The 115,343-nt window shown below is 66.2% G+C and carries 102 protein-coding genes and 4 pseudogenes (2 of these 106 cut by a window edge); 64 read left to right on the forward strand and 42 right to left on the reverse strand.

Features of this window, described 5'->3' with window-relative positions; translation table 11 throughout:
* Positions 1-571: the end of a betaine-aldehyde dehydrogenase gene (betB, locus tag WS54_RS10320; protein ID WP_034204246.1), read on the forward strand. 899 nt of this gene lie to the left of the window's left edge; 571 of the gene's 1,470 nt are visible here — the last part of the coding sequence; the start codon falls outside the window, past its left edge; its stop codon occupies positions 569-571.
* Between the two features lie 14 nt (positions 572-585).
* A complete protein-coding gene (betA, locus tag WS54_RS10325; protein WP_059780828.1) occupies positions 586-2,286 on the forward strand; it encodes a choline dehydrogenase in 1,701 nt (566 codons plus the stop codon).
* 189 nt (positions 2,287-2,475) lie between these two features.
* Here the strand turns inward: betA and WS54_RS34230 are convergent.
* Positions 2,476-2,655, reverse strand: a pseudogene (locus WS54_RS34230) (transposase); the annotation flags it as partial.
* Positions 2,656-3,194: 539 nt separating this feature from the next.
* Between WS54_RS34230 and WS54_RS10335 the strand changes: the two are divergent.
* From WS54_RS10335 to WS54_RS10360, 6 genes are all read left to right on the forward strand, one after another.
* On the forward strand, positions 3,195-3,770 hold the full coding sequence (locus WS54_RS10335) for a fimbrial protein (RefSeq protein ID WP_034204244.1): 576 nt from the start codon (positions 3,195-3,197) through the stop codon (positions 3,768-3,770).
* A 79-nt stretch (positions 3,771-3,849) separates the two neighbouring features.
* Positions 3,850-4,596 carry a fimbria/pilus periplasmic chaperone gene (locus WS54_RS10340; RefSeq protein WP_063890154.1) on the forward strand — a complete coding sequence of 249 codons (747 nt, stop codon included), beginning with the start codon at positions 3,850-3,852 and terminating at the stop codon, positions 4,594-4,596.
* Between the two features lie 162 nt (positions 4,597-4,758).
* Positions 4,759-7,320: a fimbria/pilus outer membrane usher protein gene (locus tag WS54_RS10345; RefSeq protein WP_159086664.1), complete on the forward strand. Its 2,562-nt coding sequence runs from the start codon at positions 4,759-4,761 to the stop codon at positions 7,318-7,320.
* A gap of 85 nt (positions 7,321-7,405) precedes the next feature.
* The gene (locus WS54_RS10350) at positions 7,406-8,455 is read left to right on the forward strand and encodes a fimbrial protein (protein ID WP_082720338.1); all 1,050 of its coding nucleotides are present in this window, start codon (positions 7,406-7,408) and stop codon (positions 8,453-8,455) included.
* Positions 8,456-8,511: 56 nt separating this feature from the next.
* The gene (locus WS54_RS10355; protein ID WP_059780825.1) at positions 8,512-9,063 is read left to right on the forward strand and encodes a fimbrial protein; all 552 of its coding nucleotides are present in this window, start codon (positions 8,512-8,514) and stop codon (positions 9,061-9,063) included.
* A gap of 106 nt (positions 9,064-9,169) precedes the next feature.
* The gene (locus tag WS54_RS10360) at positions 9,170-9,436 is read left to right on the forward strand and encodes a hypothetical protein (RefSeq protein ID WP_159086665.1); all 267 of its coding nucleotides are present in this window, start codon (positions 9,170-9,172) and stop codon (positions 9,434-9,436) included.
* A gap of 303 nt (positions 9,437-9,739) precedes the next feature.
* On the opposite strand, the gene WS54_RS10365 is transcribed toward WS54_RS10360, so the two are convergent.
* The 3 genes from WS54_RS10365 to WS54_RS10375 all read right to left on the reverse strand — a co-directional run bounded on the left by WS54_RS10365 (position 9,740) and on the right by WS54_RS10375 (position 12,696).
* Positions 9,740-10,513 (reverse strand): SDR family oxidoreductase, encoded by a 774-nt coding sequence (locus WS54_RS10365; protein ID WP_059780833.1) that lies wholly within the window; start codon positions 10,511-10,513, stop codon positions 9,740-9,742.
* Between the two features lie 123 nt (positions 10,514-10,636).
* Positions 10,637-12,028, reverse strand: coding sequence for a heavy metal sensor histidine kinase (locus WS54_RS10370; RefSeq protein ID WP_059780823.1), 1,392 nt, complete (start codon positions 12,026-12,028; stop codon positions 10,637-10,639).
* A complete protein-coding gene (locus WS54_RS10375; protein ID WP_059780822.1) occupies positions 12,025-12,696 on the reverse strand; it encodes a heavy metal response regulator transcription factor in 672 nt (223 codons plus the stop codon). Before WS54_RS10375 ends, WS54_RS10370 begins: the two co-directional genes overlap by 4 nt.
* Positions 12,697-12,936: 240 nt before the next feature.
* Here WS54_RS10375 and WS54_RS34440 point away from each other — a divergent pair, with 240 nt between their 5' ends.
* From WS54_RS34440 to WS54_RS10395, 5 genes and pseudogenes are all read left to right on the forward strand, one after another.
* Positions 12,937-13,437: a multicopper oxidase domain-containing protein gene (locus WS54_RS34440; protein ID WP_082725064.1), complete on the forward strand. Its 501-nt coding sequence runs from the start codon at positions 12,937-12,939 to the stop codon at positions 13,435-13,437.
* 223 nt (positions 13,438-13,660) lie between these two features.
* On the forward strand, positions 13,661-13,954 hold the full coding sequence (locus WS54_RS10385) for an H-NS histone family protein (RefSeq protein ID WP_034204239.1): 294 nt from the start codon (positions 13,661-13,663) through the stop codon (positions 13,952-13,954).
* Positions 13,955-14,150: 196 nt separating this feature from the next.
* Positions 14,151-14,243: pseudogene (locus WS54_RS34515) on the forward strand (ESPR domain-containing protein); the annotation flags it as partial.
* Positions 14,244-14,657: 414 nt separating this feature from the next.
* Positions 14,658-18,767, forward strand: a pseudogene (locus WS54_RS34520) (YadA family autotransporter adhesin); the annotation flags it as partial.
* A 787-nt stretch (positions 18,768-19,554) separates the two neighbouring features.
* A complete protein-coding gene (locus tag WS54_RS10395) occupies positions 19,555-19,857 on the forward strand; it encodes an H-NS histone family protein (protein WP_082720335.1) in 303 nt (100 codons plus the stop codon).
* Between the two features lie 293 nt (positions 19,858-20,150).
* Here WS54_RS10395 and WS54_RS10400 read toward each other — a convergent pair whose 3' ends face one another.
* The 6 genes from WS54_RS10400 to WS54_RS10425 all read right to left on the reverse strand — a co-directional run bounded on the left by WS54_RS10400 (position 20,151) and on the right by WS54_RS10425 (position 26,870).
* Positions 20,151-21,242 (reverse strand): hypothetical protein, encoded by a 1,092-nt coding sequence (locus tag WS54_RS10400; protein WP_059781198.1) that lies wholly within the window; start codon positions 21,240-21,242, stop codon positions 20,151-20,153.
* Between the two features lie 241 nt (positions 21,243-21,483).
* Entirely contained in the window at positions 21,484-21,987 is a 504-nt protein-coding gene (locus tag WS54_RS10405; RefSeq protein WP_034204236.1) for a hypothetical protein, read from the reverse strand.
* A gap of 121 nt (positions 21,988-22,108) precedes the next feature.
* The gene (locus WS54_RS10410) at positions 22,109-22,933 is read right to left on the reverse strand and encodes an OmpW/AlkL family protein (RefSeq protein WP_059781197.1); all 825 of its coding nucleotides are present in this window, start codon (positions 22,931-22,933) and stop codon (positions 22,109-22,111) included.
* A gap of 73 nt (positions 22,934-23,006) precedes the next feature.
* Positions 23,007-24,260 (reverse strand): DUF2957 domain-containing protein, encoded by a 1,254-nt coding sequence (locus WS54_RS10415; protein WP_059781195.1) that lies wholly within the window; start codon positions 24,258-24,260, stop codon positions 23,007-23,009.
* 71 nt (positions 24,261-24,331) lie between these two features.
* Complete coding sequence (locus WS54_RS10420) at positions 24,332-25,945, reverse strand: DUF2957 domain-containing protein (protein WP_059781192.1); 1,614 nt, start codon at positions 25,943-25,945, stop codon at positions 24,332-24,334.
* Between the two features lie 628 nt (positions 25,946-26,573).
* Complete coding sequence (locus WS54_RS10425) at positions 26,574-26,870, reverse strand: cupin domain-containing protein (protein WP_059781189.1); 297 nt, start codon at positions 26,868-26,870, stop codon at positions 26,574-26,576.
* A gap of 421 nt (positions 26,871-27,291) precedes the next feature.
* Between WS54_RS10425 and WS54_RS10435 the strand changes: the two genes are divergently transcribed.
* From WS54_RS10435 to WS54_RS10445, 3 genes are all read left to right on the forward strand, one after another.
* Positions 27,292-28,236 carry an ABC transporter ATP-binding protein gene (locus WS54_RS10435; protein WP_034204231.1) on the forward strand — a complete coding sequence of 315 codons (945 nt, stop codon included), beginning with the start codon at positions 27,292-27,294 and terminating at the stop codon, positions 28,234-28,236.
* Between the two features lie 5 nt (positions 28,237-28,241).
* On the forward strand, positions 28,242-29,012 hold the full coding sequence (locus WS54_RS10440; RefSeq protein ID WP_034204230.1) for an ABC transporter permease: 771 nt from the start codon (positions 28,242-28,244) through the stop codon (positions 29,010-29,012).
* A gap of 161 nt (positions 29,013-29,173) precedes the next feature.
* Positions 29,174-30,598, forward strand: a complete 1,425-nt coding sequence (locus tag WS54_RS10445) for an MFS transporter (RefSeq protein ID WP_059781187.1) — start codon at positions 29,174-29,176, stop codon at positions 30,596-30,598.
* A 162-nt stretch (positions 30,599-30,760) separates the two neighbouring features.
* Here the strand turns inward: WS54_RS10445 and WS54_RS10450 are convergent, their stop codons facing one another.
* Positions 30,761-30,991, reverse strand: a complete 231-nt coding sequence (locus WS54_RS10450) for a hypothetical protein (protein WP_034204228.1) — start codon at positions 30,989-30,991, stop codon at positions 30,761-30,763.
* Positions 30,992-31,219: 228 nt separating this feature from the next.
* Between WS54_RS10450 and WS54_RS10455 the strand changes: the two genes are divergently transcribed.
* The 4 genes from WS54_RS10455 (at position 31,220) to WS54_RS10470 (ending at position 34,204) form a co-directional block, all read left to right on the forward strand.
* Positions 31,220-31,609, forward strand: coding sequence for a YciI family protein (locus tag WS54_RS10455; RefSeq protein WP_059781184.1), 390 nt, complete (start codon positions 31,220-31,222; stop codon positions 31,607-31,609).
* A 76-nt stretch (positions 31,610-31,685) separates the two neighbouring features.
* Positions 31,686-32,492, forward strand: a complete 807-nt coding sequence (locus WS54_RS10460) for a DinB family protein (RefSeq protein WP_059781182.1) — start codon at positions 31,686-31,688, stop codon at positions 32,490-32,492.
* Entirely contained in the window at positions 32,489-33,229 is a 741-nt protein-coding gene (locus tag WS54_RS10465) for an alpha/beta fold hydrolase (protein WP_059781180.1), read from the forward strand. Before WS54_RS10460 ends, WS54_RS10465 begins: the two co-directional genes overlap by 4 nt.
* 108 nt (positions 33,230-33,337) lie before the next feature.
* The gene (locus WS54_RS10470) at positions 33,338-34,204 is read left to right on the forward strand and encodes an alpha/beta hydrolase (RefSeq protein WP_179950178.1); all 867 of its coding nucleotides are present in this window, start codon (positions 33,338-33,340) and stop codon (positions 34,202-34,204) included.
* Between the two features lie 153 nt (positions 34,205-34,357).
* Here WS54_RS10470 and WS54_RS10475 read toward each other — a convergent pair whose 3' ends face one another.
* Both WS54_RS10475 and WS54_RS10480 read right to left on the reverse strand, forming a co-directional pair.
* Entirely contained in the window at positions 34,358-34,588 is a 231-nt protein-coding gene (locus WS54_RS10475) for a hypothetical protein (RefSeq protein ID WP_034204224.1), read from the reverse strand.
* 207 nt (positions 34,589-34,795) lie between these two features.
* The gene (locus WS54_RS10480; RefSeq protein ID WP_034204223.1) at positions 34,796-35,695 is read right to left on the reverse strand and encodes a hypothetical protein; all 900 of its coding nucleotides are present in this window, start codon (positions 35,693-35,695) and stop codon (positions 34,796-34,798) included.
* Between the two features lie 78 nt (positions 35,696-35,773).
* Between WS54_RS10480 and WS54_RS10485 the strand changes: the two genes are divergently transcribed.
* A complete protein-coding gene (locus WS54_RS10485; protein ID WP_034204222.1) occupies positions 35,774-36,112 on the forward strand; it encodes a helix-turn-helix domain-containing protein in 339 nt (112 codons plus the stop codon).
* Between the two features lie 18 nt (positions 36,113-36,130).
* On the opposite strand, the gene WS54_RS10490 is transcribed toward WS54_RS10485, so the two are convergent.
* The 7 genes from WS54_RS10490 to WS54_RS10525 all read right to left on the reverse strand — a co-directional run bounded on the left by WS54_RS10490 (position 36,131) and on the right by WS54_RS10525 (position 41,995).
* Positions 36,131-36,337 carry an energy transducer TonB gene (locus tag WS54_RS10490; RefSeq protein ID WP_257792057.1) on the reverse strand — a complete coding sequence of 69 codons (207 nt, stop codon included), beginning with the start codon at positions 36,335-36,337 and terminating at the stop codon, positions 36,131-36,133.
* Between the two features lie 111 nt (positions 36,338-36,448).
* Positions 36,449-37,588, reverse strand: coding sequence for a pyrroloquinoline quinone biosynthesis protein PqqE (pqqE, locus tag WS54_RS10495; protein ID WP_059781178.1), 1,140 nt, complete (start codon positions 37,586-37,588; stop codon positions 36,449-36,451).
* A gap of 1 nt (position 37,589) precedes the next feature.
* A complete protein-coding gene (gene pqqD, locus WS54_RS10500) occupies positions 37,590-37,871 on the reverse strand; it encodes a pyrroloquinoline quinone biosynthesis peptide chaperone PqqD (protein WP_006480620.1) in 282 nt (93 codons plus the stop codon).
* The gene (gene pqqC / locus WS54_RS10505) at positions 37,868-38,587 is read right to left on the reverse strand and encodes a pyrroloquinoline-quinone synthase PqqC (RefSeq protein WP_034204220.1); all 720 of its coding nucleotides are present in this window, start codon (positions 38,585-38,587) and stop codon (positions 37,868-37,870) included. Before pqqC ends, pqqD begins: the two co-directional genes overlap by 4 nt.
* A gap of 2 nt (positions 38,588-38,589) precedes the next feature.
* Entirely contained in the window at positions 38,590-39,513 is a 924-nt protein-coding gene (gene pqqB, locus WS54_RS10510; protein ID WP_034204219.1) for a pyrroloquinoline quinone biosynthesis protein PqqB, read from the reverse strand.
* Positions 39,514-39,574: 61 nt separating this feature from the next.
* A complete protein-coding gene (gene pqqA, locus WS54_RS10515; protein ID WP_006485436.1) occupies positions 39,575-39,649 on the reverse strand; it encodes a pyrroloquinoline quinone precursor peptide PqqA in 75 nt (24 codons plus the stop codon).
* A gap of 315 nt (positions 39,650-39,964) precedes the next feature.
* On the reverse strand, positions 39,965-41,995 hold the full coding sequence (locus WS54_RS10525; RefSeq protein WP_059781177.1) for a sigma-54-dependent Fis family transcriptional regulator: 2,031 nt from the start codon (positions 41,993-41,995) through the stop codon (positions 39,965-39,967).
* 310 nt (positions 41,996-42,305) lie between these two features.
* Here WS54_RS10525 and WS54_RS10530 point away from each other — a divergent pair, with 310 nt between their 5' ends.
* Positions 42,306-43,331, forward strand: a complete 1,026-nt coding sequence (locus WS54_RS10530) for an alpha/beta fold hydrolase (RefSeq protein WP_059781175.1) — start codon at positions 42,306-42,308, stop codon at positions 43,329-43,331.
* A 54-nt stretch (positions 43,332-43,385) separates the two neighbouring features.
* Here WS54_RS10530 and WS54_RS10535 read toward each other — a convergent pair whose 3' ends face one another.
* Positions 43,386-45,716: a TonB-dependent receptor gene (locus WS54_RS10535; protein ID WP_059781213.1), complete on the reverse strand. Its 2,331-nt coding sequence runs from the start codon at positions 45,714-45,716 to the stop codon at positions 43,386-43,388.
* A 430-nt stretch (positions 45,717-46,146) separates the two neighbouring features.
* On the opposite strand from WS54_RS10535, the gene WS54_RS10540 reads away from it, so the two are divergent.
* The 6 genes from WS54_RS10540 to WS54_RS10570 all read left to right on the forward strand — a co-directional run bounded on the left by WS54_RS10540 (position 46,147) and on the right by WS54_RS10570 (position 53,981).
* Positions 46,147-47,868, forward strand: a complete 1,722-nt coding sequence (locus WS54_RS10540; RefSeq protein ID WP_034204215.1) for a methanol/ethanol family PQQ-dependent dehydrogenase — start codon at positions 46,147-46,149, stop codon at positions 47,866-47,868.
* Between the two features lie 91 nt (positions 47,869-47,959).
* Entirely contained in the window at positions 47,960-49,165 is a 1,206-nt protein-coding gene (locus WS54_RS10545) for a c-type cytochrome (protein ID WP_059781173.1), read from the forward strand.
* Between the two features lie 97 nt (positions 49,166-49,262).
* A complete protein-coding gene (locus WS54_RS10550; RefSeq protein WP_034204213.1) occupies positions 49,263-49,577 on the forward strand; it encodes a high-potential iron-sulfur protein in 315 nt (104 codons plus the stop codon).
* Positions 49,578-49,708: 131 nt separating this feature from the next.
* Positions 49,709-50,779, forward strand: a complete 1,071-nt coding sequence (locus WS54_RS10555; RefSeq protein ID WP_059781171.1) for a porin — start codon at positions 49,709-49,711, stop codon at positions 50,777-50,779.
* Positions 50,780-51,016: 237 nt separating this feature from the next.
* On the forward strand, positions 51,017-52,423 hold the full coding sequence (locus WS54_RS10560; protein ID WP_059781169.1) for a methyl-accepting chemotaxis protein: 1,407 nt from the start codon (positions 51,017-51,019) through the stop codon (positions 52,421-52,423).
* 385 nt (positions 52,424-52,808) lie between these two features.
* The gene (locus tag WS54_RS10570) at positions 52,809-53,981 is read left to right on the forward strand and encodes an ABC transporter permease (RefSeq protein WP_082725072.1); all 1,173 of its coding nucleotides are present in this window, start codon (positions 52,809-52,811) and stop codon (positions 53,979-53,981) included.
* 17 nt (positions 53,982-53,998) lie between these two features.
* Here the strand turns inward: WS54_RS10570 and WS54_RS10575 are convergent, their stop codons facing one another.
* Positions 53,999-54,811 carry a hypothetical protein gene (locus WS54_RS10575; protein WP_059781167.1) on the reverse strand — a complete coding sequence of 271 codons (813 nt, stop codon included), beginning with the start codon at positions 54,809-54,811 and terminating at the stop codon, positions 53,999-54,001.
* 561 nt (positions 54,812-55,372) lie between these two features.
* Between WS54_RS10575 and WS54_RS10580 the strand changes: the two genes are divergently transcribed.
* The 3 genes from WS54_RS10580 (at position 55,373) to WS54_RS10590 (ending at position 59,941) form a co-directional block, all read left to right on the forward strand.
* Entirely contained in the window at positions 55,373-57,337 is a 1,965-nt protein-coding gene (locus WS54_RS10580; RefSeq protein ID WP_059781166.1) for a Xaa-Pro dipeptidyl-peptidase, read from the forward strand.
* A 492-nt stretch (positions 57,338-57,829) separates the two neighbouring features.
* Positions 57,830-58,792: an SAM-dependent methyltransferase gene (locus tag WS54_RS10585; protein WP_059781164.1), complete on the forward strand. Its 963-nt coding sequence runs from the start codon at positions 57,830-57,832 to the stop codon at positions 58,790-58,792.
* Between the two features lie 45 nt (positions 58,793-58,837).
* Positions 58,838-59,941: a terpene synthase family protein gene (locus tag WS54_RS10590; protein WP_059781162.1), complete on the forward strand. Its 1,104-nt coding sequence runs from the start codon at positions 58,838-58,840 to the stop codon at positions 59,939-59,941.
* Positions 59,942-59,978: 37 nt separating this feature from the next.
* Here WS54_RS10590 and WS54_RS10595 read toward each other — a convergent pair whose 3' ends face one another.
* Positions 59,979-60,908: a 2-hydroxyacid dehydrogenase gene (locus tag WS54_RS10595; protein WP_059781160.1), complete on the reverse strand. Its 930-nt coding sequence runs from the start codon at positions 60,906-60,908 to the stop codon at positions 59,979-59,981.
* A 167-nt stretch (positions 60,909-61,075) separates the two neighbouring features.
* Between WS54_RS10595 and osmF the strand changes: the two genes are divergently transcribed.
* From osmF to WS54_RS10630, 7 genes are all read left to right on the forward strand, one after another.
* Positions 61,076-61,999: a glycine betaine ABC transporter substrate-binding protein OsmF gene (gene osmF / locus WS54_RS10600; protein ID WP_034204206.1), complete on the forward strand. Its 924-nt coding sequence runs from the start codon at positions 61,076-61,078 to the stop codon at positions 61,997-61,999.
* The gene (locus WS54_RS10605; RefSeq protein WP_059781158.1) at positions 61,996-63,174 is read left to right on the forward strand and encodes an ABC transporter permease; all 1,179 of its coding nucleotides are present in this window, start codon (positions 61,996-61,998) and stop codon (positions 63,172-63,174) included. Before osmF ends, WS54_RS10605 begins: the two co-directional genes overlap by 4 nt.
* A complete protein-coding gene (locus WS54_RS10610; RefSeq protein ID WP_059781156.1) occupies positions 63,171-64,118 on the forward strand; it encodes an ABC transporter ATP-binding protein in 948 nt (315 codons plus the stop codon). Before WS54_RS10605 ends, WS54_RS10610 begins: the two co-directional genes overlap by 4 nt.
* Positions 64,115-64,882: an ABC transporter permease gene (locus tag WS54_RS10615; protein WP_034204203.1), complete on the forward strand. Its 768-nt coding sequence runs from the start codon at positions 64,115-64,117 to the stop codon at positions 64,880-64,882. The genes WS54_RS10610 and WS54_RS10615 overlap by 4 nt, the downstream gene beginning before the upstream one ends.
* 32 nt (positions 64,883-64,914) lie before the next feature.
* Positions 64,915-65,310, forward strand: a complete 396-nt coding sequence (gene arr / locus WS54_RS10620; protein WP_034204202.1) for an NAD(+)--rifampin ADP-ribosyltransferase — start codon at positions 64,915-64,917, stop codon at positions 65,308-65,310.
* A gap of 157 nt (positions 65,311-65,467) precedes the next feature.
* A complete protein-coding gene (locus WS54_RS10625; protein ID WP_059781154.1) occupies positions 65,468-66,154 on the forward strand; it encodes a lytic transglycosylase domain-containing protein in 687 nt (228 codons plus the stop codon).
* Between the two features lie 3 nt (positions 66,155-66,157).
* Positions 66,158-66,574, forward strand: a complete 417-nt coding sequence (locus tag WS54_RS10630; RefSeq protein ID WP_082725071.1) for a lysozyme inhibitor LprI family protein — start codon at positions 66,158-66,160, stop codon at positions 66,572-66,574.
* An 85-nt stretch (positions 66,575-66,659) separates the two neighbouring features.
* On the opposite strand, the gene WS54_RS10635 is transcribed toward WS54_RS10630, so the two are convergent.
* The 8 genes from WS54_RS10635 to WS54_RS10670 form a co-directional block, all read right to left on the reverse strand.
* Complete coding sequence (locus WS54_RS10635) at positions 66,660-68,006, reverse strand: HipA domain-containing protein (RefSeq protein WP_059781150.1); 1,347 nt, start codon at positions 68,004-68,006, stop codon at positions 66,660-66,662.
* Positions 68,006-68,341 carry a helix-turn-helix domain-containing protein gene (locus WS54_RS10640; protein WP_059781148.1) on the reverse strand — a complete coding sequence of 112 codons (336 nt, stop codon included), beginning with the start codon at positions 68,339-68,341 and terminating at the stop codon, positions 68,006-68,008. The genes WS54_RS10635 and WS54_RS10640 overlap by 1 nt, the downstream gene beginning before the upstream one ends.
* 254 nt (positions 68,342-68,595) lie before the next feature.
* Positions 68,596-69,036, reverse strand: coding sequence for a dihydroneopterin aldolase (locus WS54_RS10645; RefSeq protein ID WP_059643814.1), 441 nt, complete (start codon positions 69,034-69,036; stop codon positions 68,596-68,598).
* Entirely contained in the window at positions 69,033-69,665 is a 633-nt protein-coding gene (locus WS54_RS10650) for a sarcosine oxidase subunit gamma (RefSeq protein WP_034204198.1), read from the reverse strand. Before WS54_RS10650 ends, WS54_RS10645 begins: the two co-directional genes overlap by 4 nt.
* Positions 69,655-72,666 (reverse strand): sarcosine oxidase subunit alpha family protein, encoded by a 3,012-nt coding sequence (locus tag WS54_RS10655; protein WP_059781147.1) that lies wholly within the window; start codon positions 72,664-72,666, stop codon positions 69,655-69,657. Before WS54_RS10655 ends, WS54_RS10650 begins: the two co-directional genes overlap by 11 nt.
* Positions 72,663-72,974 carry a sarcosine oxidase subunit delta gene (locus tag WS54_RS10660; protein ID WP_034204197.1) on the reverse strand — a complete coding sequence of 104 codons (312 nt, stop codon included), beginning with the start codon at positions 72,972-72,974 and terminating at the stop codon, positions 72,663-72,665. The genes WS54_RS10655 and WS54_RS10660 overlap by 4 nt, the downstream gene beginning before the upstream one ends.
* 25 nt (positions 72,975-72,999) lie before the next feature.
* Complete coding sequence (locus WS54_RS10665) at positions 73,000-74,244, reverse strand: sarcosine oxidase subunit beta family protein (protein WP_034204196.1); 1,245 nt, start codon at positions 74,242-74,244, stop codon at positions 73,000-73,002.
* A 14-nt stretch (positions 74,245-74,258) separates the two neighbouring features.
* Entirely contained in the window at positions 74,259-75,644 is a 1,386-nt protein-coding gene (locus tag WS54_RS10670; RefSeq protein WP_034204195.1) for an L-serine ammonia-lyase, read from the reverse strand.
* Positions 75,645-75,931: 287 nt separating this feature from the next.
* Here WS54_RS10670 and WS54_RS10675 point away from each other — a divergent pair, with 287 nt between their 5' ends.
* The 8 genes from WS54_RS10675 to denD all read left to right on the forward strand — a co-directional run bounded on the left by WS54_RS10675 (position 75,932) and on the right by denD (position 84,109).
* Positions 75,932-77,005, forward strand: coding sequence for a GlxA family transcriptional regulator (locus tag WS54_RS10675; protein WP_034206111.1), 1,074 nt, complete (start codon positions 75,932-75,934; stop codon positions 77,003-77,005).
* A gap of 194 nt (positions 77,006-77,199) precedes the next feature.
* A complete protein-coding gene (locus WS54_RS10680) occupies positions 77,200-77,904 on the forward strand; it encodes a FadR/GntR family transcriptional regulator (protein WP_034204194.1) in 705 nt (234 codons plus the stop codon).
* Between the two features lie 52 nt (positions 77,905-77,956).
* Positions 77,957-78,853, forward strand: coding sequence for an L-threonate dehydrogenase (ltnD, locus tag WS54_RS10685; RefSeq protein ID WP_335671011.1), 897 nt, complete (start codon positions 77,957-77,959; stop codon positions 78,851-78,853).
* Between the two features lie 19 nt (positions 78,854-78,872).
* Positions 78,873-80,174, forward strand: coding sequence for a 3-oxo-tetronate kinase (otnK, locus tag WS54_RS10690; protein ID WP_059781145.1), 1,302 nt, complete (start codon positions 78,873-78,875; stop codon positions 80,172-80,174).
* Positions 80,171-80,809, forward strand: coding sequence for a 3-oxo-tetronate 4-phosphate decarboxylase (gene otnC, locus WS54_RS10695; RefSeq protein ID WP_059781143.1), 639 nt, complete (start codon positions 80,171-80,173; stop codon positions 80,807-80,809). Before otnK ends, otnC begins: the two co-directional genes overlap by 4 nt.
* A gap of 121 nt (positions 80,810-80,930) precedes the next feature.
* Positions 80,931-82,256 (forward strand): MFS transporter, encoded by a 1,326-nt coding sequence (locus WS54_RS10700; RefSeq protein WP_059781141.1) that lies wholly within the window; start codon positions 80,931-80,933, stop codon positions 82,254-82,256.
* Between the two features lie 75 nt (positions 82,257-82,331).
* Positions 82,332-83,108: a 2-oxo-tetronate isomerase gene (gene otnI, locus WS54_RS10705; protein WP_059781139.1), complete on the forward strand. Its 777-nt coding sequence runs from the start codon at positions 82,332-82,334 to the stop codon at positions 83,106-83,108.
* 29 nt (positions 83,109-83,137) lie between these two features.
* Entirely contained in the window at positions 83,138-84,109 is a 972-nt protein-coding gene (denD, locus tag WS54_RS10710) for a D-erythronate dehydrogenase (RefSeq protein ID WP_059781209.1), read from the forward strand.
* 26 nt (positions 84,110-84,135) lie between these two features.
* On the opposite strand, the gene WS54_RS10715 is transcribed toward denD, so the two are convergent.
* The 3 genes from WS54_RS10715 to WS54_RS10725 form a co-directional block, all read right to left on the reverse strand.
* Positions 84,136-85,224 carry a lysylphosphatidylglycerol synthase domain-containing protein gene (locus WS54_RS10715; protein WP_059781137.1) on the reverse strand — a complete coding sequence of 363 codons (1,089 nt, stop codon included), beginning with the start codon at positions 85,222-85,224 and terminating at the stop codon, positions 84,136-84,138.
* On the reverse strand, positions 85,221-86,390 hold the full coding sequence (gene hpnI / locus WS54_RS10720; protein WP_059781135.1) for a bacteriohopanetetrol glucosamine biosynthesis glycosyltransferase HpnI: 1,170 nt from the start codon (positions 86,388-86,390) through the stop codon (positions 85,221-85,223). Before hpnI ends, WS54_RS10715 begins: the two co-directional genes overlap by 4 nt.
* A 62-nt stretch (positions 86,391-86,452) precedes the next feature.
* The gene (locus tag WS54_RS10725) at positions 86,453-86,803 is read right to left on the reverse strand and encodes a hypothetical protein (RefSeq protein ID WP_059781134.1); all 351 of its coding nucleotides are present in this window, start codon (positions 86,801-86,803) and stop codon (positions 86,453-86,455) included.
* A gap of 294 nt (positions 86,804-87,097) precedes the next feature.
* On the opposite strand from WS54_RS10725, the gene WS54_RS10730 reads away from it, so the two are divergent.
* The 3 genes from WS54_RS10730 (at position 87,098) to WS54_RS10740 (ending at position 89,764) form a co-directional block, all read left to right on the forward strand.
* Positions 87,098-87,757, forward strand: coding sequence for a response regulator (locus WS54_RS10730; protein ID WP_059781130.1), 660 nt, complete (start codon positions 87,098-87,100; stop codon positions 87,755-87,757).
* Positions 87,754-89,169, forward strand: a complete 1,416-nt coding sequence (locus WS54_RS10735) for an ATP-binding protein (protein ID WP_059781128.1) — start codon at positions 87,754-87,756, stop codon at positions 89,167-89,169. The genes WS54_RS10730 and WS54_RS10735 overlap by 4 nt, the downstream gene beginning before the upstream one ends.
* A 67-nt stretch (positions 89,170-89,236) precedes the next feature.
* Positions 89,237-89,764, forward strand: coding sequence for a cytochrome b (locus WS54_RS10740; RefSeq protein ID WP_059781127.1), 528 nt, complete (start codon positions 89,237-89,239; stop codon positions 89,762-89,764).
* Positions 89,765-89,941: 177 nt separating this feature from the next.
* Here the strand turns inward: WS54_RS10740 and WS54_RS10745 are convergent, their stop codons facing one another.
* Positions 89,942-90,217, reverse strand: coding sequence for a DUF4148 domain-containing protein (locus WS54_RS10745; RefSeq protein WP_059781206.1), 276 nt, complete (start codon positions 90,215-90,217; stop codon positions 89,942-89,944).
* A 71-nt stretch (positions 90,218-90,288) separates the two neighbouring features.
* Positions 90,289-90,633, reverse strand: a complete 345-nt coding sequence (locus WS54_RS10750; RefSeq protein ID WP_059781204.1) for a DUF4148 domain-containing protein — start codon at positions 90,631-90,633, stop codon at positions 90,289-90,291.
* Positions 90,634-90,844: 211 nt separating this feature from the next.
* Between WS54_RS10750 and WS54_RS10755 the strand changes: the two genes are divergently transcribed.
* From WS54_RS10755 to WS54_RS10765, 3 genes are all read left to right on the forward strand, one after another.
* Positions 90,845-91,534, forward strand: a complete 690-nt coding sequence (locus WS54_RS10755) for an aspartyl/asparaginyl beta-hydroxylase domain-containing protein (RefSeq protein ID WP_059781125.1) — start codon at positions 90,845-90,847, stop codon at positions 91,532-91,534.
* A 97-nt stretch (positions 91,535-91,631) separates the two neighbouring features.
* The gene (locus WS54_RS10760) at positions 91,632-91,901 is read left to right on the forward strand and encodes a MoaD/ThiS family protein (RefSeq protein ID WP_034204180.1); all 270 of its coding nucleotides are present in this window, start codon (positions 91,632-91,634) and stop codon (positions 91,899-91,901) included.
* 73 nt (positions 91,902-91,974) lie between these two features.
* Positions 91,975-93,123: a WD40/YVTN/BNR-like repeat-containing protein gene (locus WS54_RS10765; RefSeq protein WP_059781123.1), complete on the forward strand. Its 1,149-nt coding sequence runs from the start codon at positions 91,975-91,977 to the stop codon at positions 93,121-93,123.
* Here WS54_RS10765 and WS54_RS10770 read toward each other — a convergent pair.
* Positions 93,110-94,054: a LysR substrate-binding domain-containing protein gene (locus tag WS54_RS10770; protein WP_034204178.1), complete on the reverse strand. Its 945-nt coding sequence runs from the start codon at positions 94,052-94,054 to the stop codon at positions 93,110-93,112. The two genes, WS54_RS10765 and WS54_RS10770, sit on opposite strands and share 14 nt — an antisense overlap.
* A 138-nt stretch (positions 94,055-94,192) precedes the next feature.
* Between WS54_RS10770 and WS54_RS10775 the strand changes: the two genes are divergently transcribed.
* On the forward strand, positions 94,193-94,618 hold the full coding sequence (locus WS54_RS10775; protein ID WP_034206108.1) for a PACE efflux transporter: 426 nt from the start codon (positions 94,193-94,195) through the stop codon (positions 94,616-94,618).
* Between the two features lie 47 nt (positions 94,619-94,665).
* Here the strand turns inward: WS54_RS10775 and WS54_RS10780 are convergent, their stop codons facing one another.
* From WS54_RS10780 to WS54_RS10800, 5 genes are all read right to left on the reverse strand, one after another.
* Positions 94,666-95,292: a trimeric intracellular cation channel family protein gene (locus WS54_RS10780; protein WP_059781121.1), complete on the reverse strand. Its 627-nt coding sequence runs from the start codon at positions 95,290-95,292 to the stop codon at positions 94,666-94,668.
* Positions 95,293-95,591: 299 nt separating this feature from the next.
* The gene (locus WS54_RS10785) at positions 95,592-96,539 is read right to left on the reverse strand and encodes a choline ABC transporter substrate-binding protein (RefSeq protein ID WP_034204176.1); all 948 of its coding nucleotides are present in this window, start codon (positions 96,537-96,539) and stop codon (positions 95,592-95,594) included.
* Between the two features lie 103 nt (positions 96,540-96,642).
* Positions 96,643-97,641: a GlxA family transcriptional regulator gene (locus tag WS54_RS10790; RefSeq protein ID WP_034204175.1), complete on the reverse strand. Its 999-nt coding sequence runs from the start codon at positions 97,639-97,641 to the stop codon at positions 96,643-96,645.
* A 105-nt stretch (positions 97,642-97,746) separates the two neighbouring features.
* On the reverse strand, positions 97,747-98,643 hold the full coding sequence (choW, locus tag WS54_RS10795) for a choline ABC transporter permease subunit (protein ID WP_059781119.1): 897 nt from the start codon (positions 98,641-98,643) through the stop codon (positions 97,747-97,749).
* Entirely contained in the window at positions 98,636-99,805 is a 1,170-nt protein-coding gene (locus WS54_RS10800; protein ID WP_059781117.1) for a quaternary amine ABC transporter ATP-binding protein, read from the reverse strand. Before WS54_RS10800 ends, choW begins: the two co-directional genes overlap by 8 nt.
* A 100-nt stretch (positions 99,806-99,905) precedes the next feature.
* On the opposite strand from WS54_RS10800, the gene WS54_RS33630 reads away from it, so the two are divergent.
* The 11 genes and pseudogenes from WS54_RS33630 to WS54_RS10855 all read left to right on the forward strand — a co-directional run.
* On the forward strand, positions 99,906-100,148 hold the full coding sequence (locus tag WS54_RS33630; protein ID WP_159086667.1) for a hypothetical protein: 243 nt from the start codon (positions 99,906-99,908) through the stop codon (positions 100,146-100,148).
* 263 nt (positions 100,149-100,411) lie between these two features.
* Complete coding sequence (locus WS54_RS10810) at positions 100,412-103,369, forward strand: DUF2339 domain-containing protein (protein ID WP_059781115.1); 2,958 nt, start codon at positions 100,412-100,414, stop codon at positions 103,367-103,369.
* Positions 103,366-104,724 carry a DUF3999 domain-containing protein gene (locus WS54_RS10815; RefSeq protein ID WP_059781113.1) on the forward strand — a complete coding sequence of 453 codons (1,359 nt, stop codon included), beginning with the start codon at positions 103,366-103,368 and terminating at the stop codon, positions 104,722-104,724. Before WS54_RS10810 ends, WS54_RS10815 begins: the two co-directional genes overlap by 4 nt.
* A gap of 202 nt (positions 104,725-104,926) precedes the next feature.
* The gene (locus WS54_RS10820; RefSeq protein WP_059781110.1) at positions 104,927-105,232 is read left to right on the forward strand and encodes an NIPSNAP family protein; all 306 of its coding nucleotides are present in this window, start codon (positions 104,927-104,929) and stop codon (positions 105,230-105,232) included.
* 310 nt (positions 105,233-105,542) lie between these two features.
* Positions 105,543-106,193, forward strand: coding sequence for an NADPH-dependent FMN reductase (locus WS54_RS10825; protein WP_059502143.1), 651 nt, complete (start codon positions 105,543-105,545; stop codon positions 106,191-106,193).
* A gap of 239 nt (positions 106,194-106,432) precedes the next feature.
* Positions 106,433-106,651 (forward strand): hypothetical protein, encoded by a 219-nt coding sequence (locus tag WS54_RS10830; protein WP_006480563.1) that lies wholly within the window; start codon positions 106,433-106,435, stop codon positions 106,649-106,651.
* Between the two features lie 101 nt (positions 106,652-106,752).
* A complete protein-coding gene (locus tag WS54_RS10835) occupies positions 106,753-107,655 on the forward strand; it encodes a hypothetical protein (RefSeq protein ID WP_059781107.1) in 903 nt (300 codons plus the stop codon).
* 911 nt (positions 107,656-108,566) lie between these two features.
* Positions 108,567-109,169: pseudogene (locus WS54_RS10840) on the forward strand (NADPH-dependent FMN reductase); the annotation flags it as partial.
* 239 nt (positions 109,170-109,408) lie between these two features.
* The gene (locus WS54_RS10845; RefSeq protein WP_006480563.1) at positions 109,409-109,627 is read left to right on the forward strand and encodes a hypothetical protein; all 219 of its coding nucleotides are present in this window, start codon (positions 109,409-109,411) and stop codon (positions 109,625-109,627) included.
* A gap of 101 nt (positions 109,628-109,728) precedes the next feature.
* Entirely contained in the window at positions 109,729-110,631 is a 903-nt protein-coding gene (locus WS54_RS10850) for a hypothetical protein (RefSeq protein ID WP_059781107.1), read from the forward strand.
* Between the two features lie 965 nt (positions 110,632-111,596).
* On the forward strand, positions 111,597-115,343 hold the start of the coding sequence (locus WS54_RS10855) for an ESPR-type extended signal peptide-containing protein (protein WP_108041874.1). The gene runs 4,260 nt beyond the window's last position; only the first 3,747 of its 8,007 coding nucleotides appear in the window; the start codon lies at positions 111,597-111,599; its stop codon lies beyond the right edge, outside the window.

The raw sequence follows: 115,343 nt of genomic DNA on the forward strand, positions 1-115,343 counted from the left end.
GTTCACGACGAAGGTGCTCGAACGCGTGAAGCGCATCCGCGTCGGCAAGCCGACCGATGCCGACACCAACTTCGGCCCGCTCGTGTCGGCCGCGCAGCTCGACAAGGTGCTCGGCTTCATCGAAAGCGGCAAGGCCGAAGGCGCGAAGCTGCTCGCGGGCGGCACGCGCCTGACCGACGGCCACTTCGGCAGCGGCCAGTACGTCGCGCCAACCGTGTTCGGCGATTGCCGCGACGACATGAAGATCGTGCGCGAGGAAATCTTCGGGCCGGTGATGAGCATCCTCGATTTCGAATCGGAGGACGAAGTGATCGCGCGCGCGAACGACACGCACTACGGCCTCGCGGCCGGCGTCGTGACCGAGAACCTGTCGCGCGCGCACCGTACGATCCATCGCCTCGAAGCCGGCATCTGCTGGATCAATACCTGGGGCGAATCGCCGGCCGAAATGCCGGTTGGCGGATACAAGCAATCCGGTGTCGGACGCGAGAACGGCATCACGACGCTCGAGCACTACACTCGAATCAAGTCGGTGCAGGTCGAGCTCGGCCGCTACAACCCGGTGTTCTGAAAAGGAGATCCGTCATGACGACACGCGAATACGACTACATCATCTGCGGCGCGGGTTCCGCGGGCAACGTGCTCGCCACGCGCCTGACGGAAGATCCGGACGTCACGGTGCTGCTGCTCGAAGCGGGCGGCCCCGACTACCGCTTCGACTTCCGCACGCAGATGCCGGCGGCGCTCGCCTACCCGCTGCAGGGCCGCCGCTACAACTGGGCGTACGAGACCGACCCCGAGCCGCACATGGACAACCGCCGGATGGAGTGCGGCCGCGGCAAGGGGCTCGGCGGCTCGTCGCTGATCAACGGGATGTGCTACATCCGCGGCAACGCGCTCGACTACGACAACTGGTCGACGCACAAGGGCCTCGAGAACTGGACGTATCTCGACTGCCTGCCGTACTTCAAGAAAGCCGAGACGCGCGACATCGGTCCGAACGACTATCACGGCGGCAGCGGCCCCGTGTCGGTCACGACCAGCAAGCCAGGCGTGAACCCGCTGTTCGAGGCGATGGTCGACGCGGGCGTGCAGGCCGGCTATCCGCGCACCGACGACCTGAACGGGTATCAGCAGGAAGGCTTCGGCCCGATGGACCGCACCGTCACGCCGAAGGGCCGCCGCGCGAGCACCGCGCGCGGCTACCTCGATCAGGCGAAGGTGCGGCCGAATCTCGAGATCGTCACGCACGCGCTCGCCGACCGCATCCTGTTCGACGGCAAGCGCGCGTCGGGCGTCACGTACCTGCGCGGCAGCGAACGCGCGACCGCGCACGCCCGCCGCGAAGTGCTCGTGTGCAGCGGCGCGATCGCGTCGCCGCAACTGCTGCAACGCTCGGGCGTCGGCCCCGGCGCATGGCTGAAGGAACTCGACATTCCCGTCGTGCTCGACCTGCCCGGCGTCGGCCAGAATCTGCAGGACCACCTGGAGATGTACATCCAGTACGAGTGCAAGGAGCCGGTGTCGCTGTATCCGGCGCTCAAGTGGTGGAACCAGCCGAAGATCGGCCTCGAATGGATGCTGAACGGCACGGGCCTCGGCGCGAGCAACCACTTCGAGGCCGGCGGCTTCATCCGCACGCGCGACGACGATCTGTGGCCGAACATCCAGTATCACTTCCTGCCGGTGGCGATCAACTACAACGGCTCGAACGCGATCGAGATGCACGGCTTCCAGGCGCACGTCGGCTCGATGCGCTCGCCGAGCCGCGGCCGCGTGAAGCTGCGCTCGCGCGATCCGAACGATCATCCGAGCATCCTGTTCAACTACATGGCCGAAGCGCTCGACTGGCGCGAGTTCCGCGATGCGATTCGCGCGACGCGCGAGATCATGCGGCAGCCGGCGCTCGATCGCTATCGCGGCCGCGAACTGAATCCGGGCGCCGACTGCAAGACCGACAAGGAGCTCGACGCATTCGTGCGCGCTCGCGCGGAAACCGCGTTCCATCCGTCGTGCTCGTGCAAGATGGGTTACGACGACATGGCGGTAGTCGACGAAGAAGGCCGCGTGCACGGGCTCGACGGGCTGCGCGTGGTCGATGCGTCGATCATGCCGATCATCACGACCGGCAACCTGAACGCGCCGACGATCATGATCGCCGAGAAGATCGCCGACAAGATCCGCCGCCGCACGCCGCTCGCCCGTGTCGACGTGCCGTACTTCGTCGCGAACGGCGCACCGGCGCGCAATGTCGCGAAGGCCGTGCGGCAACCGGAAACGGTCTGACGCAAGCGGGTATTCTGCGCGGTCTTTGCGCTCCTCGTGTAACGCTGCTGACGGTTGCCTTCAGCAGCGTTTTTCGTTTCCGGATTTGGCGATTGTCGATATCCGACCCCAAACGCTCGGCGTTCGACTCTGAACCAGATTCGGTCCCGGTCGGAAGCAAAATTTCCGGCTGGGTTGAGTAGCGCCCGCCGTCTGTCCCAGCCCTCCGAATTTCTTCTTCCAGTCGTCGAAAGTCGCGTCGCTTGTTCCGAGCTTGCGGCAGATCTCCTCGATCGTCGTACCCAACTCGGCTAGCGTCAGTGCGAATGCGATCTGCTCTTCCGTAGACTTGCTCCTCTTCGTGGCATGGCCTTCGTCCCGCCTGGACACATCGCGCCGGATTTCTCCACTTTTGAACCCGGCTATTTCTCGGATCAGGGCCAGGGTATCGTCACCGCTATAACTCGAGCCGGCGTCGATTTGCGTGGCCTGCGGAATACGGGAAGCGCCCTGGTTAATATTTTTTAAATACCCATATTAGCCAGTTAATCGATAAATCATAAATAACTCTGTCAATCTTTGTCACGAGAAGTATTCGCAAAAATCAGACTGGATAGAATGCTGGTGCGTTGTCACCGATCAGCTTTCTTCCAAAAAACAATCTGCTTCCGACGAAGCAAATTGAGCAGCTGACGTGACTCTGCGAGATCCGAGCCTGTTCACGCCAATAGCGACCGAACGGGACCATTGAATCCAGCAAACGGGGAATCGGCACGGAAGATTTCCTGGCCGTATGCGTGGTCGCCCGAAATCACCTCGTACTCGACGAGGCAACTCCACTTATCCGGCATATTCGACTCGTTATTGGCGTGGGCAGGCTCGGCATACTAATCAGAGGCGCAGTGCCTCAACCAGCGAAGGAGTTCCAGATGAGCAAAAAAATCCTTGGACCGTTATCGGTGAGTGCGGTGGCATTGGCCATCGCCATGCCGGGCATTTCGCATGCGGCGGACGGCACGGTCAATTTCAACGGCGAAGTCGTCTCGCAGACCTGCACGATCAATGGCAACAACACCGGCAAGAGCGACTTCACCGTCACGCTCAAATCGGTGCCGACGTCGGCGCTCAAGAAGGATGGCGATACCGCCGAGCGTACGCCGTGGACCATTGCGCTGACCAATTGCACGCCCGCATCGGGCAACGTGACGGTCTACTTCGAACCCGGCCCGCAGGTCGACTTCAACACCGGTCGGCTCAAGAACAATACCGGCACGGCTACCAACGGCAAAGCGTATGCCACCAACGTCGAAGTGGGCTTGCTGAACAGCGGGTTCCAGCCGATCACGTTGGGTAATGATCCTAGCACTCAGGGTGCCGACGTCGTGGCGATCGGCGCGGACGGGACGGCCACGCTGAAGTTCTACGCACAGTATGTGGCAACGGGCGGAGCGGCAACGCCCGGCCCGGTGCAAGCCCAAGTCATGTACACGCTGAACTTCAGCTGATCGAAACACATCGGCATGAACCCCGCCCCCTTGTCAGTGGGCCTTCGCATTCCTAATCATCAGAATCGGATTCTCAGACATGTTCCCATGGAAGACAGCAGCGCGTTCCGCCGTCGCGGTGTTGCTGACGTGCGTTTCGACGGCGTACGGCAGTGTCGTGATCATGGGCACACGGGTGATCTACCCCGCCGGAGAGCGCGAGGTCTCCATCAAGCTCAGCAACGAAGGATCGTCGCCCGCACTGGTGCAGACGTGGCTCGATAAAGGCGATCCCAAAGCGCAACCTGGGGCCGTCCAGCTGCCGTTCACGTTGATGCCGCCGCTGTTCCGCATGGAACCCAGGAAAGGTCAGACGCTCCGCCTCATTTACACCGGAGAGCCGCTGCCGCAGGACAAGGAGTCCGTCTTCTGGCTGAACGTACTCGAAGTTCCACCCAAGGCGCAGGTGTCGACGGAAAACGAGAACCTGATGCAATTGGCATTCCGCTACCGCATCAAGATATTTTTCAGGCCAAAGGCGCTGCCGGATAACCCCGACGCAGCCGCCACTCAGCTGACATGGACGCCCGTGCCGGAAGGCGGCGAAATGAAAGTGCGGGTCGACAATCCCTCTGCCTATCACGTGACGATCGTGAACATCGACGCCGGAATCGACGGCAAGTCGTATTCGGACAGCGTGGGCGGCATGGTCGACCCAGGAGGGAACACGACGTTCCTCCTGAAGAAGTCCGCCGTCACGCCCGCCGCCGGGCCGTTCGAAGTCAAGTATCGCTATATCAACGACTACGGCGCGGAAATCAACGCGACATTCCCAAAGAGCAAGTAGCGACGCGCGTCGTGCCCTCCGTCGCTCGCTGCTCGAGCGACGACGCATGCGGCGCCCCAAGCCGCTCTCCCGATCATGTTCGCGGGTCATTCAAGTTCTCCCATCATCATGTATTCGTATTCGCTCGACTCCGGAAGCAAACGCATCGTCACGAGACCGTTGGTGGCGTTGCTCACGCTATGCGCAGCCAGCGTGATGCAGCCGGTTCGTGCGAATGGCGACACGACGACGAAGGACGTCCAGTTCGACAGCCAGTTCCTGCTGGGGCCGGACGGACGCTCGATCGACGTGAGCCGGTTCGAGAAAGGCAATCCGGTGGTCCCCGGTCAATATGTGGTCGACGTGATCGTGAACGGGAACTGGGTGGGCCGTCAGGCGGTGAAGTTCGGTGCTCGCAATGGCGCGAACGCCGCACTGTGCTTCGACCGCAAGCTCGGCGAGCGCATCGGCCTGAATTTCGACGTGCTGTCGCCGGAGAACCGCACGCGATTCGCCTCCGCGAACGTCGACGAATGCCTGGACCTGAGATCCATGGTGGGCGACGCCAGCGTCGATTTCGACCCATCCGACCTGAGGCTGGATCTCACCGTTCCGCAAATCGCGGTGAAGCAGAACCCGCACGGCTACGTGAGTCCGGAGCTTTGGGATGCCGGCGTGCCGTCGGCGACACTGGCCTACAACTTCACGGGTTCGCGTTCGACAGGAGGCGAGTCGCCCGACTCCCAGGGCTACCTCGGACTGAACGCGGGAATCAACATCGGCAGCTGGCACGTCAGGCACAACGGCTCGATGTCGTGGTCGACGGGGCGAACGCGCGAGTATCAAAGCATCGTCACGTACCTGCAGCACGACGTGCCGTCCCTGCGGAGCCAGGTGAAGATCGGCGACACGTATACCGACGGGCAGTTCTTCGACAGTTTCGGTGTGCGCGGCATTCAACTGGCCACCGACGATCAGATGCTGCCGGAATCGATGCGCGGCTATGCGCCGATCATTCGCGGCGTCGCGAACTCCAATGCCCGTGTGACCGTCACGCAGAACGGCATCAAGCTTTACGAAACGATCGTGACGCCCGGTACGTTCGAGATCAAGGATCTCTATGCGACGGGATACGGCGGCAATCTGCTGGTGACGATCACCGAGGCGGACGGAAGCCAGCGAAGTTTCGCCGTGCCGTACGCGTCGGTCGTGCAGTTGCTGCGTCCGGGAATCTATCGCGTCACGGCCTCCGCGGGCGAGTTGCGCGACCAGCAAATCACATCGAAGGTGAAGGTGCTGCAGTCGACCGTCCAGCGCGGGTTCACCAATCTGCTGACGGGATATACGGGCGCGATTGTCGCGCAGAATTATTACTCGGCGCTCGTGGGCGTGGCCGTCAACACGGATTTCGGCGCGGTCGCCTTCGACGTCACCCATGCACACGCCGAGATCGGCCCGGCAAACAACAGCAGCGGACAAAGTTTCCGCGTGAGTTTCAGCAAGTCCGTGCCGGTCACTCAAACGCTCGTCAACGCATCCGCATCTCGATACTCGTCCAGCGGATTCTGGACGTTCCGCGACGCGATGCTTGCGCGACAGGCGATCGAACGCGGCAACGACATACAGTGGGCCGGTCGGCCTCGTTCGCGGTTGCAGGTATCGCTGTCGCAATCGTTCGGACAACGCTGGGGGACCGTCTTCATGTCGGGCAACCGCGTGGATTATTGGGGGCGTGGCGGCAACGATACGTTCTACAACGCCGGCTATAGCAATTCGTTCCGCAGCATCGGCTACTCCGTGTCGGTATCGCGGCAGCGGGTGGGCACGACGTCGGCCATGAGCAACCAGATTTTCGCGAGCATTTCCGTGCCGCTCGGCGGTAACGGGCATACGTCGACCCTCACCACGACCTTCACGCGCGACGATGACGCGGGCTCGACGCTGCAGGCCATGTACAACGGCAGCGCGGGCGACTACAACGAGTTCAGCTACGGGCTGACCGCGACGCGCGCCCGCCCCGGATCGAGCGCCGACGCGAATGCGCAATATGCGAGCCCGTACACGACGATCGGCGGCAGCATCAGCCGCGGCAACGGGTATAGCCGGGCAACGGCGACCCTGTCCGGCGCCGTGGTGGCGCACCCGGGCGGTGTGACGCTGGCGCCGAGCATGGGCGACACCGTAGGCGTGGTCGACGCGCCGGATGCCGCCGGCGCGCGCGTCGAGAATGCGCCCGGCGTGGCGGTCGACGGGCACGGATACGCAATCGTGCCTTTCCTCACGCCGTACAGCCTGAATACCGTTTCACTCGATCCACGCGGCTTGCCGCTGGACGTCCAGCTGGATACGACCGCTCAACAGATCGCGCCGAGAGCGAACTCGGTCGTGATGCTGCACTTCAAGACGGTGAGCGGCCGCACGGCGTTGGTCACGGTCCACCTGCCGAATGGGAAGTCGCCGCCGTTCGGTGCGGCGGTACAGGACGAAAAAGGCAGCGACATCGGAATCATCGGCCAAGGCGGAAAGTTCTTCTTGCAAGGTGCGACCGACAACGGCCGGCTCACCGTGAAGTGGGGCAACGCGCCGGACGAGACATGCGAATTTTCCTACAGCCTGCCGCCGCGAGACCGCAAGCAGTTGGTCTACACGTCGCTCGACTCGATTTGCACGGCGAAAGCATCCAGGACGGAACACGTGACCGAGGCGGCGCATATCGTCGGTTCACCCGACGCTTCCAACAAATAGCACGTTACGCAACGTGCGCGTCCAGTCACGAAGAACACACCAGAGACCGAAATATATTTCATGAACACGGATGGCGAGGTAAGCAATGAAGCGTTTGATCAATTATTTTTGTTTGATACCTCTGGTAGCGGTACTGTGGTCGCCATCCATCGCAAACGCAGCATTCTGCTGGGGTCTGCCCGGATTCAGTACGAATGTAATAAATTTCCCGGGGAAGACGATCAACCCGGATCGTAACGCCACTGTCGGCACCGTTCTCGACACGATCACGGTCTTTCTTCCGACGAGATGGTCGAACGTCGTTCAATGCAGTGCACCTCAAGTACCGATGACCGTCAACCACAGCGGAAATCTCACGAGCCTTGGCAACTATATTTATCAGACAAATGCCCCCGGAATCGGCATCAGAATCAAAACAGTCGTCGACGGCCCGGCATGGGCAAATGGAAATTCCCGTGGGCAAACGTATTACGAGGATTTGGATAAAGGCGCCACGCTAACGTCTGATCCGTGGAATTTTCTTGGACCATTTACATGGATCGCCTACGGTGGAACATTCACGCTGGAAATTATCAAAACGGGCGAAATTCAGCCTGGAACAGTTTTCAGTGCTCAAATTGGAGAGGTTGCTGCCGGCGGGGTCGTATTCAGGCGATTCAATCTTTCCGGCAACATCGTCGTTCAATATGCGTCGTGCAAAGTCATGTCATCGTCGATTCGAGTACCGTTGGGCAGCGTGCCGCAGCGGAAATTCAAAGGCCCCGGCACGACGAGCGATCCGGTGAATTTCTCGATTCCCATCGATTGCACCGGCGTCACGCGCAATGTCTACATGACGTTTACCGACAACGCGAATCCCGCCAACACCGGCAACACCCTGCCGCTCACCCGCGATTCGACCGCGCGCGGCATCGGAATCCAGATCCTGCCCGACAGCGCAACCGGGATCTCCTCCCCGATCGCATTCGGCCCGGAATCCGGCGCGATCAATCAGCAACTCGTCGCAAGTCTTGGGCGCCAATCGGATATCGGACGGGTCGACGTCAAATTGCGCGCACGCTACGTTCAGACCGAAGCTAGGGTCGTTCCGGGGACCGCGAACGGAATCTTGACTTATACGTTGTCCTATCAATGATCATGAACATCCGTCGCTGCCGCAGAGTCATTCGATTTCATATGGGGAGAATATCGATGCGTCGCTTGCTGTTCGTCGTGCCGTTCGCGGTCGCCATCCCCACCGCTTTCCACTTGCTGCCCGCAGCGCGCGCGGAAGATGGACTGGTGAACTTTCAAGGGCAGGTTGAAGGAGCGACTTGCAAGATCAATGGCGCGGAAGCCGAAAATTCCTCCTTCGACGTCAAGGTGGGGACGCTCCCGGTTGCATCATTTCGCTATGTCGGCGATCCGCCCACCATGACGCGCCCGTACAAGATCACGTTGAGCGATTGCACGCCGCCGTCCGGACGCGTATCGGTCTATTTCGAACCGGGTCCGACCGTCGATCAGAACACGGGTCAGCTCATCAACATGGGAACGGCGAAGAATGTCCAGCTGTCGATCATGAACAGCGATTTCTCGAAGATCAATCTTGCAGGCGCCCGCGGTGCGCAAAACTCGCAGTCGTTCAACATCGTGGACGGCTCCGCTACCCTCGTATACTTTGCCGGATATGTTGCTACGTCGCTTCCGGTAGTTGCGGGGACCTTCAATACCTCGGTGACATATATCCTGAATTTTGAGTGATTCCCTTCCCGCGCTGCCGGAGCGGCGATCGTCAGGTTCGTCCCAGGAAGAGCAGAGGCGGACGCAGCCGTCTCGTCAGATCCGGATAACCGCGCCCGCCCGCAACATGAGCGTCGTGCCGCCTCGTACCGCCTCTGCGGAAATCGTCTCGATCTGGCGGGTCGTGACGCCCACCATCGCCTATACGATCGAGGCACGCTCGGATCGGACCTGGCTACCGTACTCGATCGACTCGTACCGGCGTCATCATTCGTGGACGATGTGTCCGCTCACGCCGCAGCCGGCCACGGACGACGTGAAAACGGCGATCCTGGCATGGGCCAATACGCTCGACGAAGCATATAAGCTGTACTGCATATGGCGCGCGAATTGACGTTTGTCGAATACGGCGTTGTTCCGATGTAGCCCGTCCATCGAGCCAGCAACGCCCCACCAGCCAACCTTCCTTCTCGCGAGCCGCCAGCAGCGGAGTGTTCGCTCAATGCGCGGCGCCTCATTTCGATTCGATGTATCGTGATTGCTCTGTTATGCGAAACATCTGACGTGCTGCGATTCCGGTAAAGCGCATCCCGCAGCGGCAATGCCGATCCAGCCGTGGCTTGGCAATTCCGCTTTGACCACGCCACGGTCGCCGCCAGCTGTGGGAAATGGATATGAATCGCCTTTCCGACGTGCGCTACTTCGTCGTATAACCACCGTTGATCAGAATCGTCTGACCGGTAATCCACCAGCCGTCGGTCACGAGATGACGGATGAACGGCACGACATCCTCGATGTCGGTGAGGCCCGTCCTGCTGAACGGCGACAGCGCGGCGGCAGTCTTGTGATAGGCGACCGCGTCGGCCCCTTCGGCCGGATAGAAGAATGGTGTGTCCATCGGGCCCGGCCCGACCGCCGTCACGGAGATGCCGCGCGCGCCGAACTCCTTCGCCGCCGCACGCGTGAAGTGCTCGACTGGCGCCTTGGTTCCCGCGTAGGCCGCGTAGAACGGCGTGAACGCGCCGAGCAGAGAAGTGACCAGCGTGACGATCTTGCCATTGTCGTTGACGTGTCTGCCCGCCTCGCGCAGGAAAAAGAACGCGGACTTCGAGTTCACTGCGGCCATTTCGTCATACTCGGCCTCGCTGATCTCCGTGAACGGCTTTTTCAACACCTTGCCGACCGTATTGATCGCGACGTCCGGACGCCCGAACGTCGCGATCGTGTCCAGAAACAGCGCTTCCATCGCACCCGCGCTCGTCAGATTCGCGTGGAAAGCGGCTGCTTCGCACCCTGCCGCCTCGATAGCCGCGACCGTCGCGTCGGCTTCCGCCTTCGAACTCGCGCTGTTGTAGTGAATCGCTATCGCCTTCGCGCCATGGCTCGCCAGGTCTCGCGCGATCAGACCGCCGAGATTCTTTGCGCCGCCTGCGATCAGGACGACCTTGCCCTTGATGTCGTGATTGCCCACCGCTCCTCCGATATGAATGACCTTTCCGACCATCGAACCGAGCATCGACATTAGTGCAAAAATCGCCTCCGCGTGGCGGTGCCAACCAAATTTAACAGTCGCGAACACGCGAACTTAATAGCTTCAATTCGGCGTCGGGAATGTGAGCGTGAAGACGGTCTCTCCGTCGGCGCTGACGACACCGACCGTGCCACGATGCAGTTCCATGATCGATTTGACGATGGCCAGACCGAGACCGGAATTCTTCGACGAGCCGTAGCGCGACGGATCGGCTCGATAGAAGCGCTCGAACAGGCGGGCCGCATGTTCGGCCGGTATATCCTCTCCCTCGTTTCGGACACCGATCGACGTCGATCCTCCCTGCCGGGCAATGGCGATACGAACGATCGTACCGGGCCGCGCGTGCTCGACCGCATTCGACAGCAAGTTCGCGACCGCACGCTGGAACAACATTTCATCCGCGACGACGGTACCGGCGCCATCGAAAGCGATCCGGATATTCCGGTCGCTCGCGATCTCGTTGTAGTACATGACGATCTTCGCGAGCGCCTCGCCGACATCGAAGCGTTCGAGCGTGACATGCTGCGTCGCATGATCGGAGCGCGCGAGAAACAGCATGTTGTCGAGCATTCTCTTGAGCCGTTTGCACTCCTCCAGATTGGATTCGATCAGCGTTTCGTATTCGGCACGTTCCCGTTCGCGTGACAAAATCACTTGCGATGCGCCGATGATGTTCGCGAGCGGCGTGCGCATGTCATGCGCGACATCCGACGAGAAACGCGACAATTGATCGAATGCAAGCTGCAGGCGATCCAGCATTCGGTTGATCGATCGGGTAATTTCGGCGAGCTCCTCCGGGGCATGGTCCATGCTCAGCCGTTCGTCGAGTCGGCTCGCCTCGATGCGCGTCGCGTGCCGGCCGATTTCGCGGACCGGATGCAGCCCGCTGCGCATGATCGCATAACCGAGCGCGGCGATCGACAGCGCACCGACTGCGGCCGCAACCACGACATGGATCAAATAGGCATGCATGAGTGAGGTCCGGTCGCCCGCGCTTCGCACGATCGCGACCGTCACGGTATTGCCGTCCGCCAGCAGCACCGGGCCATGCATGCATTCGGCCGGACCGATGCCGGGCGGCGCACACGCGTACGCCCGGTTGGGTTCATGCTCGCTGGCGATGCGCGCGTCCAGCGCGACGCCCGCCGCCTCCGAATGCTGGATGACCGACTCGCCGTTGACGCCGAACACGGCGACGAACAAGCCCGAATGCGCCTGCAACGCTTCGTGAAACAACGGCCCAGCCTGCCGGACGCCATCGAGCGTCCGGGACTCGTGCAAGATTTGTCCGATCTGCTTCAGTTTGTCGGAAATCTCGCCGTCGTCGCGTTGTCGGAGCTGCGTGGACAGCGCCTGGTACAGAAACGTGCCGATCAGGAATAGCACGACGACGCCAGCCAGCGCGAACGCCATGGTCAGCCGACCGAGCAGCGAATAGGACTGCGAGCGCGTCATGAGGAGCGATCTTCCAGCACGTAGCCCATGCCACGCACCGTGTGCAGCAGCTTCGGGTCCTGATCGTCGATCTTCAGACGCAGCCGGCGGATCGCGACGTCGACGACGTTCGTGTCGCTGTCGAAATTCATGTCCCATACCTGCGACGTGATGAACGCGCGCGTCAGGATCTCGCCCGCGCGTTCGACCAGCAACTGCAACAGCGCAAATTCCTGTGCGGTCAATTCGATGCGTGCGCCGCCACGCGTTACACGTCGCTTGATGATGTCGACCTCGAGATTCGAGATCTTCAACACGGTGCGATTGTCCCGGCGCGTCCGGCGCAATAGCGAACGAATGCGCGCGAGCAGTTCGGCGTAGTCGAAAGGCTTCGGCAGGTAATCGTCCGCGCCGAGCTCGAGCCCCTCCACCTTGTCGGTGATCGTGTCGCGCGCGGTGAGCAGCAGCACTGGCGTGTGTTTCTGTTTCCGCAATCGGCGCAACACTTCGAAACCGTCGACGACGGGCAACATCACGTCGAGGATCACCAGATCGAAATCCTCGCTCAATGCCATGAACAGTCCGTCCTCGCCGTTGCTCGCCGTGGCGACGCCGTAGCTCGCCTCCGTCAGGCCCTTGTGCAAGTACGACCGCATTTTTTCTTCGTCTTCGACAATCAGGATGCGCATGGTCTCGAGGCGGGCCCGGGTGGGGTTGACCGATATTTATGCGGCGCGGGCGCTGCACATCGAAAAGATAGCGCCAAAGACGGCAATTTTCCAGACAACGAACATGAACGGATTGTCATCTGGCAGCAATTTAGCTGATGTCGCTTCGTCGCTAATCTCGTCCCAAGCTCGACGGGCGGCGTTCTCGGGAAATCAGCCGTCGGTGATCGCGCGCCAGGACAACCGGACTTCATTCAGGTCATGCATCCAGATTTCGGCAGACGCACCTCGTCACCCGCATTGGCGCCGTCTGCCTCGCAGGCGGGTTCGGCCTGTGGCGGCCAGACGTATGGGCGCTCGCGCACGGCGACGACTGTGAACGGCACGCTGCCGGGACCGCTCGTGCGTGGGCGCGAAGGCGGCACCGTCGCGCTGCGCGTCGCCAGCCGGACGAACGAACCGGCGTCGATCCACTGGCACGGCTTACGCGGCAACGGTCGGCCCGTGCTGACGCACGCGGATTTACGGGGTGCATTTCCGGACCCCGTTGGCCGTGCGCCGACGCGCACGATCGAATTGCGCCTCATTGGCCATATGGAGAAATTCGTGTGGTCTTTCGACGGTTTGAAGTTGGCCGACGTGCAGCCGCGGCGCCTGCGTTTCGGAGAGCGCGTGTGGATTGTGCTCGTCGGCATGCGCCTCGCTCGTCCTGCTCGCCGTCGCCGCGCTGGGCGTGCGGAATCCTCGCCAAAGTCAATTTAATACATTAATAAAACGGAGAATGGTCAACAATGTAAATATCAAAAACATAAGCCAAAAAAACACACCAGACCGTCGCTATACTTTCAACGTGCAGCACAACCCAGAAGCGACAGGTTAATAGCCCAGACAAGATATATCACGAACATCGAATACAAAGTTGCCAAGCCCGCCCCATCGGAAGCGCAACGATGCTCGTTACGTTAAGTTGCCGAGTGAGGTCAAAATGACTGAATTCTCCAATTTCTTGAACAGAAAGGCCTCGCTCGAGGCGCAGATCAACGAAGAGCGATTTCTCTGTCGTAAAAAAGTATTGTCGGAAATCCTGATCGCTATTGAAGAGTTCAAGTTCGTCCCGGAAGAGGTGTTCCCGCGCAGCGAAAAACGCAAGGTTCGACCGCGCTATTTCGATCCCAAGTCTGGTGCAATCTGGAGCGGCAGAGGAAAAGAGCCACACTGGATTCGCGGCAAGGATCGCCGGATGTTCGAACTGGAAAGCGATTCGCTACAAATGAAGTGAAGAAGGCTTGCCAATCTCCATATTAATAAAAATACGTGAAGGCACCGCCAGAAGCGCCTTCATAGCGCAGAGACAGCCAATACAAACCATAGCGAGATGAACAATCAACTTCGGCATACGCCGAAGTTGATTGCTTTTTGCATCGACGAGATTTATTTGTCGATTTCTTACAATCAATATTCAACGCATCGTTAACATGAACAAGATATACAAGATCATATGGTCCCACGTCTCATCCGGATGGGTGGTCGTGTCGGAAGGGGCAAAACAGCGAGGCAAGACCGCTTCGACCAAGGAAGCACCGCAGCTGAGCAGGGAATTTCATCACGCGGTTCGGGCCGGCAGACTGGGCATCGTCCCACTACTGCTTCTTTCCGCATTCTCCCCGAGCGTATTTGCCCAGCAAATTCCGACGGTGATTTCAGGATTAATTCAAACCAACAGCTTCAACAGCAATTCGTACATAGCGGCTTACCAGCTCATCGCCAACAGCGATAACCAAACCCAGGGCCTTCCCGAGGGCGTTTTGTTAAGTGGATTCGGAACCGGAACGACGATCCGAAACTACTTTTATGGGTATACCGACTTAAACGGACTCACCCATACAATTATCGGCGACAGTACCGGGGATACCGGCAACAATTCGCTTTTCCAGGTAAATGCGGGGCGTATTCAGATCGGGAATGGGGCGAGCGCTGGCCCGAGTTCATCTATCGCGATCGGCGCCAATGCCACGGCGTCGGTTAGCTCTGGCATAGCGCTCGGCACCAATGCCTCGGCATCGGCTAATTCCGGCGATGTTGCCCTTGGGTCGGGATCGGTTACAGGCGCGACAAATCCGACCGCTAGCGTAACAATTGGATCCACGACCTATGGCGGTTTCGCTGGCACCAATCCGACGAGCGTCGTCAGTGTCGGTAAGGGCGGATCCGAGCGCCAGATTACTAATGTCGCCGCGGGGAGAATCACAGCGACAAGTACAGACGCAATCAACGGCAGTCAACTTTACTCGCTTGCCAGCACTACAACTAGTTCAATTACTTCGCTGTCCTCCGGTCTGAGCTCCGCCAATAGTAACGTCTCGTCGTTGTCGACGGGCCTGAGCTCGACCAGCAGCAATGTTTCGTCGCTGTCGACCGGACTTAGTTCCATCAACAGCAACGTCTCGTCGTTGTCGAGCGGTCTGAGCTCGACCAACAGCAATGTCTCGTCGCTATCGACTGGCCTGAGCTCCACCAACAGCAACGTCTCGTCGTTGTCGACCGGCCTGAGCTCGACCAACAGCAATGTTTCGTCACTGTCGACTGGCCTGAGCTCCACCAACAGCAACGTCTCATCGCTGTCGACCGGTCTGAGCTCGACCAACAGAAACGTCTCGTCGCTGTCGACCGGTCTGAGCTCGACTAACAGCAACGTCTCGTCGTTGTCGACCGGTTTGAGCTCCACTAACAGCAATGTCTCGTCGTTGTCGTCGGGGCTAAGCTCCACCAACAGCAATGTTTCGTCGCTGTCGACCGGCCTGAGTTCCACCAACAGCAACGTCTCGTCGCTGTCGACAAGCCTGATCTCCACCAACAGCAATGTTTCGTCGCTGTCGACCGGCCTGAGCTCGACTAACAGCAACGTCTCGTCATTGTCGACGGGTCTGAGCTCCACCAACAGCAACGTCTCGTCATTGTCGACGGGTCTGAGCTCCACCAACAGCAACGTCTCATCGCTGTCGACCGGTCTGAGCTCGACCAACAGCAATGTTTCGTCACTGTCGACCGGTTTGAGCTCGACCAACAGCAATGTTTCGTCGCTATCGACCGGTCTGAGCTCGACCAACAGTAATGTTTCGTCACTGTCGACCGGTCTGAGCTCCACTAACAGCAACGTTTCGTCGCTGTCCTCCGGTCTGAGCTCGACCAACAGCAACGTCTCGTCGCTGTCGACGGGCCTGAGCTCGACCAACAGCAATGTTTCATCGCTGTCGACCGGACTGAGCTCCACCAACAGCAACGTCTCGTCGCTGTCGACCGGTCTGAGTTCCACCAACAGCAACGTCTCGTCGTTGTCGACCGGTCTGAGCTCTACCAACAGTAATGTTTCGTCACTGTCGACCGGCCTGAGCTCGACCAACAGCAATGTCTCGTCGCTATCCTCCGGACTGAGCTCTACCAACAGCAACGTCTCGTCGCTGTCGACCGGTCTGAGTTCCACCAACAGCAACGTCTCGTCGTTGTCGACCGGCCTGAGCTCCACCAACAGCAATGTCTCGTCGCTGTCGACCGGACTGAGTTCCACCAACAGCAACGTCTCGTCGTTGTCGACCGGACTGAGCTCGACCAACAGCAATGTTTCGTCGCTGTCCACCGGTTTGAGCTCGACGAACAGCAATGTTTCATCGTTGTCGACCGGACTGAGCTCGACCAACAGCAATGTTTCGTCGCTGTCCTCCGGACTGAGCTCCACGAACAGCAACGTCTCGTCGCTGTCGACGGGCCTGAGCTCGACCAACAGCAATGTCTCGTCGCTGTCGACCGGACTGAGTTCCACCAACAGCAATGTTTCGTCGCTGTCCTCCGGCCTGAGCTCGACCAACAGCAACGTCTCGTCGTTGTCGACCGGTCTGAGCTCGACCAACAGCAATGTTTCGTCGTTGTCGACCGGTCTGAGCTCGACCAACAGCAATGTTTCGTCGCTGTCCACCGGCCTGAGCTCAACCAACAGCAACGTCTCGTCGCTGTCGACCGGCCTGAGTTCCACCAACAGCAACGTCTCGTCGTTGTCGACCGGACTGAGTTCCACCGACAGCAACGTCTCGTCGTTGTCGACCGGACTGAGCTCGACCAACAGCAATGTTTCGTCGCTGTCCACCGGTTTGAGCTCGACGAACAGCAATGTTTCATCGCTGTCGACTGGCCTGAGCTCCACCAACAGCAACGTCTCATCGCTGTCGACCGGTCTGAGCTCGACCAACAGCAACGTCTCGTCGCTGTCCTCCGGTCTGAGCTCAACCAACAGCAACGTCTCGTCGTTGTCGACCGGTCTGAGCTCCACCAACAGCAACGTCTCGTCGCTGTCCACCAGCCTGAGCTCGACCAACAGCAATGTCTCGTCGCTGTCCACCGGCCTGAGCTCCACCAACAGCTTGCTGACATCGATGTCGACGTCGACGTCGGCCGCGATCGATGCCGCGAAGACGCACTACTACAGCGTCAACGACAACGGCACGCAGCAGGGCAACTACGACAACAAGGGCGCAACGGCACCCAACGCACTCGCCGCAGGTGTCGGCGCCTCCGCAACGGGCATCAGCAGCGTCGCCGTCGGCGACAGCGCCAACGCTTCTGCGGACGGCGCGGTCGCCATCGGCCAGAATGCGTCGGCAACGAGCGGCAAGGCAGTCTCGGTCGGCTCCGGCAACACGGCGAGCGGCGACGGCGCGGTAGCGATGGGTGCGAACGACACGGCGACCGGCAACGGCGCAGTGGCGCTCGGCAACGCGAACACCGCAACCGGCACGAGCGCACTCGCCCTCGGCACGTCGAACCAGGCCACCGCAGACAACACGATTGCGCTGGGCAACCAGTCCACGGCCAGCGCGGCCAACGCGCTCGCCCTCGGCTCGAACGCCACCGCGAACGTCGCCAACTCGATCGCGCTCGGCGCGGGCTCGGTCACGGGCAACGCGGTCGGCGTGTCGACCGTCACGGTCGGCGGCATCACGTATCCGGTCTACGGAACCAAACCGGTCGGAGTGCTGAGTATCGGTTCACCGGGTCATGAGCGCCAGATCACGAACCTCGCTGCCGGTCAGGTCAATGCCACCAGCACGGACGCGATCAACGGCAGCCAGCTCAACGCGACGAACCTGGCAGTCGACGCGCTGTCCGCCGGCTTGAGCTCGACCAACAGCAACGTGGCGTCGCTGTCCACGTCGACCTCGACCGCGATCAGTTCGCTGTCGACCGGGCTCAGTTCGACGAGCAGCAGCATTACGTCGTTGTCGACAGGCCTGAGTTCGACAACCAGCAACGTCGCATCGCTGTCGACCGGCCTTTCGACGACCAACGCCAGCCTGTCGTCCCTTTCGACCGCGGTCGCGCCGCTGATCTCGATCAAAACGCAGACGACGGACGGCAGCACCGCAATCGGTTCAGGATCGTCGGCATCCGCGAATTCGACGGCGGTCGGCCATAGTGCGACCGCGTCGGGCGCGAATTCGACCGCAGTGGGCAAAGACGCAATGGCGTCGGGACAGAACTCGACCGCCGTGGGCCAAGGGGCAATCGCTTCGGGGAAAAACTCGAAGGCCGACGGCCAAGCCGCAGCCGCAACGGGCGACAATTCGACGGCACTGGGGCAAGGATCGACGGCTTCGGGAGCCAATACGACCGCGGTAGGCCAGGGCAGCATGGCAAGCGCCCCGAACTCCGTTGCGATCGGCACGGGCTCGGTGGCCTCCGCGCCGAACACCGTGTCTTTCGGATCCCCGGGCAATGAACGTCGGCTGACGAACGTGGCGCCTGGCATCGACGGCACGGACGCCGCGAACATGAATCAACTGTGGGGCGTCCAATCCACCGTCAACGAGGTGGCCCGTCGTGCGTACTCAGGCGTCGCCGCGGCAACCGCGTTGACGATGATTCCGGAAGTCGACCCGGGAAAAACGATCGCGGTCGGGATCGGCGGCGGCAGCTACCAAGGGTACTCGGCGTCGGCAATCGGCGTGTCCGTCCGCTTCAGCGACAACCTGAAGGCAAAGCTCGGTGTCGGGATCAGCAGCAATGGCAGTACTTACGGTGGAGGCGTCTCCTATCAGTGGTAAGCGGTAGGTACACAGCGCCCCGGGCGTCGCAGTTGCGACTGCCGCTCGGGGCGTCATTGCATGACGGAGGCGGAAACGGACCGGCGCACAGTATGCCGCCGTCACGCCGATCGCGATCCCTTGCGTCGCGTCTCCCGCTCGCGTGAGCGTGGCTTGCACCGACCGACGCCTTGCAGACATCCCTTGTCGCGGCATCCGCACTCGTCTTCCGCAGCCTGTAACCGGCCGCCAGACGAGCCGCTCGTGCGCGCCGACTCGCACACGACGCTCCCGGTGTTACGCGTGTCATTCGGTCGACATCGCGTCGATACACCGCGTGACGATCAGCCCGCCCCCCTCGTTCCGAGCGGCATTCGTTCTCCGGAACGGCCCCGATTTGTTCCTCGTTCCGCCCGCGCCCTCGATACATCGCCTCCAGGTGTGGTCATCGCCCAACTCGTCTATGCACCAATATCGTGAAAATCCACGACACTCAGGATTGGAAAATAAATCAATTAAACAAAACGACAACTGCAAATCATGTAAAGATATTTATTTAAAGAACCAGCCACAAACAATCCGTCGATATAATTTCACACATCCCACTGGAAGTTCGCCAGTTCATAAAAAATCAACACAAAATTACATATTTGAACTTATAGAATCACACTTTCGACAAGCGTTGAAGTATCGAAACCTGCCAGTACGGAGAATCGAGGAATAGTCGAATTCGGCTCGACGACTTCCGATCCGGTCATGACGTTCCTCCATACCCAATTTCAATATCAATTCGCCACACGAGACCAAGATGAACGAGCCTTCAGATTGCCCGGCGAGAAAATCCGCGCCAAAGGAAAAGGTCAATGAGAATAAATTTTCCTGTCGAAAGAAAGTGTTGGCGGAGATCCTGAAGGCGGTCGTGGAATTTCAATTCACCCTGGACGAACTGTTCCCGGACATCCGGAAGCGCAAGGCTCGTCCACGCTACTTCGATCCGGTCAGCGGAGCAACGTGGAGCGGGCGTGGAAGAGAACCTCACTGGATTCGCGGCAAGGATCGCAGGAAGTTCGAACTCGATAGCGGCACGCCGACAAACGAGCCGGAACGCTGAGACGCCGTCGATCGAACTTGCGTTCGTCACCGTGTCGGCGCGAGCGCGCCCTTCACCGAATCGCGGCCAAACACTCGCGACCGTCGCCTTGTCGACCGGCGGGAGCGTCGGCAGGAACCGCACTTCGTCGCCCAAGCCGGCGCCGGGGCCCGACAGGTGACGTATCCGCCGCTGGCTGACTGCAACCAGTTGTCGAATCTGCAAGCGCCGGCTTCGAGATCCGCGAAGTGAAGGCGGTCGAGCGGCACGATCGCCGCATCGACCGAAGGTATGGCGTGCGATGCCATATTCATTCAGTCTCCGGAAAACCGTACCCGCGTAGCGGCCCGCACACGTTTCGCGCGCACGATCGGATTCGATCGCGACGTCAGGCTCATCGCGCCGCGTAGCCGATCGAACGCGACATCCTCCTTCATCCCGAAGCGGTTGACCGCCGGCCACGCGAGCGCTTCGTCGAGCCAGGCTTGCCACGCGTCTCCATGAAAACGCCGCGCGAACTCGCGCACCAAGCCCGGCGCCGCGATCACGATGCCCGCGAGCAGGTAATACGCCCAGAAGCTGCCCGCGCCGACGAGCCGGTCGAGCCGGCACACGGACACCGCCGCGAGCAGCCCGTCCACCGACGCGAGATCGGCGCGTCGTTCACGAATCGCCCGTGCCACCAGATTGTGCTGACCGCCGTACGCGGCGAAGGAAATCTCCTTGCCGGCCGCCAACTCCGCGCAGAACATCGCGAGCGCGGCCATCTCGTCGATGCGCGCTGCATCGTCGCGCGGCCCGCAGACGCGCAGCACGATCGCGTCGATGACGGCCCCCGGCCGGGCCGACGGCTCCACGCAGGCCGCCGCGGCGGTGGCGCGTCGTTCTCTCAGGTTCTTCGCCAGCGGCGGCACTTCACCGTTCGCGAGCCGCTCCCGCGTTTCGTGCGTGTCGACCTCGTCGCTGTCGGGCGCGACGCCGTCGGCAATCCGCTCGAGCGCGGCCCAGCCGTCGTTCGGATCGTCGAAGGCCCACGCATCGATGAAGCCATGCGCCGCATCGAATGCCGCGCGCGATCCCGGGCAGTATCGTTCCGCACGCGCGAGCTGCCGTGCGTCGGGAACGTGCATGCACACATCGGTCGCATCGCATGCGCAACCGCCACCGTCCGTCGCAATCCACGGCGCGAGTTCGTGCAGGACACCGATCGCTTCATGCGACAGATTCGCGCCGGCGCGCACGCGTGCCGCGTGCGTCGGCGTAGCGGCCGGCGCGCAGATGTCGCCCGTCGCCACGCAAGTCGCTTCGTTCAGGTAGTCGATCAGGTACTGCAGCCACGCGGCCGTGCGCAGCCGGTCGGGCGTCGCGCCGCGGGCATCGCCATACTTCGCTGGGTCGGTGAGCATGGGTGGTCCGGAATGGTTCTGGCAAATCGAAATGATTGTTCTATGTCCATCGACGCAGGTGGCACGGTGCGTCTCGCCCGCCCCTGCATGGCCGCCCGCATCGGATCGCGAAGCAGGCGGCCAGCCGGTCGTCACGCCGATACGCGCGACGACGCGAATGCATCGCGAAACCGGATCGCCCGCCGTGCATCGTTGCACGGTCTTCGTCCATGGCGGACGCCCGGCTCCGCTCGCGCGACGCTTACTGCACGTGGAACTTCGGCGACGTCAGGACGGTACCGCCCACCGTACAGTCCGGCGTCAGCGCGGCGTTGTTGAACGTCAGCGACGAGTTCGCATCGCTCCACGCCGTCACGACCTTGCTCGGCCCGCAGGTGCCGAGCAAGGTGACGTTCACCTTCACGTTGTTGATCGACAGTTGCGTCGTGCTGTCGGCTTGCCCCGTCCACGGCGACGTGCTGCTCGCGCTGCCGCTGATCAGGCCGCACGTCGCGCCGCCCGAGAACGTCGTCGACGTGATGTTGACGATACCGGTCGACGTGATCGTGCCGTTGAAGGTCGCGTTGCAGTTTGCGTTGATCGATCCCTTGGCAAGGGTCGTCAGCCCCGTCGCCGAGAACGGCTCGCCGTTCGGATTCATCGGCTGGCCATCGGCACGCGAAACGGTGACGGCGAAAGCAGGCGCGGCCGAGACCGCGGTGAAAGCCACTGCAGCAACAAGCGATACGATTGTGCGAATGCTCATTTGAACTGCCCCCTCTCTTCACGAATGGCGGCACGCCGCCAGGAACGCGACCTTCCGGCCGGAACGAGCCGGCCGGCCGGTCGCAGGAAGCCGCCGGCACGCGTCATGCGCGCCGGTCGGCTCAGAACTTGTAGGAAATCCCGACGAACGTGATCAGCGGGTCGGCCTTCAACTTCGTGCGCGTGGTCGCGAGCGTCGACCCGTCGGCCGCCTTGATCACGAGCGACGAGTAGGTCTTCAGCGGCATGTACGTCAGCGTCGCCGTGAGCCCCCAGTGCTTGTCGATCGCATAGCTCGCGCCGATGTTGTAGACCGGCGTGAACGACGACGACGCCTTGCCCTCCACCGACGTCGCCCCCGGCTTGCCGGCGCCGGCGGCGAGCACGCTGCCGAGGTTCTCGTTGATGTCCTTCGCGAAGTTGCCGTTCAGTTCGATGTTGCTGAACCAGCTGTAGGCCACGCCGATCCCGACGAACGGGCGGAACTTCGCCGTCGACGAATTGAAGTAGTACTGCAGAATGATCGTCGGGCTCCACTGCCGCGCGTTCTTCACGGCCGGCTGGTTCGCCGACTTGTCCATGTCGACGTTGCCGAGCGCGCCGGCCGGACCCGGCGGCCTGATCACGCCGTGCCCGGTGAGCGTGAACTCGGGCGGCACGCCGAGCACCGACGTCACCGCGATGTGGTCGGTGAAGAAGTGCGTGAGCGTGAGGCCGACCGTATCGGCGTTGTTGACCGTCAGGCTCGTGCCCGGCGACGTGAACGAACCGGGCAGGCGCAACGGTCCGTTGATCGGCATGTTCGCGAGATTCGTCGTCAGCCCGTTGGTCGAATCCTGCGGCATGATGTGCAGCCAACCCAGCGTCGCGACGTTGTCGCCTGCCTGCTGGGCCAATGCGAGCGTCGATACGCCTGCGACGACACCCGCGACAATCAGCTTCTTCATGAAGTCTCCCCCTCATTCCGTCCGGGCGCCGCGCATTCGCGCGCGGCGCCGCCGTGTCTCCATCCGCACGCGGTCACTGCACGAACGCGCCGACCGTGAAGTGCGGGTTGCTCGTATCGGCCATGTCGAGGAACCCGAACACGCCGCCGGTGAACACGAACTTGCCGGTCGCCGGCCCCGACGCCGCATCCGCATGCACGGTCGTCACGACGCCCGGCACCTTCTGCGTGTAGTCGAGGTTCAGCGCGCGCGTGAGCGCGGCCTGCGACGCGTTGAACGGATCGAGCAGCGTGGCCTGTGCGCCGACGAGCGCGGTCGCGCGGTAGTTGAACGCGCTGTCGACGCCCGTGTACTCGCCGTCCTGCGAGCCCTGCGCGATCGCCGTCTGCGGGCTCAGGAACGAAATGCCCGATTCGTCGTCCGCGCTCGGCGGGCCTTGCGTGAGGTCCGCATTCGCGGCGCCGGTACGGATGAAGATCGGCACGAGCTGGTTGCGCAGCTTGCCGACGATCAGGATCCCCTTGCCGGCCTTCGCCGGATCCAGCGCGGCAAGCGTCGGCGGAATCTGCGGCTGGTAGTTGAGCGACTGGAATGCCGGCGCATCGGGACGCAGCGTGAACGGCTGGTTCACGGTCGCGCTCGACGCAAGCGGCTGCCCGCCGTTCTTCTTGCCGAAGTTGTCGGTTTCCGTATAGCTGCCGTCCGCGTCGATCGTCACCTTCTGGTCGAGCGCCACCGGCTGGAAGTTCTGCGACGGCACCTGGTGATAGCCGAGCTGGTTGTACGTGCCGGCGATCTTCGTCAGGTCGGTTTCGAGCGACGAGAAGCTGATGAACGGGTAGTACGGGAACGTCGTCTTCGGGATCTTGCCGACGCCGATCACGCCGTCGAACTGGATCGTCGCGCCGGGGATCGCGCCGCCCAGCACGCCTTCGCCGAGGAACAGCCGTGCGGGTCGGCTCGGGTCGAGGCTTGCGTTCTGCATCCGGAACGTGCACTGGTTCAGCTTCACCGTCGGCAGCCCCGTTTCGTCGGCCAGCGTGCCGTCGACCACGTTGGCGGGCGCCGTGTCGCGGGTCGGCTGCACGGTGCCCGTCGCGGTCGGCACCGGCGACGCGAGGTAGGTCATCCGGTACGTCATCTTCGTCGTGTCGAGCTGCACCTTCACGAGCTCGCCCGACCCGGAGCCGCCGATGAACACCGTGTTGTAGTCGATCGTCTGCGGGCACAGCCGCACCGCCGGCGCGGGCGGCGGGTCGCCGTCGCCGCCGCATGCGGCCAGCACGGGCGCGAGCGACGCCGCGGCCATCCAATGTTTCACATTCATAGGAATCCTCTTGAAATTCGATTCGCCGGCGGCGACGCATGCGCCGCCGGTGTTACGTGTTCAATGCAGGGTTACTGGACGAACGCGCCGACCGTGAAGAACGGGTTGACCTTGTTGTTGTCGACGACCATCGCGTAGACGTTGCCGGCCGTCACGAGCCAGCCCGTGTCGCCCTTGCTGAAGATCGCGACGTCGCCGGTCGTACCCTTCGCGTTGAAGCCCTGCGTGGCCGTGACCTTGATCTTGCCGGGCGTGGCCTGCGTATAGTCGAGCGAGAACTGCGAGGTGACCGACGACGTCTGCGGATCGATGAACGCCGCGGTATTGCCCTGGAACAGCGTGGACGTATAGTTCGCGGCGATCGTCGACACGGCGGTGCCGTCGTTGCAGGTGCCGGCTTCGGGCAGGAAGAAACCGCCGCTGAAGGTACCCGGCAAGTCCGGATGCGGAATAGTGATGTCGAAGCTCGGGCCGCCTGTCGCAATGGCACCGGTCGGGCCATCGGAGGTCACGATACCGCACGCCGACGCGCTGGTTGCGCCGATGTACCCGCCTTTCAGCGAATTCGCCGCGATCGCCTTGGTCGACGAGAGCATCGAGATACCGACTTCGGCATCGGCAACCGACGCAAGGACGTTGCTCTCGTCGACGTGCGTGTAACCGACACGAATCACCACCGGCACCAGCACGCCATTCAGCTTGCCGACGATCATGATCCCCTTCGCCTGGCTGGGAGCCAGGATCACGATGGCCGACCCCTGTCCGGCAAACGGATAGACGACCGAGCCGAGCGCGCTGGCCTTCGCATTGCTCACGAAGACGTTGTCGGCCGATCCGTCCGCGTTCTTGCGCAATGTCCACGGCGTTCCGGTGGTCTGACACGAGTAGTCGCTGCTCGGCGTGATCGTGCACGATCCGTCTGCGTTGAGCGTCTGGTTCCAGTTGATGACGTCGGGCTGCCAGCCGACGGGCCCGAGAAAATTCTGATAGTTGGAGCCGACCGGCGACAGGTGAATGCCGACCTCGTTGTAGTTGCCGGCGACCTTCGTGAAGTCGGTTTCCGTTTCGACGAAGCCGATGAACGGATAAAAATCGAACGTGCGCGACGGCACGACCCCGAGCACCAGACCCGGAATCGGCTCGAGGCCCTTGAACGCAATCGTCGCGCCCGGAATGCCGCCGCCCACCACGCCGTTGCCGACGAACAGCATCGGCGGATCCGAGCGATTGATCGTCACCGAATACGCGCCGTCGCTCGTCGCGCCGCTGTCGAGCACGAACGCACAGCGATTCTGTTCGGCCGTCGGAAGATTGGTCGGATGATGAAACGCGCCGCTGATCGTCAGGCCCGCGCGCGTAGTGTTGACCTGCCCTGCCGAGGTCGGCACCGACGATTCGATGAACTGCATCTGATAGGTGAGCTTCGTCGTATCGAATTTCACCTTCACGTACTCGCCGCTGCCGGCGCCGCCCGTATACGTCGTCGTGTAATCGAGCGCGTCGGGGCACAGCTTCGTCACGACGGGCGGCGTCGTTTCCGCGCCGCTCGGCCCGCATGCGCTGCCCGAGCACTGCGGCACGGTGATCGGCCCCGGATCGTCGCCGCCGCCGCAACCGGCGACGAACGGCAGCGCCAGCACCGCGCACGCCAGGATCGCCTTCCGCCATTCAGGAATGCAAATCATCTACCCCTCCTTTTCAGGTACGACAAGTCTCGTCCGGCCGGGCTGCATGGCCCGCCGGTTGGTATCGCGCCGCCGCCCGAAAGGCGCGGCGCATGACGATGCACGCAAGGCGGCCGCGATGCCGGTCGGGCACATGCAGCAGACGAGCGCGCTCCCGCGGCGCCGTCATGCGGCACGGCGCCGTCGGAACGATCGAAACGGAAAGTGGCTTGCCGCTACGGCTTGCCGCTATGGCTCGCCGCTACACGGCGACGTGACGATGCAGCCGCGCGACCTGCGTCGCGCCTGCATTCAGCGAAATATCGGAAAACGGCAGTCCCGCTGGCCCTGCGGATAGGCGTCTCATGGCGTGGTCTCCATACGTACGCTTGATTCGTTATCGTGATGCGTCGTTTGTCGAGACTATGATCGGACGCTTCCCACAAGTAAATGGATGCAGAGTTCCAAACGAATGAAACCGCGCGATCCTAGCGCTTGCACGGTATTTGACAGTTTTTCAAACGGCCTTCATTTTATTTGCTCAGACAAATACCGGGCCGTGGAACACGCGTTTGAACGGCAACCGCCGATCCGCGCCGAGCCAGGCCGGCCGGCCTTCGGCGGCCCGCACGCATGCTGCGCCGCAACCTCAGACGTCGATGATCGCGAGTGTGCCGTGGCTGCCGGGCAGCACCGCGTGGCGCGTGCCGGCGCGCGCGAGATACATCTGCCCGGCCCCGACCGCGACCGTTTCCGCGTCGACTTCCAGCATCAGCGTGCCGTCGAGCACCAGCAGCCCCTCGTCGTAGTCATGCACTTCCGCTTCGTAAGGCTGCGCATCCATGCGCAGCACCTTGATCCGGGCCGGCCCGACTTCGCCGACGATCGTGGATTTCCATGCAGTCGCCTGTGCATCCGCCACGGATTTGAAATCGATCAAGGACATTCGCCGCTCCGTATCACCGTGAAAGGAACGCATTATCGCGAGCGCCACGCGTGCCGTCCCGGTACGGCACGCGGGCCGGCAGGCAGCACAGTCGGCCGGGCCGCCGAGCGGGCGCGCGGTCGCGGCCGGTTCGCGGAAAACTCTCCGCATTGTTCGCTTCGCTCGAATAAAGCACCGAATCATGAGTCGATATCGCCGCCATTCACGCAAATCCGGCACCGGCACGACCCGGCCTTTCCACCGAAATGCATTTCGATCTGCCGATTGCTAATATGGCGGTCCCGCGATCCCGCACCACAATACCGTTCGACATGACGCCCGTTCGCCATGCCGTCCCCGGTCCCGGCCGCTTCGCAGCGGCGGCGGCGCCGGGCACGCGCGGCGCCCGCCGTCGCGCCGGGCGGCCGTGCCATCCGTGAGCATGCAACCGATCCTTTCCGTCTCAGACCTCTCCAAGACTTACGCGTCCGGCTTCCAGGCGCTGAAGCACGTGACCCTCGACATCCGCCCCGGCGAGATCTTCGCGCTGCTCGGGCCGAACGGCGCCGGCAAGACGACGCTGATCGGCTCGATCTGCGGTATCGTCACGCCGACCGAAGGCCGCGTGACGGTCGGCGGCCACGACATCCGCGATCAATACCGCGCGGCCCGCGAAATGATCGGCCTCGTGCCGCAGGAGCTGACCACCGACGCGTTCGAAACCGTCTGGGCCACCGTGTCGTTCAGCCGCGGCCTGTTCGGCAAGGCGCCCGATCCCGCCTACATCGAGAAGACGCTGAAGGCGCTGTCGCTGTGGGACAAGCGCGACAACAAGCTGATGACGCTGTCGGGCGGCATGAAGCGCCGCGTGATGATCGCGAAGGCGCTGTCGCACGAACCGCGCATCCTGTTCCTCGACGAACCGACGGCCGGCGTCGACGTCGAGCTGCGCCGCGACATGTGGAAGCTCGTCGATTCGCTACGCGAAAGCGGCGTGACGATCCTGCTGACCACGCACTACATCGAGGAGGCCGAAGAGATGGCCGATCGGATCGGCATCATCCTCGGCGGCGAACTCGTGCTCGTCGAGGAAAAGCGCGAACTGATGCGCAAGCTCGGCAAGAAACAGCTCACCGTGCAGCTCGAGCAGCCGCTCGCGGACGTGCCGCCCGCGCTCGCGCCGTTCGGGCTCGAACGCGCGGAGGACGGCGCCGCGCTCGTCTACACGTACGATTCGCAGCGCGACGACGCGAGCATCGCGAAGCTGATCAACGCGCTCGGCTCGGCCGGCATCGGCTTTCGCGACCTGCACACGACGCAGAGTTCGCTCGAGGATATTTTCGTCAGCCTGATCGACAATCGCCGCAACGGCGCACAAGGGGCCTAACGCACATGGCGAACTGGAATTTTCACGGCATCCGCGCGATCTATCGCGCAGAAATGGCCCGCACGCGCCGTACGCTGATGCAGAGCATCATCGCGCCGGTGATCTCGACGTCGCTGTATTTCGTCGTGTTCGGCTCGGCGATCGGCTCGCGCATCAGCGACGTGAACGGCATCGGCTACGGGTCGTTCATCGTGCCGGGCCTCGTGATGCTGTCGCTGCTGTCGCAGAGCATCTCGAACGCGTCGTTCGGCATCTACTTCCCGCGCTTCACCGGGACGATCTACGAGATCCTGTCCGCACCCGTGTCGTACTGGGAAATCGTGATCGCGTACGTCGGCGCGGCCGCGTCGAAGTCGATCCTGCTCGGCGTGATCATCCTCGCCACGGCCGGCCTGTTCGTGCCGCTGCACATCCTGCATCCGTTCTGGATGGTGCTGTTCCTGGTGCTGACGGCCGTCACGTTCAGCCTGTTCGGCTTCGTGATCGGCATCTGGGCCGACAGCTTCGAGAAACTGCAGCTCGTGCCGCTGCTGATCATCACGCCGCTCACGTTCCTCGGCGGCAGCTTCTATTCGGTCGACATGCTGCCGCCCGCGTGGCGCGTGATCACGCTGTTCAATCCGATCGTCTACCTGATCAGCGGCTTCCGCTGGTCGTTCTACGGGATCGCCGACGTGCACGTGTGGATCAGTCTCGCCGCGACCGCGCTGTTCCTCGTGATCCTGCTCGCGATCGTCGCGTGGATGTTCCGCACCGGCTACAAACTGAAGAATTGACGACGGCGGGCGTCACGCGCGCCGCCCGCCGATGACGCATTTGGGCAAGCAGGCGGCGCTTTTCCTCTGATGCGGCAGTTTGTGGTCGCGTCTACTGAATACGAAGCATCGGGGCCCTGGAGCATGCGCTGCGCGGCCCCTTTTTCATTTCAGAGGACGCCATGCCCGCCGCCACCGCTCCCGCCTCCGCCGCCGCCCGGCTCGAACGCCTGCCGTTCTCCGGCTATCACAAGCGCATCTTCTTCATCATCGCGATCGCGTTCTTCTTCGATTCGGTCGACCTCGGCACGATGACGTTCGTGCTCGGCTCGATCCGCAAGGAGTTCGGGCTGTCGACCGCGGCCGCCGGCCTCGTCGCGAGCGCGAGCTTCTTCGGGATGGTGCTCGGCGCGGCCGTCGCCGGCCTGCTCGCCGACCGCTTCGGCCGCCGGCCCGTTTTCCAGTGGAGCATGGTGCTGTGGGGCGCCGCGTCGTACCTGTGCTCGACCGCACAGAGCGTCGACGCGCTGATCGTCTATCGCGTGCTGCTCGGCATCGGGATGGGCATGGAGTTTCCGGTCGCGCAGACGCTGCTGTCCGAATTCGTGCCGACCGAGAAGCGCGGCCGCCTGATCGCGCTGATGGACGGCTTCTGGCCGCTCGGCTTCATCACGGCCGGCATCGTCGCGTATTTCGTGCTGCCGCAATTCGGCTGGCGCACCGTGTTCGCGCTGCTCGCGATTCCGGCCGTGTTCGTGCTCGTCGTGCGCCGTATCGTGCCGGAATCGCCGCGCTGGCTCGAACATGCGGGCCGGCACGCGCAAGCCGACACGGTGATGCAGTCGATCGAGGCAAAGGTGATGCGCTCGGCCGGCGTCGCGACGCTGCCGCCGCCGTCGCGGCTCGCGGAGCCGGCCGTCGCCCGTGGCCGCGGCGCATGGCGCGAGATCTGGAGCGGCGTGTACCGCCGCCGCACGGTGATGGTATGGCTGCTGTGGTTCTTCGCGCTGCTCGGCTTCTACGGCCTCACGTCGTGGCTCGGCGCACTGCTGCAGCAGGCCGGCTTCGAAGTCACGAAATCGGTGTTCTACACGGTGCTGATCTCGCTCGGCGGCGTGCCGGGCTTCCTGTGCGCCGCGTGGCTCGTCGAACGCTGGGGCCGCAAGCCCACCTGCATCGCCTCGCTGATCGGCGGCGGCGCGATGGCGTACGCGTACGGCCAGAGCGCGCTGTACGGCGGCAGCACGACGCTGCTGATCGTCACGGGCCTCGCGATGCAGTTCTTCCTGTTCGGGATGTGGGCGGCGCTGTACACGTACACGCCCGAACTGTACGGCACCGGCGCACGCGCGACGGGTTCGGGCTTCGCGTCGGCGATCGGCCGGATCGGCTCGCTGATCGGGCCTTACGTGGTCGGCGTCGTGTTGCCGGTGTTCGGTCAGGGCGGCGTGTTCACGCTCGGTGCGCTGTCGTTCGTCGCGGCGGCCATCGCCGTATGGACGCTCGGGATCGAGACGAAGGGGCTCGCGCTGGAGCAACTGGCGGCAGGCGACGAGACGGGCGGCGGCGGCCGGTATCCGGCGGCGGCGGCGGACGAGGCGTCCTGATCGCGGCGGTCGTTTTTTGCGCCGTTTCGGGCGGGCGAGCGTTCGGTGCCGCCCGGCGGGCTGCATGAATCGCGCGTGCTCGCCGGCGCGATCGCCCATTGCGAAGCCGCCGCCGCGTAACGCGCGGCGGCGGTCATCCGACAGCGGTGCGGCCGCGGCCGGTCAGGCGTCGGCGACGATGAATTCTTCGGCCGCCTTGCGCTGGATCGCGGCCATCACGGCCAGTTCACGCTTGCTGCGCGCGTCGCCGGACACGACGCCCGTCGCATGCTTCGCCTTCGCGCCCAGCGGGAAAAAGACGAACGACGCGCCGGCCGGGGCCGCCGGCTCCGCACGCAGGCGTTTGTTCAGGATTTTCAGGTACTTCTTCTTCGAGACTTCCTTGGCAGCCATGGCACCCTCCACGTACACGTGATGCGGGCCAGCATACCAGTTTTGCCGATGCGCTCCGTGACAGCGGCCGCGCGGCGCTCCCCACCGCTTCGATCGCGCGTGAACAATTTTTCGCTCGCGATGTCGATTCGCGTCGCCGTCGCGCGTCGTATCGTCGTAACCGATCGTTTTGCCGTCGCACCGCCGGCAAGCGCCCTATTCACTATTCACGTTCGAGGAGATACGACAATGCGCGTCATGGTCATCGTCAAAGCCACCGCCGATTCCGAATCCGGCCGAATGCCCGACCCCGACATGCTGGGCGCGATGGGCCAGTTCAACGAGGAACTGATGAAAGCCGGCATCCTGCTCGCGGCCGACGGGTTGCGCCCGAGCAGCCACGGCAAGCGCGTGCACTTTTCCGGCAAGAGCCGCACGGTGATCGACGGCCCGTTCGCCGAAACGAAGGAACTCGTCGCCGGCTACTGGGTGTGGCGGGTGAAATCGATGGAGGAAGCCGTCGAATGGGTGAAGCGCTGCCCGAACCCGATGCCCGGCGACTCCGAAATCGAGATCCGCCCGCTGTTCGAGGCCGAGGATTTCAGCCCCGCATTCACCCCCGGGCTGCAGAAGCCATAAGCGCCCGAACGTGACGGTTGACGGAGCCCGGTCGAGTAACGTATCGTTTTGACACGTTACTCGACCGGGCTCCGTCATGCATTCCCGTTTCGACCGTTTCCGCTCGACCGCGCTCGGCGCCCAGCTCGAAGCGTTGATCGATCGGCCCGAGCGCTATCTCGAGTTCGCGGCGCTGTCGCGTGTCGGCGTCGCCGCGATCGGCGCGATCCAGGACGAGATCGCGCGCACCTTCCCCGAAGTCGAAGCCGACACGACGGCCCGCCAGTTCTGCGGCGCGATGGTCGCCGACGTCATGCGCCGGCACGGCCATGAAGTCGTGCAGGCGCGCGGGCGGCTCGGCGGCGCGCCGTTCAGTTATGGCGCGGTATTCAGCGCGTACCCGCACCGGCTGCCGTTCGCCGACGTCGTCGCCGCGCTGGCACGCATGCCCGCCCGGCTCGTCGCCTATGCGGCGCATGTGCCGGCGGCGCTGGCCACACGCCGCCCGGCCGGCACCGGCTTCTCGCTCGTCGAACATGCATGCCACCTGCGCGATCTCGATGCGGTGTTCGCCGCGCGCATCGACGCCGTGCGCACGGCCGAGCTGCCCGCGATCGAATCCGTCGACGGCACCGCGCTCGCCGCGCAACGCGACTATCTCGCGCAGCCGCTCGAGCTCGCGGTGGCGGCGTTCGGCCGCGGCCGCGCCGCGCTGTGCGCCACCGCGGCCGCGCTGGAACCGTCGCAACTCGCCCGCTGCGGGCTGCGCGACGGCATCCGCCGCATGTCGCTCGACGAACTCGTGCGCGAGCTGCTCGACCACGACCGCACGCACGCGCTCGAACTCGACGAACTGCTCGCCGAACTCGAATTGCCGCCGCTTCCTTCGATGCACGCCGCATGATCCCGTCCACGCCCGTCGTCTTCATTCACGGTTTCATCGGCACGTTCGACGTGCGCGGATGGAACGGCCCGCATCTCTGCCCCGACCTGCTCGGCTACGGCGCGCATCGCGCCACGCCGCCCGACGCGATCTCGCTTGCCGCGCAGGTCGAGCACGTGCGGCAAACCGTCGATGCGTCCTTCGGCATGCAGCCGGTCGATGTCGTCGGCCATTCGGTCGGCGGCGCGATCGCGATGCTGTTCGCGCGGGCGCACCCCGAACGCGTGCGGCGCGTCGTCAACGTCGAAGGCAATTTCACGCTCGACGATGCGTTCTGGTCGGCATCGGTCGGCCGCATGACGCCCGGCGAAGCCGATGCGATGCTCGACGGGCTGCGCGCAGCGCCGCTCGACTGGCTGCGCGGCGCGATCGACGCACCGTCGCCGCGCCAGCTCGACGATGCACGCCGCTGGCTCGCGCATCAGCCGGCATCGACGCTGCGGGCGATGGGCCGCTCGGTGATCGAGACGACCGGCGCCGCGGGCTACCTGCCTGCGCTCGCGCAGGTGTTCGAGCGTCACCCCGTCTGGCTGATCGCCGGCGAACGCTCGCGCGCCGGCTGGCACGTGCCCGCACACGCGCTCGCACGCTGCGCCGGCTTCGACACGATCGCCGACAGCGGGCACCTGATCGCGGCCGAGCAGCCCGATGCGTTGCGCGCCGCCCTCGCGCGCATCGTATGCAAGCCGTCCGCCTGACAACCCGTAGGATTCGCCGAAATATGGTTGAAAGGCGCGGTTGCTAGAGTCGCCGGAACAGGGTTTTCCCGGCCTCCGGCCGGACTGGGTCGACACATGCAAGGATCGATGCGCCTGGCACGTACCTTCTGGCTGCTTCTGCTGCTCGCCGTCACGAGCCCTGCTTTCGCCTTCCATGCGCGGGTCGTCGCGATCCCGAGCGCCGCGATGAGCGAGACGCTGAAGGCCACCATCGTGCTGCCCGACGATTACGCGCGCGACAACCACGGCGAACGTTACCCCGTCGTCTATCTGCTGCACGGCTCGGGCGGCGACCATACCGACTGGACGTCGAACACGCACATCGCCGCGCTGGCCGACCGCTATCGCGTGATCCTCGTGATGCCCGACGGCGGACACGAAAGCTGGTACATCGACAGCCCGTTCGATTCGGGCAGCCGCTACGAGACCTTCGTCGGCGACGAAGTCGTGTCCTATGTCGACCTGCATTTCCGCACGATCGCGGCCCAGCACGCGCGCGCGATCACCGGGCTCAGCATGGGCGGCTTCGGCGCACTGCGCATCGCGCTCGACCGGCCCGACACGTTCGGCGCGGTCGGCAGCATCAGCGGCGCGGTCGATCCGCGCTGCTGCACGGACGAGCCGGGGATCGCCCACGTGTTCGGCGATCCCGATCGCCATCCGTCGTTCTGGAATCGCAACGTGATCGTCGAAAGCGCGCGGGCGTTCGTGCGCGCACATCTCGACCTGACGATCGATTGCGGCCGCGACGATGCATTCGTCGGCTCGAACCGCACGCTGCATGAACGGCTCGTCGCGCTCGGCGTACCGCACGATTATGCGGAGCGGCCGGGCGGCCATACGTGGGATTACTGGGCGAATGCGATCCGCTACCAGATGCGGTTCTTCGCGACGTCGTTCCAGCATCGAGGCTACGCGTCCCGTGCCGCGCCGGGCACGACGCGCGCGGGCTGACGCACGGCTCCCGTTACGGCGGCGATCCGCGCCGACGCCTGCCCGACGCCGGAAATCGAAACGGGATGACGAACCGGCATGCCGGGCATGCGTGCCCGGCAAGAAGATGAATGCGCGTCGCTCGACGCGCGACAAAGCGCAACGCCGGAACCGTCAGTTGTCCTGCGCGGCGCTCGCGCCGACGATGCGATCGAAGAATTCCTGTGCACGCGCCAGCTCGTCGAGCGCGCGATCGAGACGCGACATCGCGCGTGCGTATTCGGCCGACGAGCCGTCGTCGTCGCTTTCGCCGCGCACCGCGCGAAACGCCTGATCCACGTTGCGCGTCGCTTCGACGAAGCGTTGTGCGGCTCGCGCTTCCCGCGAACAGATGTGGGTCGACATCGACACTCCTCCCTCAGGATTGCAGTGTGAAGCACGCCGACGCTCAGTGTGCGTGGTACGCATGTCGGCGGCGTGAACCACGCCCCGTCGCGTGGCGACGTACCGGCCGCGGCACCGCGCGCTTCGTGCCGATTGTCGCTCCGCGTTCGCCGATCCGCTACGGCGAGATTGCAACAAATTCTTGCGCGAACGATTTCGCGCGTGGCGTCACGCGCGCCCGATGCGCGGATGGGCGAGCCCGGCGAATGCGGCTGCCTCGCCCGGCGACAGGTCGAACAGATCGCCGGTGAGATCGCGCGGATGCTCGGCCGCCGGCCGGTTGCGCATGCGCGCGACATGCGTGGGCGCTACATACGCGGCCGCCGTTTCGATCGGCGGCACATCGAACAGATCGCGCGTGACGCCGCGCACGGCGTCCGTCGGCGAACGGCCGCGCAAGCGCGCGACCAGCTCGACGAAGCGATCGAAATCGCCTGCGCGCGTGGCCTTGTTCACTTCCGCGAGATCGCGCGCCTTCAGCACGCATGGCTGCGCGAGCCGCACGAAATACGGCGCTTCGAGCTCCACCGACAGCGCGAGCGGATAGCTCTTGCCCGTCTGCTCCTTCGCACGTCCGATGCAGTCGACCACGGCCGCGCCCTGCGCGGCGCCCAGCGGCCTGCCGGTGCTCACGCTGCGCAGGTGGTCGGGAAACACGCGCAACTGCGTGCCGACCGTCAGCGCGGTGGACGATGCGCACACGAGCGCGTAGTGCTGCTCGCGGCGCCGGCCCGACGGCAACGTCGAACGGCTGGCGATGAACGTGTGCGGCGGCAAAGGCCGCACCTGCCCGCTTGCGTCGATCCACGCATTCCACAGCAACGCGTCCTTGCGCTCGCCCGCGCGCGGGCGCGACGCGACCGGCGAAAACAGCGCGAGCAGCGAGCCCGTGCGATGCGCGGCGACTTGCGCGCTGCTGCCGAGCGGCTGGTTGATGCCCCACAGAAAGCGCCCGCCCCCGAGCCGGCGCTCCCATTCCTTGCGGAGCACGACGGTCGGCAGTTCCTCGCCGGACTCGGTACCGATCTTGGTCCAGCAGAACGTGGGTGGGAGGTGTTTCAGTGTCATCAACTTTCTCGGGATACAGCCTCGCTGTCGACAGCAAGCCCATTCAACAGCCGTAACTGTATAGGTATAATGCATCGCATGGAAGCCCCGGACCAAGATTTTCCCGTTCAAGACCTGTTGCGCCGCTTGATGGCGGATACACGCTCGTCCAGCGAAATCGCGCGACTTTCCGGGGTCAGCCAGCCAACCGTATCGCGCCTTCGGCTGTCGAACGGGCGCCGGCTGCGCCGCAGCGCGCCATTCAACAAGCTATGCAGTTTCTATGGTGTCGATACGGAGCCGTCGCGCCGCCGGTACAACGAGCTGCTGCGCGACGCGATCGTCGACGCGTGGGACGGCTCGGACGAGCACGGCCGGGCGCTGCTGGTCGTGATTCAAGGGTTGAAGGATTTGCAGGCGAAGGCCGACGACGGGTGATGTCGCCGACGTGGCCGGTCATTCGTCGAGATTGAACGTGATCGGTGCGCGCGGCCGCATCGGCGACGGCGCACCGTTTTCCGCGTGCGTCGCGCAGCGGTTCGCCAGCACCGCGTCGCGCGCCGCGGCATCGAGGTGCGGACAGCCGCTGCCGGTCGCGATACGCACGGCGACCATCCGGCCTGCCGCATCGGGCCCCCGTCCGGCGTTCAGCCGTCCTCGCACGCGCAAATCGCGCGTCGCCAAGGGTATGAAGAGGACTGCGTATCAATCGTCCCGATATCCATCGCGTCGCGCTGTGTCGCTCGCCCTGTCACTGTCCGTGGCCGTACCCCGTCAGCCGTCGCACGCCGCGCCGCATTGCGCGAGCGAATTCTCCCTGCTGCGAAATACCAGCGGCTGTTCGTCGCGCGGCGCGCGACGCCGCGCGAACTGCACGGCCTGTTCGATCCGGTCGTGATGCGCGGACTTCGCGCACACCGGATCGGCCTCTTTCGGGTCGCCGGTCAGCAGGTAAGCCTGGCACCGGCAACCGCCATGATCCGCATGACGCTCGTCGCACGTACGGCACGGCTCGCTCATCCAGTCTTCGCCGCGAAACGCGTTGAACGCATCGCTGTCGTACCAGATCTCCCGCAGCGACCGGTCGCGCACGTTCGGCAGCGCGAGCCCCGGCAGCGACCGCGCGGCATGACACGGCAGCGCGGTGCCGTCCGGCGCGACGCCGAGGAACACCGAGCCCCAGCCGTTCATGCAGGCCTTCGGGCGGCGCTCGAAATAGTCGGGCACGACGAACAGGATCTTGCAGCGCTCGCCGATCAGCTTGCGATAGCGGTTGACCGTTTCCTCGGCCTCGCGCACCTGCTCGACGGTCGGCATCAGTTGGTCGCGATTGAGCATCGCCCAGCCGTAATACTGCGTGTTTGCCAGTTCCAGGTAATCGGCGCCAAGATCGAGCGCCATCTCGATGATCTGCCCCACGTGCGGCAGGTTGTAGCGATGCAGCACGCAGTTGAGCACCATCGGGTAGCCGTGCGCCTTGATCAGCCGCGCCACGTCGCGCTTCAGCCCGAACGTGCGCGTGCTGGTCAGGAAGTCGTTCAGCTCGCGCGTCGAATCCTGCAGCGACAACTGGATGTGGTCGAGCCCGGCGGCCTTGAGCCGTTCGATGCGCGCGACGTTCAGCCCGATGCCCGACGTGATCAGGTTCGTATAGAAGCCAAGGCCGCGCGCATGCGCGACGAGCGTCTCGAGGTCGCCGCGCTGCAGCGGCTCGCCGCCCGAGAAGCCGATTTGCGCGGCGCCGAGCGCGCGCGCATCGCCGATGACCGTGCGCCACGTGTCGGTGTCGAGTTCCGCGCCGTGCGTCGCGAAATCGACCGGGTTGTAGCAGAACGCGCAGTGCAGCGGGCAGCGATACGTGAGTTCCGCGAGCAGCCACAGCGGCGCGGACGGACGGGGCGTGTCGGGCGTCATGTCAGTCCAACCAGCCGCGCAGTCGCGCATGATCGAGGAAACGGTAGACGTCGGTCGCGAGATCCGATTGCATGAACAGGCGCTCGAGCTCGCCGATGATGTCGTCCAGTTCGCGCGTACCGTCGCAGCGCGCGAGAATCTCGCCCGCGCTCGGATTGAGCTTGACCATCCCCTCCGGATAGAGGAGCACGTACGCATCCTGGGCCGCCTCCCATTGCAGGCGGTACATGCCCCTGAGGCAGGGGCGCAGCGGCACGCCGCTGGCGGCTTCGATCGCGTTCATTGGGGGTAGGCCTTTTCGACGGCGTCGAGCATCGACCACAGGATGTCGAGCTTGAATTGCAGAATGCCGAGCGCGCGCTGCTGGGCGTCCGGTGTCGTGAAATGCTGCAACGTGACCGCGAGCCCATGCTCGACGTCGCGCTGCGCGAGCGGCACGCGGCTGCGGAAGTAATGCAGCCCGGCCGGCTCGATCCACGGGTAATGCGACGGCCAGCCCGCGAGCCGGTCGAGATGGATCTGCGGTGCGAACATCTCGGTCAGCGACGAGCACACGGCTTCCTGCCACGGCGCGCGGCGCGCGAAATTCACGTACGCATCCACCGCGAAACGCACGCCGGGCAGCACGTGTTCGAGCGACCACAGTTCGGCACGCGTGAGGCCGCACGCCTCGCCGAGCCGCACCCACGCCTCGATGCCGCCTTCGTCGTCGCCCTGCCCGTCGTGGTCGATCAGCCGCTGGATCCAGCGGCGCCGCGTATCGCGATCGGTGCAGTTCGACAGGATCGCCGCATCCTTGAGCGGGATGCAGATCTGGTAGTAGAAGCGGTTCGCGACCCAGCCGCGGATCTGCGCGGGCGAACAGGCGCCGCTGTTGAGCCGCCGGTTGAACGGATGATGGATGTGATAGCGCGATTCGAGCGCGCGCAGGCGCGCCTCGAATTCGGTCGCGGTCCAGGGCGTCGCGTGCAACGCCGTAGCGGGGATCGGTGCGTTCATCGTCAGACCTGGAATTGCATGCCGTCGTGCGCGACGTCGATGCCGTGCGCGCGCAGGTGCGCGTGTTCGACGGAATGCGGATCGAGAATCGGGTTCGTGTTGTTGATGTGCGTGAGCACCTTGCGCGTTCGCGCGGGCAGCAGGTCGAGCCAGTCGATCATGCCGGGCCGCCCGGCTTCCGCGCACTGCGCGAGATGCCCCATGTCGGCCGCGTGCTTGCCCGACAGGCCGAGGTCGATCATCTCGGTCCCGGTCCAGAACGTGCCGTCCACCAGCACGAGATCGGCGCCGTCCATTGCCGCGCGCACGTCGTCGGTGACCGACGCGAGCCCCGGCGCATAGAACGCACGCCGCCCGCTCGCGACGTCTTCGATCGACAGCGCGATGTTGTCGCCGGGCGCGGCCGCCGCACGCCGCGGCGAATACGGCGGCGGCTTGCTGTCGACGGCGATCGCGGTGAAACGGATCCCGCCCGCCGCCGGCACCGCGAACGGCTCGCCGGGCACGATCGTATGCGCGGCGACGCCGCAGTAATGACCGAGCAGCGGCACGAGCGGCAAGCCGGTCGACAGGTCGTCCAGCACCGGCGCGCTCGCGTAGAGCGGCAGCGGCGTCGAGCGCTCGCGCAGCATCAGCAGGCCCGTCACGTGATCGATCTGCGCGTCGCACAGCACGACAGCGGCGATGCCGCTGTCGCGGATCGCGCGCGCCGGTTGCAGGTCCGGATCCGCGCGCAACTGGGAAAGAATGTCGGGCGACGCGTTGACGAGAACCCAGTCGACGCCGTCTTCGCTGACCGCGATCGACGACTGCGTGCGCGGCAGCACGTGACCGCTTCCGCCGCGCGCACGGCGGCAGTTCGCGCAATTGCAGTTCCATTGCGGCAGGCCGCCGCCGGCTCCCGAGCCGAGTATCTTGATCTTCATGGGCGTCAGTTCCCGAGGCCGCCCGCGCCGACCACGGCGAAACGGGCGGCACGCACGGCGATCAGCGGTTGGCGATGTACATCGTGATTTCGAAGCCGAAGCGCAGGTCGGTGTAAGACGGTGTCGTCCATTGCATGGTGTGTCTCCTGTCGAGTTGATGAGTCGATGTGTTGCCGGATGAGTCGAACGACCGCGGCAATCGAGCGGCCGGTTCCTCTTCAGCAAGGAGCGTGCCGAAGCCACGCTGCGGCGGCGCGGCGACGGTAGACGGCCGTCGCCCGGGCATCGGGACGCGATCCTTACGAATAGCCGACACGATTCGCGCGAATGCGGTCCGCCACCCCGGCGGCGCGATGTCCGCGAGTGGTCAGGAGTGTTGAATCGTTGAACACCGGTGTTGCAACTTGACACACCGGCTGTGACAGGTCGCGCACCGCGCGACGGCCGCGCGTCAGTCGTCGCCGGCCGGATGGCGCCCCGCGTCGGCGGCCGGCATCTTCCGGTAGATCGTGTTGCGCGACACGCCGAGCGCGCGCGCCGCGGCGGATACGTTGCCGCCATGACGCGCGAGCGCGGCGGCGATCGCGGACGCGGCGACATCCTGGAGGCGCGCGTCGGCGCGCAGCGACGCGTCCGCGAGGCAGGCCCCGGCGCCCGCCGCGGCGAGCGCCTCGGGCGCGGGCTGCGCGGCCTGCGCGTCGGTGCGCCGCAGGTCGTCGAAGAAATCGTCCGGCAGGTGCTCGCGCCGGATTTCGCCGTCGTCGTCGACCATCGCCGCCGCGGTGCGCAACAGGTTGCCGAGCTGGCGGAAATTGCCCGGCCACGTGCAGCGCACGAACAGCGCCATCACGTCCGGCGCGACGGACAACGGCGGCCGGCCCGGGCCTGCGAACGCCTCGCGTTGCAGCATCTTCTGCACGACGACCGCGAGATCGGTGCGGTCCCGCAGCGGCGGCAGGCGCACCACGAGGCCGTTCAGCCGGTAGTACAGATCCTCGCGAAAGCGGTTCTGCGCGATCATCTCGCGCAGATCGCGGTGGGTCGCGCAGATGATCGAGATATCCACGGCGATCGTCTTCGTCGACCCGAGCGGGTTCACGAGGCGCTCCTGCAGCACGCGCAGCAGCCGCACCTGCAGCGGATACGGCATGTCGCCGATCTCGTCGAGGAACAGCGTGCCGCCGTTCGCCTGCAGCAGCTTGCCGAGCGCCCCCTTGCGGCGCGCGCCGGTGAACGCGCCCTCCTCGTAGCCGAACAGCTCGGACTCGATCAGCGTTTCCGGAATCGATGCGCAGTTGACCGCGACGAACGGCGCGTCGCGCCGCGGCGAGTCGTTGTGGATCGCCTGCGCGAGCAGTTCCTTGCCGGTGCCGGTCTCGCCGGTGATCAGGATCGGGATGTCCTTGCCGATCACCTTGCGCACCTTCGCGATCACGCATGCGACCTGCGCATCGCCGGTGTCGAGGTAGTGAAGCCGCGACAAACCGGCCGACGTGCCCGCCGCCGGCGCGGGCACCGCGTTCGAGCGTGCGGCCGGCGCCCCCGCGTCGTGGACGTCGGTCGGCCGGCTGCCTTCGGCGAGCGTCGCGCGGCGGAAGTGCACGCGCGCGCAGACCACCGCGCCGTTGCCGAGATTCAGCATCAGGTGCCGGTCGGTGCTCGCGCGCATGCGGTCGATCAGTTGCGCACTGGTGATGTCGAACAGCGACGACAGCGTGTGCGCGCGCAGCGCGGCGAGCGGCATGCCGAGCTGGAACTGCGCGCTGCGATTGGCCGACAGGAAGCGCCCATCCGCGGTGAACGCGACGATCCCCTCCATCAGCGTGCCGAGGAACTCGGGGCGGCCATGGAACGACACCTGCAGCGTTTCCTGGAAGGTCGTCGTAAACAGGTGATTCTCGATCATCTGCACCGACATCTTCGCGAGCGCCATCGTGTGCTGGTGATAGCTGCGGTGGTCGCCCGTCACGTCGAGCACGCCGATCGCGTCGCCGTACGGGTCGAGAATCGGCACGCTCGAACAGGTCAGGAAGCGGTTCGCGGCCAGGAAGTGCTGGTCGCCATGGACGACCATCGGGCACAGCTCGGCCAGCGCCGTGCCGATCGCGTTGGTGCCTTGCCGGTTCTCCGCCCAGTTCGCGCCCGGGCGCAGCGCGACCTTTTCCGCGCGGCGCAGGAAATCGTCGTCGCCGATCGAATGCAGGATCAGGCCTTCCGCATCGGTCAGCACGATCATGCTCTGCGTGTTGACGATCTGCTCGTGCAGCGTCTCCATCACCGGCATCGCATGCACGCACAGCACCCGGCTCTGCTCGCGCTTGAGCACCAGCGCGGCGTTCGACAGCACGTCGTAGTCCGGCCGTGCCGATACCTGCAGGCCGAACGTCTCCGAGCGCTCGTGGGCCTTCTGGATCGACGGTGCGGGCCAGCCAGCGGGATGCGCGGCCCGCGATCCGGCCGCCTGCTCTACGTCGTCGCGCATTGTCTCCTCCGGGGGATCCTTCCGGTCAACTGCCGGACTCTTTGCCGTCATTGCAAGCAAGCATCGGGCCACGCCGGCGCCCCGGATACGAATTGAAAGCCGGATGTAATAAATCGCACGGGCGCGGCGCGTGTCGCGTCGCGCGACGCGCCAAGCTTTCGTGATACCGCGATTTCCCGACGCGCGACTACCCGTGCGAATCCGGAGCTTCTTAGCTGGCGCGTTTCTGGCTTCATCGCGGGACCTATCCGGTCGCCGTGCGCGACCGAGTGACGGTTGCCGCCTCCGATTCCGCCGGAACCCTATCGACATGACGCATCGCCCGATTCCGTCCACGCCGTCGCCCGCGCCGCGGGCCTTGCCCGATACGCCGGTGTCGCCGATGTCGGCGCCCGCGCCCGTGCGCCTACGCCTGCACCGCGACGCGCATTCGATCGCATTCGCCGTGGCCGGCGCCGCGCACGGCCATCCGGTCGTCGTGCTGCACGGCGGGCCCGGCAGCGGCAGCCACGCCGGTATCCTGAGGCTGTTCGATCTCGCCTGCGTGCGCGTCGTGCTCGTCGACCAGCGCGGCGCGGGCGCATCCGCGCCACGCGGCGGCACGCGCCACAACAACACCGCGCAGTTGATCGCGGATCTGGAGGCGGTGCGCAAGCAGCTCGGCGTTGCACGCTGGGGCGTCGTCGGCGGATCGTGGGGCGCCGCGCTCGCACTCGCGTATGCGGGCACGCATCCGGAGCGGGTGACGGGCGTCGTGCTGCGCGGCCTGTTCCTGACGTCGCCCCGCGAAGTCCGCGGGCTCTTCACGACTTCCCGTTCGCGTGCGCCGCGCGAATGGCGACGCCTGCATGCAGCGGCCGGCGGCGGCCGGCCGGATCGCCTGCTGTCGCGCTGCGCGCAGCGGCTGCGCCACGGCGCGGGCGCGGGCGGGCAGCGCGCCGTGGCGCTCGCGTGGCGCGCGTACGAAAACGCCGTCCTCGCATCGGCACGCACGCGCCGCTCGCCCGTGCGCGCGATCCGCTCGGACCAGACCGTCGGCCGGCTGATCGACAAATACCGGATCCAGGCGCACTACCTGCAACACGATTGCTGGCTCGGCGAGCGCCGCGTGCTCGCACTCGCGCGACGGGCCGCACAAGCCGGCGTGCCGCTGTTCGCCGCGCACGGGATGCGCGATCCCGTTTGCCCGGTCGACAACGTCGTGCGGCTCGCGCGAGCCGCTCCCGACGCGGAGATCGAATGCGTGAATGCCGGGCATCTGGCAAGCGAGCCTGCGTTGGCGCGCAGCGTCGCACGCGCCGTGCATGCGATGTTCGCGACGGCGCCGTTCGCGTGACGACTCCGCGCCCATTCGCGTCGTGACGCGATCACGCACGCGGCCGCGCACCGCTCAATCCCATGCATAGCGCACGCCGACCCACGCGCCGCGCGGCGCGCCCGGCCCGACGAACTGCTCGTTCACCGGATGGGCGCCGTCGAACGTGTGGTTCGGCCCGTTGAAGAAATTCTGGCCGAGCGCGCCGAAGCTTGCGTAGCGCTTGTCGAACAGGTTCGTCACGCTCGCGAACACCTCGAACCGCTTCGTGGCCCGGTAACGCATGTCGAGATCGACCAGCACGTAGCCCGCGATCCGGCCGTTCGCGTCGGCGTTGTTCTCGTCGCCGCGCGCGTACACGTCGCTGCGCCACGTGACGTTCGCGCCGACGTCCCACGCGCGCGTCGCCGCGTAGTCGAGCCGCAGCTTCACCGTATGCGCCGGAATGCCGGGCACGCGGTCGCCCGGCTTGACCGTCACGTTGCCGTTCGCGTCGGCCGCCGAGTTCGCGGGGCTGTGTTCGGTCCACGACGACCGGTAGGTCGCGTCGACATGGCTGTACGACAGCCCGACACCGAGCGGACCGAACCGCGTGCGGCCGGTGAGCTCGACACCCTGCCGCCGCGTGTCGCCGACGTTGCGGAAATAGCCCTGCGCGCTGACCGGGCTGCTGATGAAGTGAATGTCGTCGGTCAGCGTCGTGCGGTAGGCGGCGGCGCTCCAGGTCGTCGCCGCGCCGATGCGGCCGCGCACGCCGGCTTCGAACGTCTTCGAGATCACGGGCTTGAGCGCCGGGTCGGCGATGAAATCGTTCGGCAGCGAACACGGTGCGGCCGGATCCGCGCATGCAAGCTCGATCGCGGTCGGCGAACGCATGCCTTCGTTGTAGGCCGCATACGCGGTGAAACCCGCGTCCGGGTTCCAGTCGACCCCGACGGCCGGGTTGAAGCGGGAGAACACTTGGTTGCCGTCGAGCAGCGGCTGCACGCCGCTCTCGTCGCCGATCCGTGCGTTCGACCAGTCGTAGCGGCCCGACAGCGTCAGCGTCCAGTGCGGCGTCAGCGACAACGCATCGCTCAGGTACGCGCCGACATTCGCGTTGCGCGTCTTCGCGCGGGTCTGCCGGACGAAATCGCCGATGCCGATCGCCGCGCGCGCGTCGGTGAAAGACGCGTCCTGCGACGACGCGACGTAGCTCGAGTTCGCGATATCGGCCGACACGCCCGCGACCAGTTGATTCTCCATCCCGCCGAGCTTGCCGAGCAGCGTGAGCTGCACGCTGCCGCCGTAGCTGTCGGTGACGATCGTCGATTGCGCGTTGCGGCCCTGCACCGTGTCGACCGTCCCGTCCTCGTCTACCGATCCGTAGTCCGTATTGTTGTTGCTGCTCGTATTGGCGTTGCGCAGGTGCCGGTAGTACGCATTGCCGCTCAACTCGACGTGCTCGCCGAAAAAGCGGTCGCCCGACAGCGTCAGGTAGCCGGCGCCGTTGCGGTTGCGGTCCGGATACGTATACGCCTGCTTCGGGTTGCCGAGGAACGAGCGCGGGATCGTCTGGGTGCCGGACAGCGTGTTGTCCGCGCCGCCTGCGGCGATCGACAGCGTCGTGTCCGCATCGGTGTAGCGCAGCTTGCCGAACGCCTGCCTCACGCGGCTCGCGTTGTGGTCGGCCCAGCCGCCTTCGTTCGCGACGTTCGCGCTCGCGTAGTAGTCGAGGTTCGGGCCGATCGTCCCGCCCTGCTCGATGCCCGCGGTCTTGCGGCCCCACGCGCCGCCCGACACCTCCGCTTCGCCGCCCGGGTTCGAGCGGCCGTTCTTCGTCGCGATCGCGAGCGCACCCCCGAGCGTATTGCGGCCGTACACCGGGTTGGAGCCCGGAATCAGCTGCACGCGGTCGATCGCCTGCATGGGCAGGATGTCCCAGTTCACGACATCGCCGAACGGCTCGTTCACGCGCACGCCGTCGACGAACACCGACAAGCCCTGCGGCGTGCCGAGCAGCGGCGACGCAGTGAAGCCGCGATAGTTGACGTCCGTCTGGTACGGGTTGCCCTGCGCGTCCGAGATCGTCACGCTCTGCAGGTTCGCGGCGAAGAAATCGGCGAGCGTCGCGCGGTGCTGCACGTCGATCTCGGCCGCCCGCACCGTCTGCACGTTCGCCGGCACCTTCGACAGCGGCATGCCGATCCCGAGCAGCGGCGTCGTGCCGACGACGACCACCGCGGGCAGCACGACGGTCGAGGCGGACAGCGCGACCGCGGCGCCATCCGCCTGCTGCTGCGCGCGCACGCTGCCGGGCGGCAGGCCGAACAGCGCCAGCGCGCCGACGGTCGTGCCGACGCATCGCACACGCCGGCCACGCCGCGTCACGCCGTCGCGCCCGGCTGCCTTTGGTCTTCTGATCATTTTCGTTGTCTCCGCACGTGCATTGCGCCGGCCCGTGCGATGCACCGCGCGGCGACGGGTGTCGCGAAGCCGGCGTGCGAGAACCGTGCCAGCGCCCCGAGCAAGAGCGGCGCGCACTGCCCCGCACATCGCGTCGGACCGGCATGCGCGCGACTGACGGCCCGCTGTTCCGCGAACTGCGTCACCTGTCATGTTTGGCAACACTTCGCGCACGACGGTGTACCTGAATGCAACACCTTCGCCGGGCCGATGGCGCGATGCGTCGCTCGACGCCCCACCTGCGATGCGCCGGTGTGCCGCGCCGCGCCGGCTTCCGGCCGCGATGGCATGCGACTTGCGTGACGGGCAGTGCACTCGGCCCGGAACCCCAACCGTGCCGGCGCGACGAATCGTTCGCGGCGGTGCGACCACAATGACCCAGGAGACAACCATGAAGAAACTCTCGGCTTCAGCGCGCCGGCTGGCGACGATCGGCATCGCGGTGGCAGCCGCCGTCGCGCTGAACCCCGGCCTCGTCGAAGCGGCCGCGGACTACCCGGCCGTGACCTACCAGCGCCTGACCGATGCACACGGCGACCCGGGCTGGCTGACCTACTACCGCACCTACGACGGCCGCTCGCATTCGCCGCTCAAGCAGATCGACACGTCGAACGCGAAGGATCTCAAGCAGGTGTGGGCGTACAAATTCCCCGCCGACCTGAAGCAGGGCTTCGAGGCCACGCCGATCGTCAACGGCAACTACCTGTTCGTGACGACGCCGAAGGACAACGTCTACGCGTTCGATGCGAAGACCGGCAAGCAGCTGTGGAAATACGAGCCGAAGCTCGGCGCCGCATCCTTCAAGACCGCGTGCTGCGACGTCGTCAACCGCGGCGTCGCGCTGTACGGCAAGAACGTCTACATCGCGATGCTGAACGGCGAAATCGCGGCGCTCGACGCGCAGAGCGGCAATCTCGTGTGGAAGAAGCAGATGTTCGAGCCGGGCCTCGGCTACGCGTTCTCGCTGGCGCCGCTCGCGATCGACGGTGCGATCGTCGTCGGCACGTCCGGCGGCGAATACGGCATTCGCGGCTACATCGCCGCGCTGAATCCGGAGGACGGCTCGCAGATCTGGAAACGCTACACGATCCCCGCCGCCGGCGAAAAGGGCGCGGAAACCTGGCCCGACGGCATGCAGAGCCATGGCGGCGGCGCAGCATGGCTCACCGGCACGTACGACGCCGCGTCGCGCACGCTGTACTGGGGTGTCGGCAACCCCGGCCCATGGCTCGCGGCGCTGCGTCCCGGCGACAACCTGTATTCCGACTCGCTGCTCGCGCTCGATGCGAAGAGCGGCAACCTGAAGTGGCACTACCAGTACACGAACAACGACACGTGGGACTACGACGGCGTGAACGCGGCCGTCCTCGCGGACATCAAGTACAAGGGCAAGGACTACGACGCGATCATCCATGCCGACCGCAACGGCTTCTTCCACGCGATCGACCGCACGACCGGCAAGCTGATCTACGCGACGCCGTTCGTGAAGGCGTTGTCGGTCACCGGCTACACGGCCGACGGCAAGCCGATCCAGGACGCGTCGAAGTTTCCGAAGGCCGGCACGACGATCGAAACGTGCCCGAGCTTCCTCGGCGGCAAGAACTGGTGGTCGATCTCGTACGACCAGCAGCGCAACATCGCGGTCGTGCCCGCGCTGCACGCGTGCATGAGCCTGACCGGCAAGTCGGTCAGCTACATGGAAGGCCTGCCGTACCTCGGCGAAGGCTTCGAGATCAAGCCCGAGCCGGGCAGCGAAGGCTACGGAGAACTGACGGCCATCGACGTGAACACCGGCAAGAAGCTGTGGAGCCACTGGTCGAAGAAGCCGTGGAACGGCGGCGTCGCGACCACGGCGAGCGGCCTCGCGTTCAGCGGCTCGCTCGACGGCCACCTGTACGCGTTCGATACGGCGACCGGCAAGGTGCTGTGGGAAAGCCCGCAACTGGCGAGCGGCATCATTTCGCAGCCGTCGGTGTACGAGGTCGACGGCAAGGAGTATGTCGCCGTGCTCGCCGGCTACGGCGGCGCGAACCCGATCTGGGGCGGCCCGATGGCCGACATCGCGAAGGACGTTCCGCGCGGCGGCACGCTCTACGTGTTCGCGCTCGACTGAACCGGCGCCACGCCCGAATCGCCCTCGAGTCGCGCCCGCATGCGCCCGATGCGGGCGCGACGCCCCACACGCTTGAACCGGATACACGACCATGAATACTCGCCTCACTTCCGTTACCGTCGCCAGTCTGCTCGCCGTGGGCGTGGCGCTGACACCGGCAGCCGCGTCGGCCGACGTGCGCGTCTGCACGTTGCCCGGCAGCCCCACCACGGCGCTCGACCGCTCGGTTGCGCGCGAAGTGTTCCGCACCGCGGGCATCGCCGCGACCTTCAACAGCCGCGGCGTCGACGACAACGGCGACGACGACGGCATCTCCGCGAGCGAGCTGACCAAATCGCTCGAACGCGACTGCGACGTGATCGCGGGCTTCCCGCGTTCGGCGATCGCCGATGCATCGGAATCCAAAATGACGTTCTCGCGCGGCTATCTGCGCTCCGGCTACGTCAGCGTGTCGCTGCGCGACGCGCAAGCGCCGACCGGCGCGAAGGAAACGATCGCGGCCACGTACGGCAGCCCGTCGCAACTGATCGCCGCGCAGCAGGCGAACGCCCGCTTCGACCTCGAAAACACGAGCGAAAGGACGATCGGCGCGCTCGCCGCGGGCCGCGCGCAGCGTGCGATCGTCTGGTATCCGAGCGTCGTCGCCTACGAGCATGCGCACCCGCGACAACGGTTCAAGGTGGCGGCGACGTCGTCGCCGTACTCGGACTGGCAACTGTCGTTCGCATTCGGGCCGGGCAAGGACGCGCTGCAAAAACGCATCGACGCCACGCTGTCGCGGATGAGCGGCAACGGCCACCTCGCGTCGCTCACGCGCGGCTGGACGCTTCCCGACGACATCGCGCAAGCCGCCGCCACGCCCGTGCGCGGCCGGTTTCTCGATGGCGCGATCGCGGCCGCTCGGCGGCCGGCAAAAAGCGGCTTCATCAAGGTTTCGACGAGCGAAGGCAGCGGCGTCCCGCCGTTCGACCAGGCGCAGGTGCAACACGGCAAGAAGCTCTATACCGATGCATGCGCGAAATGCCACGGCGACCAGCTCGAGGGCAATACCGCCCCCGCGCTGAGCGGGGAATCGTTCGCGCCCGAGGGCAAGTCGCACATCACGGTCGGCGGCATCTTCCTGTACATGTCGAGCAACATGCCGGCCGATCGCCCCGGCAAGATGACCGCCCAGGAATACGAGGACCTGATGGCGTTCCTGCTGTACTCGAACGGCTACGACGCGTCGAAGACCAAGCTGACCGCCGATATCGCCAACGCGTCGAAGGCGCCGCTCGTCGCCGGCCCGCGCAAGTAACTTCCCGCCCGCTTTCGTTTCGGTCGACCTTCGCGCCCGGCAGCATGCCCGGCGCGCGGGTCGGACTTTTTCTCGTCATTTCATTCAGGATAACATCATGATCTCCCGCCATCGCAGAACCTTCATCGTGCAGGCCGCCGGCCTGTGCGCCGCGCTCGCGGCCGGCACGCGCGCATTCGCGGCCGCCCCGCCCGTCGACGAGAACGACGCCGCAGCGAAGACGCTCGGCTACCGCGCAAAGGCCACGGCCGTCGATACCGGCAAGTTCCCGAAGTATCAGGCCGGACAGACCTGTTCGAACTGCCGCTTCTACAAGGCCGCCGCGGGCGAATCCTTCGGTACGTGCCCGATGTTCGCGGGCAAGACGGTTGCCGCGGAAGGCTGGTGCAACGTCTACGCCAAGCTCGCTTGACGCCGGACCCGCTCGCGAGCGCGAAGGCGCGTTCCCCGACGGCGCGGCATGCAGGCGGCCCGCATCGCTTTCGCCATCGACATTTTAATTAGTCGTACGTATTACAACACTCAAAAAAACGGAGACAGACGATGAAGAGCAGGACATGGACGATTTGCGCGGCGCTGCTCGGCGCGGCGGCAAGCCCGAACGGTTTCGCGCAGAGCAGCGTCACGCTGTACGGCGACCTCGACGCCGCGTTGCTCTATACGAACCGATCGCTCGATTCGGCAACCGGCGGCAACGCCGGCCGCCAGTTCGCGCTGACCGATACGGGCATGACGCCGACCAACTTCGGCATCACGGGCATCGAGGATCTCGGCGGCGGGCTGCACGCGAGATTCAAGCTGGAAAGCGGCTTCAACGTCACGGACGGCGCGTTCGGCCATTCGAACGGCAACTTCTTCGGCCGCCAGGCGTGGGTCGGAATCGACGGCGGCTTCGGCGAAACGAAGGTCGGCCTGCAGTTCTCGCCGTTCGTGCTCGCGATACTCGGATCGGATCCGCGCAACGTCTCGCACTTCGGCGCCGCGCTCGTGCCGTATGTCGACAACGTGCTCGTCACGGGCCTCTTCAACCCGAACGCGATTTCGTACACGAGCCCCACGATCGCCGGGCTGACGGCCAGCGCGATGTTCGGTTTCGGCGGAAAGGCCGGCGACTTCCAGGCAGGACGCCAGTACTCCGGCAGCCTCACCTATACGAACGGCGGCTTCATGCTCAACGCGGCGCTCTACGACGGCAACGGCGGCACGTCGCCGACGCCGGTGCCGAGCACGGTCGCGTTCGTCGGCCGCACGATCGGCACCGCCTATACGTTCGGGCCGGTGACCGGCAAGGCGTCGTTCACGCGCTACAAGGTCGCCGGCTCGTTCAGCAACGACGTGTACAGCGCCGGCCTCGACTATCGCGTCACGCCGGCCCTCGACCTGAACACCGGCGCGTGGTACACGACCGACCGCAACGATTCGCACAATCATTCGCTGCTTGCCGCGATCGGCGCCGACTACAGCCTGTCGAAACGAACGGGCCTGTACGCGCAGGTTGGCGTGGTCAACAACCACGGTGCGATGAATACGGGCCTCGGCATCACGGGCGGCGCGTTGTACGGGTTGCCGGGCACGACGGTCGGCGTCAACGCCGGCATCCACCACGTGTTCTGACGCAGCGCCTGCGCACGGGCGGTCGCCGCGCGCCGCCCGTCGGCTCTCCACCGCGGCCCCGCCGCCGCGAAAACATGGCGCAAGCGCATCCCGGCCGGCATCGGTCCGACCATCGGGCATGCCGATCTCGATGTTTACCCGACCTCAAGTCCGCGGCCGTGCGGCCGTCAAGTCAGGAACGCACGCGCAACCTCCGCCGGGAACCCGGCGCGCATGCCCTCAAGGAGACCCACCAACGTGAACCTCTTCGGAATCGGCCGCGGCCGCCGTTCGTCGCGCGCGCTCGTCGTCGACATCGCCGAACAGGCCGGCAGGCTCGGCATCGAGATCTGCGACGTGTCGGGCCACGTCGAGGAAGTCGCGGCCCGCGTCGCCCGGCAGGCGCAGGTGTGCCATACGCTGCGCGAATCGGCCGCGCTCACGCTGCGCGGCAACCACCGGATCGCCGAGGCCGCGCAGCAGGTGCGCGACGTCAGCGCCAATGCGTCGAATGCGGTTCGGCAGTCGCAGCAGACGATCGAGGCATCGCTCGCCGACATTCACGGGCTCGTCGAGGGCGTCACCACGATCGGCGACCAGATGGGCGCGCTGCGCGACGCGCTCGATCACGTACGGGCCGTGTCCGAGGAAATCTCCGTCATCGCGCGCCAGACCCACCTGCTCGCGCTGAACGCCGCGATCGAGGCCGCGCGCGCCGGCGAATCGGGACGCAGCTTCGCGGTCGTCGCGGCCGAGGTCAAGAACCTGTCCGCGAAGACCGGGCAGGCGACGGCCCAGATCGAGACGACCCTCGCGCGGCTCGCCGAACAGACCGAACACCTGATCGCGGAAGGCACCGACAACGCCGCCCGCGCGCATCGCGTGCGCGAGGGCACGCGTACGATCGGCGAGGTCGTGCACGCGACCGGCCACGCGATCACCGAGCTCGCCGGCGAAGCCGAACAGATCGCGTCGCTGACGGACGAGATCGAGACGCAGTGCCACCGTCTCGACGAGCAAGTGGGCGAGATGGCGTCCGGCGTCGAGACCTCGGCCGACAACTTCTCGCAGGCCAAGGACCGGCTCGGCAATCTGCTCTCCGTTTCCGAGACGCTGATCGAGCTCACGGCCGCGACCGGCATCGAATCGCCCGACACGCGCCTGATCGACACCGCGCGGCGCACGGCCGCCGCGATCGGCAAGTTGTTCGAGGACGCGGTCGCCCGCGGCGATATCGCGCTCGACGCGCTCTTCGATACGCACTACGAACCGATTCCCGGCACCGACCCGCAGCAGTTCATGACGCGCTTCACGGCGTTCACCGATCGCGTGCTGCCCGCCATCCAGGAGCCGGTGCTCGACATGGACGACCGCGTCGTCTATTGCGCGAGCTTCGACCGCCAGTGCTACCTGCCGACCCACAACCGGAAGTTTTCGCTGCCCCAGCGCGCGGACGCCGCCTGGAACGCGGCGAATTGCCGGAACCGCCGGATCTACACGGACCGCACGGCGCGCATGTCGGTATCGCATAACAAGCCGTTCCTGTTGCAGACCTATCGGCGCGACATGGGCAACGGCCAGTTCGTGCTGATGAAGGACGTGTCCGCGCCGATCGTCGTCGGCGGCCGGCCATGGGGTGTGCTGCGGATCGGCTACAGCGTCTGAATCGGCGCCGGGCCGCGCCTACTGCTTCAGCCCCACCCCAGCGGCCGCTGGTCGCTGCGCCCGTGATCGTCGACGCCCCGCACCGTATAACTGACGGCCGTGCGCGGCTGCCAGTACGTACGGGCCGAGCACGTCGGCCGTCCATGCATCGCGGAACGACCACGACGTGCCGATCTTCCAGTACACGGGCACGTTCGACGGCCGACCGGATGCTGGGCGCCATTACCGACCAGACCCGAAACGATGGAAATATCGGCGAGCCGGCGCGCCACGCCGACGCCCGCCCGGTCGGACGGATATTCACGGGTTTCCGACCGCCATCCGCCCTCTGCACGCGCTCGCGCCGCGTTCGCTAGAATGCGCGGCTCGGCAGGATCGAATCGAAATGAAAGGAAACCGCTTGAAACTCCCGTTCGAATGGCAGATCGGGCTGCGCTACGCGCGCGGCGGCCGGCGCTCGGCCGGCGACGGCTTCGTGTCGTTCATCGCCGGCGCCGCGATGGCCGGCATCGCGCTTGGCGTGGCTGCGCTGATCGTCGTGCTGTCGGTGATGAACGGCTTTCGCACCGAGGTGCGCGACCGGATGCTGGCGGTGCTCGCGCACGTGGAAATCTTCTCGCCGTCCGGCTCGATGCCCGACTGGCGGTTGACCGCGCACGAATCGTTACAGAACGGCGCGGTGCGTGCCGTCGCGCCCTATGTCGACGCGCAGGCGCTGCTGACGAACGCGGGCAACGTGACGGGCGTCGCGCTGCGCGGCATCGATCCCGTGCTCGAGCCGCGCGTGTCCGAGATCGCCCGCAAGCTGAAGACGGGGCGCCTCGACGCGCTCGTGCCGGGCGAGATGGGCATCGTGCTCGGCGCCGCGCTCGCCGACGCGCTCCACGCGAAGATCGGCGACCGCGTCACGTTCTTCGCACCGGGCAACACCGCGCGCCCGGGCGACGCGCAGCAACTGGCCAACGTGAGCGCGCCGACCGGCATCCGGCTGCGCGTCGACGATCTGCAGCGCGCGCCGGAGATCGCGCTCGCGCTGTCGCGCACGCTGTCGGGCAACCTGTACATTCGCGACTGGACGCGGCAGAACCGCACGTGGTTCGAAGCCGAGCGGCTGCAGAAACGGATGCTGTCGCTGATCCTGATGCTGATCGTCGCGGTCGCCGCGTTCAACCTCGTGTCGTCGCTCGTGATGACGGTCACGCAGAAGCAGGGCGACATCGCGATCCTGCGCACGCTCGGCGCGCCGCCCCGCTCGATCATGAAGATCTTCGCGATCCAGGGGATGACGATCGGCCTCGCCGGCACGCTGGCGGGCGTCGCGCTCGGCTGTGCGATCGCGGTGAGCATCCCGGTGGTGCTGCCGGCGATCGAGCAGTGGCTCGGCATCCGCTTCCTGACGCCGTCCGTGTATTTCCTCAGCGCGCTGCCGTCGAAGCTGTCGGCGATCGACGTGATCGAGATCGCGTCGGCCGCGTTCCTGATGTCGTGCGTCGCGACCCTGTACCCGAGCTGGCGCGCCGCGCGGGTGCGGCCGGCCGAGGCGCTGCGCGACGAGTAGGCGCGAGCGGCGCGGCATTACGCGATCTCGTGGAAGCCGACGCTGTTGCCGCCGTCCGGCGCGTAGTCGGCGAGCACGTCGAAGCCGACGTTGACGAGCTCCGTGCGCATGCCGTAGGACACGTTGCCGGACGCGTCGATGAAAATCGCCGTGCCCGACGACAACTGGCGCGCGGTGTTCAGCAGCGCCAGCGTGCCGCGCGCGCTGCCGGCCGAGGGCGCGATCTTCAGCAGCGCGCCGTCCTGCGTGGTGAAGTGTCCGCCGGGCGGCACGGGCGGCGGGTTGTCCGCGACCGACCGGTTGAGCAGGCTCATGAAGTGAAAGCGCGCATCGGCGCCCCGGCTCGCCGCCGCGCGATCGGTGTCCGTGAACGTGTCGCCGCGCACGGCCGCGCGTTGCGCGGCGAGGTCGACGGCCTGCTCGTGAAAATCGCGCGTCGCGAGCACGAGGCCGGCGTTCGCGTTCAGCGTCGATTCGACCCACGCGCGGTCGCTGTCCGTCAGCGTCTCCGACACGACCTTGATCCGGCCGTTGTCGGTCGTGAAGTCGAACTGCGCATCGGCCAGATCGGGGCGCTTCGCGACGATGTCCTGCAGGCTCGTCGCGAGCGCGTCGGTCACGCCGCGCAGCTTCATCGACAGGTCGCCCACCATCGACAACTGTTTCGTCATCGCCGCCTGCATCGCCTCCGGGTCGATCGCGCGGATGCTCATCGGCTCGTCTTGCGACGCGCCGGACTCGGTCGTGTCCGTTGTCCGGCGCCCATCGGGCACCGCCTGCGCCATTTGCGCGAGCGTCAGGCCGCCCGCCGCCGTGACCGGAATCGTCATTGCCCTCTCTCTCGTTTTTCAGCAAGTTTTTCACTGTTTACGGAGGGATTTCGCGGAAGTTGAGGCCGCCTTCCGCGTGCGGACCGAAACTTTGTTTGACATGAACTAAAAAAGTTTGACACGGACATTTCACTGCGATAACTTTTGCGCAAGCTTCCGGAAAGCAATCCGGCCAGCGTGCGCGGCTCGCGTCGCGCTTTCCTGCCGTTGCAGCACCGTCGTTCGCAACATTCCCGCCTCATTGCATCGTGCCGTTCCGTTTCATCCGAAACCTGAAGGAAGCCCGGGCATGCCCGCATTCGATTCGCACTCCTGTATTCACGGCGTTCGCAGCGAACCGCCGCACTGACGATTTCCGTTCGGGGCGATGCGCTCGCCTCGACGCCGGCCGGCTGCGCGTCGCCTGACGCGCGCGGGCACCGGGCGAGCGTCCCGTACGTCTCGCCCGTCGTTGTTCGATGGTGCAGTTCCGCTTCATCCGACGCAGCACCCGGCCAGGCCGCAGGGGGCGTATCGCGAGCCGGCCGGTTCCAGACAAACACAAGAGACGAGGTCGATTCAATGAACATTCATCGAACCGGAGTGCGGCGCGCATGGCTGCCCGCGCTCGTGGCGGCCGCGACGCTCGCCGCGTGCGGCGGCGACGACGGCAGCGTGGCGGGCGTGTCAGCGCTCGCGCAGGGCCAACGGGAGGGGGCCGCCGCCGCGGCCGATACGGCCGATACGGCCGATACGCAATCGCTCGCGTCGCATTTTTCGCCGTCCGGCGTTCCCTACGCGAATCCCGCGAGCAACGGACGCTACAAGCCGGTGATCAGCAACGGCCAGGTGCAGCCGTCGCTGTCGGGCGGCACGATCGAGGAGCACGCGTGGGTCGACACGCCGGTCGACTCCGACGGCGACGGCACGCGCGACCGTATCCACGTGCGCATCGTGCGGCCGTCCGAGACCGCGAACGGCGCACGCACGCCCGTCATCGTGCTCGCGAGCCCGTATTACGCGGGGCTCGCCGACAGCCCCGACCACGACGTCGACGTCGAACTCGACGGCACGCCGCATCCGGCCGCGGCGGCCGGCGCCGCAGCCTCGGCGTCCACCCGCATCCTGGCCGCCGCGCCGCAATCGCGGATGCTGCAGCAGGTCGAGGCGGCCGCCGCCGGCCGCTCGTGGATCGAAAGCTACTTCGTGCCGCGCGGCTTCACGATCGTCTATGCGGATTCGCTCGGCACCGCCGGCTCGGACGGCTGCCCGACGATCCTGACGCGCGACGAATCGGTCGCGATGGCGTCGGTGATCCGCTGGCTCGGCCGCGACGCGACCGCGAAGGACGCGAACGGCAAGACGGTCGTCGCGAACTGGTCGACCGGCCACGTCGGCATGTACGGCGTGTCGTACGACGGCACGCTGCCGAAGATGGTCGCGAGCCTGCGCACGCGCGGGCTCGACGCGATCGTGCCGATCGCCGGGCTGTCGAACATGTACGGCTACTACCGCTCGGGCGGGCTCGTGCGCGCGCCGGAAGGCTACCAGGGCGAGGATGTCGACGTGTACATCAAGGCGCTGCTGACGAACGCGCATCCGGAGCGCTGCACGCACCTGATCGACGAAGCGCTGCAGCAGGAAGACCGCAAGACCGGCGACTATTCGCCGTTCTGGGCCGCGCGCGACATTCCGACCGCGTTCGCGGTCGCACCGGCGCTCGTCGCGCAGGGGCTCACCGACGACAACGTGCGGGTCGACCAGTCGACGTCGTGGTATCTGGCGATGCGACGCCAGGGCGTGCCGACCCAGCTGTGGCTGCATCGCCTGAAACACACCGATCCGACCCGTGTGCCGGCGATGGCCGACGCCTGGACCGCGGAGGTGAACCGGTGGTTCACGCGCTACCTGATCGGCTATGACAACGGCGTCGAACGCGATCCGCGCGCGGTGATCGCGCAAGCGGACGGCACGCTGCTGAAGGAAGCCGACTGGGCCGCGCGGCACGCCACGCCGGTCACGTACTTCGCGGGCGGCGACGGCGCAACCACCGGCACGCTGCTGCGGCTGCCGAGCGGCGGCCCGCTCGCACGCTTCACCGACGATGCGCGCATTCCGGCGCTCACGCTGGCGAACACGCCGACGGGCGAAAACCGCAGCCGCTTCGAGACGGCCCCGCTGACGGCCGCGGCGCGCCTCTCCGGCGCCGCGACCGCGCGCGTCAGGCTGACCTTCACGGATGTCGCGAACGTGACGGCACTGCTGGTCGACCGCGCACCGGACGGCACGGCGACGATCGTCACGCGTGCGTGGACCGACCCGCGCAACCGGTTGTCCGAGTGGGTGTCGCAACCCGTGCTGCCCGGCATGCCGTACGACCTGAAGCTGACCTTCATGCCGCGCGACTACAAGCTGGAAGCCGGCCACCGGCTGGGACTCGTCGTCCTCTCCAGCGACTACGAGGCGACGCTGCGGCCGACGCCCGGCACGGGTTTGACGCTCGATCCGGCCGGCACGTCGGTGACGGTGCCGATCGCGGCCTCCTGAGCCGCGGCGGCGGCAGTACCGCGTTGAACTGATCCGGGATGCCGGTACGCCGGCATCCCGGGTCATGTCGTTAGTCCGGTCCGATTTTCTGTTTTCCCGAAAAAAAGACGCGCCGGAATAATCATTCCGCATTTCATGAACCAAGCGACGCTTTAAATCAAAAAACGAAACGAATTCCGTCGCTTGACATCGAAATCCGATCGACTAGATTTTGAAAATCGATAATCCGGACATTCGTAACCGGTCGCCCCCGGGGATTCCCTTTACCTGCATACCGTCTACCGTTTCCAGCCCGACCAGCGATTGCCGGCGTCGCGGCCCACGGCGATCGTTTGTTTTTTTGAATGGGGTGTCACCGATTCGCCATATCGATCGAAGAAATGGATGCGCCAGTTTCAATCACGCAATCGCAATTCAGCCGCAACCGGACTGGCCGGACACCGTAGTCCGGCCACCACGTGCATGACGTCGCGCCAGCCTCGGAGAATGGCAATGAACACTATCAGCACGGAAACCGCCGTCGGATCGGGATCGCCATTGAGTGGCCGCGCGGGCAAGCCATTCGCGTCGATACGAGGCCGGGAACGAAACGACTATGAGGCGCGGGTCGCATTGGCCTACCAGGACGACCCGGAAAGCTGGAGCAGCGCGATCGGCGAGCGCCTGTGGTTCCAGTTCGGTATCTACGACCCTGCCCGATCGCCGGAACCGATCGACCTCGACGAATCCGGCCTCAGGTATTTCGAGCTGCAATTGAAGCTCGCCGGCCTGGACTCGCCCGGCCGCCCGCGCATCGACCGGGTACTCGACATCGGGTGCGGCTGGGGAACGGTGCTGCGGGATCTGTCCGAACGGTTTCCCGACTGTCGTCGCCTGGACGGCATCAACATCAGCGAACGCCAGCTCGCATACTGCGCCGAAGTCAATGCCGCGCGCGCCTTGTCCGACAGGATCAACCTGTTCCGGTGTAATGCGCTGGATATCGATTTGCTCCCGGATGTCGAGCACCTCTACGATCTTGCGATCATGCGCGGGGTGATTTCCCATTTCCCCTACGATCTTTTCGAAATCGTGATGGCCAAATTGCGGCAACGGCTGTCCGCGAACGGAACGGTCGTCATTTCGGACAACTTGTATAACGTCGACCTCCAGGCATACCGCTCCGATACGCCCGATCTGGTCGACAGGCTGGCATGCAAGTATCGCAAGACGCCGGCGTACCTGCGCCAGGTGTTCGAGCAAAGCGGCTTTCGCGTCCACGACATGAGAATCCTGCCGAACCGGATGGACGCGACACGATGGCTGCTGAGCGTGCAGGAGAACATCGAGCGCCATTTTCCGGGGGGTGCCGTCGGCGCGCTGGAAGAACTGCGCGTGATGTGCGAGAGCCTGGCCGTCGCCATCGTGAAGCGCCAGGTGTCGATCTACAGCTTCGTGCTCAAGCGCGATCGATGAAGGTCGCCCTTCCCGGACGCCCGCCCGCAAGCCCGAGAACCTGCCATGAAAGAAATTCCCAACTTCGTTCGCGATCTCCCCGGCCTGCCGAAGCCCGGGGAAAAAATCTTCCACCCGGACTTCCATCTGCAGTTGAAGCCCATGTGGCATCCGCTCCACGACGAGGCGGAACGCCGGATCGCGCTCACGGACAGCCCGTACATCCTCGCGTACTACGGCAGCCAGAAGGCCGTCGAACATTATCTGGCGCAAAGCATGCCGTCGTTCGGCGGCCTGTGCTATCCGCACACCCGGAACGACAGGATCTACGATCTGGAGCGGATGATGAGCATCACCACGCTGATCGACGACACCATCACCAACCCCGACATGCTGGACCAGGCGCACCGACGTTCGACGTTGCGGCAGCATTACTTCGACGCGATCGCCGGCGTCCGCCCGCCGGACAGCGCGCCGATCGCGCAGTTGCTGTATGAGGGGCTGCTTCCCATCAAGGAACAGCTGGCGTCGAAACCCCGCGTCTGGCAACGGCTGGAGGAATCGCTTCGCACGTTGATCGTCAGGCAGACGGATCCGTTGGCATTGAAGATGGACGAGCTCACGTTCGACGCGTATCTGGAGATGCGGCGCATCGACAATTACGGGGAATGGGCGGCCCTCATGACCGAATACGCGATCGACGTGGACATGACCGACCACCTGATCGCCGACCGGTCGCTGGCGGAAATGAGAACGGCCGCGATCGATTCGATTACGCTCGTCAACGACCCGTACTCGTTCCGCAAGGAGATTCACATCGCGGATTCGGTCAATTCCGTCTGGTTGCTGATGTACCGCGAAGGCCTGACGCTGCAGGACGCGTTGAACAAGCTCGCCACGCTGGTTGCCGAGAACGAGCGCAACCTGATCGCCGCGCGCGAGCGCGTCCTCGCCGGCCCGCTCGGACAGGACGCGGACGTGCGTGCATACGTGACCGAGCTGGAGCATCTGGCGTCCGGCAACGCCGAATTTCACGCGATCAGCACGCGCTACCACGGCCGGGATTTCAAAGGAAAAAGGTTCATTTCGGGCGAGGTGACCATTCGGCCGCTACCGTCCACCGACGAAGTGGCGGCTGCGGACCTGGCAGGCGGCCGCCCCGCGAGCTGATCCGGCCTCGTTTCGCGCCGGCACCGCCGAGAGCCGCCTACACCGGCGTCAACACCGGCTGCCCGGCGAAATGCCGCGTCGCGTTGTCGAGAAACTGCCGCACCGAACGATCGAGCGCCTCGGGCGACCAGCCGCCCATGTGCGGCGTCAGCACGACGCTGTCGAGATCCGTCAGCGCACGCGGCGGCTCCGGTTCGCCTTCGTACACGTCGAGCCCCGCCCCCGCGATGCGTCGTTCGCGCAGCGCGTCTGCCAAAGCAGCGGTATCGACAACGCTGCCGCGCGACACGTTGACGAGAAAGCCGCCGGGGCCGAGCGCGTCGAGCACGGTACGATCGATCAGGTGCCGTGTGCCCGCGCCGCCCGGCGTCGCGACGATCAGGAAATCGGCCCACTGCGCGAGTGCGTCGATCCGGTCGAAATAGCGGTATGGCCCCGGCTTCTCCGACCGGTTGTGATAGCCGATCTCGATGTCGAAGCCGGCCGCGCGGCGCGCGCATTTCTCGCCGATCTTGCCGAGCCCGACGATGCCGAGCTTCTTGCCCGACACGTTCGGCGGCATCGGCAGCCCGTCGCGCCACACGCCCGCGCGGGCTTTCGCATCGAGCTGCACGACGTTGCGCACCGCCGCGAGCAGCAGCGCGAACGCGTGATCGGCGACGCAGTCGTCGTTGGTGCCGGCGCCCGTGACCACGACGATGCCGCGCGCCTTCGCGTGCGCGACATCGATGTGCTCGTAGCCCGCGCCGAGCGCGCTGACGAACGTGAGCTGCGGCAGCCGGTCGATCTCGGCGGCGGTCAACCCCGTGCTGCCGTTGGTCAGCACCGCGCGAATCGTGCTGCCGTGTGCGGCGATCGCGCGTTCGCGCTCGTCGGGCGTCGGGGCGTAGCGCACGTCGAACGACGCGGCGATCTCGCGATGCGCGTCGCCGCGCAACGCGATGAGGACCAGCAGCTCGGGCTTCATGTCAGCAAATGTCCGCAGGCGGGGAACGAATTTCAGTGTAACAAGCCCGCATGACGGGTGCGGGTTATCCCCACACCGGCTGTGGACACGCCGCCGCATGCGGTTTGCCAAAGCCGGCTCAGTCAAGTAACTTTCGGCGTACGCCCCCGTCCTGGAGATTGGCCCCGATGAAGCTCGCCCTGCCCGCCCGGATCCTGGGCCTCGCGTTCGCCGCCGCCATCGCGGCGCCCGGCGCGCACGCCGACACGCCTGTCGTGGTGTCGTCGAAGATCGACACCGAAGGCAATCTGCTCGGCAACCTCATTTCACAGGTGTTGAAGGCCCACGGCATTCCCGTCACCGAAAAGATCGCGCTCGGCACGACGCCGATCGTGCGCAAGGCGCTCACGAGCGGCGAGATCGACATCTACCCCGAATACACGGGTAACGCCGCGTTCTTCTTCAACAAGGCCGACGACCCGGTGTGGAAGAACGCGAGCCAGGGCTACGACACCGCGAAGCAACTCGACTACGCGGCGAACCATCTCGTGTGGCTCGCCCCGGCGCCCGCGAACAACACGTGGGGCGTCGCGCTGCTCGCGCCCGTCGCACAGTCGCAGCACCTGAAGACCTTCTCCGACTTCGGCAAGTGGGTGGCCGGCGGCGGCAAGGTGAAGCTCGCGGCATCGGCCGAATTCGTAAACAGCGCGTCCGCGCTGCCGTCGTTCGAGAAAGCGTACGGCTTCAAGCTGAAGCCCGAGCAGCTCGTCGTGCTGTCCGGCGGCGACACGGCCGCGACGATCAAGGCCGCCGCGAACCAGACCGACGGCGTGAACGCCGCGATGGTCTACGGCACCGACGGCGGTATCGCGTCGAGCGGCCTCGCGGTGCTCGACGACGACAAGCACGTGCAGCCCGTCTATGCGCCGGCGCCGGTGATCCGCGAAGCCGCACTGAAAGCGCATCCGCAAATCGCCGAGTATTTGAAGCCCGTGTTCGCGAGCCTCGACCTGAAGACGCTGCAATCGCTGAACGCGCGCATCCAGCTCAACGGCGAGCCGGCTGCCGGCGTCGCGAAAAGCTACCTGAAATCGAAGGGTTTCGTGAAATGACGGAGCGCGCGGCGGCGTCCGCGCGGCGCGTCACGCTCGACAAGGTCGGCATCCTGATCGGCGTACTGACGATCGTCGCCGTGTTCGGCCTGTCGTTCGCGGTGCTGCGGCCGAACCGGATCGCGGCCGGCACCGGGCTATCGGTGTTCGCCGCGCTGCCCGCGATGCAGGGCGCCGCGCTCGCCGCGCTATGGACCGCCGGCGCGCTGTGGACGATGACGGCGAGCCGTCCCGCGTGGCGGCTCGCGGCCGGCTGCGCGGGGCTCGCGACGCTCGCGTATGCGGTCGGCGCGGCCGCGACGCACGTCGTCGCGCCCGACGACATGCTGGCCCGCGTGTCGCCCGACGCCGGCGTCTGGCTGCTGCTGTTCGCGTGGGCGGTGCTCATCGCCGACGCGCTCGCCCGCCTCGCGTTCGGCCCGTGGCGGCGCCTCGTCGCGCTCGCCGTCGCGATAGCGGCGGTTTCCGTGCCGCTTGCGAGCGGCTGGTGGGACGGCCTCTCCGTGATGCGCGAATACGCGGTGCGCAGCGACGATTTCTGGCGCGAAGCGATCCGTCACGTGTCGCTCGCGGGCGGCTCGGTCGCCGCCGCGCTCGTCGCGGGCGTGCCGCTCGGCATCGCGTGCGCGCGCATCGCGGCGGTGCGCACCGTCGCGATGCCCGTGCTCAATATCGTGCAGACGATTCCCAGCATCGCGATGTACGGGCTGATGATGGCGCCGCTCGGCCTGCTCGCCGCACACGTGCCGCTCGCGGCCGCACTCGGCATCCGCGGCATCGGCGTCGCGCCGGCCGCGCTCGCGCTGTTCCTCTACTCGCTGCTGCCGATCGCATCGAGCGTCGTGGTCGGGCTCGGACAGGTGCCGCCGCACGTGACCGAAGCGGCGCGCGCGATGGGCATGACACGCGCGCAGCGGCTGCTGCGCGTCGATCTCGTGCTCGCGCTGCCGGTGATCCTGAGCGGCGTGCGCATCGTGCTCGTGCAGAACATCGGCCTGACCGCGGTGGCCGCGCTGATCGGCGGCGGCGGATTCGGCACGTTCATCTTCCAGGGGATCGGGCAATCGGCCGCCGATCTCGTGCTGCTCGGCGCGATCCCGACGATCGCGCTCGCACTGGCGGCCGCCGTCGTGTTCGAAGCCGCGACGTCGCTCGCGAAGGGGCGTACAGGATGATCGAGATCGAACGGATCGGCAAACGCTTCGGCGACGTGGTCGCCGTCGACGACGTATCGCTGACGATGCAGCGCGGCACGATCACCGCGCTCGTGGGCGCATCGGGCAGCGGCAAGTCGACGCTCTTGCGCATGATCAACCGGCTGATCGCACCGACCAGCGGCACGATCCGCATCGACGGCGTCGATACGGCGACCGTCGCGCCGGAGCAACTGCGCCGCGGCATCGGCTACGCGATCCAGGGGCACGGGCTGTTTCCGCACTGGAGCGTCGCGCGCAACATCGCGACCGTGCCGCGCCTGCTCGGCTGGCCGGCCGCCCGCATCGACGCGCGCGTGAACGAACTGCTCGACCTGTTCCATCTCGCGCCGGCCGAATTCGCGGGCAAGCTGCCGCACGAACTGTCGGGCGGCCAGCAGCAGCGCGTCGGCGTTGCGCGCGCGCTCGCGGCCGAGCCCGCGATGCTGCTGATGGACGAACCGTTCGGCGCGCTCGATCCGATCATCCGCAACAAGGCGCAGGACGACTTGTTCGCGCTGCAGCGCCGCCTCGGCATCACGGTCGTGATCGTCACGCACGATATCGAGGAGGCGCTGAAGCTCGGCGACACGATCGCGGTGATGGACGGCGGCCGGCTGCTGCAGGTCGCGCCGCCCGCCGAAATTCTCGGCAAGCCGGCAGCGGGTGTCGTCGAGCAGCTCGTCGCGGGCGTCGACCGTCCGCTGCGCCTGCTCGCGCTGACGCCGATCGACGCCGTGGCCGAAACCGGCCGCGCCGACGGCGAGCCGATCGCGGCGACGCGCACGCTGCGCGATGCGGTGTCCGAATTGTTGTGGCGCGGTGTCGACGCGCTGCCCGTCGACGATACGGCCAACGGCACCGCGCACGGCCCCCGCCGCATCACGCTCGACGCGATCCGCTCGCACGCGAGGCAGCCCGCATGACGACGCGCGGCAGCGTGCGGCCCAAGCGGTCTTCGCTTGCCGCGTACGTCGCCCGCGCGGCCGCGCTCGCGCTGCTGCTCGTGCTGCTGTTGCGCCCCGCGTGGCTGCACGGCCTGTTCGCGCCGTTCGCGGACAACGGCGCGCCGGTGATCTACGATCGCGCGAGCCTGCTCGATCTCACGCTCGCGCATCTCGGCACGGTCGCGCTGTCGAGCCTGATCGGCACGATCGTCGCGGTCGCGGCCGGCATCGCGGTCACGCGGCGGTTCGGCGCAGATTTCCTGCCGGTCGCGCGCAGCGTCGTCGATATCGGCCAGACCTTCCCGCCGGTCGCCGTGCTCGCGCTTGCCGTGCCGGCGGTCGGCTTCGGATTGAAGCCCGTGCTGATCGCGCTCGTGCTGTACGGGCTCCTGCCGATTTTCGAAAGCACGATCGCCGGGCTCGAGGACGTGCCGCGCGACGTCGTCGACGCCGCGCGCGGGATGGGCATGAGCGGCTGGCAGCAACTGGTGTCCGTCGAGCTGCCGCTCGCGTTCCCGGTGATCGTCAACGGCATCCGCCTCGCGGTCGTGATCAATCTCGGCACCGCGACGATCGGCTCGACGGTCGCCGCGCGCGGGCTCGGCGACGTGATCATCGCGGGCCTGCAGACGTCGAACACCGCGTTCGTGCTGCAAGGCGGCGTGATCGTCGGCTTGCTCGCGGTACTCGTCAGCGACGCGATCGGCGCGATTGCGCGGGTGGCGAGCGCGCGACGCGCTTAGCATCGGTCACGGAATTTTTCGAAGGAGCCACCATGTCTGTCCTGGACGCCGGCCCGTTTTTTCATGGCACGAAAGCGAATTTGCGGATCGGCGATTTGCTGACGGCGGGTTTCAGATCGAATTATCGGGACGACGTCGTCATGAATCACGTTTATTTCACGGCCCTGCCCAAAGGCGCGGGCCTGGCTGCGGAAATGGCCAAAGGCGAGGGTCGACCGCGCGTCTACATCGTCGAGCCCACCGGGGAATTCGAAAACGATCCGAACGTCACGGACAAGAAATTCCCGGGCAATCCGACGCGATCGTATCGAAGTACCTCGCCTTTGAAAATCGTCGGCGAACTCGACAGCTGGGAACCCTACGATCCCGAGTTCATCCGGCAACTCAGAAGCCGCATCGAAACCGGCATCGGCGAGATCATCAACTAGCGTTCGTCCGGACTCCGATGCGTGTCCGTGCAACGATCGGCGCGTCGATCGTCGTGGACGTCACAAGCCTACACATCGCTTTCATTCGAGCGGGCGCTCGACCGTCTTCCGCGATTGGCCGATATACTATGCGCCTCCCATTTCCCCGCACTCGACCATGCGACGACGGTTCTTCTGGCTGATCGTGCTTTCGCTCGGCATTGCGCAACAGGCCGCGGCGCAGCAGGCGCCCGCATTGCCCGCCTCCGCGCCCGACGGACTGGCATCCGCGCCGACTGTCGCGTCCGCGCCGCTCGCGAACGCCAACGATCAGCCGAACGAAGCAAACCGCCGCATCACGTCCTACCTGACGAAGAAATTCGGCGTCGCAAGAGAAAAGGCTGCGAAGCTCGCCGATATCGTGAGCGTCACTGCGACGAAATATTCGCTGCCGCCGGCACTCGTTTACGCGATTATTTCGATCGAATCGCGCTTCCAGGAAAAGGCGCGGGGCCAGCATGGCGCGACCGGGTTGATGCAGGTCGTGCCGTCCGCGCACCGAGGCATGCTGCGCAACGTGAAGGATCTCACCGAGCCGAATGCGAACGTCGACGCCGGCTCGCGCATTCTGTCGGGCTACGTGAAAGCGGCCGGCGGCAACGTGCAGGCCGGGCTGAAGAGCTACAGCGGCGGATCCAGTGCGTATGCGGCGAAGGTGATGCAGCGGGTCGATTCGTTCCGGTTCGTGCTCGAACCCGAGGACGACGCAAAAAGCGCGAATACCGGGAACGACCCGAAGGCGCACATGGTGCCGGTCAGCGATCCTTCCGGCCCGGCGCCTGGCGCGAACCGCAACGCGAAGTAAGCAATGGGCACCCGCGCTCGCACGGCTCCGGCCCGACGCTGCGCGGCCCGGCTGTTCGCCATTGTCGCGCTGTCGGCCGCTCCTGTATCGGCTTTCGCTGTCGTCGACTGCGAACAGGCAGGGCCGACGATGGACGCCGTGCGACGCTGCGTGCTCGATCAGCAGCAGCAGCAAGTCGACAGCGCATACCGGTCGCTCGCTCGCAAGCTACGCCAACGCAACCCCGACGCTGCCGCCCAACTCGCGAAATCGCAGACGAGTTGGGCCGGCTTTGCCGGCGATACTTGTAACTACGTGAAGACCGCCAATCCGCAGCAGACGATTCCGAGTGACGCCTGGCTCAACTGTTGGGTAGATTTCAGTCAGGCACGCGTGCGCATCCTGAAGAAGTGGGAAGCCCAGTTGACGCAGCCGAACTGAACTGTCGCCCATCCCGTGGCGCCCGTCATTACTGCGCGCAACGCGCGCGCAGACGTGGCGTGCCGATGGTCGGTGAAGCACACGCTCAGAGCAGCGCGGCGTCGACCTTGGGCACCATAGGCGCAATACGCCTGACGCGTTCGGCCTGTGCTCGCACGTACTCGGCGATACGATGCACCCACGCGCGCTCGTCGCCCACATAGACGGCCGACTCCGCCAGCCCAGGAGCCAGTTCCGCAGCCAGCGTGGCCATCCGCACCATTTCACGCGCAACGAGCGCCGGCCGGATCTGCACGCGATGCGCGAAGTCCGCGAGCGCGAAAGCGGTCAGTTCCTCGGTGCGGAACACATCTCCGTACGCCATCGCCATGTCCTGCACATAAGCGTCGCCGTACACGTTCACACAGACCAGATCGTAAAACGGCGCCGGCTCGAGCCCGGTGCTGCTGACGAAAAACGAAATGTTCTTGCCATGCGCGTCGCTGTTGCCGATCAGCAGTTGCAGCAACGCCCAGCGCAGCATGACCGTGCGCGCAGCGACCGGTGTCTCCAGAGACGATGTCAGCGAAAACAGCTTCTCGAAGCTCACGCCTTCGCGAATATTGCGCACGTCCGCGTTGTTGCCGAGATTGCGTTCGTATTTGAGTGTCGCCGGCAAATCGAGGGCCTGACATCCATCGATGACATGAAGCCGCCGCACAGCGCTCACGCGCCGCGGATCGTCCGGGTCGGTCGTCACGAGCCGGTCGAATCGTTCGATCAGCAGAATGGGCTCGGGGATACGTCGAATCTCGACATGCGCGACCGGCAAACCCATGCGGGCCGCCAGCGTCATGCAGAAATGCTCGTTGGCGACCATGCACGGCGCGTTCGGGCTGCGCGAGTCGGGCTTCAGAATATGCGAGCTGCTCAGCGCCCCGTCCACGAGCGCAAACTGCTCGCCTTCGACAAGCACCTGCAGCTTGTCCTGATGGCCGGCGATCGATAGGCGCACCCGATCGTCCCAGACGGGAAACGGGATCGCATCGCGCTTGCGAATACGGTCGGCCAGTTCCTCCGCGGAGATCGGTCGGCGCACGGGTTCGAGAGGTTCAGTCGGCTGCCCTGCCTCGTCGTCCGGAACGAAGCTCAACGCACCGACGGGCTCCTTGCCGAGCATCCGGATCAGGCCGAAAACGTTGTCCTTCGATATCTGATACATCGATGCGGCCACATCGAGTGCGCGGCCCTCGGGAAGCAGATTGCCCACGAAGCGCTGGATCGCGCCCGTCGTCGGCTTGCCATCGAGCGGAATGCACGGCGACAACGCAAACGCGTCTGGTCGTGCGAGCCACGCCGGATCGTAGGAAAAACCGTAGTCGTCGCGGCGGGCATCGTAAGTCAGTTCCCCGACCGGCGAGCCGTCAGCCGAAATTCGCAGGCAATAGATCATCACTTGCCCTCGGGCGAACCGGACGAGCCGGACAAAGCGGCACGTATCGTCGCGTGATCGCGCACTGCCTTGCGCGCCACCTGAACGTCGCGTTTCGGCACGACGAGCAAATTCAGGCCAAAACCGTCGAGCACCTTGAACAGCTTGTCGAGACTCACCGCGCGCCCGTTTTCGAGGCGTGACAGCACGTCCTTGGAGACGCCGAGCATGTCGGCAGCATCGTCAATCCGCATCTGGTTCTGCGCGCGCCGGTTGCGCACGAGCGCCCCCAAGGCGGCGAGATCCAGTGCGAGCGGGTCGGGTATCGCGACGGGTTGCGGTAGGGTGCGGGCCATAATTCCGGAATTTCAGGAACAAAGCGCCATCGAGGTCGATCGACAGCATAGTTACGAGAATATCGGAATTATAGTGATTCGTCGGCCAGATCGCCAATTGTTCCGTTATTTCAGGAATAAAAAGACCAAAGGCCGCCAGCGAACCATTCTTCTCATATTTCAGGAACTATAAACGAGTACGGCGGCGCATTCGCGCCGCCGTCCCATGGAGTCGCCGAATCACCTCCCTCGTGCCTCGATCCGGCCCTCTCCAATCACAACTGCCCCGCCGCCCCCGTCCACCGCAGGTAATCCCCACGCGTCCAGTCGAGCGACACGCCGACGCGTTTCGTGCCGGGCCGGATCTTCGGCTTGTACACCGACAGCGTCAGCGATTCCAGCGCCGGCCATTCGCGGAACGACAGCACCGCGAGATCGGCGACGAGCGTCTCCAGCAGCCGCGTATGCGGCTTGTGCGACAGGAACGACGCGACGCGCGCGCAATACCCGTCGTAATCGATCCACTCGCCCTGCTCGCTCGGCTCGCAGCGATACCCGAGCCGCGCATCGATCACGATCGGCTGCGGCGCTTCATGCTCGTGCGCGTGGATACCGATTCGCGCGGGCACCTTCAGTTCGTCGACGAACACGCTCCAGCCGCGCCCGCGTAGGCGCGGCGCGTCGATCGCCACGAACGGTTCGTCGAACGGCTTCATGATGCGAGCGGCGCCGCGGCGTCGAGCATGATGCGCACGAAATAGTCGGCGAAGCTGCGACGCACGACGATCTCGAACGACGCGTCGCCGGTCGGGATCAGCGTGATCGGCGACTTGAAGTAGTGCGACTGCGCGCACTGGCCCGGCTTGAACACGCGCGGATGCAGATCGAGCGGGCAGCCGCGCGCGATCACGTCGCGCACGCGCTCGCCGCTGACCTCGACCACCGTGTAGCCGCTGCCGACGTCGACGGCCGCCGCATACGCGCCCTGCACGGCCTCCGCCAGCTTCGCCTCGAGCACGCCGGCCTGAACCGGCCCGTTCGACCGCACGAGCCATTCGTCGGGGCCGAGCCACAGCACGTCGTACTCGGCGCCGCGTGCCACCGTGTTCGGCTCCGCCGGCGGCCGGCAGCCGACCACACGCTCGAACGCGGCGACGAATGCCGGGTCGCTCAACTCGCCGCGCACGTTGACGAGATCGAGGAACGGCCGCTCGCGCAGCGCGAACTTCTTCGATGCGCGCGCCTGGTGCGCCTTCAGCACGTCGGCCGCGCCGACGAACGGCGACTCGAGCGTCACGCCGCCCGCACCCGCCACCTGCGTCTGGTTTCTCGTTTCATTCCACATGCTGACGCACCCCTTCGGTATCGTAGAAAACCGGGCTCGAGATCTTCGCGGTGATCCGCTTGCCGTTGGCCAGCGGAATCACGACGCTCTCGCCCATCTTGTTCAGGCCGCCCTTCACCACCGCGAGCGCGATCGAGCGTTTCAGGATCGGGCTGTAGTAGCTCGACGTCACGTGGCCGATCATCGGCGTCGGATCGACCGCCGACACCTGCGTGTCCTTCGCGATGATCTGCGCGCCTTCCGGCAGCACGAACTGTTCGTCCTCGGTCAGCAGGCCGACGAACTGCTTGCGGCCTTCCTTCGCGGTATCCGAGCGCGACAGCGAACGCTTGCCGAGAAAGTCCTTCGACTTCGCGACGAGCCCGCCCATCCCGAGGTCGTACGGCGTGATCGAGCCGTCGGTATCCTGGCCGACGATGATGTAGCCCTTCTCCGCGCGCAGCACGTGCATCGTCTCGGTGCCGTACGGCGTGATGTCGAACTCGGCGCCCGCCGCCATCAGCGCTTCCCACACCGCGCGGCCCGCATTCGCCGGCACGTTCACTTCGTAGGCCAGCTCGCCCGAGAAGCTGATCCGCATCACGCGCGCCTTCGCGCCGGCGACGGTGCCGTTGCGGTAGCTCATGAACGGGAACGCTTCGTTGCCGAAGTCGATGTCCTGACACACCTTCTGCACGACCTTGCGGCTCTTCGGGCCGACCACCGCGAACGTCGCCCAGTGATCGGTGACGGACGCGAGCCGCACCTTCATGTCCGGCCATTCGGTCTGCAGCCAGCGCTCGAGCCACGTCAGCACGCGCGCCGCGCCGCCGGTGGTGGTCGTCATCATGAAATGCTGGTCGGCGAGGCGCACGGTCACGCCGTCGTCGAACACCATCCCGTTTTCGTCGAGCATCAACCCATAGCGGCATTTGCCGATTTCGAGCTTGTTCCACGGGTTCGTGTACATCCAGTTCAGCAGCTTCACCGCGTCCGGCCCCTGGATGTCGATCTTGCCGAGCGTCGACGCGTCGAGAATGCCGACGCCGTTACGCACCGCGAGGCATTCGCGCTTCACGGCCGCATGCAGATCCTCGCCGTTCTTCGGGAAATACCACGGCCGCTTCCAGTTGCCGACGTCCTCGAACATCGCGCCGTGCTCGACGTGCCATTCGTGCACGGCCGTCTTGCGGATCGGGTCGAGGAAATCGCCCGTCTCGCGGCCCGCGAACGTGCCGAACGACACGGGCGTGTAGTTCGGGCGGAACGTCGTCGTGCCCGTTTCCGGAATCGTCTTGCCGAGCGCGCCCGCGAGGATCGCCATCCCGTTGATGTTGCCGAGCTTGCCCTGGTCGGTGCCGAAGCCCATCGCCGTATAGCGCTTCACGTGCTCGACCGACTCGAAGCCTTCGCGCGCGGCGAGCAGGATGTCGGCGGCCGCCACGTCGTTCTGGAAGTCGACGAACTGCTTCGGGCCGCGCGCGGCCGCCTCGCGGCTGCCGACGAGCCACAACGGCTGCAGCGCGCCTTCGACGGTTTCGGCGACCTGCGGTACGGCCGGGCGCTGCGCGGCCGTGAAGCCGGCGGCCTTCGCCGCTTCCACGCCCGCATCGACCGCCAGCCGCAGCGCACGGGCCAGCCCGAACTCGCCGGCCGCCGCCCCGATGCTCGCCTCCGCCTGCACGGGCTTGCCCGGCAGGAAGCACGCCTTCTCGTCGTTCCAGCACGCCTTGCCGCCCGACTGCGCGAACAGGTGCAGCACCGGGCTGAAGCCGCCGGACATCGCGACGAGGTCGCACGGCAGCGTCTGCAGCTTGCCGCCGGTCTGGCCGTTCGAGTAGGACGCGACGTCGACCGACGATACGCGCCACTTGCCCGATGCGGCCGTGACGACCGCGCCGCTCATCACCGTCACGCCCTGCCGCTTGGCCGCGGCCGGCAGCGCGCCGTTCGACGACGCGCGCGAATCGACGACCGTCACCTTCGCCCCGCACGCCTTCAGGTCGAGCGCGCTCTGGTATGCACGGTCGTTGTTCGTGAACACGACCACGTTACGGCCCGGCAGCACGCCGAAGCGATGCACGTAGGTGGACACCGCGCCCGCCAGCATCACGCCCGGCAGGTCGTTGTTGCCGAACACGATCGGCCGCTCGTGCGCGCCGGTCGCGAGGATCACGCGCTTCGCGCGGACCTTCCACAGCAGCTCGCGCGTGCCCTTGCGCATCGACACCGGCAGGTGATCGGTCAGGCGCTGCGTGACCGTCACGAGGTTGTGGTCCTGATAGCCGAACGCGGTGCTGCGCGACAGGATCGTCACGTCGGGCAGCTTGCGCAGCTCGGCCTCGATCTTCTCGACCCATTGCAGCGCGGGCTTCGCATCGATCTCCGCGCGGCACGACAGCAGGCTGCCGCCGAGTTCGCGCTGGTCGTCGACGAGGATCACGCGCGCGCCGGCCGTCGCGGCCGCATGCGCGGCGGCGAGGCCCGACGGGCCACCGCCGACCACGAGCACGTCGCAGTGCGCGTAGCACTTGTCGTAGCGATCGGCGTCGAGCACCTCGGGCGCCTTGCCGAGGCCGGCCGCTTCGCGGATCTTCTCTTCGTACTTCGGCCACATGTTGCGCGGCCACATGAACGTCTTGTAGTAGAACCCGGCCGGCATGAAGCGCGAGAACTTCTGGTTGATCGCGTACTTGTCGTTCTCGAGCGTCGGCTCGGCGTTCACGCTCGTCGCGACGAGCCCCTGGTACAGCTCGATCTCGGTCGCGCGTGCGTTCGGCACGGTGTACGGGCCGGTTTCGAGCTGCACGACGGCATTCGGTTCCGCCACATCCGCCGTCACGATCCCGCGCGGACGGTGATACTTGAAACTGCGCGCGACGAAATGCACGCCGTTCGCGAGCAGCGCGGACGCGAGCGTGTCGCCCTGGAAGCCCTGGTACGTGCGGCCGTTGAACGTGAACGTCAACGGAATCGCGCGATTGATCCGGCCACCGGTGCCGAGGCGGTCTTTCTGGCTCATTTGCTCGTGCCCTCTTCGTGTGCGTTGCCGGCAGCTGCACCGTTGGCAGCCCCGCCGAACTTTTCGTAGCCCTTGATATCGTAGGTGACCGTGTCGCGCGTCACCTTGAACCAGCGGCGGCAGCCTTGCGTATGCAGCCACTGCTCCTTGTGCAGCCCGCGCTTGTTCTCGCGCATGAACACGTATTCGCCCCATTCGCGGTCGGTCATGGTCTCGTTCGCCACCGGGCGCACGATATCGGCTTCGCCGCCGCATGTGAATTCGGATTCGGCGCGCGGCCCGCACCACGGACATTCGATCAGCAACATGTTTGTTTCTCCTTCAGTGCGGGGGTTAGTGCGCGACGGCGGCGGCGCCGTGCTCGTCGATCAGGTGGCCCGTGTAGAAGCGGTCGAGCGCGAACGGAGCGTTCAGCGGATGCGGTTCGTCGCGGGCGATCGTGTGCGCGAACACCCAGCCCGAACCGGGCGTCGCCTTGAAGCCGCCGGTACCCCAGCCGCAGTTGAAATACAGGCCCTTCACGTCGGTCTTGGTGATGATCGGGCACGCGTCCGGCGACACGTCGACGATGCCGCCCCACTGGCGGTTCATCCGCACGCGCGAGAACACCGGGAACATCTCGATGATCGCCTGCAGCGTGCTTTCGATGATGTGGAAGCTGCCGCGCTGGCCGAAGCCCGTGTACTGGTCGATACCGGCGCCGATCACGAGGTCGCCCTTGTCGGACTGGCTGATGTACGCGTGCACCGCGTTGGACATGATCACCGAATTCACCACCGGCTTGATCGGCTCGGACACCAGCGCCTGCAACGGATGGCTTTCGATCGGCAGGCGGATGCCGGCCATGTCGGCGAGCGTCGTCGTGTTGCCGGCGGCCACCACCGCGACCTTCTTCGCCTTGATGAACCCCTTCACCGTGTCGACGCCGACCACCGCGCCGCCTTCGCGGCGAATGCCCGTCACCTGGCAGTTCTGGATGATGTCGACGCCGGCGCGGTCCGCGCCGCGCGCGAAGCCCCAGGCCACCGCGTCGTGACGCGCGACGCCCGCACGGCGCTGGATCGATGCGCCGAGCACCGGGTAGCGGCTGTTCAGGTTGATCGTCGGCTCGATTTCCTTGATCTGCGCGGGCGTCAGGAATTCGGCGTCGACGCCGTTCAGCCGGTTCGCGTTCACGCGGCGCTCGGTGTCGCGCACGTCCTGCAGCGTATGCGCCAGGTTCATCACGCCGCGCTGGCTGAACATCACGTTGTAGTTCAGATCCTGCGACAGCCCTTCCCACAGCTTCATCGCCTTCTCGTACAGCGCGGCCGATTCGTCCCACAGGTAGTTCGAGCGCACGATCGTCGTGTTGCGCGCGGTGTTGCCGCCGCCGATCCAGCCCTTCTCGAGGATCGCGACGTTCGTGATCCCGTGCTCCTTCGCGAGGTAGTACGCGGTCGCGAGGCCGTGGCCGCCGCCGCCGACGATCACGACGTCGTATTCCTTCTTCGGCTCCGGGCTCTTCCACTGCTTCTCCCAGTTCTCGTGATACGAGAGGCCGTTGCGGAACAGGCTGAATATCGAGTAGCGGCTCATGTTTGGATCCTTCGTTAGCATTCGATGACGTTCACGGCGAGGCCGCCGCGCGACGTTTCCTTGTATTTCGTCTTCATGTCGGCGCCGGTTTCGCGCATCGTCTTGATCACGGAATCGAGCGATACGTAGTGCTGGCCGTTGCCCTTGAGCGCCATGCGCGACGCGTTCAGCGCCTTGATCGCGCCCATCGCGTTGCGCTCGATGCACGGGATCTGCACGAGCCCGCCCACCGGATCGCAGGTCATCCCGAGGTTGTGCTCCATGCCGATCTCGGCCGCGTTCTCGACCTGGTCGGGCGTGCCGCCCATCACGGCGGCGAGCGCGGCGGCGGCCATCGAGCACGCGACGCCCACTTCGCCCTGGCAACCGACTTCCGCGCCGGAGATCGACGCGGTTTCCTTGTAGATGATCCCGATCGCCGCGGCCGTCAGCAGGAATTCGACGATGCCGGCTTCGTTCGAGCCCGGCACGAACTTCACGTAGTAGTGCAGCACCGCGGGGATCACGCCGGCCGCGCCGTTGGTCGGCGCGGTGACGACCCGGCCGCCGGCCGCGTTCTCTTCGTTCACGGCCATCGCATACAGGTTGACCCAGTCGAGCATCGACAGCGGGTCGCGCAGCGACTCTTCCGAACGCGCGCGCAGGCGGGCGTTCAGTTCGGCCGCGCGGCGCTTCACGCGCATCGGGCCCGGCAGGTCGCCCTCGACCTTGCAGCCGCGCTCGACGCACGCGGCCATCGTGCGCCAGATCGCCATCAGCCCGGCGCGCACCTCGTCGGCCGGACGCAGCGCGGATTCGTTGCGCAGCATCAGCTCGGCGATCGACAGCCCGTGTTCGCGGCACTGGCGCATCAGGTCGTCGCCGGTGCGGAACGGATACGGCACGTCGACCGCCGCGCGCACGCCGTTCACGCGATCGCCGTCGCGATTCACGACGAAGCCGCCGCCGACCGAGTAATACTCCTTCTCGACGAGCAACTGGCCGTGTTCGTCGAATGCCTGGAAGCGCATCCCGTTCGGGTGCACGATGCCGGTGCCGCTCATCAGCTTGCGATAGAAGCCGATGTGTTCCTTCTCGTCGAAGCGGACCGTCTGCTTGCCGAGCAGCGTCAGCGACTTCTCCGCGCGGATCGCGGCGAGCCGCGGCTCGATCAGGTCGGGATCGATCGTGTCGGGCAGGTGGCCCTCGAGGCCGAGCAGCACGGCCTTGTCGGTGCCGTGGCCCTTGCCGGTCGCGCCGAGCGAGCCGTACAGCTCGACCCGCACGCGGCGCACGAAGCCGAGCAGGTTCGCGTCCTCGACGTGCGACGCGAAGCGGCACGCGGCGATCATCGGTCCGACCGTATGCGAACTGGACGGGCCGATGCCGATCTTGAACAGGTCGAACACGCTGACGTTCATCTGGCTTCCTTTGGGTTGCATGCGTGAAATGTCGTTGGGCCTCAGTACATCAGGGCGTAAAATCGGCCGATAGAACAAAAACGGCATCGGCGTGGGATAGCGCCGCCAAGCGCCGCGCCGGCCGCCCGGAAAGTGCGTTTTGGCGATGGTTCGCGACGAAAAACCACAAGTCCGGCCGCGGCCGATCGGCGACGCTGGCTGCATCCGTGCCGCCCTCCGGCAGCCGTAGCCCGCAAACAGAGTGAAACGAGTGAGACCGCCTTCCCGGCGTGACGAGATTGGCCGCGATGATCCCCGACGTACCCGCTTCCCCCCTCGCAGAACCCGCGCCGCGGCGCCTCCGCTTCGGCATCGTGCTGCTGCCGAACTTCACGCTGACGGCCTTCTCGGGCTTCGTCGACATGCTGCGGCTGTCGGCCGACGACGGCGACTACAGCAAGCCCGTGCGCTGCGCATGGAGCGTGATCGGCGAGACGCTCGCGCCGGTGCGCGCGAGCTGCGGGATCCAGATCACGCCGTGGGAGACGTTCGACGCGGCCGAGCCGTTCGACTACGTGGTGGTGGTCGGCGGGCTGCTGCATTCGGGGCCGCAGGCCGGCCCTGAAACGCTCGACTTCATCCGCCGCGCGGCGACGGGCGGCGCGACGGTCGTCGGCATCTGCACCGGCGTGTTCACGCTGATGCGCGCCGGCGTGCTCGACGGCTATCGCACCTGCGTGAGCTGGTTCCATTACTGGGATTTCATCGAGCGCTTTCCGTCCGCCGATCCCGACCTGCTGATCGCCGACCGGCTGTTCGTGATCGACCGGCGCCGGATCACGTGCTCGGGCGGCCGCGCGTCGATCGACGTCGCCGCCGCGATCCTGCTGCGCCATTTCGATCACGCGACCGTGCAGAAGGCGCTGCGCATCCTGCTCGTCGGCGAGATGCAGAAAGGCAACGCGCCGCAGCCGCATCCGCCGGGCCTCGAACCGGCGACGCATCCGAAGGTCAAGCGCGCGATTCTTCTGATGGAACAGCACGTCGGGCGCGCGCTGCCGCTCGAGGAACTCGCGTGCAAGCTCGACCTGTCGACGCGGCAGCTCGAGCGGCTCTTCAAGGCCGAGACCGGCAAGAGTCCGCAGGCCTTCGCGAAACAGGTGCGACTGCGCACGGCCGCGTGGCTGCTGACGAGCTCGGACCGCACGGTCGCCGATATCGCGTCGAGTTGCGGATTCGCCGATGCGTCGCACCTCGGGCGCGAATTCCGCAAGCAGTTCGGCGTGCCGCCGGCGACGTATCGCGAGCGCGGCGGGGACGTGGCCGAAGTCGATGCGACGCCCGATGCGTCGGTCGACGCCGTCGAGGACATCGCGGACTGACGACTCCGGGGCGCCGGCCCCCTTCCTTGAGCGACTGATTGCAGAACCGACGCGTTCGCATCGCTTTCCGCGTTTTTGGAACCGGTTTCAGTCAATTTAGCCGACGTTGCCCGCTGTAAAACGAGGGTTATCCCGGATACTGATGCGCGCTCAAATTTGTATGATGACCACATCACCTTACAAACCTGAGCATCATGTTCGAGAAAATTCCGGCTCGCGCGATGAGCGACCATGTCGCGCAGCAACTGCTCAAGCAGATCGAAGTGGGCAGTTTCTCGGCCACCGGCAAGCTGCCGACCGAAGCCGTGCTCGCGCAGGAATTCGGCGTGAGCCGCACCGTGATCCGCGAGGCGATCTCGCGGCTGAAGAACGAAGGCGTGGTCGAGCCGCGCCAGGGCAGCGGCGTGTTCGTGAACCAGCACGGCGCGATCCGGCCGCTGCGCATCGACTACGCGGAAGCCGTCGAGGCGAGCTCGCTGCCGCACCTGCTCGCGGTGCGTCGCGCGATCGAGGCCGAAGTCGCGGCCGAAGCCGCGCTGCACCACACCGACGACGACATGGCCGACATCGACGACGCGCTGCGCAAGATCGACGCAGCGGTGGCCGAAGGGCGCGACGGCGTCGCGGAAGACGTCGCGTTCCACCGCACGATCGCGGCCGTCACCGGCAACCCGTATTTCCTGAAGACGCTGCAATTCCTGAACCAGTACCTCGAAGCCGGCGTGAAGGTCACGCGAGGCAACGAAGCGACGCGCGACGATTTCTCGCGGCAGGTGCGCGACGAGCACGCGGCGATCGCCGACGCGATCCGCGCGCGCGACCCGATGGCCGCCCGCAACGCGGCGCGCACGCACATGTACAACGCCGCTCGCCGCCTCGCGGAAGCCGGCATCTGCTGAAGCCGGCGGCGCCCGCCGCCGCTGTCCGGAACCTCTCCCGAATCGATCAAGGTTGACCATGTCAAGAAATGTTGGAGTCATCGGCCTCGGCGCGATGGGCCTCGGCGTCGCACGCTCGCTGCTGCGCGCCGGCCTGCGCGTCCATGCATGCGACGTGCGCGACACCGTGCTGCAGGCCTTCGCCGCCGAAGGCGGCATCGCGTGCGCGACGCCGGCCGAACTCGGTGCGCAGTGCGACGTCGTCGTCACGCTCGTCGTCAATGCCGCGCAGACGGAAACGGTGCTGTTCGGCGAACACGGTGCGGTCGCGGCGATGAAGCCCGGCGGCGTCGTGATCGCGAGCGCGACCGTCGCGCCCGAATTCGCGGTCGCGCTCGGCGCGCGCATCGAGGCGGCCGGCCTGCAGATGCTCGACGCGCCGGTGTCGGGCGGCGCCGCGCGCGCGGCCGCCGGCGAGATGACGATGATGACGTCCGGCCCGGCCGCCGCGTATGCGGGCTGCGAGGACGTGCTCGCGGCGATCGCCGGCAAGGTGTACCGCCTCGGCGACGCGCACGGCATCGGCTCGAAAGTGAAGATCATCAATCAATTGCTGGCCGGCGTGCATATCGCGGCGGCGGCCGAAGCGATGGCGCTCGGCCTGCGCGAAGGCGTCGATGCCGACGCGCTGTACGACGTGATCACGCACAGCGCCGGCAATTCGTGGATGTTCGAGAACCGCGTGCCGCACATCCTGAACGGCGACTACACGCCGCTGTCGGCCGTCGACATCTTCGTGAAGGATCTCGGCCTCGTGCTCGATACCGCGCGCCGCAGCAAATTCCCGCTGCCGCTGTCGGCCACCGCGCACCAGATGTTCATGAGCGCGTCGAGCGCCGGCCACGGCGGCGAGGACGATTCCGCCGTGATCAAGACTTTCCCCGGCATCACGCTGCCGCCCGCCCGCTGATTCGAACGACGTTCCCGCCATGACCGCTTCCGCTTCCCGTCCCCTGCTCGGCTGCATCGCCGACGATTTCACCGGCGCGACCGATCTCGCGGACATGCTCGTCAAGAGCGGCATGCGCACCGTACAGACGATCGGCGTGCCCGCCGACGGCGCGGCTGCCGACACGATCGTCGACGCCGACGCGATCGTCGTCGCGCTGAAGTCGCGCACGATTCCCGCCGCCGACGCCGTCGCGCAATCCCTCGCCGCGTACGAATGGTTGCGCGCGCAAGGATGCCGCCAGTTCTTCTTCAAGTACTGCTCGACGTTCGATTCGACCGCCGCTGGCAACATCGGGCCGGTGGCCGACGCGCTGCTCGATGCGGCCGGCGGCGACTTCACGATCGCGTGCCCGGCGTTCCCCGAGAACGGCCGCACGATCTATCGCGGCCACCTGTTCGTCGGCGACGTGCTGCTGAACGAATCGGGGATGGAGCATCATCCGCTCACGCCGATGAAGGATGCGAACCTCGTACGCGTGCTGCAGCAGCAGACGAAGTCGCCGGTCGGCCTGATCCGCTACGACACGATCGCGCTCGGCGCGGCCGCCGTGCGCGCGCGGATCGACCAGCTGCGTGCGGAAGGGGTGCGTTTCGCGATCGCCGACGCGCTGTCGGACCGCGACCTCTACGTCCTCGGCGAAGCGTGCGCGGGCCTGCCGCTCGTCACCGGCGGCTCGGGCATCGCGCTCGGCCTGCCCGCGAATTTCCGCCGCGCGGAGCAACTGCCCGAGCGCGACAACGCGGCGTCGCTGCCGCGCATCGACGGCCTGTCGGCCGTGCTCGCCGGCAGCGCGTCGAAGGCGACCAACGCACAGGTCGCCGCGTGGCGCGCGACGCGACCGGCCTTCCGCATCGATCCGCTCGCGGCCTCGCGCGGCGAGCCGGTCGTCGAGCAGGCGCTCGCGTTTGCGCGCTCGCACCTGCCGCACCCCGTGCTGATTTATGCAACGGCCACGCCCGACGAAGTAAAAGCCGTGCAGCAAGCGCTCGGCGTCGATGCGGCCGGCCATCTCGTCGAAAGCACGCTCGCGGCGATTGCCCGCGGGCTGCGCGAACTCGGCGTGCGCAAGTTCGTCGTCGCCGGCGGCGAGACGTCCGGCGCGGTCGTGCAGGCGCTCGACGTGAAGTCGCTGCAGATCGGCGCGCAAATCGACCCGGGCGTGCCGGCCACGGCCACCATCGACGCGCAGCCGCTCGGCCTCGCGCTGAAATCCGGCAACTTCGGCACGACGGACTTTTTCGACAAGGCGCTGCGCGCGCTGGACGGAGCCGCACGATGAGCGACGAAGCGAAACTGCGCGAAGAGATCTGCGTGGTCGGCGCGAGCCTGTATGCGCGCGGCCATGCGGTCGGCAGCGCCGGCAACATCAGCGCGCGTCTCGCGGACGGCTGGCTGATCACGCCGACCGACGCGTGCCTCGGCCGGCTCGACCCGAACGACATCGCGAAGGTCGGCGCCGACGGCCGGCCCGTATCGGGCGGCAAGCCGTCGAAGACGCTCGCGCTGCATCGCGGCATCTACGCGCGCAACGCAGACGCGCATGGTGTCGTCCACACGCATTCGACGCATCTCGTCGCGTTGACGCTCGCGGGCGTGTGGCGCGACACCGACGTGCTGCCGCCGATCACGCCGTACTACGTGATGAAGGTCGGCCACATCCCGCTGATCCGTTACCGCCGCCCTGGCGACCCCGCCGTCGCGGCCGAAGTCGCGGCGCTGGCCGACCAGGTGCGCGGCGTGCTGCTCGATCGCCTCGGCCCCGTGATGTGGGGGCCGTCGGTGTCGCATGCGTCGTACGCGCTCGAGGAGCTCGAGGAAACGGCGCGGCTGTGGCTGATGACGCAGCCGAAGCCGGAACCGCTGTCCGACGCCGCGCTCGACGAATTGCGCCGCACCTTCGACGCGCGCTGGTGACGCGCCGCGCACCCGATATCGATTCACCTGCCCGCAGTGTGCGCGGGCCCTTCCGTCAGCACACGCATACGAACCGGCAGCCTACGCGCCGCCGGCACACGACGTCCTTGGAGACACGACGATGACTGCTCTCGACGCGGCCGCAAGCCGCTCGCCCGCCGCGGCCGCCCAGTCGGGCGAACTCGACCGCACCTACAGGAAAGTGTTCTGGCGCATCGTGCCGTTCCTGATGCTCTGCTACGTGGTCGCGTATCTCGACCGCGTGAACGTCGGCTTTGCCAAGCTGCAGATGTCGCAGGATCTCGCGTTCAGCGAAACCGTGTTCGGGCTCGGCGCGGGGATTTTCTTCCTGGGCTACTTTCTGTTCGAACTGCCGAGCAACCTGCTGATGCACCGCCTCGGCGCGCGCATCTGGATCGCGCGGATCATGATCACGTGGGGCGTGCTGTCCGCGCTGTTCGCGTTCGTGAAGACGCCGACGCAGTTCTACGTGCTGCGCTTCCTGCTCGGCCTCGCGGAAGCCGGCTTCTATCCGGGCGTGATCCTGTACCTCACGTACTGGTTCCCGTCCCATCGCCGCGCGAAGATCATCGCGGTGTTCATGTCGGCGATTCCGGTGTCGGGCATTTTCGGCAACCCGCTGTCGGGCTGGATCATGGAGCGCTTCCACGGCGGCTCGGGCTTCCACGGCTGGCAATGGATGTTCATGATCGAAGCCGTGCCGGCCGTGCTCGTCGGCATCGCGACGATCCTGTATCTCGACAACGGCATCCGCGGCGCGAAGTGGCTCGACGAGCGCGAGAAGCAGCTGCTCGAAGACGAAATCGCCGCGCAGCCGCAGGAACGGCAGAAGCACGGCCATTCGCTGAAGGCCGTGTTCTCGGACCCGCGCATGTGGTGGATGTCGCTGATCTACTTCGCGTTCGTCACCGGCCAGTACGGGCTCACCTTCTGGATGCCGACGCTCGTGAAATCGACCGGTATCACCGATACGCTGCAGATCGGCCTGCTGTCGGCGATTCCGTTCGTCGTCGCGATCGTCGTGATGAACCTGTTCGGCCACAGCGCGGACAAGCGCCGCGAACGCCGCTGGCACCTGATCGTGCCGGCGCTGATGGGCGCGCTCGGGTTTGCGGTCGCCGCGTCGTACTCGCACAATACGGCCGTGTCGATCGTGTTCCTGTCGCTCGCGGCAGGCGGCGTGCTGACCTGCGCCCCGCTGTTCTGGTCGCTGCCGACCGCGTTCCTCGCAGGCTCCGCGGCCGCGGCCGGGATCGCGATCATCAACTCGGTCGGCAACCTCGCCGGTTTCGCGAGCCCGTACGTGATCGGCTACCTGAAGGACGTCACGCACAGCACGTCGTCCGGCATGTACGTGCTGGCCGCGATGCTCGTGATCGGCGCGATCGCCGTGTGGCTCACGCCCGCGAAACTCGTGAACCGCTGATCCGTCGTCGGCCGATTCGTCATTCGACGCGGGGCGCACGGCGCCCCGCCCCATTCATTCACAGGACCCGCCGTCATGCCACGCTTCGCCGCCAACCTCTCGATGATGTACACCGAGCATGCGTTTCTCGAACGCTTCGCCGCTGCCGCCCACGACGGCTTCAAGGCCGTCGAGTACCTGTTCCCGTACGACTTCGCCGCCGAGGACATCCGCGCGCGTCTCGACGCGCACGGCCTCGAACAGGCGCTGTTCAACGCGCCGCCGGGCGACTGGGCCGCGGGCGAACGCGGCATCGCGTCGCTGCCGGGCCGCGAGGACGAGTTCCGCCGCGGCATCGACCGGGCGCTCGACTATGCACGCACGATCGGCAACAAGAAGCTGCACGTGATGGCCGGCATGGTGCCGCCGGGCGCCGATCGCGCGCGCCGTCGCGACACCTATCTGTCGAACCTGCGGCATGCGGCGCAAGCGGGCGCCGCGCACGGCATCACGATCCTGATCGAGCCGATCAACCCGCGCGACATGCCCGGCTATTTCCTGAATCGCCAGGACGACGCGCAGGCGATCTGCGCGGAAGTCGGCGCGCCGAACCTGAAGGTGCAGTTCGACTGCTATCACTGCCAGATCGTCGAAGGCGATCTCGCGGTGAAACTCGAGCGCGATTTCGCGGGCATCGGCCATATCCAGATCGCGGGCGTGCCGGAACGCCACGAGCCGGACGTCGGCGAACTCAACTACCCGTACCTGTTCGCGCTGATCGACGCGCTCGGCTACGACGGCTGGATCGGCTGCGAATATCGGCCGAAGGCCGGCACGTCCGAAGGCCTCGGCTGGCTCAGGCCGTACCTGTGATTCCCGTATTCCCCGAAAGGATGAAGAACATGAAAGTACTGATCACCGGCGGCGCCGGCTTTCTCGGCCAGCGTCTCGCGCGCAAGCTGCTCGAGCGCGGCGAACTGACCGGCCCCGACGGCCGTGTCGAGACAATCGACGAGCTGGTGCTGCTCGACGTCGTCCAGGGCAGCGATTTCGGCGACGCGCGCGTGACGTCGATCGTCGGCGACATCGCCGATCGCGCGGTGCTCGAACGCGCGATCGACACGCGCACGGGCGCGATCTTCCACCTCGCGGCGATCGTCAGCGGGCAAGCCGAAGCCGATTTCGATCTCGGCATGCGGATCAACCTCGACGCATCGCGCACGCTGCTCGAGGTGTGTCGCGCGCGCGGCCACCGGCCGCGGGTGGTGTTCACGAGCTCCGTCGCGGTGTACGGCGGCGCGCTGCCCGACGTCGTGCAGGACGACACCGCGCTGAACCCGCAATCGTCATACGGCGCCGAGAAGGCGATCGCCGAACTGCTGCTGTGCGACTACGCGCGCCGCGGCTTCGTCGACGGCCGCGTGCTGCGGCTGCCGACCATCAGCGTGCGGCCCGGCCGCCCGAACGCGGCCGCGTCGTCGTTCGCGAGCGGCATCATCCGCGAGCCGCTGAACGGCGAGGAAAGCGTATGCCCGGTGCCCGGCTCGACGCGGCTGTGGCTGCTGTCGCCGCGCGGCGCGATCGACGCGCTCGTCGCCGGTTGCGAGATCGATGCCGCGAAGCTCGGCAACAAGCGCGTGATCAATCTGCCGGGGCTGTCGGTGTCGGTCGACGAGATGATCGCGGCGCTGCGCGAAGTCGCGGGCGACGCGGTCGTCAAGCTGATCCGCCATGTGCCCGACGAACGCGTCGAGAAGATCGTCGGCAGTTGGCCGGGCCGCTGGGATACGTCGCGTGCGGAAGCGCTCGGGCTGAAAGGCGACACGTCGTTCGCGGACGTGATCCGCAGCCATCTCGCCGACGAGCGGCGCTGAATCCGGCTGCGTCGCGCCGGGCCGCGTCACTGCGGCCCGGCGGCGTCCCCGGCGGGCAACGGCGCACGTGTCGGTCCACCCGGCCGGGCCGCCGAACCCGCCGCCCACTGCCATGCGATCAGCCCCGGCAGATAGAACAGCAGGTCGCGCACGCGGCGCGCGCCGGCCAACGCGAGACAGGTCGGCGCGTCGAACCCGAGCAGCCCGCCGATCAGCACGAACCCGCCCTCCTGCACCCCCAGGCCGCCCGGCATCAGGAACGCGATGCTGCTCACGAGCTGGATCAGCGCCTCGATCGCCAGTGCCTGCGCAAAGCTCGGATCGGCGCCGAGGAAGACCAGCGCCAGCCAGATTTCCAGCGCATAGCCCGCGAACTGCAGCGTCTGCCAGATCCCGAGATAGCGGACGACCACGCCCGTCTTTCTCCAGATCATCCGGATCGACTGGTCGGTGCGTGCCGATTCGCCGACCAGCGCCACCACCTTGCCGCTCGTGACGCGGTTGAGCACGCGCATCGCGCGTTCGAACGGCCGCGCGTGCTGCACCAGCGCGAACAGCAGCAGCACCGGCACCAGCGCGGCCATGCCGATCGCGAGGTTGGCCGCCACCCGCGCCGCATCGGACGACACGCGTTCGAGCACATAGCCGATCGCGACCAGCGCGAAGATCAGCTGGCTGATCAGCGTGAGCTGCATGTCGGCGACGAGGCTGGCCACGGCGGTCGCCGGACGCACGCCCGCCTGCCGCAGCAATCCGAACGACACGATCTCGCCGCCGATGCGCGCGACCGGCAGCAACCCGTTGATCGATTCGCGGATCCACACGAGTTTCAGCATCGTCGGCAACGACGGCCGGCGCGGACCGCGGATCAGCATCCGCCAGTCCCACGCGTTCGCGAGCATCGGCAGGATGTGCGCGAGCGCGGCGACCAGCAGCCCGGCGCCGGCGGCCCGCAGCCGATGCAGGATGTCTTGCGGATGCTCGCGCCAGACGAGCGACACCGCGAGCGCCAGCCCGACGAGCGCGATCGCGCGCCCCGCATGGCGAAGCCGTGCGTCGCCGCGCAGGGCGACCCGGCCGGGCGCCGCGGCGTCGAGGTTCGGCTCCGTCGTCATGACTCACCCGCCGGCGACAGCAGGCCTTGCCGGTCGACGCGAAAGCGCGTGCCGCGCCACACGACATGCGACGAGAAGAAGCTCGATACGAAGATCACGAACTGCAGGAGATCGACGAACGGCAGCCAGAATGCGCGGCGCAGGCCGGCGCCGGTCGCGCGGCTCGTTCTCAGCATCAACCAGGCGCGCGACGCCAGCGCCGCAACCGCGAGCGCACACGCGGCGGCCGTGCCGCCGGAGCACAGCACCGCCAGCAGCGCCAGCGGCACCGGGTGCATCAGTACCGATCCGAGATGACCGAGCCGGTCCGCCGCGCGGATCGTGCAGCTCCAGCGCAATTCGTGTGCGTACAACCGCGCGAACGTCTCTTCGACACACGCATGCCCGACGACGAACGGCGGAATGACGACCTGCGCGCCCGCTTGCCGCACGGCTTCGCCGAGTGCGTGATCTTCCGCCAGATGATGCGCAAAGCGCGTCAGCCCGCCGATGCGTTCGAGCGTCGCGCGCGTGATGGCGATCGTCTGGCCGAAGCAGGGCCGCGCGCGCCCGATGAAGAGCCCGGTGATCACGCCCGGCAGGAAATGGTAGTTCGTCATCGCCGCGGCGACCCCCGGCCAGAATCCCGGCGCTGCGACGCCGCGATACACGCTCGTCACGATGCCGACATCCGGCTGCTGTAGCGCACCGACGACGGCGCGCAGATAATCGCGCTCGACCACCACGTCGCTGTCGGCGAGACAGAGCACCGAATGCTCCGCGTGTTCGAGCATGTTCACGAGATTGGCGATCTTGCGGTTCGGCCCGTACAGCCGCGCATCGGCGACGACCTTGACGTTCGCGCCCGGATACCGCGCGCGCAACGTCTCGACCGCCGCGAGTGCCGCGTCGCCCGCATCGTGCACGCCGAACAGGTGCTGCACCGGCCCCGGATAATCCTGCACGAAGTAGCTTTCGAGATGCTGTACGAGATCCCATTCGTCACCGTGCAGCGGCTGCGCGACGGTGACGCCCGGATACGTGCGCGGCGGCGCCATCGCCCGGGAAAAGAACCGGCCGACCAGCACGCCCGCCGTGAGCGTGTACGCGACGCCCAGCACCACGCCGAGCCCGCAGACGATCGACATCGCGCCGGCCAGCGCGCGCAGCACATGCAACACAACCATGCTTTCCCCCGGTGATGACCCGTACGACCGCAGTGGCGGCGAACGGCGGCGCACACGCGGGCTCACCCATGCACGCCGCCGTACCGGTTCCCGTTGAGCCGGATATGAAGAACGACCAGCCGACGGTACGCGCAATCGGATGACACGACTACCGTGCGGCGATCGATTCCGGTCACACGCACGCAACCGCACGCCAGCGCAGCCTTGAACGCCGCGTCGGCAAGCTTACGGGCCGACAGGATCGCGGCGGCGACGGCAACGACGGTCCAGACGCGGAACGTCATCGTGGTGAAAAATGCTTCTGGTACGCGCCATGCAAGCAACGAAACCAGCACGAAGCATTGAATGAACATGGCGGCGAGTGCGGCGATCAGCAGGTGGGCGCGCCAGCGCTCGATCGTCGAGGATGCCATCAGGATCGAACCTCCCGTACGGGCGACGCGCATCGAACGGATATCGGTCGAAAGGGGCGCGGGTTGGCGCCCGGGTGCGGGCGGCTCGCGCCGGACGCGCCCGAGCGATTCGGGATCGGGGGAAGCGGAACGCCGCCCCGGAAATGTCGTCGCCGATGGTAACGGGATTGCCGGCGCCAAACCTTAAGCGTTCTTCAGAATCGGCCGACATTTGCGGCAGCGCAATTACAATCCGTTTCACGGTCCGCAGAGTCATGCTCGTACAATCGCAGACGCCTGCACCCCGAATCGACCATGCGACTCCTCCTTGTTGAAGACGACGACCTGATCGGCAGCGGCCTCGAGATCAGCCTGAGCCGGGCCGGCTATCACGTCGACTGGTTGCGCGACGGTCATGCGGCCGCAGCCGCGCTCGCGACGACGCGCTTCGCACTCGTCGTACTCGATCTCGGGCTGCCCGGCAAATCGGGCACGGAACTGCTGCGCGCGCTGCGCGATGCCGGCGATACGGTCCCCGTGCTGGTGCTGACCGCACGCGGCACCGTGGCGGACCGTGTGCGCGGCCTCGACGACGGCGCGGACGACTATCTCGCGAAACCGTTCGAATTGTCCGAAGTGCTCGCCCGCTGCCGCGCGCTCGTGCGGCGCTCGCAGGGCCGTGCCGGCGACGAAATCGTATGGCGCGACATCACGATCGACCTGACCGCGCATACCGTGACGCGCCATGCGGCGCGCATCGCGCTCACGTCGCGCGAGTGGGCGATCCTCGTTCAGCTCGTCACGCACCCGGGCATCCCGCAGTCGCGCGCGCGTCTCGAGGACGGCCTGTACGGCTGGCAGGAAGGCATCGAAAGCAATGCGATCGAGGTCCATGTGTCGAACCTGCGCAAGAAGCTCGGCGCGGAATTGATCCGCACCGTCCGCGGTATCGGCTACGTGGTCGAACTTCCATGATCGCCGGCTCGATACGACGCCGCGTGTCGCTGATGGCGATCGGTTGCGTGACCGTCGTCTGGCTCGTCGCCGTGTTCGGCAGCTTCCGGCACGCGACGCGCGAGATCGGCGAATGGCAAGATGCGCGCCTCGTCGAATACGCGTCGCTGCTCGTCGATCTGTCGGCGGCCGACCTCGGCCGTCTCGCGCGCTTCCCGCCCGACGCCCGCGTCGAACTGGCCCGCGGCGATGCGAAAGCCGGCCCCGATGCCGACGGCGATCGCGTGCCGCGCGACGTGCTGTTCGAGGTGCGCGACGCACAGGGCAACGTCGTCGCGTCGAGCCTGCCGGCCGACGCCGCCGGTTTGCCGGACGTGCCCGGCGCGTCCGGCAAACCGGAAACGATCGTCATTCGCGACGTGCGATGGCGCACGCACGCGCTGCGCGCGCCCGCGTCGGGGCGCCGGGTGCGCGTGATGGAGATGTCGAATACGCGCAGCGATCTGGCCACCGGCATCGCACGCGGCATCGTCCAGCCGCTCGTCATCGCACTGCCGCTGCTGGCGCTGCTGCTGTGGGTGACGATCGGGCGCAGTCTCGCCCCGCTGAAGACGCTGTCCACGCTGATCGGCGCACGCGATGCCCGATCGCTCGAACCGCTCGGCATCGCGACCGTGCCGGACGAAGTCCGCACGCTGGTCGACTCGATCGATCGCCTGCTCGCGAGGCTGCGGCAATCGATCGTCCGGGAGCGCGCGTTCACGTCCGACGCCGCGCACGAACTGAAGACGCCGCTCGCCGCGATCAAGGTGCAGGCCCAGGTGGCCATCGCGACCGACGATCCCGCGCGCAAGCAACTGGCGATGCAGCGCGTCGTGCAGGGCGTCGACCGCAGTGCGCGGCTCGCCGAACAATTGCTGCTGCTCGCACGGCTCGACGAGTACGAACGCATTCCGGCGCGTGCCCTCGTCGTGCGCGAACTCGTCGATGCCGCTGTCGACCGCCATCTGTCGAAAGCCGCGGACAAGGCCATCGACATCGTGTGTGGCGACCTGTCTGCACGGATGATCGACGCCGATCCGATCCTGATCGGCATCCTGCTCGACAATCTCGTCGACAACGCGATCAAGTACGGCCGCCCTGGCGGACGCATCGAACTCGGCGTACACGACGACGGCCCGCAGCAATGCATCGTCGTGCGCGACGACGGGCCGGGCGTCGCGCCCGGCGAGCGCGAACGGCTCGGCGACCGGTTCTATCGCGGCAGCGGCACGCCGTCGCCCGGCAGCGGGCTCGGACTGTCGATCGTGATCCGCATCGCGCAATACTTCGGCGGCACCGTCCGGTTCGAATCCGGCATCGGCGGCCACGGCCTCGGCGTGGCGATCACGCTGCCGTCGGCGGATGCAGGCCGACCGGCGCCGCGCGCTTAACGTTTCGTTAAGGATTCGGCCGTAGAATCCGCCGCACGCTGCCCCGCCATGCCCGTCAGGAGCCTTCATGTCCACACCCACTCGTTACGACGCCGTTGCCCGCCTTCTTCACTGGTTGATCGTGGCGCTGGTCGTCGCGCAATACGCGATCGGCTGGACGATGCCCGACGTACATCGCGACACGCAGCCGGTCGGCCTGATCGCCGCGCACCTGATCGTCGGCACGGCGCTGCTCGCGGCGATGGCATGCCGCGTGCTGTGGCGTGCGACGCATCGCCCGCCTGCCAGCGAGCTGTCGCCCGCGATGCGCGCGCTGTCCGGCATCACGCACGGCGCACTCTACCTGCTGCTGATCGTCGTGCCGCTGCTCGGCTGGATCAACGCGTCGTCACGCGCGTGGGCCGTGACGCTCGTCGGCATCATTCCGTTGCCGGCGCTGTCGGCGGCCGGCTCGGGGTTCGGTCACGCGATGGGCGACGTGCACGGCATTCTCGCGTGGGTCCTGTTCGCCGGCATCTGCGTGCACGTGGCGGCCGCGCTGATGCACCGCTTCGTGCTGCGCGACCAGGTCGTGCAGCGCATGATGCCGTGGTGATCGATCGCGCCGTCGGTCGGAACGGGTTGACGAGTTGATCGCGACGCCGCGCGAAGCGGCGCGCCACGACCGGCGTCTCAGCCGGCGCCCTTCGGGCACGTCGCGCGGCGCGAAGCGCGTGCGATTTGCCGTCCCGCGAACACGGCGGCCAGCCGTGACACACGATCATGTCGACACCTAGTCGCCGGTTTGTGCCGGCATACCGGCGTCCGGTGCGTGCGCAACCGACGCCGCCATGCGCGCCCGTTCCTGCTCGGCGAGCTTCGCTTCCGCGGCCTGGATGTCGGCCGGATACTCGCCGTCGTCGCCCTTCGCCGGGTCGTACCCGGCTGCTTCCAGACGCATCAACTCCTCGCGAACCTGCGCACGCGTGAGCGGCGCGGCCGCTTGTGCGAATGCTGCCTGACCGGCGATTGAGCCAATCATAGTCAGGACTGCGATATAAGTTTTCATCATGAACTCCTTCAATGTGACGTATCGATCGACCACGGGATACGCGTGACCTGCGGACGCAGGCGGCTGGATCAGCTTCCGAAATAGATCGCGCAGAAGCTCGCGGGGCCGACGCAGGCGGCGGCGCGTTGACGCGGCGACATCGCCGCCGGCTTGCCCGCTTCGGACGGCACGGCCGGATCGCCGCCGACTGCCGTGCTGGCCTGCCGCTGCGGCAACTGATCGGCCTGCTGCCGGAACAGCGGGCTCACATCCGGATACGACGTATCGGTCACGAAGCGCAGCCCGTTGTTTTCCGCATCGACCAGTTCCTGCCGGACCTGTTCGCGCGTGAGCGCCTGTGCCGACGCTTGCGTCGCGACACCTGCGAGAGACATCGCCGCCATCGTGGCGGCCACCAGCCAGTGCTTGTTCATGTTCCACTCCTTCATCAGTCAACGAAACGATGTGCTACGTCCGTATGACGACGGAGAAGCGCGGTTTATTCCCGGCCGTTCCATTCGCCGCGGCCGAATATTCACCGAACTGTCATTCATTCGTCAGCCGGCGTAACCTGACGTAACGCAGCGCCCGTCGTGCTTCGGGCAGACTGACCACCACTTCATCCGGACCGCTCATCGATCGACCATGTCCGCCGCTTACGACCATGCAGCCGCGCTGCTGCGCAGGCTGTACGACCGCCATATCGACAGCAGCGCGGTGCTCGACACGGCCGCATTCCCGGATGCCGAGCGATTCGTGCGCGCGTGGCACGCGATCCGCGCGGAGGCGCTCGACGTCGCACGCGACATGCCTCGCATCCCGCGCTTTCACGACATCATGCGCGAGCAGTACGACATCTCGGCCAACGACGCACGCGACTGGCGCATGTTCATCATGCAGGCGTACGGCCAGCCGTTTGCGCGCAACCTGTCGCGCTGCCCGACCGTCGCGTCGCTTGTCGCGACGTCGCCGGACGTGCTGTCCGCGTCGCTGTCGTTCCTCGCGCCCGGCAAGCACATCCCGCCGCACCGCGGGCCGTTTCGCGGCATCCTGCGCGGGTACCTCGTGCTGTCGATGCCCAGGCGCGCGGACGGCACGCCGGGCGCCGTGCTGAAGGTCGACGGCCGCGAATACCGGCTCGACGAAGGCCGCTTCCTGCTGTGGGACGACACGTTCACGCACGAGGTATGGAACGACAGCGACGCCGTGCGGATCGTGCTGCTGCTCGATATCCGTCGGCGCGGGATGCCGCGCTGGCTCACGTGGCTGTCGAATGCGGTGATCGGCGTCGTGCGGCTCGGGATCCGGATCAGGGGGCGGTCGATTCCGGTCTAGCAGCCGCCGGCACGGCAGCGCCGTTTCCCCTTTCGGCGCCCGCCGGATCGCCTAAACTACAAGCCGTCCCTTCGTGCGGCTCCTGCCAGCTACCGCCATGGCGCATCTCTTCTTCGCCGCATCGATCCAGCGGCATGTCGAAACGCCCGAGCGCGACATCGACGCGCACACGGTCGGCGAAGCATTCGACACCATTTTCAGCGAGCAACCGCGGCTGCGCGGCTACATCGTCGACGATCAGGGCGCGCTGCGAAAGCACCTGTCGGTGTTCATCGATGGCCAGCCGATCCGCGATCGGCAGCGCCTGTCCGATGCGCTCGAGGCCGCCAGCCGCGTGTATGTCGTGCAGGCGCTGACCGGCGGATAAAGGGACCGATGCACCGTCGCATTCCCTCATACCGAGCGCCGTCGCGCCAAGGCGGACCATCCGGAGACATCGCATGAACGATCGACTGCTCGTCGCCACCCGCAAGGGCCTGTTCGTCCTGCAACCCGACGGTCATGACGGCTGGACGCTCGGCGAACCGCATTTCATCGGCGAGCCCGTCAGCATGGCGCTCGCCGACCCGCGCGACGGCACGCTGTATGCGGCGCTCAATCTCGGCCATTTCGGCGTGAAGCTGCATCGGCTGCGCGCAGGCGCCACCGACTGGGAGGAATGTGCGGCCCCGGTTTATCCGCCGCAGCTTGCCGACGCGTCGGCCGCCCGCACCGACACGCACACGGGCAGCGGCGACGCCGACGACGAGCCTGCGGGGCCGCCGCAGCCGCCGTGGACGCTTCAGCAGATCTGGTCGCTCGAAGCCGGCGGCACCGACGAGCCCGGCGTACTGTGGGCCGGCACGATTCCCGGCGGCCTGTTCCGCTCCGACGACCACGGCGATTCATGGGTACTCAACCGCGCGCTGTGGGATCGCCCCGAACGCGCCGAATGGGGCGGCGGCGGGTACGACGCGCCAGGCATCCATTCGGTGATGGTCGATCCGCGCGACAGCCGGCACGTCGCCGTCGGCATCTCGTGCGGCGGCGTCTGGCAGACCGTCGACGGCGGCGCGACGTGGCGCGTGACCGCGGAAGGCATGGAAGCCGACTACATGCCGCCCGAGCGACGCGGCGAGCCGAACATGCAGGATCCGCACCGCGTCGTGCAGTGCGCGGCCAATCCGGACGTGCTGTGGACGCAGCATCACTGCGCGATCTTCCGCTCGACCGACGGCGGCGAACACTGGCGCCGCATCGAAGCGCAACCGTCGAGCTTCGGTTTCGCGGTGGCCGTGCATCCGCACGAACCGGATACCGCGTGGTTCGTGCCGGCCGTGAAGGACGAATGCCGGATTCCGGTGAGCGGCCGGTTCGTCGTCACGCGCACGCGCGACGGCGGCCGCAGTTTCGAGAGCCTGTCGAATGGGCTGCCGGCATCGCCCGCGTACGACCTCGTGTACCGGCATGGGCTCGCGGTGGACGATTCCGGCACGCGCCTCGCGATGGCCTCGACGACGGGCGGGTTATGGACGTCCGTCGATGGCGGCGACCATTGGCGACAGGTATCGGCGCATTTGCCGCCGGTGTATTGCGTCAGGTTCGGGTAGCGGCACGAGACGCGTCGGGCGCCATCCGCGCCACCGCATCGCGCGTTCGTGCGATTTCCGCTTCGAGCCAGTCGAGAAACCGCCTGACCTGCGGCTCGCGCTCGCGCCCCGGTCGGCACAGCGCGACGAAGCGCGCACCGTCGAGCCGCACCGCGGGCTCGATCGGCATCAACGCACCGCGCTCGACATGCTCGGCGGCCAGCACCGAGCTGAGCAGCGCGATACCCTGCCCGTGCAGCACGGCCTGCAATGCGTAATGCTCGTCGTCGTAATGGCGAAACACCGCGCGTTCGAGCCACGCCTGCCGGCCTGCCGCGCGACACCACGACGCCCAGTCGACCGACACGGGCAGCGGTGTATCCCACACGGTCTCGATCAGGTCGAGCGGCTCGTCGGTGCGATCCGCATCGAAGCCGGCGGCCGCATACGCGCCGAAATACTCGTCGATCAACGCAATCTCGTGCAGCGCGGGAAACTGGCGCGACGTCGCGCGAATCGCGAGATCGATCCGCGCATCGCGTTCGAGATCGACGAGCGCGTTCCCCGTTTCGACCTTGATGTGCAGGTGCGGATCGACGCGGCGAAACGCACCGAGACGGGGAATCAGCCACATCGCCGCAAAGGCCGGCGTGGTGGTCAGCACGAGCGGGCGCTCGTCGGCCGCATCCGGACGCACGGCGTCGAGCCCGCGGCTCAATGCCAGCAACGCATCGTGACTCGCGCGAAACAACCGCTCGCCTTCTTCGGTCAACCGCACGCCGCCCACGCCGCGCTCGAACAGCAGCACGCCGACGCGGCTCTCCAGCGACTTGATCTGGTGCGACACGGCAGCCGGCGTCACGGACAGCTCGTCCGCGGCGGCCTTGAACGTGCCCAGCCGTGCCGACGATTCGAATACACGCAAAGCGGTCAGGGGGATTTTCGAGAACACGGAGCCTCGCGGGCCGGATGCGGCCGGGTTGAATTCGATTCAATCGGGGTGAGATTAGGTGAATTGAAGCGGGTGCGCAACGCGGCTAGCCTTGCGGGACGTCGCGGCATGGCGCCGCCGTCGAACCGGAGGAACCCCGTGCAAGGCCTACCGCGCAGGATCACGCAGGCGGTGCTCTACGAAGCGATCGCCATTTCCTGCATTTCGCCCGCGATCGCGGCGATCTTCCAGCAGGACCTCGTCTATTCGGGTGCGCTGTCGGCGACGATGTCGGCAATCGCGATGCTCTGGAACATGATCTTCAACGCGCTGTTCGAACGCTGGGAAGCGTCGCGGCGGCAACCGGCGCGTACGCTCGGGCGGCGGATCCTGCACGCCACCGGATTCGAAGGCGGGCTGATCTTCATCCTCGTGCCGGTCGTGTCGTGGTGGCTCGACATCTCGTGGCTCGATGCGTTCGTCGTCGATATCGGGCTGTTCGCGTTCTTCTTCTGCTACGCGTTCGTGTTCCAGTGGGCGTTCGATCGCGTGTTCGACGCGCCGGCGGCAACGAAGGGGTCGTGAACGGGCGCTTGGGTCCTGCTCGCACTAATCGCGGGCTTGCGCTGGCCCTACGCCCCCGCGGCAATTTTCGGCAACTGCCAGCCGAAGCGCACCGACGCCATCCGCAGCGCAAAGCACGCGACGCCGCCGAGCACGGCCGCGACGACGGGCGGGCAACCGAGTCGCCGGCACGACACGACGACGACCGCGCCGAGCAACGCCGCGCTCGCATAGATATCCGTGACCAGCACGACCGGTATCCGCGCGAGCAGCAGATCGCGCACGACGCCGCCTCCGCAGCCGGTCACCGCGCCCATCAGCGTCGCAATGAACGGGTGGACGCGGAATTCGAGCGCCTTCACCGCGCCCGCGACCGCGAACAATGCGAGGCCGGCCGCATCGAGCGTCGTCAGCAGCGACGGCGAGAACGACGCGACCCGTGCATGAAACACGAACGCGAACAGTCCGGCGGCGAACGCGAGCGCCGGATAACGCCAGTCGCTCACGGCGCTCGGCGGGCGGGCGCCGATCAGCAGGTCGCGAATCACGCCGCCGCCGAGCGCGACGACGAGCGACAGCACCATCACCCCGAACAGATCGAGTCCGGCGCCGATCGCCGCATTGGCGCCTTCGATCGCGAACACCGCCGTGCCCGCGAGATCGGCGGCGAGCACGACTTGTCCGATGCGCTTCATGCGAATGAACGGCCGAAGTATCGGAGCGTCCGGTTGCGGCCTGCGTCGACCGAAGCGGTCGCGCCGTTCGGCCGCGCGCCGGCTGCGTGTAGCCATCGGGATGCATCGAGCGGGTTGCGGGTCATTGCCGTCTCCTGAGCGCGGATCGAGCAGTCTAGCGCATCGCCCGCCGGCCGTCGGCGCGCGTGCGCGTGCGCGGCACGCAGCAAAAAGCCGACGCAAGCAGGTCGTCCTGCTTGCGTCGGCTCGACATTCACGTCAGGCTTCGGGCCGAAGCCGCAAAGCCCGACGCATCGCGCTCAATGCACGCCGAGGTAGGCCTTCACCGCCGGCAGGCCCGGCTTGCCGTCGATCGTCGTCACGCCGGCCAGCCACTTGTCGAGCGATTGCGGATTCGCCTTCAGCCATTCGGCGGCGGCCTTGTTCGGATCCTGCTTGTTCATGATCGGCACCATCACGTGGTTCTCGATCGACGTCGTGAACTGCAGGTTCGACACGAACTTCGCGACGTTCGGGCAGCGCTGCGCGTAGTCGGGCGGCGTCGCCGTCAGCACCTTCGCTTCGCCGTAGTTCGGGCCGAACACGTCGTCGCCGCCGGTCAGGTAGTCGATCTTCATCTGCACGTTCATCGGATGCGGTTCCCAGCCGAGGAACACGATCCACTGCTTGTCGCGGATCGCGCGGTTCACCTCGACCAGCATCCCGGCCTCGCTCGACTCGACCAGCTTGAACTTGCCGAGGCCGAACTGGTTGCCGTCGATCATCTTCTTGATCAGCGCGTTGCCGTCGTTGCCCGGCTCGATCCCGTAGATCTTGCCGTTGAGCTTGTCCGCGAACTTCTGGATGTCCGCGAACGACTTCAGGCCGCCCTGATACACGTAGTCGGGCACCGCAAGCGTGTATTTCGCGCCGGTCAGGTTGGGCGTCGCGAGCACCTTGATCGTGCCGGCCTTCGTGAACGGCTGGATGATCGGGTCCATCGTCGGCGACCAGTAGCCGAGGAACACGTCGATCTGCTTGCTCTTGATCCCCGCGAACGTGATCGGCACCGACGCGATCGTCTTCGTCGGGGTGTAGCCGAGCCCCTGCAGCATCGTCGATGCGAGGCCCGTGGTCGCCGCGATGTCGGACCAGCCGACATCGGCGAAGCGCACGTTCTTGCAAACGGGCGGATCGGCCGCATAAACGGCCGACATCGGCGCGGTTATCCCGATCCCGCACACCGCTGCGATCAATAGGCGCTTCATCTTGCTTCTCCTCAAAGTGATGTCGTTTGCTTGAATGCGGGATCGTTTGTTGAAGCCGCGCGCCGCGATCCCGGCGACGTCGCGGACCGATTGATCGCCCCGTTCAGCGCCCCGGCAGCCGGCGCTCGTAGCTCGGCGCATGGCCGAACTGCGCGCGGTATGCCTTGCTGAAATGACACGGCGAGTGAAAGCCGCAGACCGTCGTCACGCGCGCGATCGATGCGTCGGTCGTACGCAGCAGGTCGCGTGCGCGTTTCAGGCGCAACGTCAGGTAATAGTGGGTCGGCGATACGTTCAGATACACCTTGAACATGCGCTGCAGATGCCGCTGCGAGAGCCGCACGAGCCGCGCGAGCTCCTCGAGCGACAGGGGCTCCTCGATGTTCGCCTCCATCAGCCGCACGACCTCGATCAGCTCCGCGCGCGAGAAACCGACCCGCGCATCGACCGGAATCGGCTGCGTATCGGTCGAACTGCGGATGCGCTCCAGGATGAACTGCTCGGATACCTGCGCGGCCAGCTGCTGGCCGAACCGCATGCCGACGAGGTTCAGCATCAGATCGAGCGGCGCGGTGCCGCCGGTGCAGGTCAGCCGGTCGCGATCGACGACGAACAATTCGTCGGCGAATCCGACCTGCGGAAATTCGGAATGCAGCGCGGACAGGTTCTCCCAGTGCACGGTGCAACGATAGCCGTCGAGCAGCCCGCTCGCCATCAGCGCGTAGGCGCCGGTGCAGATGCCGCCGAGCGGCAGCCCGCGTGCGGCAAGCGCCGCGAGCGTATCGCGCGCGCGCTCGTCGACCATGTCGCGGATGCGGATGCCGCCGCACACGATCATCACGTCGGGCAGGTCGTCGTAGTCGAGCGCCTGCGTGGGCCGCACCGCGATGCCGTTGCTGGCATGCGCGGGCGCGCCGTCGAGCGAGTAGATCGACCACTTGTAGTGTTCCGCCCGCCCGACGTAGTTCGCCATCCGAAGCACTTCGACCGCGCTCGAGAACGCGATCATCGAGAAGTTCGGCAGCGTCAGGAAGCCGAAATGGGCGAGGGACGAAACCGGTGAAACGCAGGCGGCGGGCGCGACAGCGACGGCGGACGTCACATCGGTCTCCTGGCGAGGAGGTTGCAGGGAGCCAGCCCCGCGGCGCGAGCCGCGGGAGCCGTGTTCGACGAGGGGAGCGGCCGGAGCGTGCCCGGCCGCCGGAGATCAGGCCTGCGCGGGCTCGGCCTTCACGCGAAAGAGCTGCTTGAGGCCCGAGAACAGCGGCGCTTTCACGGTGCCCGGCGCGCGGCCGAAGCTCTCGGTGATGCGGTCGAGAATGATCGCGAGCAGCACGACCGACAGACCGCTTTCGAAACCGAGGCCGATGTCGAGGCGCTGGATACTCGCGAGCACGTCGTTGCCGAGGCCGCCCGCGCCGACCATCGACGCGATGATCACCATCGACAGCGCCATCATGATCGTCTGGTTCACGCCCTGCATGATCGACGGCAGCGCGTTCGGGAACTGCACCTTGTACAGCAGTTGCCACGGCGTGCAGCCGAACGCCTGGCCGGCTTCGACGATCTCGCGGTTCACGTGGCGGATGCCGAGGCTCGTGAGACGCACTGCGGGCGGCATCGCGAAGATCACCGTCGACAGGATCCCCGGCACGCGGCCGAGACCGAACAGCATCGCGGCCGGAATCAGGTAGACGAACGCGGGCATCGTCTGCATCAGGTCGAGAATCGGGCGCACGATCGCGGCGACCCACTTGCTCTTCGCGGCCCAGATGCCGAGCGGGATGCCGAGCACGAGGCTGATGATCGTCGACGACAGCGTGAGGCCGAGCGTGATGACCGTCTGATCCCAGAAGCCGGTCGCGAAGATCAGCAGCAGCGACGCGGTGGTGAACAGCGCGAAGCGCCAGCCCACCCGCCACAGCCCGACGCCGATGAAGATCGCCATCATCAGCCACATCGGGATCGCCTGCAGGCCATGCTCGACGAATGCCGCGAGCCCTTCGATCGCTCGACCGATCGCGTCGAACGTCTTCGCGTCGTGGTCGAGCAGGTAGTGAACGGACTGGTCGACCCAGGTACCGAGCGGAATCATTTCAGACATGGGAACCTCGCGAACGCGTGATGGCCTTCAGGATGAGCGCACGATCGACCGAGCCGCAGTAACAGCCGTCGTCGTCGACGACGGGCAGTGCATTCGGGCTCGCGACCACGCGCGCGACGACGTGTTCGAGCGACGCATCGCGCCGGATGCTTTCGATCGGCCGCACGGACGGCGTGTCCTGACCGAGCGCCTCGCGCGTGACGAAACCGCGAATCTTGCGTTCGGCATCGAGCACGAACGCGTAGTCGGCGCTGCCGTTCAGCGAAGCCGCGACGTGCGCGGCATCGCACTTCGATACGAGCGGCACGGCGCCCGTCTGCATCAGGTCGCCGGCGGTGAGGTAGCGGCTGGTGTCGATGCCGTCGAAGAACGCGCGCACGTAATCGTCGGCCGGGTTCGCGATGATGTCCTGCGGCGTGCCGACCTGCACGAGGCGGCCGCCTTCCATGATCGCGATGCGGTTGCCGATGCGCAGCGCTTCCTCCAGATCGTGCGACACGAACATGATCGTGCGGCGCTGGTCCTTCTGCAGTTGCAGCAAGACGTCCTGCATTTCGCGGCGCTTGAGCGGATCGAGCGCGGAGAACGCCTCGTCCATGATCATCAGCGACGGGTTCACGGCCAGCGCGCGGGCAAGGCCGACGCGCTGCTGCATCCCGCCCGACAGCTCGGACGGCAGCTTGTGCGAAAACGGTGCGAGGCCGACCTGCTCGAGCACTTCCATCGCACGGCGCTCGCGCTCCTTCTTGCCCATGCCCGCGACTTCCAGCCCGAACGCGGCATTCGACACCACGGTGCGATGCGGCATCAGCGCGAACGACTGGAACACCATGCTCATGTCTTTGCGGCGCAGTGCGGTCAGCGCCGAGCGGCGCGCCGATGCGACGTCGAGCCCGTCGATCAGCACCTTGCCGGCGCTCGGATCGACCAGCCGGTTCACGAGGCGGATCAGCGTGGACTTGCCGGAACCGGACAGGCCCATCAGCACGAAAATTTCGCCTTCCTGCACATCGAAGGAGACGTTGTGCACGCCGACGACCTGACCGGTGCGCTTGAGCACATCGTCCTTCGTCGCGCCGGCGGCGAGCATGTCGAGCGCCTGCTGCGGATTGCTTCCAAACACCTTGCACAGACCTTCGACCACAACCTTGGGGGCATCCATCGAAACCTTCTCCTCGTGTAGCGGGGACTCGCGCTTGTCATAGCGTGCCTACATAGTTGCCAGAAAAAACCCCGGCCTGCCGACGAATTACGACAAACGCTTGCGCAAATACGACACGGCCGGCAGCCCCGTCCGGCGGGCCGCGCCGCCGATTGCGGCGGCGCAATACGCGCACGGCCTGCTGCGACGGGCATCGCCCTTCGGACTTGTGCGCAGCAGCGCGGCGAACGGCACATGGGATTTTGCGCCAGGCCGCATCCGGCACGCGTCGCTTTCCGACAAGTTGACGTCCGTTCCGACGCGCCTCTACTCAGACGAAAACGCGCACCGCATGCGCCGATAAAAAGCATGACCGTGCAAAAAACCGTTTGGCGACACCGAACGGCGCACGCCGCGATACCGCGCCAACTGCGGAAATCCGGGCAGGCACGCTGTGATACATTCGCCGCAAACACGCCGATCGCGACGTTGCCGCGGGCCTTCCGCACGGGGGCGCCAGCCGCATGGCGCGCGCATGCCGGTTCGCCTGCCGGCCGTGCTGAAACCGCCTCGATCCGGTGCGATTCCGGTCGAAGGACGATAACGATAGTGAGAGGGAGCAAGGCGTTGAACTGGGCATTCGCCGTAATCGGTTTCGTCGTGGGCGGCATCGCCGCCTTGATCGGGGATTTCCCGGCCGCGAGCGGCGCGCTGCTCGGGGCCGCCGCCGGGTTCTGGGTCGGGCACGCGCTGCGGCGACGCAAGCTGCAGAGCCGGCGCGCCGTGCCCGACGCATGGGCCGCCGCCGCGCCGTCTCCCACCCCGTTACCGCTCGCCGATCGCGTCGCGCGCCTCGAAGCCACCGTCGACACGCTCACGCGCGAACTCGACGCGCTGCGCGCTCAACTGGCGGGCGCGAAGGCCGGCGCGGCGACATCCGGCGGCATCGCGCCGACGGCTTCGGCCGACGCCGCCTCCGCACCGCTGCCGACGCACTTCCCGACACCGCCCGCGCCACGACCGGCCGCCGCACGCGCGGACACGCCGGCCTCCTCTTCGACGCCGGCGCCCACTCCACCGCCCGCGCCGGCCACCGCGGCACGCGCCGCAGCGGCGTCCGCTCGCGCCGACACCCCCGCCGGCGCGCCTGCCGCTCCGCCCGAACCGCCCGCGCCGCGCGAACCCGGCATCGCCGAACGCGCGTTCGGCGCCGCGCGCGACTGGCTGCTCGGCGGCAACACGGTCGTGCGTGTCGGGATCGTCGTGCTGTTCTTCGGCGTCGCGTTCCTGCTCAAGTACGCGGCCGACAACGACATGCTGCCGATCGAATTCCGTCTCGCGGGCACGGCGCTCGCGGCGGCCGCGCTGCTCGCGATCGGCTGGCGCGTGCGTGCGCGCCGCGCCGCATACGGCCTCGTGCTGCAAGGCGGCGGCATCGGCATCCTGTACCTGACGATCTTCGCCGCGACCAGGCTCGATGCGTTGCTGCCCGTCGGCGCCGCGTTCCCGCTGATGGTCGCGGTCTGCGCGCTGAGCGCATTCCTCGCGGTGCGGCAGAACGCGCTGCCGCTCGCGTTCATGGGCAGTGCGGGCGGCTTCCTCGCGCCGATCCTGCTGTCGACCGGCCAGGGCAACCACGTCGCGCTGTTCAGCTACTACGCACTGCTGAACGCGGGCATCTTCGCGATCGCGTGGTTCAAGGCCTGGCGCCCGCTGAACCTGCTCGGCTTCGTGTTCACGTTCGCGATCGGCTCCGCGTGGGGCGTGACGGCCTATCGCCCCACGCTGTTCGCGAGCACCGAGCCGTTCCTCGTCCTGTTCTTCCTGATGTATGTCGGCATCGCGCTGCTGTATGCGGTGAAACGCGAACTCGCGCTGCGACACTATGTGGACGGCACGCTCGTGTTCGGCACGCCGATCGTCGCGACCGCGCTGCAGGCGTCGCTCGTGAAAGGCATGCCGTTCGGGCTCGCATGGAGCGCGGTCGCGCTGTCGGCGTTCTACGTCGCGGTGGCCGCCTGGCTCGCGCGGCGCCGCGATCGCCTCGGGCTGCTGTTCGAATCGATGCTCGCGCTCGCGGCGATCTTCGCGACGCTCGCGGTGCCGTTCGCGTTCTCGGGGCCGACGACCAGCGCCGCGTGGGCCATCGAAGGCGCGGCCGTCGTGTGGCTCGGCGTGCGCCAGAAACGCCCGCTGCCGTTCGGCTTCGGGCTGCTGATGCAGGTCGCCGCGGCCGGCGCGTTCTTCACGAGCCTGCTTGGCCCGGCCGACACGGCCGCGCTGCCGGTGCTCAACAGCCCGTATGTCGCGATGCTGCTGATCGCGCTCGCCGGCCTGTTCACCGGCTGGTGGCTGCACGGACGCGGCGAAGCGCGCGCCTGGCACGCATGGATGCCCGAGATCGGTGTCGCGGCCGCCGCGTGGGGGCTGCTGTGGTGGGTCAGCGGCGGGCTGCACGAGATCCTCGTCTATGCGAGCCGACACGTCGACCTGCATGTCGAGCGCTTCGTCGTCGATACGACCGCGCTGTTCGCGGCCGGCACCGCGTGGCTCGCGCACGCCACGCGCCGCCGGCTCGCGTGGCCGCTCGCCGAATGGCCCGCGCTCGCGCTCGCGCCCGTGCTGGCGCTGCTCGCGCTGCGTGCGTTCGATGCGCACGAAGCGCCGCTGTCGGGCATGGGCGCGTTCGCGTGGCCCGTGGTCGTCGGCGCGGGACTTGCGCTGCTGTGGCGCCAGTCGCGCGGCACGACCGGCGCCGCCGACGCGCGCGGTGCGACGCCCTCCGTTGCAGCGCGCCTGCTCGCGCCGCTGCATACGCTGACGTTCTGGACCCTGTGCGCGCTGCTGTCGCTCGAAGGTTTCTGGCGCCTGCGCGCATTCGTCCCGGAAGGCGCATGGAGCTGGAGCGCATGGGCGTACGGCTTCGGCGCGCTGCTCCTGCTCGTGTCGGGCCCGGGCTCGCGCCTGCGCTGGCCCGTCGCGGCGTTCCCGCGCGCCTATCAGGTGTGGGGGGCCGCGCCGCTCGCCGCGCTGCTGTGGCTGTGGAGTCTCGCCAGCACGGTGAGCGACGGCGACGCAGCGCCGCTCTTCTGGCTGCCGCTGCTCAATCCGCTCGACGTCGCGCAGGGTCTCGTCTTCGTCGCATTCGCCGCGTGGCTGCGTCGCCTGAAAGCGCTCGGCATCGCGTGGCATCCGCGCGTCGTCGGCTATCTGGCGATCGCGACCGTGTTCCTGTGGTTCAACGTGCTGATGCTGCGCACGCTGCATCACTGGGCCGGCGTGCCGTACGCATTCGGCGCGATGACCGAATCGACGCTCGTGCAGGCATCGGTGTCCGTGTACTGGACGGTCTGCGCGCTCGCCATCACGATCTGGGCCACGCGCCGCGGGCTGCGACCGCTGTGGTTCGTCGGCGCCGCGCTGCTCGCGCTCACGGTCGTCAAGCTGTTCCTGTTCGACCTGTCGCACGTCACCGGCATCGAGCGCATCGTGTCGTTCATCGGCATCGGCGTGCTGCTGCTGTTGATCGGCTATTTTTCGCCGCTGCCGCCGAAGGCCGCCGCGCAACAGGACGGCCGGCCATGAAGCGACGCGCCGCCCTGCTCGGGCTGAGCCTGCTCGCGTCGTTCGCGGCGGCCGACGGCGCACCGAACGCCGGACGCGCCATGCAGCGCTTCGCGCTCGATCTCGACGGCAGCGCCGCGTATTACCAGCTCACCGTGCCTCAGCCCGTGTATGCGGCGAGCCGGCGCGACGATCTCGGCGACGTGCGCGTCTTCAACGGCGCGGGCGAGCCGGTGCCGTACTCGCTCGACGCACCCGCCGCGGCCGCGCCCGCCGTGCCGCCGTCCCGCACGCCGGTGCATTGGTTCTCGCTGCCGCCCACGCGCGCCGAACACGGCAACGCGCCGCCCGGCGTGACGGTCGGCCCGGACGGCGCGCTGCGCGCGGCCGTCGCGACGCCTTCGCTCACCCGGCACGGCGCGGACCTCGTCGATCTGTCGCATGCCGACGGCAGCGTCGACGCGCTGCTCGTACACGTGGGCGACGACAGCTACCAGGGACGTGTGTCCGTCGAAGCCAGCGACGACCTGCGCACCTGGCGGCCGCTCGGCAGCACGCAGTTGCTGAAAGTCGGCCGCGGCAACGACATGCTGGTGCAGGAGCGCATCGCGCTCGACGGCGCGGCGCCGCGCTATCTTCGGCTGGACTGGCCCGACGGCGCGCCGTCGATCGCGTCGGTCGACGTCGAGACGCATCCGCGCGACGCACGCGGCGTCGACACGGCATCCGTGCCGCGCCAGTGGCGCGACGCCGTGCGGATACGCGCCGGCGCTGCGCCGGGCGAGTATCTGTTCGACACCGACGGCGCGTATCCGGTCGACCGCGTGCGCATCGACCTGCCGCAGCCGAACACCGTCGCGCGCGCGACGCTGCAAAGCCGCGCCGATGCGCCGACGCCGTGGCGCGACGTCGCGGCCGCCGTGCTGTTCCGGCTGCAGGGCAAGGGCGGCGAGCAGCGCAATCCGCCGCTCGAGTTCGTCGCGAACACGGATCGCGCATGGCGAATCGTCGTCGACATGCTCAACGGCGGGCTCGGCGGCGGCCAGCCGGCCGTCGCGCTCGGCTGGCATCCGGCCGTGCTGACCTTCGTCGCGCGCGGCACGCCGCCGTTTACGCTCGGCGTCGGCGACGCGTCGCTCGTATCGTCGGCCGTGAGCCGCGACGCACTGCTGGTCGGCATGGTGCCGGAAGTGCGGCCCGCCCGCGTCGGCGCGGCGCTGCCGGCATCGGCGGTCGTGCCGGCGGCGGCCGCCGATGCGGATGCCGGGCGCCGCTACGTGCTGTGGGGCGCGCTGATCGTCGCGGTCGGCGTGCTCGGCGCGATCGCATGGCGCCTCGCGAAAGGCGGCGGCGAGACGCGCAGCCGCGACGAGTAGATCCCGGGGTAACGCAGCTGGCGGAGGGAACGCACCTCGTGCGCGTCGCGTACGAGCGCATCGAAGCATCGATCGTCGTCCGCGCAGGCAGCGCGTCGTGCGATGACGTCGCGTGATGATGCGCCTGTCCGGCGCGCTCGCCGTTGACACGTGCCGCCCCGCGCTCCAGACTCGCCGCTCCGTCACCCCACCGCGAGCGCCCATGATCACCTGCTCCCTTCGCTACGTCGTCGATCCGTACAAACTCGACGAATTCGAAACCTACGGCAAGATGTGGATTCCGCTCGTCGAGCAGTTCGGCGGCACGCATCACGGCTACTTCCTGCCGTCCGAAGGCGCGAGCAACATCGCGCTCGCGATGTTCTCGTTCCCGAGCCTCGCCGAATACGAGCGCTACCGCGAACGCTCGAAGGACGATCCCGCCTGCCAGGCCGCGTTCCGCTACGCGGAGGAAACCCGGTGCATCGTCAGCTACGAGCGCAGCTTCTTCCGGCCGGTGTTCGGGTAACGGGCGGTGCCCTAAGCATCGCACCCCGTTTTCCGGCCGAGAACGAAAAAAGGCCCCGCCAGCATCCGCGCGGCGGGGCCAACCCATGTCAGTAGAGACATCATGGAGGAGACGAGCCCATCTTATCGACCGTGGCGCACCGTCCCAACCAAGCATTTCTGCTATCGATCTGCGGGGCCGCACACACGCTTGCCGTCGCCGAGCGGCATATCGATAGAACGAAAAGTCGTTTTCAGAGTGGCGACGGGGTCGTTACCATCTGGTTTTAAGCCTGTGCTTAGCCGGGCAAGCCATTCCCGAGGAGCGCCCCTTGACTGCATTCGATCAACACCGCCGCCCGTTCGTCGTCGGCATCGGCGGGACCACCCGAGCCGCGTCGTCCACCGAACGCGCGCTGTCGTTCGCACTGCGCGGCGCGCAAGCCGCCGGCGCGCGCACGCGCCTGTTCGACGGCCCGTTCCTGCATACGCTGCCGCACTACGCGCCCGAACACAAAACGCTGACCGACGCGCAGCGCGAGCTGATCGACGCCGTGCGTCAGGCCGACGCGATCATCATCGCCACGCCCGGCTATCACGGCGGCGTGTCCGGTCTCGTGAAGAACGCGCTCGACACGCTCGAGGAGCTGCGCGCGGACGACCGCCCGTATCTCGACGGCCGTGCGGTCGGTTTGATCGTCACCGCGTACGGCTGGCAGGCGGCCGGCACCGTACTGACGTCGCTGCGCTCGATCGTCCATGCGCTGCGCGGCTGGCCGACGCCGTTCGGCGCCACCGTCAACACGCTGGAAACCCGCTTCGAAAGCGCCGATAGCTGCTCGGATCCGAAGGTCGTCGCGCAACTCGAGACGGTCGGTGCGCAAGCCGCCGAATTCGCGCTCGCGTTCGCGTCGCATCGTGCGGCCTCGCATGCGGCATCGGTCGATGCGCTCGCACCCGTGCTGAAAGTCGCCAACCAGTAACCTCCGCATTCCGCCGCGCGCCCTCGCTCGACAGGATTCGACGAGGGCGTGCGCGCCGCCTCTTCCGACGCGTGGCGAGGTGCCGGGGCGCGCCGCCACGCCTCCCGAAAGCACGATTCCCGCGCACCGCCCCGATAACGATTCAGCTCCGCGCGTCATTTGCATTGGCCGAAAGATTGGTTCACGCAGGCGGCCCGTTTTCGTACGCTGAAAGTCCGAACTTTTTTGCGCGCCACCCCATGAACCGTACGATCCGCTACAAGGGCTACGAAGTCGCTCCCGCTGCCGCCCGGTTGCCGAACGGGCTGTTCGCCGCCAACCTGACGATCGAACGCGCGAGCGGCGGGCCGTCGCCGCGCTCCGTGTCGTTCGACGCAATCGATTTCTTCTTCGAGGAAGAACACGCCCTCGCCTACGCGTCGCGCTGGGGCCGCCTCTGGGTCGACACGAACGCGTGACCGTGACGCGCGCGGGGCCGGCGTGCCCATGGCCGCTCGAAAATACGCGATGACGGAAGCTGTGCAAGAATCTTTCGATCCGTAATCGCATAACAATAGCCATGACCGACACGCTGCACGAAGAGCATGCAGCCGCAGATCACGCGATGCGCAACTGGACCTTCGAGAGGCAAGGCCCGGTCCGAATCGGTTCCGATGCGCACAAGCAGATGTTCTGTCGGATGCTGCTCGACACACACAACCCGTACAAGCCGGCCGTGATCGACTGGCCGGCGCTCCAGCCGGCCGAACTCAGGCGGCTCACGTCGCTGCCGATCTGGGACATCGCGGTGCAAACCGAAGGCCGCGCGTCGATCCGCGTGGCGACCTACGCCGCGACGGTCGACGATCCGCTGCTGCGCCGCGCGCTCGAAATGGACGGCGGCGAGGAAGCCCGCCACAAGGTCGTGCTGTCGAAGCTCGTCGAGGCGTACGGCATCGTGCTCGCGCCGGAACCGCCCTACCCGGCGCCGAAGCATGCCGAATGGGCATGGATGGTCACGGGCTTCAGCGAGTGCATCGACAGCTTCTTCGCGTTCGGCCTGTTCCGTTCCGCGCAGCGCTCCGGCTATTTCCCGCCCGAACTCGTCGAAACCTTCGAACCGGTGATCCAGGAAGAAGGCCGCCACATCCTGTTCTTCGTGAACTGGTTCGCGTGGCACTGGCGCAACCTGCCGTGGTGGCGCCGGCCGTGGTTCTTCGTACGCGTCGCGGCCGTATGGGCGCACCTGATCCGCGAGCGCATCGGCATTGCGCGCGGCATCGACGCCGATGGCGTCGCGCACGACGCGAACTTCCCGGCAACGAGCACCGCAGACATCGGCGATGCGCTGAACCCGCGCGAACTGATCGAGCTGTGCCTCGCGGAAAACGACCGTCGGATGGCCGGTTACGACGAGCGCCTGCTGCGCCCGATGTTCGTGCCGCGGATGGCGCGGTTCGCGCTGCGGTTCATGAAGAAGTAAAGTCGGGCGCTTGCCGCCGGTCATGCGGCAAGCGCCTGGTTCATTCAGTCCACGGCCCTGGAACGAATGTGGCGTGTCCGACACATTCAATCCATCCCTATTTTTCTTCGCCACGCCAGCACGCGAACGGCATGGGCGACACATTGCCGCGCCCTGGATCTGACATTTCAGGCGCCGCTGGCCCGACGCTACCCACCGTATCTGACGCCCTGTCGACATCACGCGAAACGCCTGCCGCGAGCGCGCCAGCTCGACTTCCGGCATGTGCGCCTATTCCGCCTTGACGCCGCTTCGATGCAATCGTCAATAGGACAAATCCGATAAATTGACGCGAATTGTTTCATCACCGCGCCCTGTAGCACTTTTTTACAACTTCCCCCGACCGGTCGCCCCGGAATGCCCGCCGCGCGGGCTCCTGCGCCGGCCGAGATGCGCATATCGGCATAATTCAATTCCCTCTGAATCGGATAAATTTAATTATCAGATAACCACGAAATACAAACTCAAATCCGATCAAAACCAAAATATTAACAAGTTAAATAAATGACGAACGCATTATTCGCCAGCACATCCATTTATATTACAAACATGAAAGGATTCGATGGCGCGCAAACGTTTGCTATTTCATTTGTCTTACTTTTTGAGCGCTCCGATGTGTAACCTCTCGCACAAAACTCGATCAACGCATTGATTTAGAAGGAAAATTTTTTACTGCAACAGACGATTCCGCCCCTACATCTAGCGTTCCACGGTCTTTCAAATTCATTCGCTCCAGATGCATCAAAACACGATGCATTAACCATTCTTTAACTTTAAAACCGCCTCATTTATCACTGTTTGTCAATCTCTAAAATCCACCTCCAATAAACTCCGCCCATCAATTTTGAGATTCGCGCGAGCGCACGGAGCAATCCTCTAACGAAAGAGACCGGTGTGTGTCGTGCACATTTGGATTCGCACTGCGCGGCGCGCAAGCCGCCGGCGCGCGCACGCGCCTGTTCGACGGCCCGTTCCTGCATACGCTGCCGCACTACGCGCCCGAACACAAAACGCTGACCGACGCGCAGCGCGAGCTGATCGACGCCGTGCGTCAGGCCGACGCGATCATCATCGCCACGCCCGGCTATCACGGCGGCGTGTCCGGTCTCGTGAAGAACGCGCTCGACACGCTCGAGGAGCTGCGCGCGGACGACCGCCCGTATCTCGACGGCCGTGCGGTCGGTTTGATCGTCACCGCGTACGGCTGGCAGGCGGCCGGCACCGTACTGACGTCGCTGCGCTCGATCGTCCATGCGCTGCGCGGCTGGCCGACGCCGTTCGGCGCCACCGTCAACACGCTGGAAACCCGCTTCGAAAGCGCCGATAGCTGCTCGGATCCGAAGGTCGTCGCGCAACTCGAGACGGTCGGTGCGCAAGCCGCCGAATTCGCGCTCGCGTTCGCGTCGCATCGTGCGGCCTCGCATGCGGCATCGGTCGATGCGCTCGCACCCGTGCTGAAAGTCGCCAACCAGTAACCTCCGCATTCCGCCGCGCGCCCTCGCTCGACAGGATTCGACGAGGGCGTGCGCGCCGCCTCTTCCGACGCGTGGCGAGGTGCCGGGGCGCGCCGCCACGCCTCCCGAAAGCACGATTCCCGCGCACCGCCCCGATAACGATTCAGCTCCGCGCGTCATTTGCATTGGCCGAAAGATTGGTTCACGCAGGCGGCCCGTTTTCGTACGCTGAAAGTCCGAACTTTTTTGCGCGCCACCCCATGAACCGTACGATCCGCTACAAGGGCTACGAAGTCGCTCCCGCTGCCGCCCGGTTGCCGAACGGGCTGTTCGCCGCCAACCTGACGATCGAACGCGCGAGCGGCGGGCCGTCGCCGCGCTCCGTGTCGTTCGACGCAATCGATTTCTTCTTCGAGGAAGAACACGCCCTCGCCTACGCGTCGCGCTGGGGCCGCCTCTGGGTCGACACGAACGCGTGACCGTGACGCGCGCGGGGCCGGCGTGCCCATGGCCGCTCGAAAATACGCGATGACGGAAGCTGTGCAAGAATCTTTCGATCCGTAATCGCATAACAATAGCCATGACCGACACGCTGCACGAAGAGCATGCAGCCGCAGATCACGCGATGCGCAACTGGACCTTCGAGAGGCAAGGCCCGGTCCGAATCGGTTCCGATGCGCACAAGCAGATGTTCTGTCGGATGCTGCTCGACACACACAACCCGTACAAGCCGGCCGTGATCGACTGGCCGGCGCTCCAGCCGGCCGAACTCAGGCGGCTCACGTCGCTGCCGATCTGGGACATCGCGGTGCAAACCGAAGGCCGCGCGTCGATCCGCGTGGCGACCTACGCCGCGACGGTCGACGATCCGCTGCTGCGCCGCGCGCTCGAAATGGACGGCGGCGAGGAAGCCCGCCACAAGGTCGTGCTGTCGAAGCTCGTCGAGGCGTACGGCATCGTGCTCGCGCCGGAACCGCCCTACCCGGCGCCGAAGCATGCCGAATGGGCATGGATGGTCACGGGCTTCAGCGAGTGCATCGACAGCTTCTTCGCGTTCGGCCTGTTCCGTTCCGCGCAGCGCTCCGGCTATTTCCCGCCCGAACTCGTCGAAACCTTCGAACCGGTGATCCAGGAAGAAGGCCGCCACATCCTGTTCTTCGTGAACTGGTTCGCGTGGCACTGGCGCAACCTGCCGTGGTGGCGCCGGCCGTGGTTCTTCGTACGCGTCGCGGCCGTATGGGCGCACCTGATCCGCGAGCGCATCGGCATTGCGCGCGGCATCGACGCCGATGGCGTCGCGCACGACGCGAACTTCCCGGCAACGAGCACCGCAGACATCGGCGATGCGCTGAACCCGCGCGAACTGATCGAGCTGTGCCTCGCGGAAAACGACCGTCGGATGGCCGGTTACGACGAGCGCCTGCTGCGCCCGATGTTCGTGCCGCGGATGGCGCGGTTCGCGCTGCGGTTCATGAAGAAGTAAAGTCGGGCGCTTGCCGCCGGTCATGCGGCAAGCGCCTGGTTCATTCAGTCCACGGCCCTGGAACGAATGTGGCGTGTCCGACACATTCAATCCATCCCTATTTTTCTTCGCCACGCCAGCACGCGAACGGCATGGGCGACACATTGCCGCGCCCTGGATCTGACATTTCAGGCGCCGCTGGCCCGACGCTACCCACCGTATCTGACGCCCTGTCGACATCACGCGAAACGCCTGCCGCGAGCGCGCCAGCTCGACTTCCGGCATGTGCGCCTATTCCGCCTTGACGCCGCTTCGATGCAATCGTCAATAGGACAAATCCGATAAATTGACGCGAATTGTTTCATCACCGCGCCCTGTAGCACTTTTTTACAACTTCCCCCGACCGGTCGCCCCGGAATGCCCGCCGCGCGGGCTCCTGCGCCGGCCGAGATGCGCATATCGGCATAATTCAATTCCCTCTGAATCGGATAAATTTAATTATCAGATAACCACGAAATACAAACTCAAATCCGATCAAAACCAAAATATTAACAAGTTAAATAAATGACGAACGCATTATTCGCCAGCACATCCATTTATATTACAAACATGAAAGGATTCGATGGCGCGCAAACGTTTGCTATTTCATTTGTCTTACTTTTTGAGCGCTCCGATGTGTAACCTCTCGCACAAAACTCGATCAACGCATTGATTTAGAAGGAAAATTTTTTACTGCAACAGACGATTCCGCCCCCTACATCTAGCGTTCCACGGTCTTTCAAATTCATTCGCTCCAGATGCATCAAAACACGATGCATTAACCATTCTTTAACTTTAAAACCGCCTCATTTATCACTGTTTGTCAATCTCTAAAATCCACCTCCAATAAACTCCGCCCATCAATTTTGAGATTCGCGCGAGCGCACGGAGCAATCCTCTAACGAAAGAGACCGGTGTGTGTCGTGCACATTTGGAGGTAGCAGGACATGAACCGCACATACCGCTCGATCTGGAACGAAGCGCTTGGCGCCTGGGTAGCGGCATCGGAACTCGATTCGGCACGGGGCAAGCCGAACAAGTCGGCCGTTGCTGCCGCAGTATTGGCCGCCGTCGTCATGCTCCCGTCGCTCGCCGGCGCCAATACCTTCGTGCCAGGCACGACGAACGGTACCCAATTCACCGTGTCGTCGTGTACGTCGAGCGGTGGCAGCGGCACCGTCGGCCGCACGACGACAGGCAACACCAATGCCTATCCCGTCGACGGCTCCGGCACCTACTCCACGGTTGCGGGCTGCAACTCCAGCGGCAACAACAATCTCGCGGCCACGGTTTATGGTGCATTCGCGCAAGTGACCGGCACCGGTGGTACGGCGACGGGCTTTCTGTCGTCTGCTGCGCTCTGGGGCACGTCTGCCGGTCTCGAGTCGACCGCCAGCGGCGCCGGTTCTACCGCGCTCGGCTTCGGGGCAACGGCCAACGCATTGAATTCGGTCGCGATCGGCGGTGCAGCCGGTAACGGCACCACCCCGCTTTCCTATGCAAACTCGACCATCGCTTCGGGCGCGGGCGCAGTCGCCATCGGCAGCAACGCGACGAAGGGCGCGCAGTCCACCGCGTCGGACGGCATCGCGATCGGCGGGCAGTCGTCGGTCGCATCGGCTGCCACGTCGGGTATCGCAGTCGGCCGTGGCGCGACCGTCAACGGTGCGTACGGCATCGCGCAAGGCGATGGCGTCGTCTCCGGCGCAACGGGCCGAAACGTCGCAATCGGCTCGTCGGGCACGACGGCGAACAGCGCGACCTCGGCCGGCGGCGCGGTCGCGATCGGCCGGGGCCAGAGCGCCAGCGGCGACGGCGCCGTTGCGATCGGCGATCCGAACAGCGCGACCGGCACGGGCGCGCTGGCAATCGGCGCGAACGACACGTCGAACGGTTCCGGCGCCATCGCGCTCGGCAACAACAACTCCGCGAGCGGCACGGGTTCCGTTGCGCTCGGCAACAGCAGCACGGCGACCAACAGCTCCGTCGCCATCGGCAGCTCGGCGTCGGCGACCGGTACCAACGGCGCGGTTGCCATCGGTAATGCGGCAACCGCGAACGGCACCGGCGCAATCGCGCTCGGTAACGTCGGCAGCTTTGCCGCCAATTCGATCGCAAGCGGTGCGGACGCACTCGCGCTCGGTAACGGCTCGACGGCCAGCGGCACCTCCGGCGCGGTCGCCGTCGGCGCGGCAGCCGTGGCGTCTGCAAACTATGGCACGGCACTCGGTTCGAATTCGACCGCAAGCGTCGCAAACTCGGTCGCCCTCGGCTACAACGCGCTGACGACCAGCGCAGCAACGGCGACGTCCGGCGGCACCACCACCGTCAGCAGCGCCACGATCGGCGGTCAGACGTTCGGCAACTTCGCCGGCGCCAATTCGGCGGGCGGTGTGGTCAGCGTCGGGCAGTCGGGCTCGGAACGCCGCATCCAGAACGTCGCGGCAGGTCTCGTCACCGCAACCAGCACCGACGCGATCAACGGCAGCCAGCTCTATTCGGTTGCGAGCACGACGACGTCGAGCATCACGAGCCTGTCGACGTCGGCGTCGACGGGTCTGTCGTCGGCTAATAGCTCGATCACGTCGCTCTCGACTTCGACCTCGACGGGTCTGTCGACGGCCAACAGCTCCATCACGTCGCTGTCGACTTCGACTTCGACGGGTCTGTCGTCGGCTAACAGCTCCATCACGTCGCTCTCGACTTCGACCTCGACGGGCCTGTCCACGGCTAACAGCTCCATCACGTCGCTCTCGACTTCGACCTCGACGGGCCTGTCCACGGCTAACAGCTCCATCACGTCGCTCTCGACTTCGACCTCGACGGGCCTGTCCACGGCTAACAGCTCGATCACGTCGCTCTCGACTTCGACTTCGACGGGTCTGTCGTCGGCTAACAGCTCCATCACGTCGCTCTCGACTTCGACCTCGACGGGCCTGTCCACGGCTAACAGCTCGATCACGTCGCTCTCGACTTCGACCTCGACGGGTCTGTCGTCGGCTAACAGCTCCATCACGTCGCTCTCGACTTCGACCTCGACGGGCCTGTCCACGGCTAACAGCTCGATCACGTCGCTCTCGACTTCGACCTCGACGGGTCTGTCGTCGGCTAACAGCTCCATCACGTCGCTCTCGACTTCGACTTCGACCGGCCTGTCCACGGCCAACAGCTCCATCACCTCGCTCTCGACCTCGACTTCGACGGGTCTGTCCACGGCTAACAGCTCAATCACCTCGCTGTCGACTTCAACCTCGACTGGTTTGTCGTCGGCTACGAGCTCCATCGGTTCGCTCTCCACCGGCCTGAGCTCGACCAACAGCTCCGTCACCTCGCTGTCCACGTCGACTTCGACGGGTCTGTCCACGGCCAATAGCTCCATCACGTCCCTGTCGACCTCCACGTCGACGGGTCTTTCGACGGCCAACAGCTCAATCACCTCGCTGTCGACTTCGACCTCGACCGGTTTGTCGTCGGCTACGAGCTCCATCGGTTCGCTCTCCACCGGCCTGAGCTCGACCAACAGCTCCGTCACCTCGCTGTCCACGTCGACTTCGACTGGCCTGTCCACGGCCAACAGCTCGATCACGTCGTTGTCCACGTCGACCTCGACCGGCATCAACTCGCTGTCCACCGGCCTGAGCACGGTCTCGACGAAGACGGACAATCTCGGTAGCAGTACCGCCTCGGCACTTGGCGGCGGTTCGACGTACGACCCGACGACGGGCAAGGTCTCGGCCCCGTCGTACACCACGTACAACGCGAATGGCACGACGTCGACGGCCAACAGCGTGGGCTCGGCGATCAACAACATCAACAGCCAGGGCATCAAGTACTTCCACGCGAACTCGAGCGGCCCCGACAGCACCGCAACGGGCGCCGACGCTGTCGCCATTGGCTCCGGCGCTGTCGCCAGCACGACCAACTCCGTCGCCATCGGCCTCGGCGCTAGCGCCAGCACGGACAACTCCGTCGCGCTCGGCGCCAACTCGAAGACCACCGCGGCAACCGCCACGAGCAGCGCCACCGTCAACGGCGTGACGTTCAGCGGATTCGCTGGCGCCAATCCGGTCGGCGTCGTCAGCGTGGGTGATAGCGGCAAGGAACGACAAGTCACCAACGTTGCCGCAGGCCAGGTGACTCCGACCAGTACCGATGCGATCAACGGTAGCCAGCTGTATTCGGTCGCTCAACAAGTCGGTACTGCGACCAGCGCCATTTCGTCGCTGTCGACTTCGACTTCGACGGGCTTGTCGTCGGCCAATAGCTCCATCACGTCGCTGTCGACCTCGACCTCGACGGGCCTGTCCACGGCCAACAGCTCCATCACGTCGCTCTCGACTTCGACCTCGACGGGTCTGTCCACGGCTAACAGCTCGATCACGTCGCTTTCGACTTCGACTTCGACGGGTCTGTCCACGGCCAATAGTTCGATCACGTCGCTTTCGACTTCGACCTCGACGGGTCTGTCAACGGCCAATAGCTCGATCACGTCGCTTTCGACCTCCACGTCGACGGGTCTGTCGACGGCCAACAGCTCGATCACGTCGCTCTCGACTTCGACTTCGACGGGTCTGTCCACGGCCAACAGCTCGATCACCTCGCTTTCGACTTCGACTTCGACGGGTCTGTCGACGGCTAACAGCTCGATCACGTCGCTCTCGACCTCCACGTCGACGGGTCTGTCGTCGGCCAAC

Origin of the sequence: Burkholderia sp. NRF60-BP8 (assembly GCF_001522585.2) — a bacterium.
Lineage (GTDB): Bacteria > Pseudomonadota > Gammaproteobacteria > Burkholderiales > Burkholderiaceae > Burkholderia.

What these genes read in the sequence shown, in the direction of transcription:
- betA (WP_059780828.1), top strand. Translation starts at nt 586, where the DNA reads ATGACGACACGCGAATACGACTACATCATCTGCGGCGCGGGTTCCGCG.
- WS54_RS10335 (WP_034204244.1), top strand. Translation starts at nt 3,195, where the DNA reads ATGAGCAAAAAAATCCTTGGACCGTTATCGGTGAGTGCGGTGGCATTG.
- WS54_RS10340 (WP_063890154.1), top strand. Translation starts at nt 3,850, where the DNA reads ATGTTCCCATGGAAGACAGCAGCGCGTTCCGCCGTCGCGGTGTTGCTG.
- WS54_RS10350 (WP_082720338.1), top strand. Translation starts at nt 7,406, where the DNA reads ATGAAGCGTTTGATCAATTATTTTTGTTTGATACCTCTGGTAGCGGTA.
- WS54_RS10355 (WP_059780825.1), top strand. Translation starts at nt 8,512, where the DNA reads ATGCGTCGCTTGCTGTTCGTCGTGCCGTTCGCGGTCGCCATCCCCACC.
- WS54_RS10360 (WP_159086665.1), top strand. Translation starts at nt 9,170, where the DNA reads ATGAGCGTCGTGCCGCCTCGTACCGCCTCTGCGGAAATCGTCTCGATC.
- WS54_RS10370 (WP_059780823.1), bottom strand. Translation starts at nt 12,028, where the DNA reads ATGACGCGCTCGCAGTCCTATTCGCTGCTCGGTCGGCTGACCATGGCG.
- WS54_RS10375 (WP_059780822.1), bottom strand. Translation starts at nt 12,696, where the DNA reads ATGCGCATCCTGATTGTCGAAGACGAAGAAAAAATGCGGTCGTACTTG.
- WS54_RS34440 (WP_082725064.1), top strand. Translation starts at nt 12,937, where the DNA reads ATGCATCCAGATTTCGGCAGACGCACCTCGTCACCCGCATTGGCGCCG.
- WS54_RS10385 (WP_034204239.1), top strand. Translation starts at nt 13,661, where the DNA reads ATGACTGAATTCTCCAATTTCTTGAACAGAAAGGCCTCGCTCGAGGCG.
- WS54_RS10395 (WP_082720335.1), top strand. Translation starts at nt 19,555, where the DNA reads ATGAACGAGCCTTCAGATTGCCCGGCGAGAAAATCCGCGCCAAAGGAA.
- WS54_RS10400 (WP_059781198.1), bottom strand. Translation starts at nt 21,242, where the DNA reads ATGCTCACCGACCCAGCGAAGTATGGCGATGCCCGCGGCGCGACGCCC.
- WS54_RS10405 (WP_034204236.1), bottom strand. Translation starts at nt 21,987, where the DNA reads ATGAGCATTCGCACAATCGTATCGCTTGTTGCTGCAGTGGCTTTCACC.
- WS54_RS10410 (WP_059781197.1), bottom strand. Translation starts at nt 22,933, where the DNA reads ATGAAGAAGCTGATTGTCGCGGGTGTCGTCGCAGGCGTATCGACGCTC.
- WS54_RS10415 (WP_059781195.1), bottom strand. Translation starts at nt 24,260, where the DNA reads ATGAATGTGAAACATTGGATGGCCGCGGCGTCGCTCGCGCCCGTGCTG.
- WS54_RS10420 (WP_059781192.1), bottom strand. Translation starts at nt 25,945, where the DNA reads ATGATTTGCATTCCTGAATGGCGGAAGGCGATCCTGGCGTGCGCGGTG.
- WS54_RS10425 (WP_059781189.1), bottom strand. Translation starts at nt 26,870, where the DNA reads ATGTCCTTGATCGATTTCAAATCCGTGGCGGATGCACAGGCGACTGCA.
- WS54_RS10435 (WP_034204231.1), top strand. Translation starts at nt 27,292, where the DNA reads ATGCAACCGATCCTTTCCGTCTCAGACCTCTCCAAGACTTACGCGTCC.
- WS54_RS10440 (WP_034204230.1), top strand. Translation starts at nt 28,242, where the DNA reads ATGGCGAACTGGAATTTTCACGGCATCCGCGCGATCTATCGCGCAGAA.
- WS54_RS10445 (WP_059781187.1), top strand. Translation starts at nt 29,174, where the DNA reads ATGCCCGCCGCCACCGCTCCCGCCTCCGCCGCCGCCCGGCTCGAACGC.
- WS54_RS10450 (WP_034204228.1), bottom strand. Translation starts at nt 30,991, where the DNA reads ATGGCTGCCAAGGAAGTCTCGAAGAAGAAGTACCTGAAAATCCTGAAC.
- WS54_RS10455 (WP_059781184.1), top strand. Translation starts at nt 31,220, where the DNA reads ATGCGCGTCATGGTCATCGTCAAAGCCACCGCCGATTCCGAATCCGGC.
- WS54_RS10460 (WP_059781182.1), top strand. Translation starts at nt 31,686, where the DNA reads ATGCATTCCCGTTTCGACCGTTTCCGCTCGACCGCGCTCGGCGCCCAG.
- WS54_RS10465 (WP_059781180.1), top strand. Translation starts at nt 32,489, where the DNA reads ATGATCCCGTCCACGCCCGTCGTCTTCATTCACGGTTTCATCGGCACG.
- WS54_RS10470 (WP_179950178.1), top strand. Translation starts at nt 33,338, where the DNA reads ATGCGCCTGGCACGTACCTTCTGGCTGCTTCTGCTGCTCGCCGTCACG.
- WS54_RS10475 (WP_034204224.1), bottom strand. Translation starts at nt 34,588, where the DNA reads ATGTCGACCCACATCTGTTCGCGGGAAGCGCGAGCCGCACAACGCTTC.
- WS54_RS10480 (WP_034204223.1), bottom strand. Translation starts at nt 35,695, where the DNA reads ATGACACTGAAACACCTCCCACCCACGTTCTGCTGGACCAAGATCGGT.
- WS54_RS10485 (WP_034204222.1), top strand. Translation starts at nt 35,774, where the DNA reads ATGGAAGCCCCGGACCAAGATTTTCCCGTTCAAGACCTGTTGCGCCGC.
- pqqE (WP_059781178.1), bottom strand. Translation starts at nt 37,588, where the DNA reads ATGACGCCCGACACGCCCCGTCCGTCCGCGCCGCTGTGGCTGCTCGCG.
- pqqD (WP_006480620.1), bottom strand. Translation starts at nt 37,871, where the DNA reads ATGAACGCGATCGAAGCCGCCAGCGGCGTGCCGCTGCGCCCCTGCCTC.
- pqqC (WP_034204220.1), bottom strand. Translation starts at nt 38,587, where the DNA reads ATGAACGCACCGATCCCCGCTACGGCGTTGCACGCGACGCCCTGGACC.
- pqqB (WP_034204219.1), bottom strand. Translation starts at nt 39,513, where the DNA reads ATGAAGATCAAGATACTCGGCTCGGGAGCCGGCGGCGGCCTGCCGCAA.
- WS54_RS10525 (WP_059781177.1), bottom strand. Translation starts at nt 41,995, where the DNA reads ATGCGCGACGACGTAGAGCAGGCGGCCGGATCGCGGGCCGCGCATCCC.
- WS54_RS10530 (WP_059781175.1), top strand. Translation starts at nt 42,306, where the DNA reads ATGACGCATCGCCCGATTCCGTCCACGCCGTCGCCCGCGCCGCGGGCC.
- WS54_RS10535 (WP_059781213.1), bottom strand. Translation starts at nt 45,716, where the DNA reads ATGATCAGAAGACCAAAGGCAGCCGGGCGCGACGGCGTGACGCGGCGT.
- WS54_RS10540 (WP_034204215.1), top strand. Translation starts at nt 46,147, where the DNA reads ATGAAGAAACTCTCGGCTTCAGCGCGCCGGCTGGCGACGATCGGCATC.
- WS54_RS10545 (WP_059781173.1), top strand. Translation starts at nt 47,960, where the DNA reads ATGAATACTCGCCTCACTTCCGTTACCGTCGCCAGTCTGCTCGCCGTG.
- WS54_RS10550 (WP_034204213.1), top strand. Translation starts at nt 49,263, where the DNA reads ATGATCTCCCGCCATCGCAGAACCTTCATCGTGCAGGCCGCCGGCCTG.
- WS54_RS10555 (WP_059781171.1), top strand. Translation starts at nt 49,709, where the DNA reads ATGAAGAGCAGGACATGGACGATTTGCGCGGCGCTGCTCGGCGCGGCG.
- WS54_RS10570 (WP_082725072.1), top strand. Translation starts at nt 52,809, where the DNA reads ATGAAAGGAAACCGCTTGAAACTCCCGTTCGAATGGCAGATCGGGCTG.
- WS54_RS10575 (WP_059781167.1), bottom strand. Translation starts at nt 54,811, where the DNA reads ATGACGATTCCGGTCACGGCGGCGGGCGGCCTGACGCTCGCGCAAATG.
- WS54_RS10580 (WP_059781166.1), top strand. Translation starts at nt 55,373, where the DNA reads ATGAACATTCATCGAACCGGAGTGCGGCGCGCATGGCTGCCCGCGCTC.
- WS54_RS10585 (WP_059781164.1), top strand. Translation starts at nt 57,830, where the DNA reads ATGAACACTATCAGCACGGAAACCGCCGTCGGATCGGGATCGCCATTG.
- WS54_RS10590 (WP_059781162.1), top strand. Translation starts at nt 58,838, where the DNA reads ATGAAAGAAATTCCCAACTTCGTTCGCGATCTCCCCGGCCTGCCGAAG.
- WS54_RS10595 (WP_059781160.1), bottom strand. Translation starts at nt 60,908, where the DNA reads ATGAAGCCCGAGCTGCTGGTCCTCATCGCGTTGCGCGGCGACGCGCAT.
- osmF (WP_034204206.1), top strand. Translation starts at nt 61,076, where the DNA reads ATGAAGCTCGCCCTGCCCGCCCGGATCCTGGGCCTCGCGTTCGCCGCC.
- WS54_RS10605 (WP_059781158.1), top strand. Translation starts at nt 61,996, where the DNA reads ATGACGGAGCGCGCGGCGGCGTCCGCGCGGCGCGTCACGCTCGACAAG.
- WS54_RS10610 (WP_059781156.1), top strand. Translation starts at nt 63,171, where the DNA reads ATGATCGAGATCGAACGGATCGGCAAACGCTTCGGCGACGTGGTCGCC.
- WS54_RS10615 (WP_034204203.1), top strand. Translation starts at nt 64,115, where the DNA reads ATGACGACGCGCGGCAGCGTGCGGCCCAAGCGGTCTTCGCTTGCCGCG.
- arr (WP_034204202.1), top strand. Translation starts at nt 64,915, where the DNA reads ATGTCTGTCCTGGACGCCGGCCCGTTTTTTCATGGCACGAAAGCGAAT.
- WS54_RS10625 (WP_059781154.1), top strand. Translation starts at nt 65,468, where the DNA reads ATGCGACGACGGTTCTTCTGGCTGATCGTGCTTTCGCTCGGCATTGCG.
- WS54_RS10630 (WP_082725071.1), top strand. Translation starts at nt 66,158, where the DNA reads ATGGGCACCCGCGCTCGCACGGCTCCGGCCCGACGCTGCGCGGCCCGG.
- WS54_RS10635 (WP_059781150.1), bottom strand. Translation starts at nt 68,006, where the DNA reads ATGATCTATTGCCTGCGAATTTCGGCTGACGGCTCGCCGGTCGGGGAA.
- WS54_RS10640 (WP_059781148.1), bottom strand. Translation starts at nt 68,341, where the DNA reads ATGGCCCGCACCCTACCGCAACCCGTCGCGATACCCGACCCGCTCGCA.
- WS54_RS10645 (WP_059643814.1), bottom strand. Translation starts at nt 69,036, where the DNA reads ATGAAGCCGTTCGACGAACCGTTCGTGGCGATCGACGCGCCGCGCCTA.
- WS54_RS10650 (WP_034204198.1), bottom strand. Translation starts at nt 69,665, where the DNA reads ATGTGGAATGAAACGAGAAACCAGACGCAGGTGGCGGGTGCGGGCGGC.
- WS54_RS10655 (WP_059781147.1), bottom strand. Translation starts at nt 72,666, where the DNA reads ATGAGCCAGAAAGACCGCCTCGGCACCGGTGGCCGGATCAATCGCGCG.
- WS54_RS10660 (WP_034204197.1), bottom strand. Translation starts at nt 72,974, where the DNA reads ATGTTGCTGATCGAATGTCCGTGGTGCGGGCCGCGCGCCGAATCCGAA.
- WS54_RS10665 (WP_034204196.1), bottom strand. Translation starts at nt 74,244, where the DNA reads ATGAGCCGCTACTCGATATTCAGCCTGTTCCGCAACGGCCTCTCGTAT.
- WS54_RS10670 (WP_034204195.1), bottom strand. Translation starts at nt 75,644, where the DNA reads ATGAACGTCAGCGTGTTCGACCTGTTCAAGATCGGCATCGGCCCGTCC.
- WS54_RS10675 (WP_034206111.1), top strand. Translation starts at nt 75,932, where the DNA reads ATGATCCCCGACGTACCCGCTTCCCCCCTCGCAGAACCCGCGCCGCGG.
- WS54_RS10680 (WP_034204194.1), top strand. Translation starts at nt 77,200, where the DNA reads ATGTTCGAGAAAATTCCGGCTCGCGCGATGAGCGACCATGTCGCGCAG.
- otnK (WP_059781145.1), top strand. Translation starts at nt 78,873, where the DNA reads ATGACCGCTTCCGCTTCCCGTCCCCTGCTCGGCTGCATCGCCGACGAT.
- otnC (WP_059781143.1), top strand. Translation starts at nt 80,171, where the DNA reads ATGAGCGACGAAGCGAAACTGCGCGAAGAGATCTGCGTGGTCGGCGCG.
- WS54_RS10700 (WP_059781141.1), top strand. Translation starts at nt 80,931, where the DNA reads ATGACTGCTCTCGACGCGGCCGCAAGCCGCTCGCCCGCCGCGGCCGCC.
- otnI (WP_059781139.1), top strand. Translation starts at nt 82,332, where the DNA reads ATGCCACGCTTCGCCGCCAACCTCTCGATGATGTACACCGAGCATGCG.
- denD (WP_059781209.1), top strand. Translation starts at nt 83,138, where the DNA reads ATGAAAGTACTGATCACCGGCGGCGCCGGCTTTCTCGGCCAGCGTCTC.
- WS54_RS10715 (WP_059781137.1), bottom strand. Translation starts at nt 85,224, where the DNA reads ATGACGACGGAGCCGAACCTCGACGCCGCGGCGCCCGGCCGGGTCGCC.
- hpnI (WP_059781135.1), bottom strand. Translation starts at nt 86,390, where the DNA reads ATGGTTGTGTTGCATGTGCTGCGCGCGCTGGCCGGCGCGATGTCGATC.
- WS54_RS10725 (WP_059781134.1), bottom strand. Translation starts at nt 86,803, where the DNA reads ATGGCATCCTCGACGATCGAGCGCTGGCGCGCCCACCTGCTGATCGCC.
- WS54_RS10730 (WP_059781130.1), top strand. Translation starts at nt 87,098, where the DNA reads ATGCGACTCCTCCTTGTTGAAGACGACGACCTGATCGGCAGCGGCCTC.
- WS54_RS10735 (WP_059781128.1), top strand. Translation starts at nt 87,754, where the DNA reads ATGATCGCCGGCTCGATACGACGCCGCGTGTCGCTGATGGCGATCGGT.
- WS54_RS10740 (WP_059781127.1), top strand. Translation starts at nt 89,237, where the DNA reads ATGTCCACACCCACTCGTTACGACGCCGTTGCCCGCCTTCTTCACTGG.
- WS54_RS10745 (WP_059781206.1), bottom strand. Translation starts at nt 90,217, where the DNA reads ATGAAAACTTATATCGCAGTCCTGACTATGATTGGCTCAATCGCCGGT.
- WS54_RS10750 (WP_059781204.1), bottom strand. Translation starts at nt 90,633, where the DNA reads ATGAACAAGCACTGGCTGGTGGCCGCCACGATGGCGGCGATGTCTCTC.
- WS54_RS10755 (WP_059781125.1), top strand. Translation starts at nt 90,845, where the DNA reads ATGTCCGCCGCTTACGACCATGCAGCCGCGCTGCTGCGCAGGCTGTAC.
- WS54_RS10760 (WP_034204180.1), top strand. Translation starts at nt 91,632, where the DNA reads ATGGCGCATCTCTTCTTCGCCGCATCGATCCAGCGGCATGTCGAAACG.
- WS54_RS10765 (WP_059781123.1), top strand. Translation starts at nt 91,975, where the DNA reads ATGAACGATCGACTGCTCGTCGCCACCCGCAAGGGCCTGTTCGTCCTG.
- WS54_RS10780 (WP_059781121.1), bottom strand. Translation starts at nt 95,292, where the DNA reads ATGAAGCGCATCGGACAAGTCGTGCTCGCCGCCGATCTCGCGGGCACG.
- WS54_RS10785 (WP_034204176.1), bottom strand. Translation starts at nt 96,539, where the DNA reads ATGAAGCGCCTATTGATCGCAGCGGTGTGCGGGATCGGGATAACCGCG.
- choW (WP_059781119.1), bottom strand. Translation starts at nt 98,643, where the DNA reads ATGTCTGAAATGATTCCGCTCGGTACCTGGGTCGACCAGTCCGTTCAC.
- WS54_RS10800 (WP_059781117.1), bottom strand. Translation starts at nt 99,805, where the DNA reads ATGGATGCCCCCAAGGTTGTGGTCGAAGGTCTGTGCAAGGTGTTTGGA.
- WS54_RS10815 (WP_059781113.1), top strand. Translation starts at nt 103,366, where the DNA reads ATGAAGCGACGCGCCGCCCTGCTCGGGCTGAGCCTGCTCGCGTCGTTC.
- WS54_RS10820 (WP_059781110.1), top strand. Translation starts at nt 104,927, where the DNA reads ATGATCACCTGCTCCCTTCGCTACGTCGTCGATCCGTACAAACTCGAC.
- WS54_RS10830 (WP_006480563.1), top strand. Translation starts at nt 106,433, where the DNA reads ATGAACCGTACGATCCGCTACAAGGGCTACGAAGTCGCTCCCGCTGCC.
- WS54_RS10835 (WP_059781107.1), top strand. Translation starts at nt 106,753, where the DNA reads ATGACCGACACGCTGCACGAAGAGCATGCAGCCGCAGATCACGCGATG.
- WS54_RS10845 (WP_006480563.1), top strand. Translation starts at nt 109,409, where the DNA reads ATGAACCGTACGATCCGCTACAAGGGCTACGAAGTCGCTCCCGCTGCC.
- WS54_RS10850 (WP_059781107.1), top strand. Translation starts at nt 109,729, where the DNA reads ATGACCGACACGCTGCACGAAGAGCATGCAGCCGCAGATCACGCGATG.